The 115343-nt window shown below is 40.7% G+C and carries 115 protein-coding genes, 6 pseudogenes, 1 riboswitch and 1 other annotated feature (2 of these 123 cut by a window edge); of the genes and pseudogenes, 36 read left to right on the top strand and 85 right to left on the bottom strand.

What is annotated here, in order from left to right:
- The 4 genes from QFZ72_RS07845 to QFZ72_RS07830 all read right to left on the bottom strand — a co-directional run.
- On the bottom strand, window positions 1–590 hold the 5' portion of the coding sequence (locus QFZ72_RS07845; protein WP_307431551.1) for an SAM-dependent methyltransferase. Its footprint begins 22 nt before the window's first position; 590 of the gene's 612 nt are visible here — the first part of the coding sequence; the start codon lies at window positions 588–590; its stop codon lies beyond the left edge, outside the window.
- Window positions 591–678: 88 nt separating this feature from the next.
- Window positions 679–1005, bottom strand: coding sequence for a bacillithiol system redox-active protein YtxJ (ytxJ, locus tag QFZ72_RS07840; protein ID WP_307431548.1), 327 nt, complete (start codon window positions 1003–1005; stop codon window positions 679–681).
- Window positions 1006–1110: 105 nt separating this feature from the next.
- Entirely contained in the window at window positions 1111–1629 is a 519-nt protein-coding gene (locus tag QFZ72_RS07835; protein ID WP_307431546.1) for a YtxH domain-containing protein, read from the bottom strand.
- A 51-nt stretch (window positions 1630–1680) separates the two neighbouring features.
- Window positions 1681–2127 carry a DUF948 domain-containing protein gene (locus tag QFZ72_RS07830; protein ID WP_307431543.1) on the bottom strand — a complete coding sequence of 149 codons (447 nt, stop codon included), beginning with the start codon at window positions 2125–2127 and terminating at the stop codon, window positions 1681–1683.
- Between the two features lie 214 nt (window positions 2128–2341).
- Here QFZ72_RS07830 and QFZ72_RS07825 point away from each other — a divergent pair, with 214 nt between their 5' ends.
- Entirely contained in the window at window positions 2342–3457 is a 1116-nt protein-coding gene (locus QFZ72_RS07825) for an aminopeptidase (protein ID WP_307431540.1), read from the top strand.
- Window positions 3458–3495: 38 nt separating this feature from the next.
- Here QFZ72_RS07825 and murC read toward each other — a convergent pair whose 3' ends face one another.
- From murC to QFZ72_RS07795, 6 genes and pseudogenes are all read right to left on the bottom strand, one after another.
- Window positions 3496–4794: a UDP-N-acetylmuramate--L-alanine ligase gene (gene murC, locus QFZ72_RS07820; protein ID WP_307431537.1), complete on the bottom strand. Its 1299-nt coding sequence runs from the start codon at window positions 4792–4794 to the stop codon at window positions 3496–3498.
- A 503-nt stretch (window positions 4795–5297) separates the two neighbouring features.
- Window positions 5298–6794: pseudogene (locus tag QFZ72_RS29760) on the bottom strand (DNA translocase FtsK); the annotation flags it as partial.
- Between the two features lie 1369 nt (window positions 6795–8163).
- Complete coding sequence (ytpR, locus tag QFZ72_RS07810; protein WP_307439651.1) at window positions 8164–8775, bottom strand: YtpR family tRNA-binding protein; 612 nt, start codon at window positions 8773–8775, stop codon at window positions 8164–8166.
- Complete coding sequence (locus tag QFZ72_RS07805; protein ID WP_307431531.1) at window positions 8775–9596, bottom strand: DUF1444 domain-containing protein; 822 nt, start codon at window positions 9594–9596, stop codon at window positions 8775–8777. The genes ytpR and QFZ72_RS07805 overlap by 1 nt, the downstream gene beginning before the upstream one ends.
- 34 nt (window positions 9597–9630) lie before the next feature.
- Window positions 9631–9948, bottom strand: a complete 318-nt coding sequence (locus QFZ72_RS07800) for a thioredoxin family protein (RefSeq protein ID WP_307431529.1) — start codon at window positions 9946–9948, stop codon at window positions 9631–9633.
- Between the two features lie 139 nt (window positions 9949–10087).
- Entirely contained in the window at window positions 10088–10588 is a 501-nt protein-coding gene (locus QFZ72_RS07795) for a hypothetical protein (protein WP_307431526.1), read from the bottom strand.
- A 137-nt stretch (window positions 10589–10725) separates the two neighbouring features.
- On the opposite strand from QFZ72_RS07795, the gene QFZ72_RS07790 reads away from it, so the two are divergent.
- On the top strand, window positions 10726–11166 hold the full coding sequence (locus QFZ72_RS07790) for a YtoQ family protein (RefSeq protein ID WP_307431523.1): 441 nt from the start codon (window positions 10726–10728) through the stop codon (window positions 11164–11166).
- A 5-nt stretch (window positions 11167–11171) separates the two neighbouring features.
- Here QFZ72_RS07790 and QFZ72_RS07785 read toward each other — a convergent pair whose 3' ends face one another.
- Both QFZ72_RS07785 and QFZ72_RS07780 read right to left on the bottom strand, forming a co-directional pair.
- Window positions 11172–11699 (bottom strand): DUF84 family protein, encoded by a 528-nt coding sequence (locus QFZ72_RS07785; RefSeq protein WP_307431520.1) that lies wholly within the window; start codon window positions 11697–11699, stop codon window positions 11172–11174.
- 199 nt (window positions 11700–11898) lie between these two features.
- The gene (locus QFZ72_RS07780) at window positions 11899–12972 is read right to left on the bottom strand and encodes a M42 family metallopeptidase (RefSeq protein ID WP_307431518.1); all 1074 of its coding nucleotides are present in this window, start codon (window positions 12970–12972) and stop codon (window positions 11899–11901) included.
- A 373-nt stretch (window positions 12973–13345) separates the two neighbouring features.
- On the opposite strand from QFZ72_RS07780, the gene QFZ72_RS07775 reads away from it, so the two are divergent.
- On the top strand, window positions 13346–13657 hold the full coding sequence (locus tag QFZ72_RS07775) for a PepSY domain-containing protein (RefSeq protein ID WP_307431515.1): 312 nt from the start codon (window positions 13346–13348) through the stop codon (window positions 13655–13657).
- Between the two features lie 68 nt (window positions 13658–13725).
- On the opposite strand, the gene QFZ72_RS07770 is transcribed toward QFZ72_RS07775, so the two are convergent.
- Both QFZ72_RS07770 and trmB read right to left on the bottom strand, forming a co-directional pair.
- Complete coding sequence (locus QFZ72_RS07770) at window positions 13726–14574, bottom strand: YtnP family quorum-quenching lactonase (RefSeq protein ID WP_307431511.1); 849 nt, start codon at window positions 14572–14574, stop codon at window positions 13726–13728.
- Window positions 14575–14627: 53 nt separating this feature from the next.
- Complete coding sequence (gene trmB / locus QFZ72_RS07765) at window positions 14628–15272, bottom strand: tRNA (guanosine(46)-N7)-methyltransferase TrmB (RefSeq protein WP_307431508.1); 645 nt, start codon at window positions 15270–15272, stop codon at window positions 14628–14630.
- A gap of 373 nt (window positions 15273–15645) precedes the next feature.
- On the opposite strand from trmB, the gene QFZ72_RS07760 reads away from it, so the two are divergent.
- On the top strand, window positions 15646–15924 hold the full coding sequence (locus tag QFZ72_RS07760) for a YtzH-like family protein (RefSeq protein ID WP_223437352.1): 279 nt from the start codon (window positions 15646–15648) through the stop codon (window positions 15922–15924).
- Here the strand turns inward: QFZ72_RS07760 and QFZ72_RS07755 are convergent.
- From QFZ72_RS07755 to thpR, 7 genes are all read right to left on the bottom strand, one after another.
- Window positions 15921–16715 (bottom strand): phosphotransferase family protein, encoded by a 795-nt coding sequence (locus tag QFZ72_RS07755; protein ID WP_307431505.1) that lies wholly within the window; start codon window positions 16713–16715, stop codon window positions 15921–15923. The genes QFZ72_RS07760 and QFZ72_RS07755 overlap by 4 nt on opposite strands.
- 227 nt (window positions 16716–16942) lie before the next feature.
- Window positions 16943–19081, bottom strand: coding sequence for a type I pullulanase (pulA, locus tag QFZ72_RS07750; protein WP_307431502.1), 2139 nt, complete (start codon window positions 19079–19081; stop codon window positions 16943–16945).
- A gap of 71 nt (window positions 19082–19152) precedes the next feature.
- Window positions 19153–20073, bottom strand: a complete 921-nt coding sequence (locus QFZ72_RS07745; protein WP_307431500.1) for a diacylglycerol/lipid kinase family protein — start codon at window positions 20071–20073, stop codon at window positions 19153–19155.
- Window positions 20074–20301: 228 nt separating this feature from the next.
- Window positions 20302–21141, bottom strand: coding sequence for a nuclease-related domain-containing protein (locus QFZ72_RS07740; protein WP_307431497.1), 840 nt, complete (start codon window positions 21139–21141; stop codon window positions 20302–20304).
- A 14-nt stretch (window positions 21142–21155) separates the two neighbouring features.
- Window positions 21156–21845, bottom strand: a complete 690-nt coding sequence (locus QFZ72_RS07735) for an LrgB family protein (RefSeq protein WP_307431494.1) — start codon at window positions 21843–21845, stop codon at window positions 21156–21158.
- Window positions 21845–22225 (bottom strand): CidA/LrgA family protein, encoded by a 381-nt coding sequence (locus tag QFZ72_RS07730; protein WP_307431493.1) that lies wholly within the window; start codon window positions 22223–22225, stop codon window positions 21845–21847. The genes QFZ72_RS07735 and QFZ72_RS07730 overlap by 1 nt, the downstream gene beginning before the upstream one ends.
- 52 nt (window positions 22226–22277) lie before the next feature.
- Window positions 22278–22832 carry an RNA 2',3'-cyclic phosphodiesterase gene (thpR, locus tag QFZ72_RS07725; protein WP_307431489.1) on the bottom strand — a complete coding sequence of 185 codons (555 nt, stop codon included), beginning with the start codon at window positions 22830–22832 and terminating at the stop codon, window positions 22278–22280.
- A gap of 244 nt (window positions 22833–23076) precedes the next feature.
- Here thpR and cysK point away from each other — a divergent pair, with 244 nt between their 5' ends.
- On the top strand, window positions 23077–24009 hold the full coding sequence (gene cysK / locus QFZ72_RS07720) for a cysteine synthase A (protein ID WP_307431486.1): 933 nt from the start codon (window positions 23077–23079) through the stop codon (window positions 24007–24009).
- A gap of 155 nt (window positions 24010–24164) precedes the next feature.
- Here the strand turns inward: cysK and QFZ72_RS07715 are convergent, their stop codons facing one another.
- The gene (locus QFZ72_RS07715) at window positions 24165–25343 is read right to left on the bottom strand and encodes an MFS transporter (protein WP_307431483.1); all 1179 of its coding nucleotides are present in this window, start codon (window positions 25341–25343) and stop codon (window positions 24165–24167) included.
- 208 nt (window positions 25344–25551) lie between these two features.
- Window positions 25552–26946 (bottom strand): dipeptidase PepV, encoded by a 1395-nt coding sequence (gene pepV, locus QFZ72_RS07710; RefSeq protein ID WP_307431479.1) that lies wholly within the window; start codon window positions 26944–26946, stop codon window positions 25552–25554.
- Window positions 26947–27133: 187 nt separating this feature from the next.
- Here pepV and QFZ72_RS07705 point away from each other — a divergent pair, with 187 nt between their 5' ends.
- Together QFZ72_RS07705 and QFZ72_RS07700 are read left to right on the top strand one after the other, a co-directional pair.
- A complete protein-coding gene (locus QFZ72_RS07705) occupies window positions 27134–28435 on the top strand; it encodes an NCS2 family permease (protein WP_307431477.1) in 1302 nt (433 codons plus the stop codon).
- Between the two features lie 522 nt (window positions 28436–28957).
- Window positions 28958–29182 (top strand): DeoR family transcriptional regulator, encoded by a 225-nt coding sequence (locus QFZ72_RS07700; protein ID WP_029278908.1) that lies wholly within the window; start codon window positions 28958–28960, stop codon window positions 29180–29182.
- Between the two features lie 109 nt (window positions 29183–29291).
- Here the strand turns inward: QFZ72_RS07700 and QFZ72_RS07695 are convergent, their stop codons facing one another.
- Both QFZ72_RS07695 and QFZ72_RS07690 read right to left on the bottom strand, forming a co-directional pair.
- Window positions 29292–30017: a pseudouridine synthase gene (locus tag QFZ72_RS07695; protein ID WP_307431475.1), complete on the bottom strand. Its 726-nt coding sequence runs from the start codon at window positions 30015–30017 to the stop codon at window positions 29292–29294.
- Window positions 30018–30054: 37 nt separating this feature from the next.
- Complete coding sequence (locus QFZ72_RS07690) at window positions 30055–31677, bottom strand: putative polysaccharide biosynthesis protein (protein ID WP_307431474.1); 1623 nt, start codon at window positions 31675–31677, stop codon at window positions 30055–30057.
- 182 nt (window positions 31678–31859) lie between these two features.
- On the opposite strand from QFZ72_RS07690, the gene QFZ72_RS07685 reads away from it, so the two are divergent.
- Window positions 31860–33137, top strand: a complete 1278-nt coding sequence (locus QFZ72_RS07685) for a BaiN/RdsA family NAD(P)/FAD-dependent oxidoreductase (protein WP_307431473.1) — start codon at window positions 31860–31862, stop codon at window positions 33135–33137.
- Between the two features lie 13 nt (window positions 33138–33150).
- Here QFZ72_RS07685 and QFZ72_RS07680 read toward each other — a convergent pair whose 3' ends face one another.
- From QFZ72_RS07680 to QFZ72_RS07615, 14 genes are all read right to left on the bottom strand, one after another.
- Window positions 33151–33333 carry a sporulation protein Cse60 gene (locus tag QFZ72_RS07680; protein ID WP_307431472.1) on the bottom strand — a complete coding sequence of 61 codons (183 nt, stop codon included), beginning with the start codon at window positions 33331–33333 and terminating at the stop codon, window positions 33151–33153.
- Window positions 33334–33573, bottom strand: a complete 240-nt coding sequence (locus QFZ72_RS07675; protein WP_307431469.1) for a DUF2553 family protein — start codon at window positions 33571–33573, stop codon at window positions 33334–33336.
- Window positions 33574–34453: 880 nt separating this feature from the next.
- The gene (locus QFZ72_RS07670; protein ID WP_307431466.1) at window positions 34454–34768 is read right to left on the bottom strand and encodes a rhodanese-like domain-containing protein; all 315 of its coding nucleotides are present in this window, start codon (window positions 34766–34768) and stop codon (window positions 34454–34456) included.
- A 254-nt stretch (window positions 34769–35022) separates the two neighbouring features.
- The gene (gene leuS / locus QFZ72_RS07665; RefSeq protein WP_307431463.1) at window positions 35023–37437 is read right to left on the bottom strand and encodes a leucine--tRNA ligase; all 2415 of its coding nucleotides are present in this window, start codon (window positions 37435–37437) and stop codon (window positions 35023–35025) included.
- A gap of 103 nt (window positions 37438–37540) precedes the next feature.
- Window positions 37541–37772: a binding site (T-box leader), on the bottom strand.
- A gap of 168 nt (window positions 37773–37940) precedes the next feature.
- Window positions 37941–38264 (bottom strand): DUF4257 domain-containing protein, encoded by a 324-nt coding sequence (locus QFZ72_RS07660; protein ID WP_223437388.1) that lies wholly within the window; start codon window positions 38262–38264, stop codon window positions 37941–37943.
- 515 nt (window positions 38265–38779) lie between these two features.
- Window positions 38780–39970, bottom strand: a complete 1191-nt coding sequence (locus QFZ72_RS07655) for an MDR family MFS transporter (protein ID WP_307431461.1) — start codon at window positions 39968–39970, stop codon at window positions 38780–38782.
- A gap of 482 nt (window positions 39971–40452) precedes the next feature.
- Window positions 40453–40770, bottom strand: a complete 318-nt coding sequence (locus QFZ72_RS07650; RefSeq protein ID WP_307431458.1) for a hypothetical protein — start codon at window positions 40768–40770, stop codon at window positions 40453–40455.
- A 49-nt stretch (window positions 40771–40819) separates the two neighbouring features.
- Entirely contained in the window at window positions 40820–42154 is a 1335-nt protein-coding gene (locus QFZ72_RS07645) for an ABC transporter permease (protein ID WP_307431454.1), read from the bottom strand.
- The gene (locus QFZ72_RS07640; protein ID WP_307431452.1) at window positions 42144–42842 is read right to left on the bottom strand and encodes an ABC transporter ATP-binding protein; all 699 of its coding nucleotides are present in this window, start codon (window positions 42840–42842) and stop codon (window positions 42144–42146) included. Before QFZ72_RS07640 ends, QFZ72_RS07645 begins: the two co-directional genes overlap by 11 nt.
- Before the next feature lie 12 nt (window positions 42843–42854).
- Window positions 42855–43844 carry a hypothetical protein gene (locus QFZ72_RS07635; protein WP_307431450.1) on the bottom strand — a complete coding sequence of 330 codons (990 nt, stop codon included), beginning with the start codon at window positions 43842–43844 and terminating at the stop codon, window positions 42855–42857.
- Window positions 43838–44716: an ABC transporter ATP-binding protein gene (locus tag QFZ72_RS07630; RefSeq protein WP_307431447.1), complete on the bottom strand. Its 879-nt coding sequence runs from the start codon at window positions 44714–44716 to the stop codon at window positions 43838–43840. The genes QFZ72_RS07635 and QFZ72_RS07630 overlap by 7 nt, the downstream gene beginning before the upstream one ends.
- A complete protein-coding gene (locus QFZ72_RS07625) occupies window positions 44709–45098 on the bottom strand; it encodes a GntR family transcriptional regulator (RefSeq protein ID WP_307431444.1) in 390 nt (129 codons plus the stop codon). The genes QFZ72_RS07630 and QFZ72_RS07625 overlap by 8 nt, the downstream gene beginning before the upstream one ends.
- A gap of 158 nt (window positions 45099–45256) precedes the next feature.
- Window positions 45257–45418 (bottom strand): glycogen biosynthesis protein GlgD, encoded by a 162-nt coding sequence (locus QFZ72_RS07620; RefSeq protein ID WP_307431441.1) that lies wholly within the window; start codon window positions 45416–45418, stop codon window positions 45257–45259.
- 12 nt (window positions 45419–45430) lie between these two features.
- The gene (locus QFZ72_RS07615; protein WP_307431437.1) at window positions 45431–45694 is read right to left on the bottom strand and encodes a YtzC family protein; all 264 of its coding nucleotides are present in this window, start codon (window positions 45692–45694) and stop codon (window positions 45431–45433) included.
- A gap of 179 nt (window positions 45695–45873) precedes the next feature.
- Between QFZ72_RS07615 and mnmL the strand changes: the two genes are divergently transcribed.
- Together mnmL and mnmM are read left to right on the top strand one after the other, a co-directional pair.
- Entirely contained in the window at window positions 45874–46839 is a 966-nt protein-coding gene (gene mnmL, locus QFZ72_RS07610) for a tRNA modification radical SAM protein MnmL/YtqA (RefSeq protein WP_307431434.1), read from the top strand.
- Window positions 46836–47414 carry a tRNA 5-(aminomethyl)-2-thiouridylate-methyltransferase MnmM gene (mnmM, locus tag QFZ72_RS07605; protein WP_307431432.1) on the top strand — a complete coding sequence of 193 codons (579 nt, stop codon included), beginning with the start codon at window positions 46836–46838 and terminating at the stop codon, window positions 47412–47414. The genes mnmL and mnmM overlap by 4 nt, the downstream gene beginning before the upstream one ends.
- Window positions 47415–47444: 30 nt before the next feature.
- Here the strand turns inward: mnmM and QFZ72_RS07600 are convergent, their stop codons facing one another.
- Together QFZ72_RS07600 and QFZ72_RS07595 are read right to left on the bottom strand one after the other, a co-directional pair.
- On the bottom strand, window positions 47445–48494 hold the full coding sequence (locus QFZ72_RS07600) for a tetraprenyl-beta-curcumene synthase family protein (protein WP_307439648.1): 1050 nt from the start codon (window positions 48492–48494) through the stop codon (window positions 47445–47447).
- A gap of 52 nt (window positions 48495–48546) precedes the next feature.
- Window positions 48547–49335 (bottom strand): alpha/beta hydrolase, encoded by a 789-nt coding sequence (locus QFZ72_RS07595; RefSeq protein WP_307431430.1) that lies wholly within the window; start codon window positions 49333–49335, stop codon window positions 48547–48549.
- 94 nt (window positions 49336–49429) lie between these two features.
- On the opposite strand from QFZ72_RS07595, the gene QFZ72_RS07590 reads away from it, so the two are divergent.
- From QFZ72_RS07590 to QFZ72_RS07580, 3 genes are all read left to right on the top strand, one after another.
- Window positions 49430–49951: a gamma carbonic anhydrase gene (locus QFZ72_RS07590; protein WP_307431428.1), complete on the top strand. Its 522-nt coding sequence runs from the start codon at window positions 49430–49432 to the stop codon at window positions 49949–49951.
- 249 nt (window positions 49952–50200) lie between these two features.
- Window positions 50201–50755 (top strand): phosphatase PAP2 family protein, encoded by a 555-nt coding sequence (locus QFZ72_RS07585; protein ID WP_307431425.1) that lies wholly within the window; start codon window positions 50201–50203, stop codon window positions 50753–50755.
- 60 nt (window positions 50756–50815) lie between these two features.
- On the top strand, window positions 50816–51958 hold the full coding sequence (locus tag QFZ72_RS07580) for a glycosyltransferase family 4 protein (protein WP_307431423.1): 1143 nt from the start codon (window positions 50816–50818) through the stop codon (window positions 51956–51958).
- Between the two features lie 110 nt (window positions 51959–52068).
- On the opposite strand, the pseudogene asnB reads toward QFZ72_RS07580, so the two are convergent.
- Both asnB and metK read right to left on the bottom strand, forming a co-directional pair.
- Window positions 52069–53959, bottom strand: a pseudogene (asnB, locus tag QFZ72_RS07570) (asparagine synthase (glutamine-hydrolyzing)).
- A gap of 143 nt (window positions 53960–54102) precedes the next feature.
- Window positions 54103–55305: a methionine adenosyltransferase gene (metK, locus tag QFZ72_RS07565; protein ID WP_252201949.1), complete on the bottom strand. Its 1203-nt coding sequence runs from the start codon at window positions 55303–55305 to the stop codon at window positions 54103–54105.
- A gap of 186 nt (window positions 55306–55491) precedes the next feature.
- A riboswitch (SAM riboswitch) is annotated at window positions 55492–55625 on the bottom strand.
- Window positions 55626–55936: 311 nt separating this feature from the next.
- On the opposite strand from metK, the gene pckA reads away from it, so the two are divergent.
- From pckA to QFZ72_RS07545, 4 genes are all read left to right on the top strand, one after another.
- On the top strand, window positions 55937–57526 hold the full coding sequence (pckA, locus tag QFZ72_RS07560) for a phosphoenolpyruvate carboxykinase (ATP) (RefSeq protein WP_307431415.1): 1590 nt from the start codon (window positions 55937–55939) through the stop codon (window positions 57524–57526).
- A 363-nt stretch (window positions 57527–57889) separates the two neighbouring features.
- Window positions 57890–58153 carry a CD3324 family protein gene (locus QFZ72_RS07555; RefSeq protein WP_307431412.1) on the top strand — a complete coding sequence of 88 codons (264 nt, stop codon included), beginning with the start codon at window positions 57890–57892 and terminating at the stop codon, window positions 58151–58153.
- A gap of 232 nt (window positions 58154–58385) precedes the next feature.
- Window positions 58386–59027 (top strand): FusB/FusC family EF-G-binding protein, encoded by a 642-nt coding sequence (locus QFZ72_RS07550; protein ID WP_307431409.1) that lies wholly within the window; start codon window positions 58386–58388, stop codon window positions 59025–59027.
- Window positions 59028–59069: 42 nt separating this feature from the next.
- Window positions 59070–59843 (top strand): arylamine N-acetyltransferase family protein, encoded by a 774-nt coding sequence (locus QFZ72_RS07545; protein ID WP_307431407.1) that lies wholly within the window; start codon window positions 59070–59072, stop codon window positions 59841–59843.
- Window positions 59844–59886: 43 nt separating this feature from the next.
- On the opposite strand, the gene QFZ72_RS07540 is transcribed toward QFZ72_RS07545, so the two are convergent.
- On the bottom strand, window positions 59887–60129 hold the full coding sequence (locus QFZ72_RS07540) for a DUF2584 domain-containing protein (protein ID WP_223437431.1): 243 nt from the start codon (window positions 60127–60129) through the stop codon (window positions 59887–59889).
- Between the two features lie 62 nt (window positions 60130–60191).
- Complete coding sequence (locus tag QFZ72_RS07535) at window positions 60192–60974, bottom strand: alpha/beta hydrolase family protein (protein ID WP_307431404.1); 783 nt, start codon at window positions 60972–60974, stop codon at window positions 60192–60194.
- Between the two features lie 134 nt (window positions 60975–61108).
- Between QFZ72_RS07535 and QFZ72_RS07530 the strand changes: the two genes are divergently transcribed.
- The 4 genes from QFZ72_RS07530 (at window position 61109) to QFZ72_RS07515 (ending at window position 64858) form a co-directional block, all read left to right on the top strand.
- Window positions 61109–62095, top strand: a complete 987-nt coding sequence (locus QFZ72_RS07530; RefSeq protein ID WP_307431401.1) for an ABC transporter substrate-binding protein — start codon at window positions 61109–61111, stop codon at window positions 62093–62095.
- Between the two features lie 12 nt (window positions 62096–62107).
- A complete protein-coding gene (locus tag QFZ72_RS07525; protein WP_307431399.1) occupies window positions 62108–62881 on the top strand; it encodes an ABC transporter ATP-binding protein in 774 nt (257 codons plus the stop codon).
- Complete coding sequence (locus QFZ72_RS07520) at window positions 62868–63674, top strand: ABC transporter permease (protein WP_307439644.1); 807 nt, start codon at window positions 62868–62870, stop codon at window positions 63672–63674. Before QFZ72_RS07525 ends, QFZ72_RS07520 begins: the two co-directional genes overlap by 14 nt.
- A gap of 215 nt (window positions 63675–63889) precedes the next feature.
- Window positions 63890–64858 carry a S8 family peptidase gene (locus QFZ72_RS07515; RefSeq protein ID WP_307431395.1) on the top strand — a complete coding sequence of 323 codons (969 nt, stop codon included), beginning with the start codon at window positions 63890–63892 and terminating at the stop codon, window positions 64856–64858.
- 38 nt (window positions 64859–64896) lie between these two features.
- Here QFZ72_RS07515 and QFZ72_RS07510 read toward each other — a convergent pair whose 3' ends face one another.
- The 6 genes from QFZ72_RS07510 to QFZ72_RS07485 form a co-directional block, all read right to left on the bottom strand.
- On the bottom strand, window positions 64897–65448 hold the full coding sequence (locus tag QFZ72_RS07510) for a hypothetical protein (RefSeq protein ID WP_307431392.1): 552 nt from the start codon (window positions 65446–65448) through the stop codon (window positions 64897–64899).
- Between the two features lie 104 nt (window positions 65449–65552).
- Window positions 65553–66026 carry an RNA deprotection pyrophosphohydrolase gene (gene ytkD / locus QFZ72_RS07505; RefSeq protein ID WP_307431389.1) on the bottom strand — a complete coding sequence of 158 codons (474 nt, stop codon included), beginning with the start codon at window positions 66024–66026 and terminating at the stop codon, window positions 65553–65555.
- 65 nt (window positions 66027–66091) lie between these two features.
- Window positions 66092–66424 carry a hydrolase gene (locus QFZ72_RS07500; protein WP_223437444.1) on the bottom strand — a complete coding sequence of 111 codons (333 nt, stop codon included), beginning with the start codon at window positions 66422–66424 and terminating at the stop codon, window positions 66092–66094.
- Window positions 66425–66493: 69 nt separating this feature from the next.
- A complete protein-coding gene (locus QFZ72_RS07495) occupies window positions 66494–66898 on the bottom strand; it encodes a phage holin family protein (RefSeq protein WP_307431383.1) in 405 nt (134 codons plus the stop codon).
- 162 nt (window positions 66899–67060) lie between these two features.
- Window positions 67061–67228 carry a hypothetical protein gene (locus QFZ72_RS07490; protein ID WP_307431380.1) on the bottom strand — a complete coding sequence of 56 codons (168 nt, stop codon included), beginning with the start codon at window positions 67226–67228 and terminating at the stop codon, window positions 67061–67063.
- A 323-nt stretch (window positions 67229–67551) separates the two neighbouring features.
- On the bottom strand, window positions 67552–67992 hold the full coding sequence (locus tag QFZ72_RS07485; RefSeq protein WP_307431375.1) for a Dps family protein: 441 nt from the start codon (window positions 67990–67992) through the stop codon (window positions 67552–67554).
- 108 nt (window positions 67993–68100) lie between these two features.
- Between QFZ72_RS07485 and ytzI the strand changes: the two genes are divergently transcribed.
- On the top strand, window positions 68101–68268 hold the full coding sequence (gene ytzI / locus QFZ72_RS07480) for a YtzI protein (protein WP_252201962.1): 168 nt from the start codon (window positions 68101–68103) through the stop codon (window positions 68266–68268).
- A 273-nt stretch (window positions 68269–68541) separates the two neighbouring features.
- Window positions 68542–69894: a S8 family serine peptidase gene (locus QFZ72_RS07475; protein ID WP_307431370.1), complete on the top strand. Its 1353-nt coding sequence runs from the start codon at window positions 68542–68544 to the stop codon at window positions 69892–69894.
- Window positions 69895–69938: 44 nt separating this feature from the next.
- Here QFZ72_RS07475 and QFZ72_RS07470 read toward each other — a convergent pair whose 3' ends face one another.
- Window positions 69939–70910 carry a TIGR03943 family putative permease subunit gene (locus tag QFZ72_RS07470; protein ID WP_307431368.1) on the bottom strand — a complete coding sequence of 324 codons (972 nt, stop codon included), beginning with the start codon at window positions 70908–70910 and terminating at the stop codon, window positions 69939–69941.
- A gap of 19 nt (window positions 70911–70929) precedes the next feature.
- Window positions 70930–71937, bottom strand: a complete 1008-nt coding sequence (locus QFZ72_RS07465; protein ID WP_307431365.1) for a permease — start codon at window positions 71935–71937, stop codon at window positions 70930–70932.
- A gap of 175 nt (window positions 71938–72112) precedes the next feature.
- Between QFZ72_RS07465 and QFZ72_RS07460 the strand changes: the two genes are divergently transcribed.
- Both QFZ72_RS07460 and folE2 read left to right on the top strand, forming a co-directional pair.
- A complete protein-coding gene (locus tag QFZ72_RS07460) occupies window positions 72113–73270 on the top strand; it encodes an FAD/NAD(P)-binding protein (RefSeq protein ID WP_307431363.1) in 1158 nt (385 codons plus the stop codon).
- An 87-nt stretch (window positions 73271–73357) separates the two neighbouring features.
- Entirely contained in the window at window positions 73358–74260 is a 903-nt protein-coding gene (folE2, locus tag QFZ72_RS07455; protein ID WP_307431360.1) for a GTP cyclohydrolase FolE2, read from the top strand.
- Window positions 74261–74299: 39 nt separating this feature from the next.
- On the opposite strand, the gene rpsN is transcribed toward folE2, so the two are convergent.
- Window positions 74300–74569: a 30S ribosomal protein S14 gene (gene rpsN / locus QFZ72_RS07450; protein WP_307431357.1), complete on the bottom strand. Its 270-nt coding sequence runs from the start codon at window positions 74567–74569 to the stop codon at window positions 74300–74302.
- A 247-nt stretch (window positions 74570–74816) separates the two neighbouring features.
- Here rpsN and QFZ72_RS07445 point away from each other — a divergent pair, with 247 nt between their 5' ends.
- Window positions 74817–74987 carry a Fur-regulated basic protein FbpA gene (locus tag QFZ72_RS07445; protein ID WP_307431354.1) on the top strand — a complete coding sequence of 57 codons (171 nt, stop codon included), beginning with the start codon at window positions 74817–74819 and terminating at the stop codon, window positions 74985–74987.
- Complete coding sequence (locus tag QFZ72_RS07440) at window positions 74984–75109, top strand: FbpB family small basic protein (RefSeq protein WP_223437460.1); 126 nt, start codon at window positions 74984–74986, stop codon at window positions 75107–75109. The genes QFZ72_RS07445 and QFZ72_RS07440 overlap by 4 nt, the downstream gene beginning before the upstream one ends.
- A gap of 61 nt (window positions 75110–75170) precedes the next feature.
- On the opposite strand, the gene purU is transcribed toward QFZ72_RS07440, so the two are convergent.
- The 13 genes and pseudogenes from purU to QFZ72_RS07375 form a co-directional block, all read right to left on the bottom strand.
- A complete protein-coding gene (gene purU, locus QFZ72_RS07435; RefSeq protein WP_307431349.1) occupies window positions 75171–76022 on the bottom strand; it encodes a formyltetrahydrofolate deformylase in 852 nt (283 codons plus the stop codon).
- A gap of 302 nt (window positions 76023–76324) precedes the next feature.
- A pseudogene (locus QFZ72_RS07430) lies at window positions 76325–76719 on the bottom strand (MATE family efflux transporter).
- Window positions 76712–77404: pseudogene (locus QFZ72_RS07425) on the bottom strand (MATE family efflux transporter). Before QFZ72_RS07425 ends, QFZ72_RS07430 begins: the two co-directional pseudogenes overlap by 8 nt.
- A 171-nt stretch (window positions 77405–77575) precedes the next feature.
- Window positions 77576–78160 (bottom strand): ABC transporter ATP-binding protein, encoded by a 585-nt coding sequence (locus tag QFZ72_RS07420; protein ID WP_307431347.1) that lies wholly within the window; start codon window positions 78158–78160, stop codon window positions 77576–77578.
- Window positions 78126–78341, bottom strand: a complete 216-nt coding sequence (locus QFZ72_RS07415) for an ATP-binding cassette domain-containing protein (protein ID WP_307431344.1) — start codon at window positions 78339–78341, stop codon at window positions 78126–78128. Before QFZ72_RS07415 ends, QFZ72_RS07420 begins: the two co-directional genes overlap by 35 nt.
- A complete protein-coding gene (locus QFZ72_RS07410) occupies window positions 78328–79362 on the bottom strand; it encodes an ABC transporter ATP-binding protein (protein WP_307431342.1) in 1035 nt (344 codons plus the stop codon). The genes QFZ72_RS07415 and QFZ72_RS07410 overlap by 14 nt, the downstream gene beginning before the upstream one ends.
- Before the next feature lie 19 nt (window positions 79363–79381).
- Window positions 79382–80188 (bottom strand): nickel transporter permease, encoded by an 807-nt coding sequence (nikC, locus tag QFZ72_RS07405; protein WP_373464671.1) that lies wholly within the window; start codon window positions 80186–80188, stop codon window positions 79382–79384.
- Between the two features lie 44 nt (window positions 80189–80232).
- Complete coding sequence (nikB, locus tag QFZ72_RS07400) at window positions 80233–81177, bottom strand: nickel ABC transporter permease (RefSeq protein ID WP_307431339.1); 945 nt, start codon at window positions 81175–81177, stop codon at window positions 80233–80235.
- Window position 81178: 1 nt separating this feature from the next.
- Entirely contained in the window at window positions 81179–82750 is a 1572-nt protein-coding gene (nikA, locus tag QFZ72_RS07395; RefSeq protein WP_307431336.1) for a nickel ABC transporter substrate-binding protein, read from the bottom strand.
- 104 nt (window positions 82751–82854) lie between these two features.
- Complete coding sequence (locus tag QFZ72_RS07390; protein ID WP_307431334.1) at window positions 82855–83724, bottom strand: DMT family transporter; 870 nt, start codon at window positions 83722–83724, stop codon at window positions 82855–82857.
- Window positions 83724–85022 (bottom strand): opine metallophore biosynthesis dehydrogenase, encoded by a 1299-nt coding sequence (locus QFZ72_RS07385; protein ID WP_307431331.1) that lies wholly within the window; start codon window positions 85020–85022, stop codon window positions 83724–83726. Before QFZ72_RS07385 ends, QFZ72_RS07390 begins: the two co-directional genes overlap by 1 nt.
- Complete coding sequence (locus QFZ72_RS07380; protein WP_307431328.1) at window positions 85019–85840, bottom strand: nicotianamine synthase family protein; 822 nt, start codon at window positions 85838–85840, stop codon at window positions 85019–85021. The genes QFZ72_RS07385 and QFZ72_RS07380 overlap by 4 nt, the downstream gene beginning before the upstream one ends.
- A 133-nt stretch (window positions 85841–85973) precedes the next feature.
- Window positions 85974–86447, bottom strand: a complete 474-nt coding sequence (locus QFZ72_RS07375) for an S-ribosylhomocysteine lyase (RefSeq protein WP_070878755.1) — start codon at window positions 86445–86447, stop codon at window positions 85974–85976.
- 143 nt (window positions 86448–86590) lie between these two features.
- Here QFZ72_RS07375 and yidD point away from each other — a divergent pair, with 143 nt between their 5' ends.
- The gene (gene yidD / locus QFZ72_RS07370; RefSeq protein WP_307431323.1) at window positions 86591–86821 is read left to right on the top strand and encodes a membrane protein insertion efficiency factor YidD; all 231 of its coding nucleotides are present in this window, start codon (window positions 86591–86593) and stop codon (window positions 86819–86821) included.
- On the opposite strand, the gene QFZ72_RS07365 is transcribed toward yidD, so the two are convergent.
- Complete coding sequence (locus QFZ72_RS07365; RefSeq protein ID WP_307431321.1) at window positions 86809–87372, bottom strand: beta-class carbonic anhydrase; 564 nt, start codon at window positions 87370–87372, stop codon at window positions 86809–86811. The genes yidD and QFZ72_RS07365 overlap by 13 nt on opposite strands.
- A 131-nt stretch (window positions 87373–87503) precedes the next feature.
- On the opposite strand from QFZ72_RS07365, the gene QFZ72_RS07360 reads away from it, so the two are divergent.
- Both QFZ72_RS07360 and QFZ72_RS07355 read left to right on the top strand, forming a co-directional pair.
- Complete coding sequence (locus tag QFZ72_RS07360; RefSeq protein WP_307431318.1) at window positions 87504–88682, top strand: GTP-binding protein; 1179 nt, start codon at window positions 87504–87506, stop codon at window positions 88680–88682.
- 122 nt (window positions 88683–88804) lie between these two features.
- Window positions 88805–89842: a metal ABC transporter substrate-binding protein gene (locus QFZ72_RS07355; protein WP_307431316.1), complete on the top strand. Its 1038-nt coding sequence runs from the start codon at window positions 88805–88807 to the stop codon at window positions 89840–89842.
- A 46-nt stretch (window positions 89843–89888) separates the two neighbouring features.
- On the opposite strand, the gene QFZ72_RS07350 is transcribed toward QFZ72_RS07355, so the two are convergent.
- Window positions 89889–90815 carry a CobW family GTP-binding protein gene (locus tag QFZ72_RS07350; RefSeq protein ID WP_307431311.1) on the bottom strand — a complete coding sequence of 309 codons (927 nt, stop codon included), beginning with the start codon at window positions 90813–90815 and terminating at the stop codon, window positions 89889–89891.
- Between the two features lie 91 nt (window positions 90816–90906).
- On the bottom strand, window positions 90907–91149 hold the full coding sequence (locus QFZ72_RS07345; protein WP_101565756.1) for a type B 50S ribosomal protein L31: 243 nt from the start codon (window positions 91147–91149) through the stop codon (window positions 90907–90909).
- 205 nt (window positions 91150–91354) lie between these two features.
- Here QFZ72_RS07345 and QFZ72_RS07340 point away from each other — a divergent pair, with 205 nt between their 5' ends.
- The 3 genes from QFZ72_RS07340 to QFZ72_RS07330 all read left to right on the top strand — a co-directional run bounded on the left by QFZ72_RS07340 (window position 91355) and on the right by QFZ72_RS07330 (window position 94046).
- Window positions 91355–92710: a cytochrome ubiquinol oxidase subunit I gene (locus QFZ72_RS07340; protein WP_307431306.1), complete on the top strand. Its 1356-nt coding sequence runs from the start codon at window positions 91355–91357 to the stop codon at window positions 92708–92710.
- A 30-nt stretch (window positions 92711–92740) separates the two neighbouring features.
- Complete coding sequence (locus QFZ72_RS07335; RefSeq protein WP_307431303.1) at window positions 92741–93784, top strand: cytochrome d ubiquinol oxidase subunit II; 1044 nt, start codon at window positions 92741–92743, stop codon at window positions 93782–93784.
- A gap of 103 nt (window positions 93785–93887) precedes the next feature.
- Entirely contained in the window at window positions 93888–94046 is a 159-nt protein-coding gene (locus QFZ72_RS07330; RefSeq protein ID WP_307431300.1) for a DUF1540 domain-containing protein, read from the top strand.
- An 80-nt stretch (window positions 94047–94126) separates the two neighbouring features.
- On the opposite strand, the gene QFZ72_RS07325 is transcribed toward QFZ72_RS07330, so the two are convergent.
- From QFZ72_RS07325 to QFZ72_RS07280, 10 genes and pseudogenes are all read right to left on the bottom strand, one after another.
- Window positions 94127–95017: a metal ABC transporter permease gene (locus tag QFZ72_RS07325; protein ID WP_307431297.1), complete on the bottom strand. Its 891-nt coding sequence runs from the start codon at window positions 95015–95017 to the stop codon at window positions 94127–94129.
- The gene (locus QFZ72_RS07320; protein ID WP_307431295.1) at window positions 95014–96339 is read right to left on the bottom strand and encodes a metal ABC transporter permease; all 1326 of its coding nucleotides are present in this window, start codon (window positions 96337–96339) and stop codon (window positions 95014–95016) included. The genes QFZ72_RS07325 and QFZ72_RS07320 overlap by 4 nt, the downstream gene beginning before the upstream one ends.
- A 15-nt stretch (window positions 96340–96354) precedes the next feature.
- Window positions 96355–97104: a metal ABC transporter ATP-binding protein gene (locus QFZ72_RS07315; protein WP_252201980.1), complete on the bottom strand. Its 750-nt coding sequence runs from the start codon at window positions 97102–97104 to the stop codon at window positions 96355–96357.
- An 18-nt stretch (window positions 97105–97122) separates the two neighbouring features.
- Entirely contained in the window at window positions 97123–98049 is a 927-nt protein-coding gene (locus tag QFZ72_RS07310) for a metal ABC transporter solute-binding protein, Zn/Mn family (protein WP_307431291.1), read from the bottom strand.
- Window positions 98050–98446: 397 nt separating this feature from the next.
- Window positions 98447–99557 (bottom strand): annotated as a pseudogene (menC, locus tag QFZ72_RS07305) (o-succinylbenzoate synthase).
- The gene (locus tag QFZ72_RS07300; RefSeq protein WP_307431288.1) at window positions 99550–101001 is read right to left on the bottom strand and encodes an o-succinylbenzoate--CoA ligase; all 1452 of its coding nucleotides are present in this window, start codon (window positions 100999–101001) and stop codon (window positions 99550–99552) included. Before QFZ72_RS07300 ends, menC begins: the two are co-directional and overlap by 8 nt.
- 176 nt (window positions 101002–101177) lie before the next feature.
- On the bottom strand, window positions 101178–101996 hold the full coding sequence (menB, locus tag QFZ72_RS07295; RefSeq protein WP_223437506.1) for a 1,4-dihydroxy-2-naphthoyl-CoA synthase: 819 nt from the start codon (window positions 101994–101996) through the stop codon (window positions 101178–101180).
- A gap of 28 nt (window positions 101997–102024) precedes the next feature.
- Entirely contained in the window at window positions 102025–102840 is an 816-nt protein-coding gene (gene menH / locus QFZ72_RS07290) for a 2-succinyl-6-hydroxy-2,4-cyclohexadiene-1-carboxylate synthase (RefSeq protein ID WP_307439640.1), read from the bottom strand.
- A gap of 5 nt (window positions 102841–102845) precedes the next feature.
- Window positions 102846–104603 carry a 2-succinyl-5-enolpyruvyl-6-hydroxy-3-cyclohexene-1-carboxylic-acid synthase gene (gene menD / locus QFZ72_RS07285; protein ID WP_307431282.1) on the bottom strand — a complete coding sequence of 586 codons (1758 nt, stop codon included), beginning with the start codon at window positions 104601–104603 and terminating at the stop codon, window positions 102846–102848.
- A complete protein-coding gene (locus QFZ72_RS07280; protein WP_307431280.1) occupies window positions 104590–106014 on the bottom strand; it encodes an isochorismate synthase in 1425 nt (474 codons plus the stop codon). The genes menD and QFZ72_RS07280 overlap by 14 nt, the downstream gene beginning before the upstream one ends.
- A 296-nt stretch (window positions 106015–106310) precedes the next feature.
- Between QFZ72_RS07280 and QFZ72_RS07275 the strand changes: the two genes are divergently transcribed.
- The gene (locus tag QFZ72_RS07275) at window positions 106311–107246 is read left to right on the top strand and encodes a 1,4-dihydroxy-2-naphthoate polyprenyltransferase (RefSeq protein ID WP_307431278.1); all 936 of its coding nucleotides are present in this window, start codon (window positions 106311–106313) and stop codon (window positions 107244–107246) included.
- A gap of 229 nt (window positions 107247–107475) precedes the next feature.
- Window positions 107476–108222 (top strand): TraR/DksA C4-type zinc finger protein, encoded by a 747-nt coding sequence (locus tag QFZ72_RS07270; RefSeq protein WP_307431275.1) that lies wholly within the window; start codon window positions 107476–107478, stop codon window positions 108220–108222.
- A 140-nt stretch (window positions 108223–108362) separates the two neighbouring features.
- Here QFZ72_RS07270 and QFZ72_RS07265 read toward each other — a convergent pair.
- Window positions 108363–108797 (bottom strand): annotated as a pseudogene (locus QFZ72_RS07265) (SRPBCC family protein).
- 108 nt (window positions 108798–108905) lie between these two features.
- On the opposite strand from QFZ72_RS07265, the gene QFZ72_RS07260 reads away from it, so the two are divergent.
- A complete protein-coding gene (locus QFZ72_RS07260) occupies window positions 108906–109700 on the top strand; it encodes a TIGR00266 family protein (protein WP_307431272.1) in 795 nt (264 codons plus the stop codon).
- 157 nt (window positions 109701–109857) lie between these two features.
- Here QFZ72_RS07260 and QFZ72_RS07255 read toward each other — a convergent pair whose 3' ends face one another.
- The 4 genes from QFZ72_RS07255 to QFZ72_RS07240 form a co-directional block, all read right to left on the bottom strand.
- Window positions 109858–112263, bottom strand: coding sequence for a glycogen/starch/alpha-glucan phosphorylase (locus QFZ72_RS07255; RefSeq protein WP_307431269.1), 2406 nt, complete (start codon window positions 112261–112263; stop codon window positions 109858–109860).
- Entirely contained in the window at window positions 112253–113704 is a 1452-nt protein-coding gene (glgA, locus tag QFZ72_RS07250; protein ID WP_307431265.1) for a glycogen synthase GlgA, read from the bottom strand. Before glgA ends, QFZ72_RS07255 begins: the two co-directional genes overlap by 11 nt.
- Entirely contained in the window at window positions 113701–114729 is a 1029-nt protein-coding gene (locus tag QFZ72_RS07245) for a GlgC family sugar phosphate nucleotidyltransferase (RefSeq protein WP_307431262.1), read from the bottom strand. Before QFZ72_RS07245 ends, glgA begins: the two co-directional genes overlap by 4 nt.
- An 81-nt stretch (window positions 114730–114810) precedes the next feature.
- Window positions 114811–115343, bottom strand: the 3' end of a protein-coding gene (locus QFZ72_RS07240; RefSeq protein WP_307439638.1) for a glucose-1-phosphate adenylyltransferase. Its footprint extends 613 nt past the window's final position; the window shows 533 of its 1146 coding nt (coding positions 614–1146); its start codon lies off the right edge, out of view; its stop codon occupies window positions 114811–114813.

Below are 115343 nucleotides of genomic sequence, written 5' to 3'. Positions count from 1 at the left end.
ATCAAAAATCGTTCTGATGGATTACGGTCATTAAACCCAGGCAGAATGACTTCTTTTTTTAATTCAAAAGCTGTCTGGTTTTCTAAAAAAAAGAGATACTCATCTGAGCAATAGTACAGAATCAGCTCGATCTCCCGCCTTGCGTTTTCAACCGACTGCAGGATATTATTTATGACATTCATAAAAATTTCTTTAGAAAAGGGGTTAAAGAAATAAAATCGATTATCTGACGGATCGATTTTATACTCTTCCGCCAAGCAGCAATAAAACTGGATTTGCCCTTTCCTGCTCCTTGCTTTCTTCCAATAACGATCACGATTTTTAATCGCTTCCTGATAAAAAGCCTTGTCCATTTCGACCCCTTTGACAGTAGCATTGCTTAAATAATGTATATAGAAATTGGATCTGCCTTTTCCACATCCAAAATCAACTACATGATCACTGCTTTTCAGCTCATATTCACGAAATAACCACTCCAGTGCCGCATATGGTGTCGGTTCATAGCGGTGATAATGAAGTGACTTGCCGAACCCTTTCTGGCTGCCTTCCGTCTTAATATTTAATAATTGATCAAAAGTACGTTCATTCATTTACTTTCTCCTATTCATGTCCTGAACTCACATTAAAAATAACATAAAAATGGAACAGAGCAGTAAAGTCTCTGTCCCATCCTCCGCTTTATAAAACGTTTTTAGTTAACGTGTCCTTTGTAATTTTCCAATGTGACTCGTTCCATGTGACCTGTTTGTCTTTGAAAAAAAGAGCCTGTGGTGATTCGTGCTTCACACCGTAAGTTTCTGCTATATAATTTGAAAGCGGCCTTGCTTCCTGGACATTCAGGTAATAGGCATTAACCGAGTCATGATCTTTCGCAAAAGCTTCGAATTGCTCGTAGGCTGTCTGTGCGATCGGACATGTTAAGCTATTTTTGAAAAATAAAAAGGATTCTCCGCTATCAGCGATTTGCTGAAATTCTTCCACTGTATCAATCTTAGTTTTCGGCATCTTGTTTCATTCACTCCTAAATTCAGGTTGGTCCGTTCATTGTACATGATTTCATTTGAAAATAAAAACAATCGGCAAAGCGATTAACTTTGCCGATTCATTGTACTATTTTTTTTCTGATAAAGCTTCTTTTGCATCTTCAATTTCTTTGTTTACTTGCTTTTTTAATTCTTCAGCATGCTGTGTAGAACCAGAAGATGGCTGAACTGTTTCATTAACAGGGCTTTGAACTGAAGAGTTAAGCTTGGGATCATCACTTGTTGCTTCAGGCGCCAAGTTTAGCTTTACGTCTTCAGGATTGTTTTCAGATTGCTCTTGATTTTGATCTTTAGAGCTTTTCAAATCACGGACTTTGTTCATGATTTGAGAAGACTGATCTGAAACAACCTGCGTCAGATTAGCTGACTTTTCTTTCGCAAGTGCTGCAAATTCATTGCTTTTCTCTAAAGCATCATTTGTGATTTTTCCTGTTCTTTCTTTAACAATGACTGCCTGCTCTCCAATATTATCACGAAGTTCTTTACCTGATTTAGGTGCCAGGAATAGTGCAGTAGTTGCCCCTACAATTCCACCAACTAGTGTTCCGATAAGAAAATCTTTACTGTTGATTCCATCTTTACTCATGATAAATTCCTCCCCATTGCGATTCTTAATTTATATTTTTTTAAAACGAATTCATAAACTTGGCTGTTTCTGCTGACGCTCATCTTTCTGCTTTTTCAGCTTCCATTTTCCCCAAACGTCCATTGCAACATTGCTCCATTGAACAACCTGGTTGATTTTATCCTGGTTTTTCTCAAGATTTGTACTAACTGATGCTGATACTTTCTGAACAGAATCATTGAAATTCTGAAGAGATGAACCAACACCCTGAACTGCGTAGACAACAGTGTTCAGCTTTTCTGATTTTTCCTGAATGTCCTCTGCCAAAGCATTTGTCTTATGTAGCAGCTGAGTCGTTTCAAGCGTTATTCCCTGGATTTGATTCTCAAGCCCTGCCAGTGTTCCGGCTACATTGTTTAAGGTAGAGGATAGGGATTTTAACGTTTTAGAAAGGTAAACGACCAGTACTGTGAATGCAATTGCAATTAGTGCAACAGCTAAGTATAAAATAATTTCCAACTTCAGCACCTCCAATAAGCGATATTAACTGTTTCCCGCAAGTATTTAATTATAAACATAAAGACTTTTCATAAAGCTAGTATTCTACAAAAAAATTTGGATTCCTTTCCTATTATGGCCGTGTTTTTAAATTTTCAATAAATATTTCAAATTTTTTTCTGACATCGGTTACAATAGACATGTATTACTTATTCGTATACCGGGAGGAAAAAAAGTGAAAGACCCAAGAATTCAAAAGCTCGCAAAGAACCTGATAAATTATTCAGTCAAGCTTCAAAAAGGAGAAAAAGTACTGATTGAAAACTTTGGCCTGCAAAGAGAATTAGTTACAGCGCTCATCAATGAAGCATATGCTGCAGGCGGGTATCCATTTGTCTCTCTTAAAGATCAGCAGGTTGACCGCGCTCTCCTGCTCGGAGGACAGGAAGAACAGTTTGGCATGATGGCCGAGTTTGAAGCAAACGTCATGAGCAAAATGGATGCCTATATCGGCCTTCGTTCAGGAGACAATATAAATGAGCACGCTGATGTGCCTGACGTGCAAATGAAGCTGCACGGCAGAACAATTGGCAAAAAGGTGCATCGAGATATTCGCGTCCCTAAAACAAGATGGGTTGTTTTGCGTTATCCGAATTCTTCAATGGCTCAGCTTGCTAAGATGAGCACAGAAGCATTTGAAGATTTTTATTTCGATGTGTGCAACCTTGATTATGGAAAAATGGACAAAGCTATGGACGCGCTTGCTGAATTAATGAACAAAACGGATGAAGTAAGAATTACAGGTCCAGGAACGGATTTGGTTTTCTCGATCAAAGACATTCCTGCTGTTAAATGTGCAGGGGAAATGAATATCCCAGACGGTGAGGTTTATACAGCTCCGGTTCGTGACTCTGTCAATGGAACAATTACATACAATACTCCGTCCCCATATAACGGCTTTACATTTGAAAATGTGAAGCTTACGTTTAAAGATGGAAAAATTATTGAGGCTTCTGCAAATGATACAGAACGCATCAACAGCATCTTCGATACCGATGAAGGTGCAAGATATATTGGCGAATTTGCAATTGGCGTGAATCCTTACATTCAGCATCCAATGCAGGATATTCTTTTTGATGAAAAAATCGACGGCAGTTTCCATTTCACACCTGGACAATGCTATGACGATGCATTTAATGATAATCATTCTAACATTCATTGGGATATGGTAAACATTCAGCGCCCTGAATATGGAGGCGGAGAAATGTATTTTGACGGCGTCCTTGTCCGTAAAGACGGCCGTTTTGTAATTGAGGAATTAGAAGGATTAAATCCTGAAAACCTGAAATAAGCATATAAACAAAAAAACATGGGCTTTAGCCCATGTTTTTATGCAAGAGCCTTTTCGTAGGCCTGCTGGTATTTTTGAATGTCTCCTGCTCCCATGAAAACGAGAACTCCATTTTCATGCTGCTTTAAGACGGCTGTTTCTTCTTCATCAATTAATGATGCACGGTCGATTTTATTTTGAAGATCTTGAATGGACAGTTTTCCAATGTTTTCGCGGGCAGAGCCAAATATGTCGCAAAGATAGACAGTATCTGCTTTCTGCAGGCTGTCAGCGAATTCCTCTAAAAACGATTGGGTGCGTGTAAAGGTATGCGGCTGGAAGACCGCAACGATTTCACGGTCCGGATATTTCTGTCTTGCTGCGTCAATTGTTGCTGTGATTTCAGTAGGATGATGCGCATAGTCATCGATCAGAACTTGATTGCCGATTTTCTTCTCGTTAAAACGGCGCTTTACGCCTTCGAACGTTTGAAGCTGGGCCTGAATCACTTCTGCATCAATCTCTTCATAATGGCAAAGTGCAATAACAGAAAGTGCGTTTAGTACACTGTGATCGCCAAAAGTCGGAATTTTAAAAGATGCATAAAAAGTGTTTCTGACAAACACATCAAAACTTGTTCCATCAGTCGCTTTTACAACATTGCGGGCCTGAAAATCATTTTCTTCACTGAAGCCGTAATAAACGACAGGCACATTTGCCTGAATATGCTGAAGGTACTCATCGTCACCGCAGGCAATAATGCCTTTTTTGACTTGCATAGCCATCTCTTGAAATGCTTTGAACACATCATCGATGCTGCTGAAGTAATCCGGATGATCAAAATCGATATTCGTCATGATCGCATAATCCGGATAATAGGACAAGAAATGTCTGCGATATTCACATGCTTCAAAAACAAAGTATTCGCTTTGTTCCATGCCTCTTCCAGTTCCATCTCCAATTAAAAATGAAGTTGGCTTTGCTCCCTGAATGACGTGGGCAAGCAATCCTGTAGTCGAGGTTTTGCCGTGGGCACCTGTAATGCCTACACTTGTAAACTTCTCCATAAACTCGCCTAAGAACTTATGATAGCGAATCACCTTAAGCCCGAGGCTGTGTGCTTCCTCAATTTCAGGATGCGAGTCAGGAAACGCATTTCCCGCTATAATAGTTAATCCTTGTTTGATATTGTCTTTTGAAAATGGTAAAAGCGGAATACCGCGCTGTTCTAAAGCTTTTTGAGTGAAAATGGTTTTTTCAATATCAGATCCCTGAACCTCATAGTTCATATCATGCAGAATCTGTGCAAGGGCGCTCATTCCAGTCCCTTTTATTCCAACGAAATGGTAAACAGTCATAAATAGAACCTCCAACAAACGTCTATCTGTTTGACATTATATGATTCTTATCCCAATTTGCAACTCCAGGTTTAATTAGAATGCATAAGATAGCGGATATGTAGTATAGCTTACGATTTAACATTATAGCAGAATGCAATATAGATAACTATAAGAAAAGCAGCTGCTCATGAATGACACATAAATCAGACATGTTAAGTTTTTTGAATAAATACATGGCGGGTCAATTTATCCTGCCCAATGCATATTAAACGATATCCATGAACTTGGCAAGTGCGGAATAAAAAGTAAATGTTTTCCTGACCCTCTAAACATTACGGGCAGTTGCTTCTGAGTATGTCTTAAATCAAGAAGAAAAATTGGGGAAACTGCTTTAAAAGCAGTTTTCCCAATTCCTGAAGATAAAACCTTATTCAGACAAATATTTTTGTTTAGAAGACTATTTCCCCTAAACTGTGAGTTCTTCTGTTTAAATGATGATTGGAGATATCATCAGCTCTCCATTACATTCCACTTTCCTGAATGGTTTCAAGGTCTTGCTCAGAAATTAGGACTTCACGGGGTTTACTTCCTCTTGCTTCTGAAATAATTCCCTGCTTTTCCATCATATCCATAAGTCTTGCTGCACGGTTATAGCCGATTCTGAATCTTCTTTGCAGACTTGATGTAGATGCCCCTCCCTGATCAACCACATATTCACACGCTTCAAGCAGCAGTTCATCTTCTTCGTTTCCTATACTGGACTTTTTCATCAGTTCTTCCTGCTCAAATAAAAAGACCGGCTTCATCTGTTTTTTGGCATGGTTAACGACCCGTTCAATTTCTTCATCTGATACAAAATTCCCCTGAATACGGACAGCTTTAGATGTGCCATTTTCTAAAAAGAGCATATCCCCTTTACCGAGCAATTTTTCTGCTCCGGCTGAGTCAATAATTGTCCGTGAATCAACTTGAGATGATACAGAAAAAGCAATTCTGGTCGGGATATTTGACTTAATTAATCCAGTTATGACATCAACGGAAGGTCTTTGTGTAGCAACTATTAGATGAATTCCGCATGCTCTTGCTTTTTGAGCAATGCGGCAGATCGCTTCTTCCACGTCAGCAGGAGCTGCCATCATTAAATCAGCAAGCTCATCAATGACAATGACCAAGTATGGCATATGCTCACCGCTATTATGTTTTGCAGCAAGTTCATTATAGCGGGAAATGTCCCTTGCTCCCGCATGTGCAAATAGCTCATATCTTCTTTCCATTTCTTCTACAGCCCATTTCAATGCTCCAGTAGCAGCTTTTACATCCGTAATAACCGGACTGACTAGATGAGGAACATTGTGATACGGGGCTAGCTCGACCATTTTAGGGTCAATCAGAAGCAGCTTCACTTCATGAGGGGAAGCTTTGTACAGAAGGCTCACCAGGATTGTATTGATACACACGCTTTTGCCGGAACCGGTCGCTCCAGCAATTAGTCCATGCGGCATTTTTTTAAGATCTGTCACAACAGCCTGACCAGAAATATCAAGACCCAGGGCAGCCGTCAGCGGAGATGGATTATTTCTGAACTCCGCACTTCTTAAGATTTCTCGCAAATAGACCATTTTGCTGTGTCTGTTCGGAACTTCAATGCCGATTCTGTTCTTGCCTGGTATAGGTGCTTCTATGCGGATATCTTTAGCTGATAAGCTCAGTTTGATATCATCTGTTAAATTTGTAATCTTATTTACTTTCACTCCAGGTTCAGGCTGGACTTCAAGACGTGTCACAGCAGGCCCCTGTGTAACATGAACAACTCTTGCTTTTACATTGAAGTTTTCAAGCGTCACATTCAGCAATTCTGTTTGTTCTCTAAGCCAATCCACATCATCTACATATTCCTTAGGCGGAATGTTCAAAAGCTGCAATGAAGGGAAAAGATAGGATGATCCAGAATTCGAAGAGTCTTCTGACTTTTGGATTTTTTGTTTATCTCTTCCAAACATCATGACATTAAACGGAACGGCTGATCTTGTTGATCGATTTTCTTTCACTTCTTCTGCAGGATTTTCATTCGATCTTTCAGTTCTGTTAATGGCTGGTTCTTCGGTTACACTATTTTCCTCTTCATTTTCATAATAATGCTTATCTGCAGTGGCCGTGTGCAGCTTTTCAGTCAGAACGTCTGCCTCTGGAATTTCTGCATACTCTTCGTTTGGCGTCCATTCAGTGAGCGTTTGTTTCTCTTCGTTTTCATCAATAAGGCTGAAGTCTTCTTCTGCCTTTACTATAGGCGGATGTGCATATTCTGGCATAACGATTTCTGTTTCTTCGGCCGCTACCGCTATTTCTTTATTTTCATATGGCAGCGAGAGTGTATCTTCTGTTATTTCATTTACATGTTCGACAGTATCACTATTGATTTCTTCATGATCGTCATCAGATGCAAAGGAAAGAAATGGGGTTTCCTTTTCTTTATCCAGACTTTTATCTGGAATAATTGATTTTTGCAAGCTGTTTTCTGGAATAATTTCAGGTACAGAATCCGCGGTTTCCGTTTTTAAAATGGATGGTTCATCTTTTTCCAGCTTTTCATGCAGGGCTGCTGCCGGAATTCGCACTTCTTGGATTTCCCTCATTCTCGCAGCTTCTCTTTTCAGGAGCTCAGCACGTTTATGTTCATTTAACTTTGACAGAACGGATTCAGTAGATTGCGCGGCTTGCTGAAAGCTTTTAAATAAACTTGAACCCGGCTCGCTGCCAGTTTGATTTGCTTCATCTCTTGGACTAATTCGATACTCTAATGGTTCTTGATTGTCTCTAGGCCTGAAGCCGTAAATAGGCGAAGGAATCTCTGTTGGATGAAAAGGCCTCTTTGAATCTGTATTTGTCTTTTTTCTGGCTGCTTTTCCCGGCATACGCTCTGTGCTGTTAAGTTTCTGAGGTTTCGTTCTTTCGATCTTTGCACTTGCTGAACTTTTCCTTCTAGGTTCTTGACGAGTTTTTTGATTATCAGGAATCATCGGAAATTTGAAGTTTCCTTTAGGATATTGATAGGCTACTTTTGTTTCTACATTTTTCACATTCGAAGTTTGAGTTTTGGGCGGTACTGGTGCTCTATGTACAGGTTGCTGCGGTTCTGGAATTTGCCTTTTTTCAGCTGCTGCTTTTTCTAAATGCTTATCTGTCTCTGTTTCACCGGCGAAATAATTGATCATTTTTGAAAACCAACTCATAAAAACCACTCTTTCAAAGGTTTCTTCTTAATTACTATTCTATTGTAACAGTTAATCCTATCTTTTAAAGATGAAAAAAGCCACTAGAAAATTTCCTAGTGACTTTTTAACTTTTAAATAGATTGTTCGATTTAGACAATAGGTTTATGGGAGTCCATTATTTTTTAAAAAAATCTGTGCCGATTTCATACTGATCATCTAAAACTAAAATCCCTTTTTCCTGAGGAGCATCGGGAAGATTTAATTCCTTCGCAGAGCAGATCATGCCGCTTGATGCAACACCTCTGAGCTCAGCATCTTTTATCACAAGGCCGCTTGGCATAACTGCTCCGACTTTAGCAACGACAACCTTTTGTCCGCTGTCTACATTAGGTGCACCGCACACGATTTGAAGTTTTTCACTGCCTGTATTAACTTGACATACGCTTAATTTATCGGCATTTGGATGTTTTTCTTTTGTTTCTACGAACCCAACTACAAATTTGGGTGATAGATCAGCATGCAGCTGTTCCTCAAATCCATTTTGATTAAGGCTTTCATTCAATTTGCTGAGCAGATTCTCAGTCAATTCAACAACCCCGCCGCTGCTCTTAATTTCAAGATAAGAAGATGCGTTAAAAAGATTGAATCCGGCCGTTTCGCCTGAGGCACTGCTGTAAATTCGCACTGCATCCCCCTTTTTTACAAACGCTCTGTCTTCTGGCGCCAATTCAGCCACTGAAATCATCAGTGTATCGCCTACACCTTCTTTGTTATAAAATACGCGCATCATTGTTTACCTTCCTCTTCCTTTTTTGCCCGGTTCTTTGCAAGAATAAATATAGGTTCCAGCTCATTGTTTTCATACAGAAAAGATAGAGCTGTAATTGGAACCCTGCCGCTTGCAAAAAAGCTCATGGCCATCTGGCCTAAAATATCGTAACCTGTATCATTTCGGATGTCTGCGATAATCAGAACATCCTGATGCGGTACTGCAATGGCCATCGCACCCTGCATTTTTTCATGGAAAGAATCAAGGATGGTGTCATTAAGCAGACGGCTTGCATCATAGCCATCATTGGCATTTAAAAAGTAAAAAACATTTTCTGCAACATGATCTTCTTTTACACTTGTTTGCAGGGACCTGAGATTGAACCTTGCCATTTCTTTAATTTTGCTGAACGTCCAGTTCTCTCTTTCCATCATTTTCACATCGATCAAACGATAGGAATTCCCAAGATCAAGCGCATAATAGATTCTCGTTTCAGCAGTATGTTTTTCGTGTATCAGCAAAACGCCATCAGATGATTCGACTGGAAAAGATGTTGATCTGATAACCGGAAAAATCCCTTTTTCTTTGCCTGTCAGTTCCTGTTCCTCATTCATAACTGTCAAAGCTTCCTCGATGTAATAAACCAATTCATCAACAGCCGCATCTTTTTTCTCTTCCCATTTTGCAATAATGCCAGGCAGAGATATAGTGATGCCTTTTTTAGTAGCATCATCTTCAACACGCAATTGATCCTTTTCTCTATCAAAATGGCTCGTCCAGTCTTTATGTTTCAAGCGCTCCTTGATTGTCTCCGCCATTTTCCTTGAAGTCATTTTCATGATTCATTCCGCTCCCTACCGGTTTGTACCTGTTTTATGATGATAATCCGTCTATAAATTCCTGAATCTGCTCTTTCGTTTTACGGTCTTTGTTCACATAACGGCCACTTTCCTGTCCGTTGTGGAATCCGACAAAACTAGGAATTCCGAATACATTTAATTCAGCACATAGATCGATAAATTCGTCCCTGTCTACATAATAAAATGTGAAGTTTTTATTTTCAGCCTGCATTTCCGGCAGAAACGGGTCAATAAAACGGCAATCAGGACACCAGTCAGCTGAAAACATAAGAATCACGTTTTCTTTTTGAATTACCTCGTTATAATGAGCCATTGATTGTAATTTTTCCATTGTTAAAACCTCCAATAATATCATTTCCAATTTGTGCATTCATCAATTCGCATCATACCAAAAGTATCCTTGAGTTACCAATAGTTTAACCTTCGGTAAAGAAAAATCCCCTTTGCAGAGCAAAGGGGGATTTCTATTATTAATAGTTGACAGAAGACACAATTTCCATCATTTGTTCAGCTGTATCTGCAACACTGCGGCCGTCTGTTTGCGTTGTCATTTTAACTCCCCCGATTCCCGCCGAAACCTCATACTCATCCTCTTCAAGTTTATCCACAAGAACGTATCCGAACCGGTCTTTATCCTTAAAGGTTTCTTCTACTATTGGATCTTTATATTGCTCAAGCAGGGAATCATAAAAAACGGCACTGTCCTCTTTTTCTTTATCATTTACAAATAATATAAATTGCTCATCATCCCGTTTGAAAATCAAGTTATTATTTTTTGCAGATTCGACTTTATAGCCTTCGGGCAAATGATATTTAAAAGAACCGCTCTCTTCATTGGCAGCAGCCGGCTTGCTTGTAAAAGTCTTTTTTGTCTGATCTATCGTTGCAGTTTGCATTTCTTCTTCATTTATTGAACAGGCTAATAAGGAAAAAAGAGAAGCAAAGATCATGCCTGCTAGAATTTTCTTCAAGAAAAACCCTCCTTAATCAATAGGAAAATAGGACCCTTTTCTATAATAACCCTTTCATTTTAGACTTGACAAGAGAGCTTTGTTTTATGATAAGAAAAACAGGGTAATAAATTTATAAAAAAGAGGTGAACTTTTAAGTGAATATAAATGTTTACTTGGCAGGAGAAATACATAGTAATTGGAGAAACGAAGTAAAAGAGAAGGCCCGGAATCTCCCGGTAACTTTTACAGGACCAATGGAAAACCATGATCGGTCTGATTTTATTGGAGAAGAAATATTAGGTTCGCAGCCAAATGCCATTATAAAAGACGAAGCTGCATCCAGAATTAATAATTTCAGAACAAAAGTTTTGATGGATAAAGCGGATATTGTAATGGCTTTATTTGGAGAAAAATATAAACAGTGGAATACTGCAATGGATGCAAGCAGTGCATTATCCAGCAAAAAACCGTTAATTATCATAAGACCGGAGAACCTGCACCACCCGCTTAAAGAACTTTCTTCCAAAGCTGATGTCACGGTAGAATCTATTGATCAGGCCATAGCAGTGTTATCCTATCTTTTTGAACAAGAGTAGCGGCCCTATCTGCCGCTGCTCTTGTTATGCATGTAAAAATATTGACCAAATAACAGCTTAGAAATGTGAGTAAACATTTCTTTCCGATTCACCATGCCATTTGTAAATATCCCGATTGCCCCTTCATTCTGACTGACATTATATTGATTCGCATATTGATCCATGACGATTCCAAGCTCAACGCCCGACTTCACCTTCTTACCAACTTCATCCGGCAGAAGGATTCTGGCGCCGCCTGCAATAATTGGTCTGATATCGCCTCCTGAAATGGCTCCCCAATTGCATAAATAAAAACCTTGATTTGTCTCAATGATGCCTCCTTCAAGACCTATGCCAAGATCAGCCTGCTCCATTTTCCTGGCATTTTCTGCCCGGTTAATGGCGCCTTGTATGGTTTCCTCATCTGAAAACGGCTGGTCAGATACTCCAGATGGAACTTTCACACTTTTGAATGTAAATTGCTCAAAATCAGATAGAGATGCCTTTACCGCATTAACTTTGGCCGGATTTAAGGTTCCAATCGCTATTTTCATCTATTTCTTTCTCCTTTATATAAAGAAAAGCGCAGGCGCACGTTTAGCTTAGGCATGACAGATAAGAATCCGGCTGACTTTTTTGTGAGATTTTGTTCTGGCCGGAGAGGGCGATTCCGCTTGTAATCAATGCGCAAAATTTTATACTTTCTTATCTCTTAAAAACGGAAACCACATCAGTGATTTCCGCTTCTTCCCTTTATGATTTCTGCTTTATTGTATCCAATGTCGTTTGATCACAAGCTTTTACAAGGGAGACAATTAATTCTTTTGCAGCAGCATAGTCGTCAATATGGACAATAGAAGCTGCTGTATGAATATAACGCGAGCAGATGCCAATAACTGCAGAAGGAACACCATCATTTGAAGTATGAACACGACCTGCATCTGTTCCGCCTTGTGACACGAAATACTGATAAGGAATATTGTTTGATTCTGCCGTGTCTAAAACAAATTCCCTCATTCCTCTATGTGTCACCATAGTACGGTCTAAAATACGGAGAAGGGCGCCTTTGCCCAGCTGGCCGAATTCATGCTTCGCTCCGCTCATATCATTGGCAGGACTCGCATCAAGAGCAAAGAACAAATCAGGCTGAATCATATTAGCAGCGGTTTGTGCTCCTCTAAGCCCTACCTCTTCCTGTACGGTTGCACCAGAATAAAGAGTACTTGGAAGGGTTTCGTTTTTCAGCTCTTTTAACAATTCAATCGACAATCCGCATCCATAACGGTTATCCCATGCCTTAGCCATAATCTTTTTAGGATTGGCCATTGGAGTAAATGGACAAACAGGAAGAATTTGCTGTCCTGGCTTGATGCCCAGTTCTGCTGCATCTTCATCTGAATCCGCACCAATATCAACAAGCATATTTTTAATCTGCATCGGTTTGTTCCGCTGATCTTCACTTAATAAATGAGGTGGAATCGATCCGATTACCCCGGGAATCGCCCCTTGATCTGTTATGATCTCAACGCGCTGTGCAAGAAGCACCTGGCTCCACCAGCCTCCAAGCGTCTGGAACCTTATCATTCCGTTTTTCGTTACACCCGTTACCATGAACCCTACTTCATCCATGTGCCCTGCAACCATAATCTTGGGACCTTCTGATTGACCGTGCTTCACCCCAAAAATACTGCCTAACCGATCTTGAACAATCTCATCTGAGTACTTGCTGAGCTCGGATCGCATGAATTTACGCACGGCATGCTCGTTCCCCGGTGCACCCGGAAGCTCCGTTAATGTCTTAAAAAGCTCTAACGTCTCTTGGTTCATCCATCATATCCCCTTTACGTATGTATTCTTTTATTTTACAGAAAGTTATCCTTTCGTGCTACTAAATAAAAGCAAACCGGCTGTTCAGACCCGCCAGGCAGATAAGGACATATCAACCAACTTTCAGGATTTATCAGCCAAAATGAGAAATAAAACTCCTGCATTTGAATTTTATCAGCGTAAATAAAGATTTTATTCACCTGTTTTCCATTTTATTAACCAAACCATTCTGATAGCCCAGCAAGAAAAGTTCCGGTATACATGGCAGGCTTTCCAAACAAATTCTGCTTCTTAAAAAGACATAACCACACTTAACAAGAAAAGGAATCTTCTGTATACTTAAATCAATGTGTTAAGGATGGAGGAGATCGTTATGAATTGCAGAAAAGCATTCATTGGTATTGGAATTGGCCTGGCTGCTGCATACATATTTAAGGATCAATTAAAGCCGGCATATATTACTTCTGAAAAAGCTCTAACTGTTGTGAAAAATGCATTTAAGGAAAAAGGTCCGATCAATGGATCATGGATCTATACAGTCCGCGAGTCCTATACCGATTCTGGAGAGACATACAGTATTTACAAAGCGGGCATTACCAGAACGGCTGACTCAGAGCTCGAACAATATGAAGCTTTTGTGGATGCAAAAAGCGGGAATATCCTTCACGTAGAACAAATTGCATAATCCATAACATAAAAAACAAGGTTGAACATGCACAATGGCATGGAGACACTGCTCTCCATGCCATTTTTTTATTCTGGTCGATTTCTTTCCACTTTATCGATGATTTCTTTTTTTTCATTGAATTTGATTGCCCGGTAAAAGGAATCATGATAAAAAGACAGCCAAGTCTGTTTTTCGCTCGCAAACCCGAGCCATTTTTGCTTCTGCTGTATTGAATTCATTGGATAATCATCGTATGCAAGCACCCATAAAGGATTGCTGTGGGCATGCGTCGGCATGAGGTCTGCCATATGAAGAATCATTTCTCCATTGTCTTCTATTTTAACAATGCTGTGACCGTCACTATGGCCGCCAGTGTGAATCATTTCAATGCCTGGCACTGGTTCTGTTTTTCCTTCAAAAGGAACGACTTGTTTTTCGATTGCCAGCCAATTTTCTTTCCAGTATGTATTAGCTGAACGAATATTAGGTTCTCTCATTTCACTCCATTCAATAGAAGAAGTAATGATTTTTGCATGTGGAAATACAGATACAAGTTCATCATTTTCAAGCTTTGTCAGACCGGAAACATGATCGAAATGCAAATGCGTCATCAGGACATAATCAATATCTTCAGCTTTCAGACCCAATTCATTTAATGAAGCGATTACATTTGATTCGGCTGTCACACCAAAATTTCGCTTTTGCTTATCGGTAAGTCTTCCTGAGCCAATACCGCTGTCAATCAGCAAATGGATGCCCTCTTTTTGAACAAGGATTGGATCTGTGCGAAGCTCAATCTGATTGAGTTCATTAACAGGATATTTTTTTGACCAGAGCGGTTTGGGAACGACCCCAAACATTGCGCCTCCATCAAGATAAGTTACCCCGCCGTCAAGCCATGTTAACGTTGTTTGACCTATTTTTAAAGTTTCCATATTATCCCCTCCGTTTCCATCATAACAAAAAAACCCGCGTCCGTGGACATGGGTTACTTTTTTATATATTTCACTTCAGAGCGATAAATTCTTTGCCCTTTTTGTGAAAATTTTTCTTCATATTCCGTCATGATGTTGCCTTCATACTCACTATTGTGCAAATCTAAGCTTACATATGTTAAGAGCAGTCCATAGGCTGAGAAGCTTTGAAGTGAATACTCGAACAATCCCTGATTATCTGTTTTAAAATGAATTTCACCTTCATCAACCAAGATATCTTCATATCTCTTAAGAAATGTCTTAAAGGTTAATCTCCGTTTTTCGTGTCTCGTCTTCGGCCATGGATCAGAGAAATTCAAATAAACTCTCTCAATTTCGCCCTTGGCAAAAATGTCAGTCAGATCCTCTGCATTCTCATTGAGGAGCAGAATGTTTGTTCGTTCTGCCTGAGCTGCTCTTTGAAGAGCACCAACAATGACACTTTCAGACAATTCAATCCCAATATAATTAATGTTTGGGTTAGCGCTAGACATTCCAACAACAAATTGCCCTTTTCCTGTCCCTACCTCAATATGGATCGGGTTATCATTCCCAAAAAGTTCATTCCATTTTCCTTTATACTCTTTAGGATTCTGAATCACAATATTTGAATGCCCGGCAATGAAATCATTGGCCCATGGCTTATTCCGCAATCGCATGATGCACACCTCTATCGATTTAATGTCGCCATAAAAGATATCATGAAATGGGAGGGTGCGCAAGAGAAATTCCATGTTAAAATCTGTATTTTATAATAGGTATTATCAGCGCAAACCTTAGTTTTATCAGCATAAATCTAAGGTTTATCCATGTAAATCAAGGTTTTATCAGCGAAAACCCTTGTTCTATCAATAAACAAGAGTTCCCTAAGCAGATCTTATCAACATGAGGCAAAATCAAAAGCAAATAGCTGAGCGGATTTAACTGCAAAAAAAATGACCAGGCCCTGCTTGGATCTGGTCATTTTTATTCAGAATGAAATGGCTTCTTCCTGCACAAGTTAAGACAAGAATGTGTAAAGGAGTGTTTGCCATGCCGCTAGAATATCAGCATCAAGTTGAATTATTAAAGGATATATTGACAGAACATCAAAGTGACTGCTGCGGAACAGTTGCAGAATGTGAACAACTTGAGCGTGTCATCAAATCACTGATGGTGAATACAAACATTCATCAGGATTTAAAAAACGTACTGCAAAATATTTATTCTTACAGTCAGGATGGAAAAAATTCTTCAGAACTGAATTCCTATATAACATCTCAGCAAAATGTTCTTACACAATGGATTGATGATATTGATTCATTTTCCTAATTTAACTTAGAAATCATTTGACGCAGGTAGTTATGCCATTCATTTGTTTCCTTTTCATTGTGTTTTGCGCGATACCAAAGGGTATAGGTAATCGTTTGCGCAAGCACATACCAGTACATTCTTCCAAGAAGCTGATCGGTTAAGTTCAGGCCATATGTAGAAAGCCAGCTTTCCCAGTCTTTTTCGTCGATATACCAGTATAAAAGCATGCCAATATCAATTGCGGGATCTGCAATTAAGGCTCCGTCCCAGTCAATCAGATATAGCTGTTCATCATTGGATAACAGCCAATTATTATGATTCACATCACAATGACAGACAACTTTATCATCACAATCCACATATGGAAGATTGGATTCAAGATAATGAATAGCCTGCATGACTTCTGGGAGATAAAAGTTTTCGAACTCAACCGTTTGCTTTAAATCCTCTAAAATAATTGAAGGAGTAAGCGGTTGTTTTCCCAGACGTTTCAGCATATCCAGCAGTTCCTTGGAATGATGGATTTTATGCAGCAGTTCCGCTACATTTTCACCTTTCATATCACTTGGCTTCAGTTCACGTCCGCTTAGCCAGTGCTGTGCTGTAATCACATCGCCATTTTCCAGCCTTTTTGTCCATACCAGCTTAGGAACAATTCCTTCAGCAGACAGAACGGCCAAGAATGGAGAACTATTTCGTTTTAAGAACAATTTTTGCCCTTCTCGCTGTGCAAAATATGCATCGCCTGTTGCTCCGCCAGCAGGAGATAGCTCCCACTCGCTTCCTAGTAGTTGTTCCAACCAGTTCACCTTCAATTTCAACCCAACATTTCATTTATAAGTTTGGAATAGGGAAAGCATCAGGGCACACGCTAACATGATCGAATAAAGTGTACAGCCTGTTTCCTTCACCTTATATATCTTTCATTAAGTCAATTAAAAAAGACAGCTATTCAAAGATGAAGAATCTGTTACAGATAGCTATCCTTTTAAATTTTATCGTTTCCAAGCAATTTTAGTCAAGAAAAACCGAAAACCTACTTTTGGAATAAGACAAAAGTCCCTATTTCTTTCACCTTAAATGATTCGCTTACATGCTGGGCTGAGTTTGCTTCTCTCTGAAAAATGAATGGACTTGAGGCAAGTTCCCATTCACCTTTCCAGGGCAGGGATATAACCTTGCCATTTCGATGACTGCAATGAATGACCGCAATCTTTCTCCATGGACCATATGCACCTACATCGTTTAAGCAGTACGCGAAAATGCCATCCCCATTCATAAAAATCCGATAATGTCTGCTTATTTCTTGTGAGGAACTTAGCCTGAATGCTCCATGAGACTTCCTTAGAGAAATAAGATGCTGAATATATCTGACATCATTTGCATATTGCTCTCTTTCATTCCAGTTTAGCTGATTGATCTCATCAGGTGATTTATAGCTGTTCTCCACGCCTTGTTTTGTTCGGTAAAACTCCTGCCCGCTATGAAGAAAAGGAATTCCCTGTGCAAGAATGACCATACCCGCAGCAAGCTTCTGCCTGAGCCGTTTATATTCAACTGGCTCATTTGGAAGACACAAATTCATCTTATCCCATAGCGTATGATTATCATGCGATTCTACATAATTGATGGATTGTGCAGGATTTGTGAAATGTGCAATAGAGCCGCTCATGATTTTTGCAAGCATTTCCGGATTTCCAGAGTGGCCAAGAATAAATCCTTTGTCCAACACTTCAAACGTGCTTCCTTTAATATTGTCTCTGAACTGATCGTTAAAAAATGCGATGCCAGGCATTTTACCCGCATTTGCAATAATGGCTTTTTCTTCATATGGAAGCGGGGTAAGCAAATCCCAGCCTTCTCCTAAAATAAGAATATCAGGTTTTAACCGCTTACAAATATCGTTCACCTTATTCATTGTGTGAATATCCAATATCCCCATTAAATCAAAGCGAAAACCGTCAACATCATATTCCTTCAGCCAAAAAGTGATTGAATCTATAATAAACTTGCTGGCCATTTTCATTTCTGAAGCAAAATCATTGCCTACTCCAGTACCATTTGAAGGAAGGCCATTCTGGTCATGACGAAAGAAATATCCCGGAACAATCTTTTCAAATGAGGAATTTTCTCTGATGTAAACATGATTGTAAACCACATCCATAATGACTCTCATGCCGTTTGCATGTATAGCCTGGATCGCTGTTTTTAACTCCTTGATTCTTGTATATGGATTTTCCGGATCAGATGAGTAGCTGCCTTCTGGAGCATTAAAATGAAGCGGGTTGTATCCCCAATTGTAATGCTCGAGAACATTCTGCTCATTGACTCCTTCAAAATCGTTGAAAGGGAGCAATTCTAAATGGGTAATGCCAAGTTCTTTCAGATAGGATATGCCTGATGTCATTCCCATCCCGGTTTTTGTGTCAGTTTCTGTGAATGCTGCATATTTGCCTTTTTGGTTAATACCGCTGTTTGGATGGATGGTAAAATCACGTATATGCGCTTCATAGATAATGGCATCCGTTAATTGAGCAAGAGGAGCTGGTTTTCGTTTCTCTACCACTGTTTGACCAAAATCTGCGATGACTCCATAAACGCCATTCATGGATACGGCTTTTGCATATGGATCAACCGCTTCATTCCAAATTAAATTAACACACACGAGATAAGTGTAGAAAACACTGTCAAAATTACCCTTCAGTTCGATTGTCCAAATTCCGCTGTCATCTCGCTTTAGTGGAAGAGTTTCCTCCCGCTGATCGCTTGGAAACAGTAATTTCACCCGTACATCCGTCGCAGTCGGAGACCATAACTTCATTGTTACAGAGTCTTTGCTGAAACGGACCCCAAGGTCATCCCCTTCATAATAAAAGTGTTCATCAAATTCATCCGTCCGAATAACTGCACCGATTTGCAGATCTGTTTTATTACCCAGTTCATCACATACTTCATACAATTTTCCAAATGGTTTTATGGATGAATCCAGTCTGCATTGATATTTAACTCTGTTTTCAATATCCTGCTGACGCTCACATTGCAGCTTCAGCCGGGTTTCGCCATCCAGAAGAAAAAATGTTTTATTGTCAGAGGACTGCATGTCTTTTGGGATAAGGATTGTAATTAAGTCCATTTCATCAAGGTATGCATGATATGCACGTTGTACCGATAACATTTTAGTCACCTGCCTGCAAAAGTTGTTTCATCACATCAGTATACCCATTGAGAAACAACTTGATATTAGATTCACGTATAATACTTTATGCTTTTAGGTCTCAATGTGACTGTGACCGGTGTTTCGCCTATGTATTCTCCTTCCGCTTGAAGCATGAGCGGAGCAGCTGCAGCAATTTTTATTTCCTTTCCCGTGAACGTATGAACTTCTTTCAGCCGTGTATGCTTCCCCGCAAAAACCAGTCCAAAGAGCAGAAGCAGCTTTAATCTTGATAAATCATGCACAACGAGGAGGTCAAGTACACCATCATCCGGTTTTGCAGATGGAGAAATTTTCATGCCTCCCCCATAAAATGGGTGGTTGCATACTGCCGCAAGCCAGACATTTTCAAACACGTGAACCGTTTCATCAACAGTCAATGTGACGGTACTTGGCTGATAATTCATAAGCCCTTTCAGCAGGGCCGCTATATAAATTAAAGAACCTGCCCTTAATTTATTCAGCAGTTTCTTCACTGCCATTTCGTTTGAAAGCTTCGCAACATATGCATCAAACCCTGCGCCAATACTGTTTACAAAGAAACGGTTCATTTGGCCTGTATGATATTGACCTAAGTCAAAGGTTTTTACTTGCCTTTTTAACCTGAGGAAAATTGATGAACCTTCTTTAGAAGAATGGCCATACCCTCTCTTAAAGTCATTACCGGATCCAGCTGGAATAAACCCTATCTGCACATGATTAAATTCACTCAGCCCATTTGCGATCTCATGAATCGTGCCGTCTCCGCCGATTCCAATAACCGTCTTCAAGTGATAATCCTGAATCGTCGCTATTTGCCTGGCCAGAATTTCTGCATGACCTGAATAGTCAGTTAAAAAAGAACGATAGTCTATAGAATTAAGCTCGAGTTCAGCTTTTACCTTTTTCCAAACACGTAATGATCTGCCATTCCCGGCAAGGGGGTTAATGATAAAGTATATGCTGTTCTTCATCCTAATCTCCATTATCTTCAGCGATTTCATGAATATCTGCTTAGATATTCCCAGTCTAGTAAAATTATAGCTTTTTTTAGTGAAACTGTATGTACGAATCTACAAAAAAATACGCCTGCCGGCGTATTAATCGTTTCTGCGAAAAGAGTCAATCAAGCATTGGGACAAAAGAATCTCAGCAGCCTTCAGCTGTTCATGCTTAATTGGCGTTGTGGAATTTCTGTAAATTTAGAACCATCCACTGAAATTCCTTTTATCTACAAGTGTTAAATCGTATGGTACCTGGGGAAACTCGATGAATCCGCTTTTGTACATCAGTACCTTTTTCACTTCCAGATCGATCTTGCTTTCTCTTAGTAATTGCTTAACAATTGTTCCTGTTCGATTCAAACTGATTAAAGGAGAAAGCTGTTTTTTTTCATGATCTCCCGGATTCACTGTCCAGAAGCGTTCACTTGAACCTTCAATAACGTCGTGCTGTCCCCCTTCGAGATAATGGATACAAACGATTTCTCCAGGACTGATTAAAATCGGATCAAGCCCAATGGACGTATTTTTTATTTTGAAAACAGGATTATACATAATGAGATGCTGATCAGGCAATTTTTGAAGAAGTTCAAGCAATCTCTCATTTTCATAAAAAGAAACATCTGCATATGATTTTTCACGAATGGTAGACGTGGCCCATTTCATTTGGAACTGAAAGATGTGATTCATAAATTTCGCTTTTAATTCATCCAATGTTTGCGGAACGGAGAGAAAGATGAATTCCATTGTGTCTGCTTGTTGCTCAGCAGCTGGAATATTCAAATCGCAGGAAACAATTTCTTCTTTTTTCCTTAATATATTACTGACCTTTCTGAGAAAATTTTCTTTTTCCTTTTTCCCTTCTGCTCCATCCATTGTCTCTGTATGAGGTCTTACAAATTGCTGAAACTCATTATTTTCATAAGCAAGCTTGATCATTTGCCATTGCTGTTTCTTTAAACGCAGAAATTGGCTTTGGTAGCGGTATAAATCCATCTCGTACCTTGAAATGCAAGAATGGATCTTGATTAGTTGAGCCAATTTTTTTCAACTCCTTATAGGATGCTTAAAATAAATGGTGCGAGCAGCGGGCAAATTATCGCTGTAAAGATGGCGCATAAAGTCATCGAAATCGAACTGATGGCTCCTTCAAGCTCACCCAGCTCCAGTGCTCTTGCCGTACCTGTGCCATGCGATGCTGCACCTAGTCCAATTCCTTTTGCTACTGAATGATGAATGCCAAAAAGCTGCAGCAAAGACGGTCCAAACATTGCGCCTGAAACACCTGCAATGACAACATAGATTGCAGCAAGCGCCGGAATACCGCCCATCATGTCTGCAATATCCATTGCAATTGGATTTGTCACTGATTTAGGGGCAAGAGACAAAATCAGCTCCTCATCCACATGAAAAAGCCCTGCAAGAAGTGTTCCGCTGCCAATGCCAATGATGCTTCCTGCAAAAACACTTGCTAGAATAGTAAAGGCATATTTTTTCAGAATACGGCGGCTTTCATATAAAGGATAGGCCAAAGCCACAACCGCAGGTCCGAGCAGCCCATCAATCCAGATTCCGCCTTTCAAGTATTCTGAATAAGTCGTTCCAGTGCTCAATAAAAGAAGAATGATAAAAAAAGTGCATGTCGCTATAGGCACAAGAATAGGCAGGGGATATTTTTTATAGAGCTGCCTCATGGCAGCATATATGACAATCGTTAACACTATGTAAAGGACAGCTGAAAACATTAGACTTCTCCTCTTTTTTCGGAAGCTTCCGTTCTCATGGTGAGCCGCTGCCCTATTGCAGCGGACGAAATCATAACCACGGCCGTGCTGAAAAGAGCGACAAGCGCACTTACGATTCCTTTACCGCTGAACAGATCAAAATGATCGATTAAACCGACTGTGGCCGGAATAAAAAGCAGTGATAAATGACTTAACAGCATAGAACTTCCTTCTTTTAACATCGGAAGCCTGATCATTTTTAAAGAAAGGCAGAAAAACAGCAGAAACATTCCGATAATGCTTCCTGGCATAGATAGCTGCAAATGATGCTGTATAAAAACTCCGGCCAGGTAAAAAAGATATAAACAAGCAATTTGAATTAATATTTTCATCCATTTCATAGTTATCCCTGCTTTGCATTTGTTGTTACACAGGATGACAGGCAAATCTTTTTCAGCGCAGCATCACGTTGTGTATGGAATGGTATTTAGGATTTTTATCAAGCTTTGTCTCAAAGAGATCCACACTAGTCACGGTAAAGCTCATTTGTTCAGGTGAAGCTATCCGCTGATTTAAGAAATTTTCTTCTGAGATCCAATTCTTTGCGACGGTAACATGCGGAGTAAACGGGCGCTCATCCAGTTTGAAATCAGCATGTTTGCAAATCTGATAAACCTGGCTCCTGAGCGCTGCAAGCTTTTCTGAATCCTCTGTTCCCAGCCAGAAAATCCTTGGTGACTGCGGTCTCCCGAAAGTCTTGAATGTGGTTGTCTGCAATTGGAAGGCATGATTATTTACAAGGGTCTTCTCAAGATCATGTTTCACCTGCTCTAATTGATTTTCTGATTGCGGATGTCCTAAAAATGCCAGAGTAAGATGATAATCAAGCGGATGCACCCAAGATTTAAAATGTTTTTCTTCCCTTAAAGAAGACGCTTGATTATAAATGGATTTTGCCAATTCTTCAGGAAGTGATATACCTATAAAAAAGTGTTTCAAAGCTGTCATGTCAGTCTCCTTATTCGCATTGAAGGCTGTATGGTATGCAATTGATCATAATGCCATGCAGCCAACATTTGATTTTTTTCTGCCGAAATAAAACATCTTTCAGCTTTTTTATAGTTTATCCACAAACGAGAAAAATCCCTTTCGTTTTCATCTTATCAAAGGTACAGGCAAGAATATAATCAAGTGCATTGGATGGCTGCCGAAAAAAAATATGCTATCATATCAAATAAAGGAGCTGAGATAAATGCGTGTAGTTGAAAATATAGCAGATTTAATTGGCGATACTCCCTTGGTAAAATTAAATCGGCTGAATCCTGAAAACGGAGCGGACGTCTATTTGAAGCTTGAATTTTTCAATCCAAGCGGAAGTGTAAAGGACAGAGCTGCATTAAATATGATCCTAGAGGCTGAAAAACAGGGCCTTTTAAATAAGAATTCCACCATTATTGAGCCGACTTCAGGCAATACTGGCATTGGGCTTGCAATGAACGCTGCTGCAAGAGGCTATAAAGCCATACTTGTTATGCCTGACACGATGACACAGGAACGAATCAATCTATTGAAAGCATATGGCGCTAAAGTTGTGCTGACTCCTGGCGATGAGAAAATGACTGGTGCCATCAATAAAGCGAATGAACTTGCAAAAGAAATCCCGGACAGCTTTGTTCCTATGCAGTTTGATAATGAAGCAAACTCAGATGCACACCGCAAATCAACCGCCATTGAAATCATTTCTGCAATGGACGGGCTTGGCAAAAAACTGTCTGCATTTGTGGCAACTGCCGGTACAGGCGGAACGATTACAGGAACTGGCGAAAGGCTGAAAGAGCATTATCCTGATTTAACGGTTCACGTTGTTGAGCCTGCAGGATCTCCTGTCCTGTCTGGGGGTAAGCCAGGCAAGCATAAGCTTGTAGGTACAAGTCCCGGATTCATACCTGACATTCTGAATCAGAACGTTTATAATGAAATATTCAAAATCAAAGACGAACAAGCTTACGACATTACCCGCCGTCTTGCTGCCGAAGAAGGCATATTAGTCGGCCCATCATCTGGTGCTGCCTGCTTTGCTGCACTGGAAGTAGCAAAACGTCTGACTCCTGATGATGTTGTCGTGTGCATCGCCTGCGACACAGGTGAGCGCTATTTATCAAGTGATTTATTTCTCCAGGATTAAGAACAAAAGCTCAGGCGCCAAGGCCCGCTCCGACAGGCAGATTCGTTCTGACCGAGGATCTAGGAGCCGGAGCTGGACGTAAATTCCTTTATTTCAGTATCCACAACCGTTTGACTTTTATAATTTACTAAGCAACAGAAAGAGCTGCCCGGCACTTATTCCGGAGCAGCTTTTCTCATTCTTATATTCATAATCGCTAATACAGCTAAGGCGACCGTTGAAAGAATACCAAAAAACAAATAGACATAAAGGATAGAAAAACCTTCTAAGATTAAACCACCGAAAAATGTGCAGAACCAGTTTCCGAGACCATTCCCTACTGATGAATAGAGGGAAATGGCTGTTGCCCCTACAGAAATCGGCGCGAGCTCTCTAACATATTGAAGGGCTGCCGGAATAAACAGGCCTACAGACAATCCTTGAGCGATGGTCGTAACATAAACCACTTCAAGCGGAGGCTCAAAGAAGTACAGAAACCATCTCAGGCTGGAAATAAAAGTTGCCATCATAAGAATATTCATCATCCCAAGTCTGCTGATCCAGCTGCTTGCAAATTTCATAAAAGGCGCCTCACTGCCTGCTGCAAGAAGAAAGGCTATGCCTATCCCTGTCAGTCCCCCGCCAAGCTCTGCCACAAAAATTCCAAAATAAATATTGTTTGCTAAGATTGGTCCCAGCACCAGAAAAGCAACAAATAAAAACAAGAAATACCTTGGGACATTAGCAAGCTCTTTTATTCCTTCCCTGATGCTGATTTGCATTGTTTTCGTTTCATTCGGAAGCTGATAGGCGAAAAACACCGCAATAAATAAAATAAGGGCAAACGCATAGAAAATCATACTTAATGAAAAAAGCTCTGAAAGCTGTCCTACAGCCATAACGGCGACCGCAAATCCAACCGCACCCCACAGACGGATCGAACCGTACTCTGTTTTTGTTTTTTGAACGTAATTCATTGAGATGCTGTCTGATAATGGAATGAGCGCACTCTGTACAATCGCAAGGAGCGAAGCAATGGCAATCAGCCAAATATATGTATCTATCATTGAAAAAACAAGTCCAAAAATCCCTGCAAGCGTCAGCGCAATCGTTAATAAAACAGTCGGTTTTTGTGTCATGTCACTCAAAATCCCCCACAGAGGCTGAATCAAAATCATTACAACCGGACTGATGCTCATGATCATACCTATTTGACTTCCAGAAAGCCCGATACTGTCTTTAAGATACACAGGAAGCAGCGGAAATAGCGAACCGAAAGCAAAAAAAACTAAAAAATAAAAAGAATAAAAGTGAACTCTAGTTGTACGATGCTCTCTTTGCAATGAATATTCCAAAACAGCAGCCTTCTTTCTTTAAGGTTCTTTTCTAACTTTCAAATTTAAAACCAGAGAAGAACACATAACCCTTTTTAGATACGAAATTGAGATTCAGGGAACTGCCTTTCTAAAAAGCAAAACTCCCAGAAAAACCGCCCTCCGGTAACAGAGAGCGGCCAAAAAGCTTCTTCATTCATCCTACCACAACAGGCGGAATTCGTTAACATTATTTTGCCAATTCATAAATGGCTTGTGCATAAATAGCGGTAGCTTTAAGCAAATCGTCAATGATGACATATTCATCTTTTTGATGAGCAACATCAGGTCTTCCGGGGAACATCGGGCCAAACGCCACACCAGCCTTCAGAGAACGTGCATAGGTTCCGCCGCCTATAGCAATTAATTCAGCACGATCACCTGTTTGTTCTTCATACACTTTTTTTAGTGTTTGAATTAATTCATGCTCTGCATCAACATAATGAGGCTTTGAATCACTTAGAGAAGCTAACTGAAATTCGGTGATGGATTTCAATCCTTCGGAAATCCGCTCAACATCACCAGTTACAGGGTAGCGGATATTTACACCTAGCTCTCCTGATTTTTCACTATCATAAGAAATAATGCCAAGGTTCACTGTAAGCGGGCCGCTCACTTCATCTTCACATTGAATGCCAAGTTTCTCACCGCTCGTGTCATTGCTGAAGAAGGCAACAATCTGTCTGATAAATCGTTTCCCGTTATGATCCAATTCTTCATCTGCAAGGAAAAGGGAAAGGAGCAGACCGGCATTCTTGCCTGTGTGCGGCAAACTTCCATGTGCCGAAACACCCTCAGCTTTAAGTGTCAGCACTCCATTTTCTTCAGAAACACTGCCTGTTAGATCATATTGGTTTAAATATTTGTTATATTTTTCTGTAAGCCCCTGTGCATCATCAGACTGAATTAGAGCTTCAGAATGATCAGGAACCATGTTGAAGCGCCTTCCTGATTGAAAAGAAAGCAGTTTTGTCCCGCTTTTGCTGCTTAGTGCTTTATCAAAGAAATATGTAAGCTTTGCATCGATGATTCCTTTTTCAGCATTGATAATCGGAAAATCTGCATCAGGTGCAAAGCCGAGTGCAGGCATTTCTTCATGTTTAAAATAGTGATCCACACATCCCCAGTCACTTTCTTCATCTGTTCCAAGAATCATGCGGACTCTTTTGTTCAATGGCAATCCGAGGTCTTTTACGATTTTCATTGCATAATATGCCGCCATTGTAGGACCCTTATCATCAATGGCTCCGCGTGCAAAGATTTTTCCGTCTCTTATTTCCGCCCCAAAAGGATCACTGCTCCAGCCGTCACCCTCCGGCACAACATCAACGTGACACAGAATTCCAACGATATCTTCCCCTTGTCCCATTTCCAGATGACCGGCATAGCCCTCGAGATTTTTTGAAATAAATCCGTCTTTTTCTCCCTTTTCAAGCATGTGAGTCAGAGCTTCATTAATTCCTTTTCCAAATGGAGAGCCTGCTTTGACTGTTTTTTTATCAAGCAAGCTTTTAATGCGCAAAAATTCTTGAGTGTCTTTAATGAAATCTTCTTTCCTGCTTAAAACTTCCTGCATCCAATCCATCTTTAAACCCCTTTTCATATTTATTTCAATATGTCCTTACCTAGTAAGATACCAAAGGATGCGGACATAAGAAAGCTTGGACAGGAGAAACTAAAATGAATACAAAATGAATACCCCTTGCATTTTACCTGAAAAACGAATATTATTATAAATGTTTTGTAAAAATGTTCGTTAATTGGAGGCTCTCATGTTTAAACTAAAAGAAAATCAAACGACTATGCGAACAGAAACGCTGGCAGGACTTACAACGTTTTTAACTATGGTTTACATTGTTGTCGTAAATCCTATTATCCTTGCAGACGCAGGTGTTCCTTTTGATCAGGTGTTTACAGCAACAATTATCGCCGCTATTGTCGGTACATTGTGGATGGCACTTGCAGCGAACTATCCAATTGCAATTGCTCCTGGTATGGGATTGAATGCATATTTTGCTTATTCCGTTGTCGGCGGTCACCAAGTCAGTTATCAGATTGCATTTGCATCCGTATTTGTAGCGGGTATTCTTTTTCTGATCTTATCTTTAACTCCGTTCCGCAAAAAATTGATTGAAGCGATTCCGGCTAATTTAAAATATGGCATTACAGCAGGAATCGGTCTTTTTATAGCTTTTATCGGCCTGCGTTTAACTGGAATTGTTACGGATCATCCGGAAAACCTTGTAACGCTTGGAGATTTAACTTCTCCTCCTGTCATCCTCGCACTTGTTGGACTTGCTGTTACGCTTGTATTAATGAGCTTAAATGTACATGGTGCCCTCTTTTTCGGGATGATCATTACTGGTATTATTGCTTTCTTTACTGGGGAACTTTCTTTCAAAGAAGGATTCGTTTCCATGCCGAGCCTGCCGGAAGGATTTATCATCTTAAATCCTGTTGAAGCAATCGGGCAAGTGATTCAGCATGGTCTTTATGCCGTTGTATTCTCTTTCCTGCTTGTTACTATCTTTGATACAACTGGAACAATGATTGGGGTAGCTCAGCAAGCAGGTCTAATGAAAGGCAATGAACTGCCAAACGCCCGCAAAGCCCTTTTGGCTGATTCTGCTGCAACAACAGTTGGGGCGATGTTCGGAACAAGTCCTACAACGGCTTACATTGAATCTTCTGCGGGGGTTGCTGCAGGAGGACGTACTGGACTTACGACTTTAACTGTCGCTGTACTATTTGGTTTAACAGCTTTCTTCAGCCCTCTTGTCGGCGCTGTCTCTGGAATTGCTGCCATCACGGCTCCTGCATTAATTATTGTCGGAAGCTTAATGATGGGCAACATTGCAAAAATCAACTGGAATGAAATTGATGAAGCATTCCCTGCGTTTCTTGTCATTATCAGCATGCCTCTTACATCAAGCATTGCAACGGGCATTGCACTTGGATTCATTTCATACCCTCTTATGAAAATTGCAAAAGGGAAGTGGAAAGAAGTTCATCTGTTTGTTTACATTTTCGCTGTTTTATTCTTTATACAGCTGGTTTTCCTGGGCGGTCATTAATAGGTTTTTGCGCAGGAAGTGAAAAAGCTCCCCAAAAGTCGTGAACTTTTGGGGTTTTTTCAATTTGGGGTTTTGACTGAATAAAAAATTTGATTTTTCTTCCGAGCCCCAATCAGAAACAGCAATTTTATCAGTCAAAAAATGAATTGATACAGCCGAATTTTTAAAATTTTCGGCAGATAAAGGATTTTTTTAACGGTTGGAAAATTATTTCATAAAATACTTAAAAGCATCCATACTAAAGATGGATTCTTTTTCATATAAAAACACAAAAATGTCATACTATTCAGAATTAACTACATATAGTAAAATATGATATATAAGTTTTAACTTTATGTAATTAGATTAAAACTATGTAAAATTTTTGTTAATTCGAGCATTTTACTAGTATGAAGCTGTCGAAATCGTGTAAAATATTGTTGTAGCGTTCATTAGATAAATAAGAACAGTAACATCTGCAGTAGGGGACATCGTAGGTTGTAGTAGGCTATGCCGTACGATCAAATGATAAGGAGTGGTTTTTTGAAACCTTCAACAAACCGTATGCTAACTCGTATCAAATCTGTCTACATGTTTATCCATGAAAGAGGTACTGTGACAACTCAGCAGCTTGTCGACGAATTTGGTATTACACCACGAACCATTCAAAGAGATTTAAATGTGTTGGCGTATAATGACCTGGTTCGAAGCCCAAGCAGAGGCAAATGGACAATTACACAAAAGAAGGTTAGAAAAATGTCTTCTTAAAAAGAGACTGAACAATGAAAAACCGAAACGTTTTGTATACATAAGAAAACCAGCCAAAATAAGATGGCTGGTTTTTTTTCTGCTGATTTAAAGTTATCGGAATGTATTTTTATAATTCAACCGCTTTAGCATTCTGCAATCCTTCCACTTCTTCTTCTGTAAGCTCGCGGTACTCGCCTAACTCCAGGCTTTCATCAAGCAATAGCGGGCCCATGCTGATTCTTTTTAAATAGGTTACTTTTTTTCCGACAGCCTCAAACATTCGTTTCACCTGATGAAACTTGCCTTCTGTGATGGTAATGTGAATTTCCGACTGCTCGTCTGCAGAAAGAATCACAAGAGATGCCGGCTTTGTAACATATCCATCATCAAGCTCTACACCTTTTTTAAAAGCCGCAGCGTCCTCCTCAGTTACTTTTCCAAGGATTGTTGCATAATACGTTTTCGGTACATGCTTTTTAGGAGACAGCAGCTGATGTGACAGCTGTCCATCATTTGTAAGCAGCAGAAGTCCCTCTGAATCTTTATCAAGACGCCCAACAGGAAACGGCTTGTAAACGGCGTCTTCCATTTCCAGCAAGTCAATAACGGTTTCCTGCACAGAATCCTCTGTGGCCGAGAGATAGCCCCCTGGTTTATTCAGCATTAAATAAATATGCTCCTTATAATCAACCGTCTCCCCATGCACGGTTATCCTTGGTTCAGCAGGATCAACATGTGTCTTGGCATCTTTAATAGTGATTCCATCCGCTTTTACGGCACCTGTCTTTAAAAGCTGTTTTACTTCTTTTCGGCTGCCATAGCCAATGTTTGATAATAATTTATCTATTCTCATAAATAATCTGCTCCTGACCTATTAAAAAGGAAGGCTCTTATTCAGCAGCCTTCCTCTTTCGATTTAAAAATGAAAAACGATTTCCGAACAGCTTTTCAAGCAAATGAGACCGGTAGGCAATGTATAAATAAGCACCTGCTCCAAGACCTATCGATATGATTAAGATAATCGTTGACGGGATCTTCCCATCTGAATAATCAATAAAAATAGACAACACGGACTGCGACACAGAAACGATCATTGCCATAAAAGCTGTCAGTATTCCAATAAAAACGGTTCTTTTAAATAGAAGCCTGAAGGAATACTTGGCATGACGGTGAATCATGGCAAAGCTGTAAATGATTGAAGCTCCAAAGCCAAGCGCAGTGGCCATGATCGAGCCTAGTCCCTGAAACATCACAATCAAAGGCGCGTTAACAGCCATTTTAATGATTAATCCAAAGGCAAGTGAGATAACAGCAAGCTTTTGTTTGTTGATCCCTTGTAAAACAGCTGCAGTTACCGTGAAGAATGAAAATAGAATTGCTACTGGCGCAAACCATCTTAACAGCTCTGCACCTGCAGGGTTATCGTTGTAAAAGAGCATATATGCAGGTTCTGCAAGCACTGCCAGTCCTACAACAGCAGGCAATACTAAGAAAATGATAATCTGAAATGCCTGATCGATCTGCCGGTTCAACAACGGCATGTTTTTATCTACGAATGATCTAGTAATAGTAGGTACAAGTGTTAAACCAAACGCTGTTGCCAGTGATACTGGAATCATGACAAGCTTTGGCAGATATAACGTGACAATTGAGAAGATATTCGCCGAAATATCTGCAAAACCGGCAGATGTCATGGCTCTATTAAAAGTATTTGTGTCTACATAACTGTATAATGGAATGGCTAATCCAACGAATACGAATGGACCTGCATACGAGAAAAGCTCTTTGAACATTCCGCCTGTTGTAATGTCACTGACAGGCACCAGATTCTCTCTCATAGCTTCAAGCGTATGCTTTCGTCTTTGCCAGTAAATGAATAGGACAAGCAATCCTCCTATTGCCCCGACAAAGGCGGCAAACGTTGCATACCCTACTGCCGTTACAAGAGTTCCATTAAAAACCTTCAGTACGAGATAAGCGGCTATCAGCAAAAAAGCAATTCTGACTATTTGTTCAATCACCTGAGAAACAGCAGTAGGCCCCATTGACTGATGGCCCTGGAAAAAACCGCGTATTAAGCTCATGATTGGAACAACAATCAAAGCAAGACTGACCATCCGAATAACTAAAACCGCGTCATCAACCGTAGTATTTCCAAGTTCTTTTTGTCCCAATGCACTTTCAGCAAAAAAAGGAGCCAAGAAATAAAGAATGGCAAACGCTATAACACCAGTTCCAAACATGACGGATATACCGACTCTGAACATTTTCCTGCTCGTTGCATAATCACCGATGGAATTATATTTTGATACAAATTTTGAAACCGCCTGAGGAAACCCCATTGTGGCAATCCCCAGAAATACCGCATATTGGGCATATCCATACTGATAAAGTGCTCCCCCGTCTTCACCGATCAGGGCAAAGAATGGAATGACATAAATCATCCCTAATATTCTAGAAATATATGTGCCGAGCGTTAATACTAACGTCCCTCTTAACAATTTATTCGACATTTATGAAATCACCAATTTCTCTCTGAAGATTCAACTTTTCTATTTTAACACAATAAACACCCATAACAATAATGTTTGTACACAGCTTATCCGATAATAAAACGGCCGTATTTTGATTTTTTCCAGTTTCAGCTATAATAGGATAGGAAATCAGGTTTCCTGAAAGAAAAGGTTGTGAGCAAATGAAGTATGATGTGGTTATTATCGGAGGCGGCCCTTCTGGTTTGATGGCAGCAATTGCTGCCGGAGAACAAGGAGCAAATGTACTCCTGCTTGATAAAGGAAATAAACTCGGCAGAAAACTCGCGATTTCCGGCGGCGGCCGCTGCAATGTAACGAACCGTCTGCCGATCGATGAAATTGTAAAGCATATCCCGGGAAATGGACGATTTTTATATAGCGCTTTTTCAGAATTCAGCAATGAAGATATCATTCGCTTTTTTGAAAAACTTGGCATACAGCTGAAAGAAGAAGATCACGGAAGGATGTTCCCTGTATCAGATAAGGCTCAGTCTGTTGTAGATGCTTTACTGAATCAGCTGAAAAAACTCCATGTGACAATAAGGACAAATGAACCTGTTGAAACCGTAGATTATATAGAAGGCAAAGCCGCGGGAGTTCTTTTAAAGAACGGAGAATACATCAGCACAAATGCTGTGGTAATTGCAGTCGGCGGTAAAAGCGTTCCCCACACAGGAAGCACTGGTGACGGCTATGCTTGGGCTGAAAAAGCCGGCCATACCATTACAGAGCTCTTTCCTACAGAAGTTCCGATTACTTCAAATGAACCATTCATTCAGGAAAAAACATTGCAGGGTCTGTCGCTCAGGAATGTTGCATTAAGTGTCCTGAATCCAAAAGGAAAAGTCATAAAGACTCACCAAATGGACATGATTTTCACCCACTTCGGCATATCAGGCCCTGCTGTCCTGCGCTGCAGTCAGTATGTTGTAAAAGCAATGAAAAAGTTCAAAACAACTTCCATTCCAATGAGCATCGATTCTTTTCCTGATCAAAATGCAGAGGAATTATTCCAGCAAATGGTTAAGCTGCTTAAAGAAGAACCTAAAAAGGCCGTTAAAAATGTATTAAAAGGATTTCTGTCTGAACGATATCTTCACTTTTTATTAGAGCGGAACGGAATTGACCAGCAGGTGACATATGCGAACTTATCTATGGAGAAATTGCGCGGATTTGTCGGAGACTGCAAGCAGTTTCAGTTCAATGTGCATGGAACACTGTCCATTGACAAAGCATTTGTAACAGGCGGAGGTGTATCCGTAAAAGAAATACACCCTAAACAAATGGCTTCCAAATTGATGAACGGTCTCTACTTTTGCGGAGAGATTCTTGATATTCATGGATATACCGGAGGGTACAACATTACATCTGCGCTTGTAACAGGCAGACTCGCAGGCAAAAATGCCGCAGAATATGTAAAGGAAGCTGCTATCTTGTAGCTGCTTCCTTTTTTTAGGTTCTGTATAAGACTAGCGCTGTAAAACAATAAAGCTGCTCGCCATCTTCATTGCAGGCAGCTGCCACGTTGTACTTTATATCCACAAGCTGTTCGTCTGAAATGGATTTTAAAAAGTGGTTGATTTCACGTTCCAGATCTTTTTCATGCTCCTTATCAAAAACGGCTACCTTGTACATTTAACACCATCCCATATCATACCCTTCTGCATATTGCTGCTGAAGCTCACAATTCCGTTCATAAATCCGGTAAAACCTGTCCCCTTCCACAACAAATCCGTTTTCTAATTCATATTCCCGTCCCTCAGAAGTTATGACAAGCTTTCCGATATATTCCTTCCCAATGTACAATTCCATGAAATCCCCATGGAGCCTTGCAAGCACCCGTTCCGTTACTTCAAGCTTGTGATATTCAGACATATCACATCCCTCCTTATTTTATTGTATTTTGAGAGGCTTAAGATTATGACAGCGTTTTCATTAAAGGTTCATATTTCATTCTTTACAGACATTAAATATTTAGAGATCAAAACGATGACTATTCTGTTAGACCACTGCAGCTTGGACATTAACCAATATGATGGAAAAAATCTTTTGATCTGATCACCTTGTAATCAAGGTGCTTTTTATCAAGTAGAAAAGATCCCTTGGCGCTTTTTATTGATTCTTTATTTATTTTTCACTTTCTTTGTTTTGATAAATATAACTTATACCTAAAATATCAATAAGTGTATATTTTTGTAAGAAAACCTTACATGGTTTTTTTATTTATATTTAGAAATTGAGGTAACCGATTATAAAATTTCTATCTGAGAGTACTCCTGCAAAATCTTTTATTTAGTGTGAGGTGGATATAAGTCCGTAAGCCTTTGAAACGATGATGGAAGGATTCCAATCAAAAATGTACTCATAAAATTCAATATTGTGTTTTTGATCTTTTGTACTAAAAGGGCGAAAACCTAATTCGGATTCAAAAGGTAAAATTACAATAAAAAAGCAGCCCCGCGGCTGCTCTCCTTCAGCACCGGATCGAACCGCCCCTGTAAGCTTTTGAAAACATTCTGAATCATCAAGATGTAACTCCGTTAAAATGGTCAGGTTATCAAGAGCTAGCGTTTCAGCTTCATTTCGGCAAGTGGCACACTATCCACTGAAGCCCTTTAACTATCAGCAAATATGATTTTCAGAACCTGGTATCTAATTATCCAGCGCTTACTCTAAATAATAAATCCATTTCTTGCGCTCACAAAATGCCTTAACTTCAAAAAAAAATCCCTGCACTTAAGCAGGGACCTGCACCTTAAGCTAATTCACTTTTGCGTTTTGTATCACCTTTCCAGTCAAGCATGCCGCCAGCCATATTTGTTACATTATAGCCTTTATCCTCCATGTACGCGCAGACATTTCCGCTGCGTCCGCCTGAGCGGCAGATGATGATATATTCTTTATCTTTATCAAAAGCATCCAGTTTTTCAGGGATATCTCCCATTTTAATATGTTTCGCTTCAGGTATCATGCCTTCTTCTACTTCGTCATCCTCGCGAACATCTACAAGATTTAATGTTTCGCCGCTTTTAAGTTTCTTATGTAATTCTTCTGTCGTAATTTCATTCATTTAGATTACACCCTTTCACCAGCAGATGAGTTTATTATACCAAAGCAGACTGGGACCATACCAGTTTAAGCATTTATGCAGGAGAACAGAAAAAGAAGAGGAGCTTTATCAGCACCTTCTTCTGCTCTTCTTATTGTCAGCTCCACCTCCTAACTCCTAGGTCAGAACAAATTCGCCGAAAAAGTCAAACCCGGACTTTTCCGGCGAATTCTTATCTGCCTGTCGGAGCTGAACAGTCGGTTCCTCTTTTCTTATTAGTTCGCTACAATGTTTACCAGCTTTCCTGGCACCGCAATAATTTTGCGGACTGTTTTTCCGTCCATTTGTTCCTTAACAGCGTCATCTGACAGGGCAATTTCCTGCATTTCTTCGCGTGTTGCATCTTTTGGAACATTTAATTTTGCTTTTACTTTGCCGTTAACCTGAACGACAATTTCCACTTCGTCTTCAACTAATTTGCCTTCGTCATATGCCGGCCATGTTTCATAAGAAATCGTACCTTCATGTCCAAGCTTTTCCCATAATTCCTCAGCAAGATGCGGAGCAACCGGAGACAATAATTTCACAAACCCTTCCATGTAGGCTTTTGGAAGCACAGTTGCTTTGTATGCATCATTGATGAAAACCATTAATTGAGAAATGGCTGTGTTGAAGCGCAAGCCTTCGTAGTCTTCTGTTGCTTTTTTAACCGTTTGATGATAGACACGCTCTAAGCTGTCTGACATTTCATCTGTTATTTTTGGACTTAATGTCCCGTTGTCTTCAATAAATAAACGCCATACACGATCCAAGAAACGGCGTGCTCCGTCTAATCCTTTTTCAGACCAAGCTATAGAGGCTTCAAGCGGTCCCATGAACATTTCGTATAAACGTAAAGTATCCGCCCCGTGACTTGCTACAATGTCATCCGGATTTACAACGTTTCCTTTAGATTTACTCATTTTTTCATTGTTTTCGCCAAGAATCATTCCCTGGTTAAACAATTTTTGGAATGGCTCTTTTGTCGGCACAATTCCAAGATCATATAAAACCTTATGCCAGAATCTTGCGTACAGCAAGTGAAGAACAGCATGCTCGGCTCCGCCGATATACGTATCAACAGGAAGCCATTCTTTTATTTTTTCAGGATCAGCAAGATGGTCAGCATTCTTTGGATCAATGTAGCGCAAATAGTACCAGCAGCTGCCGGCCCATTGCGGCATTGTATTTGTTTCACGTCTTCCTTTTTTGCCTGTTTGAGGATCTGTCACATTCACCCATTCTTCAATGACGGCAAGCGGCGACTCGCCTGTACCGGAAGGGCGGATTTCTGTTGTTTTCGGCAATGTTAACGGAAGCTGATCTTCAGGCACGGCAGTCATTGTGCCGTCTTCCCAATGAATAATCGGAATCGGCTCTCCCCAGTAGCGCTGACGGGAGAATAACCAGTCGCGAAGACGGTACGTAATTTTCTTTTCGCCTTTTTGATTTGTTTCAAGCCAATTAATCATGTTTTCTATGCCGTCTTGTTTATTCAAGCCATTCAGGAAATCAGAGTTTACATGAAGTCCTTCGCCAGTGTAAGCTTCTTTCTCAACATCTCCGCCTTCTACTACTTCTTTAATAGGAAGGCCGAATGTTTTTGCAAACTCAAAATCTCTCTCATCATGAGCGGGTACTGCCATAATGGCTCCTGTTCCATAGCTGACTAAAACATAATCCGCAATCCAGATTGGCATTCTCTCGCCATTTACAGGATTTATCGCATAGGCTCCTGTGAATACACCCGTTTTTTCTTTAGCTAAATCTGTTCTTTCAAGATCACTTTTGCTTTTCATTTTATCGATATAAGCAGCAACCGCTTCTTTTTGATCTGCAGTTGTAATGTCTTTAACAAGTGCATGCTCAGGTGCAAGAACTGCATAAGTAGCTCCAAACAGCGTATCAGGACGAGTAGTGAAGACAGTAAACGTTTGATCATGACCGTCAATGCCAAAATGAACGTGGGCACCTTCTGAGCGGCCGATCCAATTGCGCTGCATTTCTTTAATGCTCTCAGGCCAATCCACTTCTTCTAAGTCTTCAATTAATCTGTCAGCATAAGCTGTAATTTTAAGCATCCATTGCTTCATTGGGCGGCGCTCAACTGGGTGTCCCCCGCGTTCACTTTTGCCATCAATAATTTCTTCGTTTGCCAAAACTGTTCCAAGTGCAGGACACCAGTTTACTGCCACTTCATCTACGTATGCCAAACCTTTTTTATATAATTGAAGGAAGATCCATTGTGTCCATTTGTAATACTCAGGGTCTGTTGTATTGATTTCACGGTCCCAGTCATATGAAAAGCCAAGGCTCTGAATTTGACGGCGGAACGTATCAATATTTTTTGCTGTAAATTCAGCAGGATCATTACCTGTGTCGAGTGCGTACTGCTCAGCTGGAAGACCGAATGCATCCCAGCCCATCGGATGAAGAACATTGAACCCCTGCATCCGTTTAACACGGGACAAAATATCAGTTGCCGTGAAGCCTTCAGGGTGGCCAACGTGCAAACCTGCACCTGATGGATATGGAAACATATCAAGGGCGTAAAATTTCGGTTTACCTTTGTCCTCTGTTGTTTTAAATGTTTTATTTTCAAGCCAGTAATTCTGCCATTTTTTCTCAACTTTCTCGTGCTTAAAACTCATATAAATCCTCCTCAAATTGGTGCGTTGCTCTTCGCTTTTAGTATTCAGTCTGAACGGCTGTCCCCCAGATTAAACCGCACAATAGAAAAAACCTCTCATCCCAATAAGGGACGAGAGGTTTCATTTCCCGCGGTACCACCCAATTTAGCGCCAACAATCAGGCACTCACTTAAGCATCCGTAACGTGGATCACGACAGGCATTACTGTGCAGGAGTTCTGCAGTTCACGTCTGTAACTCAAAGGTGAGTTCACAGGCAATGGATGATTGACTCGCACCTTCCGTCAATTCTCTGAGCATCTAAAGTCTGTTACTATTCCTTATCACCGTTCATATTGTATACCTTTATATATTGTATTTTATAGAAATTGTTTCTGTGATGCAAGTTGTTAAATGAAGAAAAAGCGGAAATCGGATGATGGGCGGCAGATATGTTCATTTTCTGCGAAATGAGAAGTGTTAGGTTTTGAGAGATTAAGAAGTGAGTTTGCTGTCATCAGGAGATTATTTTGCTTGACGCTCATTGTCTTTTTCTGGCTGCACTGTGTTGTCCTGCTGCTGTCTGACAAAGTCAAAACTCCTTAATACCGCTTCCCCGCTGTAACCAGCGATAATAGAAAGCACGACAAGCTGAAATGAGGATGAGGGTTCTGTCGATAAAACAAGCAGGATAGAAGCTGTTATCCCCATTGCGATATCTTCCCAGAATCCTAAGTAGATAAATCGTTTAGTCATTCTTGGTTTTTCGATCCTTCCTTTCTTTTTGACATGTCCAAGTAAACCCATTAACCCCCCAATCAATGACGCCACAACTACTGTCTGCAGCATAAGATCACCTTCCTAAAGCCGTAATAATTTCGGCACGTGACTTCAGGTACAAGATATTTAAGCTTCTCTTTGCTTGTACAGGTTTATGAAAATATAGAAGCTTGTTTTACTTCCATTATATGTGAAAAGAGGTTAAACAAGCTTGATTAAATAGAAGGAATTTTCAGGAAACTATTTATCGTACTTTTTCACTAGACCGAACGTTTTTTCGGTTTTTCACCTATGTGATAAGTACCATTCATTACGGCACCGTGCAGCTGCCTGAATTTTCAAACGGCAAATATGTAAATCTATAAGCTTCTGACCCTCCAAAACCAGAGCATAATCAGCATTTTCAGACACTCGCCGCATTTTTTCAGCAATGAAAATTTATCAGCTTCTTTTAGTAAACTCTGATTTTGTTTGGGCATAATTCTATTGAATGATGATAAAAAAAGAATGATGGCATAACCGGGTCAATTGGAACTCACACCGAAAAAAAGCGAGAATTCACTCCCGCTTCACCTTTGGTTATGTTAGGAGGTCAGAACAGCTTCTCCCAGTTTTTGATTCTTTAATTTTTTGTCATAGATTGATGTTGTAAACATTGCAAGAACCAGCAAGCCAATTAATACTATGAAAAGCATGTTCATTCCGTTCAGATCTACCAGCACACCGCCAAGCAGCGGACCAATCATTCTTCCGCCTGTGGCCGTACTGTTGACGAATCCCTGATAAAAACCTTCCCTTCCTTTAGGCGCAAGGTCATTCGCTATCGTTGGAACTGCTGGCCACACAAGCATTTCACCAACAGTCAAAATAATCATCGCAGCCATAAATCCGGTGAACTCTTCGGCAAATGAAACCACTGCAAAGGAAACGATAAAAATGACGAATCCTATCATCATCTGTTTTTTTATGGATTCAGCAAAATACTTAACAAAGGTATTCACTAAAGGCTGGGCAAACACGATTAATGCACCATTTACAGTCCATATTAAGCTGTATTGGGTAAGAGGGATGCCAAGTTCCTGAGTATGTGCAGCAATGGTGGATTGCCACTGAACGTATGCGACCCAGCACAGCAAATAGCCTGAGCAAAGAATGCAAAGTGCGGTAAATTTATCATTGTTTTTTACTTTGGATGACTGCTGCAAAATGGACGTTTGTACAGCTGGACGCGCTGCTATATTTCGATATCCGAAGAATGCAACAAAGAAAAAAACAGCATACAAGGCTGCATTGGCAATAAAGATATATTGAAATGAATACCCCGCAATTAATCCTCCAAGAGCTGCTCCGACAGCGACACCTGCATTTTGAGAGACATAGATGGCATTAAAAGCCTTCCTTCCGCCCTCTGGCCAAACCGTTCCCGCCAGTGCATACATAGACGGAAATACGATTCCTGATCCAAAACCTACCAGCGTCAAAAATAAGATATATGAAGGCCATCCATGAAAAAACACAAGACCTGAAATAGCAGCAAACGTAAGAATAATTCCGCTTAAGATTGAACGGTACCCGCCGTAGCGGTCAAATAAAACACCGCCAATCAAATTTCCTGCCACACTCGCAGCCGAGTTTAACATCAGAACCACTCCGGCAACGGTTAATGATTTGCCAAGATGATCATGTATGTAAATCGTATTTAATGGCCATAGAAACGATGATCCCGTTACATTGACCAGCATGCCAATAATTAATAGCCATAAAGAACGCGGCATGATAAAACCTCCTTCAAAAAACTCACAAAAAAGCACGAAAGCATCGCTATGCCTTCGCGTCTTTTTCTAATCCACCTGAAGATTGTAGTCCTTTTTTATAGAGATTGCAATAAAGAAATCCGGAACACCAACAGACAGCTGTTCTGAAGGTTCGCATTTAGCCGATATCGTTAATTCACTAGCTAAAAAGGACCTTTTTTACAGCGGAATTCCAGCTTTTTTCAGCCGTTTTAGGACTTTATTTAGTTTTTGCTTTTTTTGATATATCCGTTGCTTTGTTTACTTATCCGCTTTTTTCTACTATCCGCTAAAACTTCATGTTTTATTGTTCAGCATAATAGATGTGCTGCCACTTTATTCTCTTATTAGGTTCGGCTGCACCCCCCTTTAATCCTTCAAAAGCTATACAATTTTTCTTCCACCTTGAATGTAATAACACCTTGGCTGTCTGCTGATTTTGCGGTGATTTTTGCAGAACCCTTTTACCCTTTTTCAAAGTATCCGAATATCATTTCCTGTCTCAGCTTACCGTTTTGATCTGTGTAAACAAGCTGCATGGAGCTTTCATTGAAATCCTCATCAGGAAAAATCGTAATCTTATGCTCCTCATTCGGTTTCAATGCCGGTATGCGTATCTTTTTCTCATTATAATAATAAGTGATTTCCAAACCGCTGATTTCTTCTCCAGTCAAATTTTGAACGGAGATTTTCATTCCGCTGATGAACACATTTTTAATAGGCAAAATAAATAAGAGCATTAAGATAAACGCAATCAGCAAATTTTGTACCCACTTCTTCATCTAAATCCTCCTCTCCAAAAAAAAGCAGGCAAATTCTGCCTGCTTCTTCCTATAGTTCACGTCTCAACGCTGAAAGCACATTAATTTTAGTTGCTTTCACCGCAGGCCTCAAGCCTGAGATAACCGCGACTCCCACGCTGATGCCGCTTGCAATCAGCACAAGGCTAAGCGGAATAGAAGAGAAAGTGAAATCCACTCCCTCCATGCTTCCTTCCGAGACTGCCTCCAGGATGCGAGGGATTGCGTAGTTGGCAGCAAAACTGATTACGTACGCAATCGCGACACCAAGCAAGGCGCCAAGTATGCCGATAAATGCACTTTCAAGCAGAAAAATTCTTCTTATCATTCCCGGCTGCGCGCCAATGGCTTTCATGATTCCGATTTCCTGCGTTCGTTCTGTCACCGCCATTGTCATCGTATTAAAAATTCCGATTGAGGCGATAAGAACGGCTACTGTTCCGATAAATATCAGCCCGGCTTTAAACGCATTAAAGAATAAGTTGAGGTTATCGAGTTCTTCCGTGACGGAATACACAAGATAGCCTTTTTCTTTTAAACCGTCTGTCACTTCTTTTACTTGCTCAATACCTGTTGTGTAAACATATATCTCCGAATACTCTGGTTCTTCAAATTCCTCTGCTCCATCTGCTTTTTCAGCAAAAGCCCTCATCTCGCTTTTCCACTTTTCGCTGATGTAAATATTGGAGTCCTTCATAAAATCTCTTGCAGGCGCTTCAGCTACGCCTGCTATTTTAAACGTCCAGCTTTTTGTTTCCGATTTATCTTTTACTTGTTCTGTCATCGAAAACACAATCTCTTTTCCAATGAGGTCACCTTTAAATCCTTCTGGTGCTTCTTGTTTCAACTCGGGATTCTCATTTCTTTTTTCCAGTTGCTTTCTCTCAGCTTCCGTTAAAAGGGATTTTCCAAAATGATAGCCTACAATGATTTCTCTATCGCTTTTGGGAGCATTTCCAGACACAAGTTTCGTATTTCCCTTCAGCTCCTGATCTATATTCGTAAGAACGGGACCCGCAAAGGCAGACGTCCTATCCGAAAGTTTGACTTCTGTTTGGGCAGTCTGGGATACTCCTGATCTTCTTACGACTGCTGCCACATGTTCGGTATTTTCAAGCTCCTTAATCTGCTCTTTTGGTGCTTGTTCAACTTGACCGTCTGTTTCTTTTCCGCTGATTTGAATTTCATTTAGCTTCTGTGTGCTTAATAACTCCTCCTGCATGCTTTTTTGCATGCCGAATCCAACAGATGCGAGGACAATTAAAAAGGCGCAGCCTATCGTTGTAGCAAGAACGGTCATGAATACCCGCATCCGATTTTTTTTCATATTGCGTTTCACCAGGTTAAGCTGATCTTTAACTTTCAACAGGAACGCCTCTTTCCTTTAACACGCCATCTTGTAGGACAAACTTGCGGTCACTGTATTCTGCGACCTCTTCATCATGAGTAATAATGAAGAAGGTGATTCCCTTTTCAGTGTTCAATTCTTTTATCAAATCAAGAATCTCTTTCTCTGTTTCAGAATCCAGGCTTCCTGTAGGCTCATCAGCAAGGATAATTTCCGGATTAGTAATCAGGGCTCGTCCAATTCCGACACGCTGCTGCTGCCCTCCGGAAAGCTCATTCGGATAATGGGTGGAGTGATTTTGCAATCCGATTCGGTACAGCATTTCAGTAACGAGTGTTTTCCGTTCTGATGATGGAATCCCTTTCAGAGTTAAAGGAAGTTCAATATTTTCAAATGTAGTCAGGCTTGGTATCAGCTGAAAGCTTTGAAAGATAAACCCGAATGTATTCAAACGAAATTCCGCCCACTCTTTTTCATTAAATTCAGTAACCTCCGCCCCGCCGACAATAATCTTTCCTGATGTGGGAGGGATATAGCCTGAAATCAAGTTCAGCAAGGTCGATTTTCCGGAACCGCTTCTGCCGACAATCGATGCAATTTCCCCTTTTTTCACTTCCAGCGATATATCTTTCAATACAGGAATTTCTTTTTCACTGCCTTTTTTCCCAACCTTAAAGGAGTGATTTAAATGTTCTGCCTTAATCATTCGTTCCCTCTCCTATGACTGCTTTGATTTTCTATAGATTAAATAATAGCCGAGTAAAATACTTATGACTGCACCGATTAAAGCTCCAATTATATAGCCTGAGAAATTTCCGCTGGAGCCATAACCGATTGAACTGAAACCCAGGACACCCAGCAGAATGACAATCATTTGAACCGGTAAATTCAGCCGATTCCATAAAAAGAAATTGCCGTTTCGCTCATTTGGATGCTTGATGAATGAAAAATGGCCAATGAGATAGAAAAGAATGGCCATACCGAAAGGAATCAAGAAATAGTATCTGTATTCGTAAGGGTTATCCTGAAAAAAAATCGTTCCTACGAAAAATTGAAAAGCCGGAGTAAGTAAATACCCTGCATCATACCACTTTTCCATTTCCACATAAGTCTCATTGCTGAATGCTTGTACATTCTTTGTAATGACAAGTGTAAACAGCAGCGGCAGAACTGAAGCACTGATTGCTGTAAGCCCCTGCGCAAACGGAGTTCCGGTAAGTGCTCCGGCAGACAAGGTTAGCGTATAAAACATTGTAAGGGATGAAAAGTAGATAAAATAATAATTGAACAGCGGCTGAGATACAGCAATATTATGCCATTCAATGTAGCTGCCTGATAGAATTAACGAAATGAGGGTTGAAAATAAGATTATTCCAAAAGCTAAAATCCATTTTACGAAGAATATTTGTGATCTCGTATATGGCAGGGCTAGAGTAAAATCCATGATTCCCTTTGCCCGTTCCGTTCCCATTTGGTTAATAGCAATAAAAAAGACAAACAATGAGCTGATGAAAAGAAGCGGATCTGCACCAAATTGAAAAACAAACGGCTCTGGCGTGTAACCGGGGTTATTTTTTACAAATTCCATATGACTTGAATACTGGGACCAAACTGCAAATGGCCCTGCAAACGAGTTAAATATTAATAATAAGAGAAACAGCGATCTTACTTGCTTAAACTCTTTTTCAAAAAGACCTCCTCCTACCATCTTCGCTTCCCTCCAAACTTAGCGATAAATACTTCTTCTAAATTAACCGGGAGCTGATTCCACACTTTCGGCCTTAACGATTTCAGCCAATCCTGGTTCTCTTTGTCATCACATTTTAATAGAAGTGTATAGAATACACCTGCGTAATCCAAAATGGAGATATTTCGCTCTCTGATTATAAGATGAACATCTTCTTCGAATACGGCCTGAATTTTCATGTAATCTTCTTTTACAGAGTCCATATCCATCACATTTGTAAGCGATTCTCCCTCCAAAAAACCGATCCGGCTGCAGATTCGCTCAATATCTTCTAAGCGATGTGATGTGATGAGAATCGCTGTTTCTCTTTCTGCGACCTCGTCGATCATCAGCTGAAGGAGGTCATGACGGGTGACAGCATCAATGCCATCTGTAGGCTCATCAAGCAGAATCACTGCAGGGCGGGTGGCAAATGCAAGGATCAGGGACAGCTGTTTTTTCAAACCAGTTGATAATTCACGATATTTTTTTGTTTCCGGTATTCCGTATCTGTTGATTAATTCATTTGAGTAAGTCACATCAAAATCTGGATAAAGCGGCTTAAGAATACGTACTAGTTCTCTGTATGTGTATCTGTCATAAAAAGGATTCTGAACAGACACGTAAATCACCTTCCGTTTAACAAGAGGATTTTCTATAATGGAGACGCCCTCAAACAAAACCTCTCCTTCATCCGGCAAAATAATCTGCTGAATTAAACGTAAAATCGTGGTTTTTCCCGAACCGTTCCGGCCAAGTATTCCAAAGATTTCTCCTCTGTCAAGCTTCAGGGAGATGGAATCAAGAACTTTTTCTCCATCAAGCGTTTTCGAAAGATTCTTCAGCTCAATCATTTCTTCCACCTCTCATTTCCCCGCTGATTTCCTCAATCCATTTATGGATAATTTCAATGTCTACACCTGCATAAACAGCATCTACAATGAGCGGTTTCAACTGTTCTTTAATCATCTCCATCTTCCCCTGATCCAATGTTATTTGGGCATTCTCCGATACAAACGTTCCTCTGCCCCTCAATGTTTCAATAATGCCTTCCCGTTCTAATTCTTTATAGGCTTTGCTGACTGTATTTGGATTTGCAATAATCATCGTTGAGAGCTCTCTGACAGACGGCAGCTTTTCTCCGTGCTTTAATACTCCCTTTAAACAAAGCTCTTTCATTTGCTGTATGATTTGCTCATAAATCGCGGTTGAACTGCGCGGATCAATTTGAATCATCGGTCTCCCTTCTTTCTTTAACCGGGATATGTACTGTCTCTGTCGTATTATGTGTACTAGTTAATGTAGTACACATAATACAATATACTTTTTTACATACATTGTCAATTGGTTTTTATAAAATAAAACTGCCTCCATAACGGAAGCAGTTTTCAAGCTTATTCTGAACGCTGTTTCGATTTTACAGGCTGACCGTGCTGCTCATACTTTTTTTTAGATTGCTTAACAGGATCAAAGTCTTTCCCAAATTCTACATCCTGATTATTTGAGCCGTTTCTTGTCTTTTGTTCAGGATTATTCTGTTTTGAACGTTTTTTCATCTGACAGGCCTCCTAATGATCCAGTAAAATCATTTCATTTTGAAGCTGCTGAAGCTGAAGCCGCATTCTGTAAAGCTGTTCTTTTTGCTGATCGTTGGCGCTTAATGTCAAGGAATTGCACTCATTTACTGCATCTTCAAGCATTTGCTGAGCTTTTGTATACTCTGTGTCATTGTAATGCTCCTGCTTAGATCCTTCAGCGTATTGATTTCTGGCATAGTCATACGAATTTGAGCATCTTTCGAGACATTCAGTTACGGATTGTCTTGTTGCCATTTTGCAAACCCCCTATAAGTAAATGAAGCATTTCACTTCATTACGTATAGTTTGCACAACTTCAGAATTCAAATTACGGGAAAACAATTGGAAAAAGCTTTTCAGGTGTTTGTCATCAAGGCAAACACCATGATAAAATGCTCTGATGGCTATTTACGAATTAAGGAGGTTTTTCTAGTTTGAAGCAGATTAACCCTTTTCCATATGCATCAGATGAAAAAAGGTATCATACATGGAATTATCATTTAAGAAATCACTTTGGACATAAAGTGTTTAAGGTAGCATTAGACGGAGGATTTGACTGCCCCAATCGAGACGGTACAGCAGCATTTGGCGGCTGCACATTTTGCAGTGCAGCCGGTTCCGGAGATTTTGCGGGAAACCGCGCAGAGGATCTTGTTACTCAATTCAATCAGATAAAGGAAAAGATGCACGAAAAGTGGAAAAACGGCAAGTACATGGCCTATTTTCAAGCGTACACAAATACTCATGCACCTGTTGAGGTCCTCCGTGAGAAATTTGAGTCTGTTCTGGAATTGGATGGAGTTGTCGGGCTATCTATTGCCACAAGGCCTGACTGCCTGCCCGATGATGTTGTTGAGTATTTGGCCGAATTGAACGAGAGAACGTACCTGTGGGTGGAACTTGGGCTTCAGACTGTGCATGAGCGGACATCTTTGCTTATAAATCGCGCCCACGACTATGAGTGCTATAAAAAAGGCGTGGAGAAGCTGCGAAAGTATAACATTCGTGTTTGCTCCCATATTATTAACGGACTTCCGCTTGAATCAAATGAAATGATGATGGACACAGTCCGTGCTGTGTCAAAGCTCGATGTTCAGGGCATTAAAATCCATCTTCTCCATTTACTAAAAGGGACTCCCATGGTAAAGCAGTATGAGAAAGGCAAGCTGGAATTTTTAACAAAAGAAGACTATGTAAGCTTAGTATGCGACCAGCTTGAAATTCTGCCTCAGGATATGATCGTCCACCGGATTACAGGAGATGGGCCGATTGATTTAATGATTGGCCCAATGTGGAGTGTGAATAAATGGGATGTTCTCAACTCAATTGATGCAGAACTTAAGAACCGCGGCAGTTTTCAGGGAAAATATTTTCAGAAAGAACAGGTAATAGCAGAATGAAATTAGAACGGGTTCTTCCTTTTGCAAAATCCATCTTGGCAAGGACTGTTACTCAAGGGGACATTGCAATAGACGCAACAATAGGAAATGGACATGACACTGTCTTTCTGGCAGAGCTTGTCGGAGACAGCGGACATGTTTATGGCTTTGATATCCAGGAGGATGCACTCAATGCTACATCATCAAGATTGTCCGATCACTCTATTACAGACCGTGTGACACTATTTAAAGAAAGCCATGAACATGCAGCTGACTTCTTGCCGAAGAGTATCTCTGGACGGGTAGCTTCAGCTATCTTTAATCTGGGCTATTTGCCTGGCGGCGATAAAGAAATCGTCACAAAGCCAGAGTCGACCATTCAGGCAATTGAACAGCTCTTTTCCTTGATGAAGCAGGGAGGAGTCATCATTCTTGTTATTTATCACGGACATCCTGGCGGAAAAATTGAACGTGATGCTATTTTGGAATATGCCTGTCAGCTGGATCAAAAAAAGGCGCACGTTCTGCAGTATCAATTTCTTAATCAGAAGAACAGTGCTCCATTTATTATTGCAATTGAAAAAATGCAGGCATAGAAAAAGACCGGGAGTAAGATCCCGGTCTTTTTAAGAGCTTCTTGAGGCAGCAAGCTTCTGAATAGTACGGTATGCCCGCCCATTCCAGTAAAAGAACGAGGACGTTTTTCCGCCTAGTTTGATTAAATGTCTGGCAAGCTTTCCGAGATCTTTTCTTGAGGTTACTTTCTCGTCGGATAAATAAACGCCAAGCAGTCCTCTATGAATGAGTTTATGAAAGTTTTCATGAGGGATTCCGCTGAGGTTGGATTCAGCCTGCAGGACGAAATGCTCAAGCCTTCTCATCATTTCCTTCTCGGTCTTATAGTAATTGCAGAAATTCAAATCTCCGCCAATTCGATCTTCTTCTTGATCAATTAAATAGTCGAGCAGAATATGCAGGCCTTGAACGTATGGAAAATAGCTTTCACGGATCCGGAACGCTTCCCTTTCGTTGAAGTCCTCTCTGAATGCATAAGAGACCAGACAAAAAATGCCTAAAGTTGACCCCGCACACGCAGAGAATTCATACCACTGCATATCCGGCAATCCATGTTTGTTTTTTTCAAACCATGTTTCAAGCCTCGGAATGCGCTCATCTATTGTTACATGCTTATGTACTTGTAAATCACAGTAATAACACGACAATTCGAGTAAGTGTTCGGCAATTAGAGGGTAGTTGCCGAGTCTGCTTAATATATTTTGGCATGTAGATACGAGAGCGTGCAAGTATCCGCCGTCATTTTGATCTGTCCGGTATGAATAATAATTTTTCAGCGGTGCTCCTGCAGTCAGAGCATCATTCATTGATTGGTGCAGCATCGCGAAATCCAATGGATCAAGTGATGTACTTCGATCACATAAATTATCAAGATAATCACTTATGGTCTGATAAGCAACAATAAATTCAATGCATTCATGCTTGTTTGCTTCTGACAAAAACGCAAAAATCCCTCCGCCCTCACAGTGGAAGGATTTATCATTTATACTTGACAGCGCCTGATTTCTAAGCTCTGCGTTTGGAATCTGATTTGCTTTTTCTCTCCATTTATCCAGATGGACATGCACAACGGGAAAAATATCTTTATAAATTTTCGCCATTAATCGCAGCGGATGCTGTGGAATTGCCGTCAATAAGATCACCTCTTTATAATCAGCTCTCTAAATGCGCATCGACAAACGTTTGAGCGTAATTGAATACTTGATCCCGCTCAGGCTCATTAAAGATTTCATGATAGAAGCCTTTCCACTCTTTAAAAGCCTTTTCTGACAAAGCAGCGCGGTTGAACCAAGTTTTAACAGCAGAGCTGTCGACAACTTTATCATCTCCACCCTGCATGACAAGCAGCGGCAAATCAGGAAATTTCTTCACGTTTATATGCGCCTGCTCAATTGCTTTAATTAATTCACGATACCATCTTATCGACACTTTTGTCACATAAAGTGTATCATTCTCATCTGCATCTCTCACTTCTTTGTTTCTTGTAGCTATGCTGACAGATAAGCCGGAATCCACTCTCAAGGCAGGTGCAATGATATTTAACGGCTTAGAAATCAGCTCCATTGCTTTACTTGGCTTATACACGAGCCCAAGACATGGAGAAGATAAAATAACACCGTTAATATGCTGGTGCTTTTCCTGCATTGCCCGAATAACAATCAGGCCGCCCATGCTATGGCCTAAAAGGAAAAGCGGCAGACCAAGCTTACGGGCTTCGTCCACCCATACATTAAATTCGATAATATACTCATCAAATGATAAGATATGCCCGCGCCTTCTTGTCGATGTACCCTGCCCCGGCAGATCCCCCATAATGACATGGTACCCGGAGCACTTCCACATTTCAACGAGCCAGCGGTAACGTCCGTGATGCTCTGCTGCACCATGGACAATCACAATAACACCCTTAGGATTAGAATCTTCACATTCCCATTTCCACATGATCTTGTTCACACCTTTCTTTTAAGAAAATAAGTTTTAGTTTGCTATAATAACGATGCATACATCTTACCTATATAAAGGAGACCTGAAACTTATGATATACCCTTATAAAGAAAGCTTTCCGCAAATTTCAAATTCGGCATTCATCGCAAACTCCGCTGTGGTTACCGGTGACGTCATAATAGGTGATGAATCAAGCATTTGGTTTCATACGGTGATAAGAGGCGATGTTTCGCCGACAATTATAGGCAGCAGGGTCAATATACAGGATCAGTGCTGCCTCCATCAAAGCCCTGATGCGCCTCTAATTATTGAAGATGAGGTGACTGTCGGCCATCAGGTTATTTTACATAGTTCGATCATTAGAAAGCAATCATTGATCGGGATGGGTTCCATTATACTCGATGGGGCCGAAATAGGCGAAGGTGCTTTCATTGGAGCCGGCAGCTTAGTCCCTCAGGGAAAAAAGATCCCCCCAAATACACTTGCATTCGGCAGGCCTGCAAAAGTAGTCCGCGAATTAAATGAGGAAGATCGAAAAGACATGGAACGCATTCGCCGCGAGTATGTTGAAAAAGGCCAATATTATAAAAAGATCCAGGAAAACCAAGAATAAAATTTTCTCTCTCTTCATATAAGTTAACACCGGGAAAAGGGTGTTTTTATCTTGCTGACTTTCCGTGAAATTGCTCTCATCTGCGGTTTCACGGATTTTTTTTACCTTTCTTCGGCTGCAGATTCACCACATGATTTCCCGCTTCATTTTGTAAATTATTTACTTGTAAATTTTACATTCCCTTATTATTTGCTAAATATTTTTGTTTTACAATGTGGTTAAACAGTGTTGAAAAGGAGCATCCGATTGATGACCAAACTTATGGAAAACATGTACGATTTCGAATGCAGATTGTTCCGCAGTGTAAACCGTCATTTCGACCGGAAATTTATGAACTGCTTTTTCAGAAGCATTACACATGCAGGCGGAGCCACCTTCACGATTTCAATTTGCCTTCTGCTTATTCTAATGACAGGCGGCGAAACACGTATGGCGGCAATCGCAAGTGCCGCAGCCTTACTCATCAGCCATCTGCCGGTAGCATTTGTCAAAAAACGCTATCCGAGAAAACGCCCTTATCTTGCTTTATTGGAAACAAAGGTTACGGCTAATCCGTTAGAAGATCATTCTTTTCCATCAGGACACACAACAGCCATTTTTTCAGTCATTATTCCATTTATATTAATCCTTCCACAGACAGCCATCCTGCTTCTTCCGCTCGGAATCAGCATCGGGGTGTCTAGAATGTATCTCGGCCTGCACTATCCCTCTGATGTATTGGCGGGATGTTTACTCGGCACTACCGCAGGTATGACTTGTTTTCTTCTTATAAATAAATATTTCGGAGCTTCTCTAATTCTCTAATTTCCGTTTCTGAACTTGAAATAAACTCAGGCTGCTGTAACTGATTTATGGAGGGATAAGATGAAAATTGCGATATTCACAGACACATTTGCACCGGATGTAAATGGTGTTGCGAGAACGTTAAAACGTCTTACCGATTATTTAGAAAGCAAAGGCCATGAATATAAAGTTTTTGCCCCCGAAAGCACAAAAGAATCTCTTTTTTCAAGTCATATTCACAGGTTTGCGAGCTCTTCTTTTTATTTATATCCAGAGTGCAGACTTGCCTGGCCGAACATGCTGCAAGTAAAGTCAGAGCTCATCAGATTTAAGCCTGATATTATTCATGTGGCCACTCCTTTTAACATTGGTCTATGCGGACTGCATTATGCCAAAAAATTAAATATCCCTATAGTCGGTTCTTATCATACTGACTTTGATCAATATTTACAGTTTTATGATCTGCACTTATTCTCAAAGCTCTTGTGGAAATATATGCTTTGGTTCCACAGGCCTTTACAGAAAATCTTTGTCCCTTCCGAAGAAACAAAACAGCAGGTTCTAAATCAGGGATTTGAAAATGTTCATATCTGGTCAAGAGGCGTAGACTGCCAATTGTTCCATCCCAACTATTTGCGTAAAGAAATCATCCAGGAATATCAAATAAAAGAAAAATTCATTTTATCTTATGTCGGCAGACTCGCCCCGGAAAAAGATGTTCAGACATTAATGAAGATCTCTCATCAGTTACCTGAACACTTAAGAAGCAAAGTGCACTTTTTAATTGTGGGAGACGGACCTTCTAAAGAAGAAATGATGAAAGAATCACCGGATAATATGACCTTTGCAGGCTATGCAAGCGGTGAAAAGCTTGCGAAAATATATTCAGGTTCAGATCTCTTCTTATTTCCCTCACCGACTGAAACCTTTGGAAACGTTGTTCTTGAATCACTTGCTGCCGGAACTCCTGTTATAGGGGCAAATTCCGGCGGGGTTAAAAATATTATTCAGCAGGGAAAAACCGGCTATTTATGTGAAACGGGATCGGCTGCCGAGTTTATAAGTGCCATTGACACCCTTTTGCAAAATGATGCCTTGAGGTATCAAATGGGAATGAGTGCCCGTGCTTATGCCCTCAGCCAAACTTGGGACAGCATTTTTGAAGGTTTACTGAATGCCTACAGCGAGGTACTGGATCAGCGTGAATTCATACGTTATGCATAAAATAACCGCCCCATTCATGCAAGTAATACAACAAGACTTAAACAATTTTGCAAGTAAAAAAAGCTTGCAAAGATGCCTCTGCAAGCTGCCTCTTCGCGCAAGAGGCTTTTTTAAGTTGCGGCCAACTGCGCAGCATCATCAAAATGGTAGACATTTTCGATAAACACTTGGTGCCAAATCATAAACGTTAAGACGGTCCATATCTTTCTGCTGTGATCTGCCTCTCCCATACAATGCTGATCTAATAATAGTGCAGCATACGATTTATTAATGAGATCTCCCGTCCCGCTCTCCCATATGATCGCTTTTGCCCAATCATACATCTCATTTTTCAGCCAATTCCGTATCGGAACAGGGAAACCCAGTTTTTTTCGATTTAGAACGTGCGGCGGTACAAGATCCCTGACAGCCTGGCGAAGCAGATATTTTGTTTCGCCGTGTTTGATTTTTAACTCATGCGGAATGGTTGAAGCAATTTTAAAAACTTCTTTATCCAGAAATGGCACCCTTAGTTCCAATGAATGCGCCATCGTCATTTTATCTGCTTTCACAAGAATATCCCCTTTGAGCCAGGTCATCACGTCAATATATTGCATTTTTGAGATGCTGTCTAAATGACTGACATCTTCATAAAGGGCTCCCTGTTACATCTGTTGGATCAAAATGAACGTCTGCAGAAAGCAATTCATGTTTTTCGGCAGTTGAAAAGATGTTGGCATTTCCAATATACCGATCTTCTAAAAGGGTTGTCCCCCTCTCAATAAAGCTTTTCCCTTTCATTCCTTCAGGAAAAACAGCAGCCAGCTGTTTTAATCTTTGCTTAAAGCTTTGAGGAAGATGACCAAAGACAGATAGATCTTGAGGTTCTTTGTAAATGTTATAGCCTGCAAAAAGCTCATCTGCTCCTTCCCCCGATAAAACGACTTTCACCTGCTGGCTTGCCTCACGTGCAATAAAATAAAGAGGAATAGAAGCCGGATCTGCCACCGGATCATCCATATGCCAAATGATTTTTGGAAGCTCCTTCATAAATTCCTTATGGTCAACGATATAGGAAAAATTCTCAACACCAAGCGCAATCGCTGTTTCTTTTGCTACATCGATTTCGCTGTAGTCCTCTTGCATAAAGCCGACAGAAAAGGTTTTAAGTGAAGGATGAAATTGCTTAGCAATGGATGCAATAATACTTGAATCCACTCCCCCTGACAGAAAAGATCCAACAGGCACATCGCTTCGCATATGGACTTTGACCGAATCAATTAAAGCCTCCTGAATTTTTTCTTTGAGCCTGGTTTCGTCAGCTGGACGCACAGGCGCAAGTTTCGGTTTCCAGTACCTTGTAAGCTCTAGTGCCTCTCCCGTTTTTTTTGTAAAGAAATAGCCTGGAGGAACTTTCTTAATATGCTCCTGCATCGTGCCCGGATCAGGTACATATTGAAAAGAGAGATAGTGCTCAAAGGATTCTTCATTAATAAGGGGGTTTGGAAGATAATCCGTTAAGCTCTTAAGCTCCGAAGCAAAAAGATTTATTTCCCCGTTTTCTATGTAATATAAAGGCTTTATTCCAAAGTGATCTCTTGCACCGAATAAAAAGTGTTCCTGTCTGTCCCAAATCAGAAATGAAAACATTCCTCTTAAAAGTTGAATCGTTTCCTGGCCATAAATGCAAAAAAGCGCAACGATCACTTCTGTATCCGTATCCGTTTTCAACTTATACCCATGGGAAAAAATGATTTCTCTGAGCTCAATATAGTTATAAATTTCACCGTTAAACACAATGTAATAGCGGTCATCAGTTCCATAAGCCATAGGCTGGTGTCCGCTTTTAACATCTATAATGCTTAACCGCTGAAAGGCCAGAAGAACCTGCTCATCTTGATAAAATCCGCTGTCATCAGGACCTCTGTGTTCTATTTTTCTGCTGGCCTTCTCAATGAATGTATTGAATAAAAGATCTCCTGCTTGTTTACGATAATCAATAATTCCAACAAATCCGCACATCCTATTCGCCTCCAAAATTGTCTTTCCACTTATAAAACGAAGACTAGGAAGAGATTGTTGCATATTTTTACAAAATAAAACAAAAATTCGACAAAAAAAGGATGAGAACTGCGTACAGCAGTATTCTCATCCTTTTTTACTTATTATCGGTTTAATGCCTGCTCTTTAAGAGCTTCTGCTTTATCTGTTCTTTCCCATGGAAGGTCAAGATCATTACGGCCAAAGTGTCCGTACGCAGCTGTTTGTTTGTAAATTGGACGGCGAAGATTCAGCATATTGATGATTCCTGCCGGACGAAGGTCAAAGTTAGCACGAACAACATCAACTAACACATCTTCCTTCACTTTCCCTGTTTCAAATGTATCGATCGCGATTGATACCGGCTGAGCCACACCAATTGCGTATGCAAGCTGAACTTCACATTTATCAGCAAGGCCAGCTGCTACAATGTTCTTAGCTACATAGCGTGCTGCATAAGCTGCAGATCGGTCAACTTTTGTTGGATCTTTACCAGAGAATGCACCGCCTCCGTGACGAGCATACCCACCGTAAGTATCAACGATGATTTTACGGCCTGTTAAGCCTGCATCGCCCTGCGGTCCGCCGATTACGAAACGGCCAGTCGGGTTGATGAAGTATTTTGTATCTTCATCAATTAATTCTTTCGGTACTACCGGGTTAATAACATGCTCTTTTACGTTGCGCTGAATTTGCTCCAATGAAATTTCAGGGTGATGCTGAGTTGAAATAACAATTGTATCAATGCGAACAGGCTTGTCATTTTCATCATACTCAACTGTTACTTGAGTTTTTCCGTCAGGACGAAGGTACGGAAGAATTTCTTCTTTGCGGACTTCCGTTAAACGGCGTGCAAGTTTGTGGGCAAGTGAGATCGGCAGAGGCATTAATTCTTTCGTTTCGTTATTGGCAAAACCAAACATTAATCCTTGGTCACCTGCACCAATAGCTTCAATCTGCTCATCTGTCATTTTTCCTTCACGTGCTTCAAGCGCCTGATCAACACCCATCGCGATATCTGCTGACTGCTCATCAATTGAAGTAAGTACTGCACATGTTTCTGCATCAAAACCATATTTTGCACGAGTGTAGCCAATTTCTTTAACCGTTTCGCGAACGATTTTTGGAATGTCTACATAAGTAGAAGTTGTAATTTCACCAGCAACCAGAACAAGACCTGTTGTAACAGATGTTTCACAAGCTACACGGGCATTTGCATCTTTTTCTAGGATTGCATCTAAAATCGAGTCAGAAATCTGGTCACAAATTTTATCAGGATGACCTTCAGTTACAGACTCTGAAGTAAACAGACGACGTTGTTTAGTCATTAAAGTTTTCCTCCTCAAAAGGTTAGATGATACGGAACTCATTCCCTTTCATATTTTGACCATTCGGCAAAATATTTCAGTTGGCATGTTTTAGGAGAATCCACGAGTACTTTCAGGCAAAATATATTTGAAATAAAAAATCCTTTCCCGCGAGGAAAGGTTATTTACTAAAATCGTAGCCTTTCGCTCTTATCGATCAAGGGCTTTCGCCTTGCATCAGGTTAGCACCTTTGCTCGCAAAAATTCACGAATGAATTTTCAAGATAAAGCAGGTTGCTGGGTTTCATTGGGCCTGTCCCTCCACCAGCTCGGGATAAGAGAATCCGTTCAAGGACATATAATATCGTATATTTCCTTCAGGTGTCAACAAAAAATAACAAGGTTTTCGCATAAGATTTTTTTGGTCCCTTTATATATGTTTCCACAAAATGCCGAAATAAAAACACTTCCTATTATATATGTATCATTTTCATCAAAAACGTTTCTTAAACAGTTCCATTTCATCAATTTGTACGTAGAATAAGTTAAATAGTATAGACTATTTATTTTAATGTGTTATACTAATCGAGAAGAGTCACTTAACATATAGTTGAAAATAATAATAGAAATATAGGTAAAGGATGGGTATGGGATGAATTCAATCGAAATTACAAATGAGCTTGATGTTTTACTTAAAGGGGAAAATGCATTTCATAACTTATCAGTTCCCGTTCTTGTAGAGAAAGTATTAGAGCGCAATGAAGGTACATTAACTTCAACAGGAGCAGTCCGTGCAACAACTGGTACTTACACAGGACGTTCACCTAAAGATAAATTTATTGTAAAAGAAAATTCAACAAATGACAAAATTGAGTGGGGTGCTGTTAATCAGCCTTTCTCTGAAACGGCATTTGAAAAATTGTACTTAAAAGTTCTTTCATACTTAAAAGACCGCAATGAGCTCTTTGTTTTCAAAGGCTTTGCCGGAGCTGACGCAAAATACCGCCTTCCGATTCAGGTTGTAAATGAATTTGCCTGGCATAACCTTTTTGCACAGCAATTATTTATTCAGCCAGAGCGCGCGGATGAGCTGATTCAGCATGATAATCCATTCACGATCGTGTCCGCACCAAACTTTAAAGCAGATCCGTCAGTAGATGGAACAAATTCTGAAACTTTTATCATCATTTCTTTTGAGAAAAGAACGATCCTAATCGGAGGAACGGAATATGCAGGAGAAATGAAAAAATCCATTTTCTCTGTCATGAACTATTTGCTTCCTGAAAGCGGTATCCTGCCGATGCACTGCTCTGCAAATGTTGGTCAGGAAGGCGATGTTGCCCTTTTCTTCGGTCTGTCAGGAACAGGAAAAACAACCCTGTCTGCTGATCCTAACCGCAAATTAATCGGCGATGATGAGCACGGATGGTCAAATGCCGGTGTTTTTAATATCGAAGGAGGCTGTTATGCCAAGTGCATCAACCTCTCACGTGAAAAAGAACCTCAAATTTTTGATGCGATAAGATTCGGGTCAGTGCTTGAAAATGTAGTACTTGATGATGACACAAGAATTGCTGACTATGATGATACCTTCTTTACTGAAAATACAAGAGCGGCCTATCCCCTTGAAGCAATGGATAACATTGTGAAGCCTAGTATTGCAGGCCACCCGCATACGATTGTCTTTTTAACTGCTGATGCATTTGGAGTTCTTCCTCCTATCAGCAAATTAACAAAAGAACAGGCCATGTACCACTTCTTAAGCGGCTACACAAGCAAGCTTGCCGGAACAGAGCGAGGCATTACATCACCTCAGGCTACATTCTCTACGTGCTTTGGCTCGCCTTTCCTGCCGCTTCCTGCTACTGTTTATGCAGAGATGCTCGGGCGGAAAATTGATGAGCATCAGGCAAATGTATTCTTAGTCAACACAGGCTGGACTGGAGGAGAATACGGAACCGGCAAGCGCATGAAACTGAAATATACCCGTTCAATGGTTCTATCCGCTCTTGAAGGCGAATTAGACAACGTGGAAACTGTTACAGATGAAAACTTCGGACTGAAAATTCCAATTCACGTGCCTGGTGTACCGGATGAAGTTCTGCAGCCAGTTAAAACTTGGGACAGCATAAATGCGTATAATGAAAAAGCAAAAGAGCTTGCAGATAAGTTCAAACAAAATTTCAAAAAGTTCAATCATGTTTCAGAAGAGATTGAAACTCTTGGCGGACCAACAGTATAAGCAATCCAAAAGCTATGCCACACACTCTGGCATAGCTTTTTTGATGTATCGCAGCTGGCTTGATAAATGGAAAAGAACTCAGACTGAATTTGGTCGGGAACGTTTTTCCTTTTTTGAGCTAGATCCATATGATAAAATTGTATAAAAAAGTAAATCAATCATTTCTTTTAAGGGGGTGATCTTTTTTGGCGAATTCAGTCCGTTTGCCAGATTCTGCATCGTCTCATGCAAAGCCCGGCAGTAAAAAGGCGATACTTTGCATGGGGCGGACACTTATTTAAATCGCCCGCATCAGCGTTTGCCTTTTCAAGTCCTGTGGCTTTGCACCTTATTTTTATAATCACAAATAAGGGGCTGGCAGAAATGAAATATGTGAACGCAAACGCTATTTTACCTGAAGAACTAATTGCAGAAATTCAGCAGTACATTCAGGGAGAGACCATCTACATCCCGAAACCGGAAACAGCGCACTATAAGTGGGGCACCCGGTCCGGTGGAAGAAAGGTACTCGATGACAGGAACCGTTCGATTAAGCGCAGATTTAAAAGCGGCAAAAAAATTCAGGAACTAGCTGAAGAATATTATCTTTCAGCCGAAACAATCAAAAAGATTGTCTATACAAAATAAAAGCAAACAGCACTGATGATCCAAAAGATGATCAGTGTTTTTTAGAGATAAGCAAATATAAATCTTTGATTATTGATGTTTAACTCCATTGCCAAACTCCTCGGCCAGAACAAATCCGCTTTTCTTATGCAGAGTTTGATTCCTATTCATTCTAACCATATAAAAAATATAACTGTTCTTTTATTATAGAATTAAACCTTTTACTAATACGGCCTGAATGGAGGATCTTGAAATGGAACCATTTATAAGAAGCGACCAATATAACTATATAAAAGCGCAGACGCAACTGCTTGTGAATGGATATGGAACGGTTAATGACCCAAACGTGTTAAAGGCCTTAAAATCGCTTGCACAGGAAAGGACGTTCATGTTATTCGACGAAATTGGACCTGAAGAGAATGATCTGCTCTCACCCATAAATGATGTTAAAGACAAATCTGATGCGGATGTCTTTCTATCTCAATTAAAGCCTTTTGTTATTCCATTTAAAAAAGTAAACGAGCAAATAATAAAAAAGCTGTTTCCAAAAGCTAAGAAAATAAAGGCTCCTTCTTCATTAGAAGAACTGGATTTCACTGAAATTTCTTACTTGAGCTGGCATGATAAAGGATCAGGGAAACAATATATAATAGCCCCTCAAACCAATAAGCTCATAGGCTTGCAGGGGACGTTCGGCAGCATCAATCAAAAGGGCATCTGCACGATTTGCAACCGGTTTGAAGAAGTTGGTATGTTTACTGCAGAAATTAAAGGAAACGAACCTGGAACTTTCATTAAACGCGGCAATTATATTTGCCAGGACCCTCATACGTGCAATGAGAATATCACTTCATTGACGAAGTTAAATGATTTTCTGGCCTGGATGAAAAAATAGCTTTTGTAACCAAGGTGATCGTAATGGATGGGGGAAAGAAGAATGAATGAACTCAATGGATTATTCCGAAAACGAATCGGCTTTCCTGAATACGCAAAAATCACTTTTCAAGATTTGGACGAAGTTCTTGAAAAAACGGCGAAAGCCATTCCATTTGAAAACTTGTGCATCATAGATAACAAGACTTTAGAGATCAGCAAAGAGAACTTAATTTCTAAAATGCTGATCATGAAACAAGGCGGTCTTTGTTATGAGCTGAATCCCCTTTTCTATTTTTTCCTGATGGAAAACGATTTTCCTGCCAAATTGGTCCAAGGGATTGTTTATGATCATACTGCAAAAGACTGGAGCAGAACCGGCAATACCCACGCAGCCATCCTCCTTATGGAAAATGATCAAACCTATCTAATAGATACTGGGTTTGGAGGAAATCTGCCGCTTAAACCCGTTCCTTTGAATGGTAAACTCATTTCCTCTGAGAACGGGCAATTCAGAATTACGAAGACTCCTGATCTACAAAAGGATTACTGCCTGGAAATGAAGCTGAAATATAAAGATAAGGAATGGAAAAAAGGATATGCTTTTGATTCTGAAAGCATTTATATGACTGAACTGAATGAAATTCAAGAAATCATCCGTGATTCAGCGGAATCACCTTTTAATAAAAATCGCTTGCTAACCAGATTCACTGAAAATGGAAACATCACATTGACTGACACTTCCTTTACACAGTCTGTGAATGGTGAAGTGAAGAAAGAATCAATAGACAAAGTTAATTTTGAATCACTTGCTGAGAAATATTTTAACATGAAGTAAAACGCAAAAAAGCTGCCCGCCGGCAGCTTTTTTCGTATGAATGTTAATTTGTAGATTTCAGCGCAATCAGCTGGTAAGTCAAAATGGTTTTAGAATCAGAGAGCTCAAGTTTTTTAATCAGAGCCTGTCCGCTTACTTCCCCTTCTTTTGTTTTTCTGACTTCAACGGGAATCTCCAGCGGATAAATGCGATAGCCCTCTTTTTCGAGAGAAAAAAGATTCTCTTCTAATCGGTTTTCTCTCCCTTTTGTCACGATCATCGTGTTCAATTCTAAAGGCATACCCATCTTAATCACTCCTTTTTCATATAACGTTATTTTAACATATCCATTTAGCCCGATTCCTGATTTTATTGCTTTTTCATCCAAGAAGTCAGCTCTCTTACTACTTTTCGGTTAACTGCAGGAGGAAAATAATGCGTATATTCCTCAAAATACATCGTATCTGCTCTTTTTCCAAGTTCACCAAGTCTTTTTTCAAGCAGATAAGCATGTTCGACTGAAACGTTTTGATCATGAGCACCATGAATAATAAGAATTGGAGCCTTTAATGCCTCCAGGTCATACAGCGGAGTTCTCCACTTATATCTTTCAGGATATTTTGCAGGAGTCCCCCCTATCACCCGCTTCATCATTCTCCGCAAATCTTCCCGTTCCTCGTATGTAAGGACCATATCAGAAACACCGCCCCATGTAACTAATGAACGAACGTCCTGATCTAAAATTCCTGCAAAAAGCGCCATCACTCCTCCTCTTGAAAATCCGAAGACATGGATTCGTTCCTTATCAACTTTAGGGTGGTTTTTTAAAAGCGTCAGAGCATGCAGCGCATCGTACCTGTCATCTCCTGCGAAGTCTTCATTCCCTTCTCCGCCCTGATTCCCCCGGTAAAACGGAGCCATCACAACAAAGCCTTCTGAAGCAAATTGCACAATCCGTCCGGCTCTTACCTTGCCTACATTTTTAATCCCGCCTCTTAAATAAAGAAAACCATCATACTTTCCTTCTTCAGCCGGCTCAGCAAGGAGTCCCTTTACCTTAAGCCCTTCGGAAAAATAGGTAACGAGCTGCAGTCTGATTTTAGGATTAGGCGACGGCAGCAGCTGACTCTCGATTATTGAACCATTTTCCATTTCCTTGCACCTCACAAAATCGTTTATGGGCAATCACACATTTTTTTCGCAATCATACATTATTTTAGGCGTTACAAAACTGGATACTCATTTTAATATTTTTTGATGGTGTCTGTCACCAAGGAGGATTTCATATGAAAAAAAGTCTCATCGGCTTTGCGGTACTTGCTCTTCTTATCTTTACACTAAGTGCGTGCAATCAAAACAAGCCGGAAAAAATCAGGTTGGCTGAGGTTACTCATTCCATTTTTTATGCTCCTTTATATGCAGCAATGTCTGAAGGTTTTTTTGAAGAAGAAGGCCTAGATGTTGAGCTGACAACGACATGGGGCGGAGATAAAACAATGACAGCTCTTCTCTCAGACGGGACTGATATTGCACTTGTTGGCTCAGAAACATCGATTTACGTTTCTGCTCAAGGCTCTAAAGATCCGGTTATCAATTTTGCCCAGCTAACACAAACGGATGGAACGTTCCTTGTCTCAAGAGAAAAAATCGAGAATTTCAGCTGGGATCAGCTTAAAGGCAGTACTTTCCTTGGTCAGCGCAAAGGCGGAATGCCGCAGATGGTTGGAGAATTTGTATTAAAGCAGCAGGGAATTGATCCGCAGAATGATTTAAATCTGATTCAAAATATTGATTTTGCTAATATTCCAAGTGCATTTGCTTCAGGAACCGGTGATTTCGTTCAGCTGTTTGAGCCTACAGCAAGCATTTTTGAAAAAGAAGGCATAGGCCACATTGTGGCATCATTCGGAAGTGAATCCGGTAAAGTTCCTTACACAACATTTATGGCAAAAGAAAGCTTTTTAAAAGAGGATTCAGAAGCTGCAGAAAAATTTACAAAAGCTATTTATAAAGCACAGCAATGGGTTGAAGAAAACAGCGCTGAAACCATTGCAAAAGCCATTGCCCCGCAATTTAAAGATACAGACCTTGAGATTATCACAACTGTAATTGAACGCTATAAAGAGCAGGGATCTTTTGCGACTGATCCAATCCTTGATGAGGCGGAATGGACCAATCTTCAAAACATCATGGAAGAAGCGAACGAATTGCCGGAACGTATCGAACACGAGAATCTGGTTAATACGAAGTTCGCAGAAGACGCTGCAAAGTAAGGAGGTTTCAGCATGTCTTTCTTGACGATCCAGCATATCCACCATATGTATTTTACAAAAGAATCAGCAACCCTTGCATTAGAGGATATTGATTTACAAATAGAGGAAGGAGAATTCATCTCCTTTCTTGGCCCGAGCGGATGCGGCAAAACTACCCTGCTGTCCATAATCGCGGGTCTGATTTCACCAACAAAAGGAAGCATTTTAATGGAAGATAGATCAGTCAAAAAAGACTCCTCTGCCATTGGATATATGCTGCAGCAGGATTACCTTTTCCCATGGAAAACGATTGAAGAAAACATTCTGCTCGGCCTGAAAATTGGAGGTAACCTTTCAGCAAAAGCGAAAGAGAAAAGCCTTTCTCTTTTAAAAGATATGGGACTTGAGAATGTCGAGAAGAAATACCCCCGGCAGCTCTCGGGCGGCATGAGGCAGCGTGCAGCTCTGGTCAGAACGCTCTCTACAAACCCTAAGCTTCTTATGCTTGATGAACCTTTTTCAGCGCTTGATTATCAAACAAAGCTAAAGCTCGAAGACCTCGTCTGGAGCACATTGAAGGATTTCAGGAAAACAGCTCTGCTTGTCACACATGATATTGGCGAAGCCATCGCTATGAGTGACCGCATCTTTCTTCTTTCCTCTAAACCAGGCAGAATCGCTCAAATCTTTCACGTGCCAGAAGAATTAAAGAACCTGACACCATTTACCGCGAGACAGCATCCCTCCTTTACAGATCTTTTTCAGCACATTTGGAAGGAGCTGGATCAGCTTGATGGAAAAGATTGAATTAAACAGATTGCATCAATCTTATTTAAAAGGCTTGAAAAAAGAGAAAAACTGGGTAAGGTTTTATCAAATTCTTATCTTTATCGCTTTTTTCTCACTATGGGAATTAGCTGGCAAGAGAGGGTGGATTGACCCGCTGCTGTTCAGTTATCCTTCTAAAATATGGAGCTTGTTTTTGGAAAAGGCAGCCGATGGATCGCTCTTATCAAATTTGAGCGTCACCTTATTTGAAACCGTTCTTGGGTTTATAATCGGCACCCTGTCCGGCACTGTGCTTGCAGCTGTTCTCTGGTGGTCAAAGCGGCTGTCAAATATTCTTGATCCATACTTGGTCATTTTAAATGCCATGCCAAAGGTTGCGCTCGGACCTATATTAATCGTTGCACTTGGACCGGGTTATTTCTCTATTATTGCGATGGGCGCCATCATCTCTATCATTATAACAGCAATCGTAGTTTATACGGCATTCAGAGAAATTGATTCTAACTACCTAAAGGTGCTTCAGACATTCGGCGCTTCAAAATGGCAGATGTTTAAAGAAGCCGTACTGCCCGCATCATTTCCTACGATTATTTCAACCTTGAAAGTCAATGTAGGACTCTCATGGGTTGGTGTCATAGTCGGAGAATTCCTGGTATCTGCAAAAGGTTTGGGATACATGATTATTTATGGTTTTCAGGTCTTCAACTTCACTCTCGTTCTTCTCTCGCTTATCATTATCGCCTGCTTTGCAACCATTATGTACCAGGCCGTTGAACTGCTGGAGAGAAAACTGGTTAAGGATGATGAATAGCAAATACGGCCCTGAATGGGCCTTATTTTTGTTTTACTGCTGGATTATCAGTCTTAATAGATTCTGTGACATTTTCATTATTCGTACCCCTAGTCTATTTGGCATTTGCTAGAATTGAAGGAAAATGATAGAATTTAACAGAAAGTTCCGATTATTTTACCTCTGTCTCTGGCCTTAACATTTGTTTCTTAAAAAAATGATTAGGAGGGGTTGTAATGGAAAAGTCTATTAAATTAATCCCGTACAAAGTTGATAATCAGCTTGTAGAGGTACAGCAAATCCCGGAAGGCGTGGAATTAATTCAAGCCCCCGCATTATGGAGCAAAGGAAATAAAGGCAAAGATGTTTTGATCGCAGTAATTGACACAGGATGTGATGCTCAGCACCCGGATTTAGAGGGCAGAGTAATCGGCGGCCGCAACTTTACCGATGATGATAATGGAGATCCGGAAGTATTTACAGACTACAACGGCCATGGAACACATGTGTCCGGTACGATTGCTGCCGTAAATGCTGAATCAGGAGTTATTGGTGTAGCACCTGAAGCTAAGCTCCTTATTTTAAAAGCACTTGGCGGTGAAGAAGGTTCAGGTGCCTATGAGTGGATTATTAATGCCATTGAATATGCTATCGCAGAAAAGGCTGATATTATCTCGATGTCTCTCGGCGGACCAACAGACGTTCCTGAGCTTCATCAGGCCGTTCAGAAGGCTGTCCAAAATCAAATCCTTGTCGTATGTGCAGCTGGAAATGAAGGCGATGGGAACAGCAAAACATCTGAGTTTTCTTACCCTGGCTGCTACAATGAAGTCATTTCAGTCGGAGCAATCAGCCTTCAAAGAAAATCTTCTTACTTTACAAATTCCAATAATGAAATAGATGCCGTGGCACCAGGTGAGAAAATCATTTCTACCATCCCAGGCGGAAAATATGCCGTTTTCAGCGGAACATCGATGTCCGCACCGCACGTTTCAGGCGCTCTTGCATTAGTGAAACTGATGGCTGAGAGTGAATTCGAAAGAAAGCTTTCAGAGCCGGAAATCTATGCACAGCTGATGAAACGCACGATACCACTCGGCTTTCCAAAAAGTCTTGAAGGAAACGGCTTAATCTACTTGACGGCTCCAGACCTGCTGGCAGATTTTCTTAAAAAAGAAAATATTGCTTCATCGATTGGAGTATAAAGCTCATATAAAAAGGCTTTCGGTAATCGAAAGCCTTTTTATTTATCATTTATGCCTTTGTAAGGAACCCCATTCATTTTTGCAGCAGAATAAAAATTTGCATGATCACTGTTGAATCTTCTGTCTCGAAGAAAGACAAGCTCTTCTCCATCCTTAAATAACAGCTTCACCTGCCAGTTAACCGCCTCATCATCTGATTCTTCCGTGATAATTTCTTTAACGTCCTTCCATTCGTAGCTAGTTTCAGCAAAAGACCATGGTTTGCTGAATTTAATTTCATCATAAGTCACCACCTTATAGTGATCTGTACCAAGTCCAATCCCAATAACCCCAATAACAGTTAACGGCAATGCAGCTTTCCATAGTTTTTTCTGATTCAAATACATAAAAAAACTTGCAAGTGCGAAAATTCCAATTGATATTCCGTACATATACAGCACAAGCTTAGGCGTTTGGATTGTAGCTGTATTCATTGTGTGAAATAAAATGTTATGTATGGTATACGGAACAATCAGGATCACAAAAAAACTTGAGACTGCTAATACTAAAGAAATGGCCATCCAAATGTATCTTGGTTCACTGTGAGTCATTTTTTAATCCCCCTGCTTTCATCTCCTTCAATTAATATTACTATATTTTCCAATGGGACGTTTTATTTTTTAAACAAAAAAAATCCCGGCATCCAATACCGGAATCATACCAAATATTCAGCCAAGACTTTCTCAAGGCTCTTAACCAATACATCATCTTTCATAATAAAGCTGAACTTGCGATTCCTTCCGATATCCTCAGGCAGTGCTTCAAATAAGATTGGTCCTTTTGTCTCAAGATAGTCGGTTTGGGGGGTAATCTCGCCTATTTCTGCGTAATAGATGTTTTTAATGATGGTTTTTTCTTTTCCGAGCACCTTATACTGTCCTATATATCTTAGTTTTGATACGGTTGCTCCTGTTTCTTCTTTTACTTCTCTTAACGCAGCATCATCAGGACTTTCTGAGTTTTCGACCTTGCCGCCGGGAAATTCATATCCACGATCTCTATGAATCGTAAGCAGCCACTGATCCCCAAACCGGCAAATGACCCAAACATGCTTAGGTTCTTTTGAAAATGGATATTCTTCAAAAGACAGATGAACTTCATTGTGATAATAATCTTTAAATCGAAACATTTTCTATCCCTCAATTTCTATGTGTCCATAAAAATCTTATCACAATGAAAGAGTTTGTATAAGACCTATTGTTGTTCTTCAATCTTTTTTAAAATTCCCTGGGAACGAATATGATTCTTGGCTTCTTCGTCTCCAAGCTGATAAATCATTTCATAAATTTTATAATTCGTTTGATCAATTGCATCATTCTGCCTGTCATAATGATATTCTAAATACGGTACATGGGCTCTGAAGAAACCCTGCCAGTCAGATGAATACACCTGATCAAAATACTCTCTGAGCGATGTAATTTCTTCTTCTGTCGCTTCAATCTTATAATCCCACGGAGCTGACGTGCTCAGCTGTGATATTTCACCGTTCGCAACCGTTACATAATAAGTTTGCTTCGTATCTGACATTTCCTAAAAGCACCCCTTTACTTGTCCATTGTTTATTTTTTTCCTATTCATGAACAAATTATTCGGCACTCATTTTTTAAATAATTGCTCAATAAACTCTAAAATCCTAATTAAAAACTTCGGAACAGGCAGCTTCACATTATGAGCATTTCTTAAGATGCGGAGAGCTTCGAAAACAATATAGAAGCAGATCGTTCCATCACGCAGTATATAGTTCGTATTAAGCACCAAATCAATTAAATTTGCAACAGCCACGACTGAAATGATGATAACCTTTGCACCAAGCCTTGAAATCGAATTTCTAAGCAAATTTCCAGTATTGGTTAGAGCATCAGCCAGAATAAAGGTGACTAACTCAATGAACATTAACGAAAGCAGAATTAAAAAAATTTCATGAAGCTCGCCAACTATGAAGGTGAGCACGGAAAAATAAATGGATGTAAACATAAGCAAGCCCATTTCTGGACGAGGCATCTTCTTGCCTTCCTTTCAAAAATAATAGAATCCATATATCTTATGTTTTCTCTCCCTCTTTGCTCTAGCAAATACCCGCTAGTGAAAAAAATGTACTGAATGAGCCAGGGCAAAGCACATAAAAGACCGGTCCATTGTACACGGACCGGTCTTTTATGCCAGTTAAGCCTTTTTATCAATCTTATGTTCCAAGAGATGGATGATCTGGAAAGTCTGAACTTTTGTAAAATCCACCATCTTGACTGTCACATGTGCTGCCTGCGTGGCCATTTGGCTTTGCACCAAATTCATGCTTAATGTGTGCTGCAGCCGGCTGGCCTGACCAGCCATTATGAATTATTACCCTTCTCTCTATTTTATCATCGGCAGACGTAACGATAGAAATAACCTATATGGTTGATAGTGTCAATATGAAAAATAAAAGATCTATTCAAGTAATTATTAGTGAGAACTTTCTTAAAGAAGGGCATGGATAATCTACTATTTATGTTGGTATTCTATGACGCACCTTTTTTTAGGGTGAAGACGATTTTTCTGTTCCATTCTACAGCTTTGATGCACTTTTTCCTGGGCATAACGATTTTTTAAAGTATCTTCTAAGCGATTATTTTAATATTTATTCAACAATAAAAAAAGACTGCCCTGCGGCAGCCTCATTTTCCCAAGAATGATTTCAGCATCCAATTATGCTTTTCTAAACTTTGATGAATAGCAAGGAGCATGTCTCCTGTTGTTTCATCGCCGACCTCATCTGCAAGGTCCATACCTTCTTTCAGTTCATCGGCAACTTTTGAAAAATCATCATAGATCGTTTTCACCATTTGCTCTGCTGTTTCTTTGCCTTCTGCTTCGCTTACTGTGGATAGCTCAAGACATTCCTTTAGAGTCGCAACAGGCGCTCCATCAAGTGCTAATAGTCGTTCTGCAAGTTCATCAATATGAACATGCGCTTCATTGTACAGCTCTTCGAATTTTTCATGCAGTGTAAAGAAGTTTTGACCTTTTACAAACCAATGATAATTATGTAATTTCTCATATAAAACAGTCCAGTTAGCTACTTGTTTATTTACTGTTTGCACTAATTTTTCAGACATTTTCAATCTCCTCCTTATGTACTTATAAATTGCCCCTTTTAAGAAAAAATAAAACAGGTTACTGCCTGATTTCTGATACAATTATGGTATACAGGGGGAGATTATCACATGTTTTATATTTTTGCGATCTGCATTATTATTATTATTATTGTGCTGCTGCTCAGTGTTCTGACTACGTCAAAAGCTTATAAATACGAGCATAAGATTGATCCTCTTCACAAAGAAGAATACACACAGGAATCAGATTCTAAAAAACATAACAAGGAAAACGTCTGACATGATCAGGCGTTTTTTTTTTGAAATTTAAAAGAAATCATGAAAAAAGGACGATCATTTCGACAAAATGATTGAACATGCGTACTATTAAACAGCATCCTTTACAGTCTAAAAGTCACTATGGTTTACCAGATCCTTCAAAACGGATAGTAATCTTATATCAATATGTTTATTCAACAGCATCAATAGCAAGAAATATGACGAATAATATTCATTTCTCCCACATTCTTTATAATATAATGAAAATTAAGAAAACAAAGGGGGTTATAAATAATGACATTGAAGAAAGTTATTTTTTCAGGCATCTTGACCACGGCACTTTGTGCTTCTGCCGTATTTGCAGGGCCTGCACAAACAGGACAGGCTCAGGCACTTGAGAAGAAATACATAGTTATCTTCAAAAACGAGACTAATTTACCGTCCGGGTATAAAGACTTAGTAGAAGATGCTGGAGGAAAAATAAGCAGCACGCTTGAACATGTTGGTGCAGTAGAAGTTACTTCAGCAAATCCTGAATTCTTAAAAGAAGTTAAAAAATCCTCCCAGATCGCTGAAGCCGGCATTCAGAATAAGTTGTACCCTGAGACACCTGCAGTTGAAGCAGAATTAACGATCCAGGAAGCTGAAACTGCAAAAGCAGATCTGTATGAGACGCTTCAATGGGATATTAAGCAAGTTACAGAAAACGGCGCCTCATGGAAACTTCCAGGCGGTACTGGAAAAGCAGCTTCCGGCGAAGATATTGTAGTAGGCGTCATTGATACAGGGATTGATTATACTCACCCTGATTTAAAAGAAAACTACGCATATGGAAAATCTTTTGTTCCGGGTCTTACAGATCCTAAAGATGAAAACGGACATGGCACACACGTAGCCGGTTCGATTGCAGCAAAAGGAAGAACAATGGGTGTCGGGCCTGATTTAAAAGTAGCTGCATACCGTGTATTTGGACCAACAGGAGGAGCTGAAACGGCTCATATCGCTGAAGCCCTTATGGCGGCTGCCGATGATAATGTAGATGTAGTAAACATGTCCTTGGGCGGTTACGACTGGTACCAAAATCCTGAGTTCGCTACAAAAGATATCGTTGCTGATGTCCAGCTCTTTAATCGTGCAATAAAGTATGCCATTCAAAAAGGTGTAACAGTTGTAGGCTCTGCGGGCAACAACGCAGTAGATATCAGCAGTCCAGGCAAACTCTCTGGTGATGATAATGGAGCTACTCACAGAAGCCCGAGCAGCCAGAGCATGATTCGCGTTTCAGCTGGCGGAAAGCTTAAGAACTTGGCTTTCTACTCAAACTATGGCGTTGGGAAAATTGACGTGATTGCTCCAGGCGGCGATTTAGGGCCAAATTACAATCCAAGTACTGGGGCAGGCAGAGATAATACTTATCTATGTTTAGCCACTGTACCTGGAGGATACGGCTACAAAGCAGGTACATCAATGGCAGCTCCTAAAGCAGCTGCACTTGCAGGAGTTATCATCGCAAAGCATGGAAAAGATCAGCTCTCTCCGGCTCAAGTAAAGCAAATTGTTCAATCTTCTTCTATCGATTTATATAAAAATGGATATGATGGCGAAGCAGGACATGGATTAATCAATGCTGTAAATGCTCTTAAATAAGATAAAAACCAGCAGGGAAATGAAAATCCCGCTGGTTTTTTCTATTAATATTCCTCATAAACATAAGGTTCTTTTGGCTGTTCAATTTTTTCAATAGATTGGATCTCTACATTAGGAAGAACCCAGTCCTGGTATTTCACACTTTTAATGACACCGGAGACTTTCACCCACTCATCCTGCTGATATTTCTCTCCATCAGCAATCGAGGCAAGCGTTCCATATACAGATGCATCCGCAACACAGCACGATAGTCCGAACCGTGCTACCACGAATTGATCTTCTTTGAAGTCATCTTCCCTATAAACAAATCCGAGCATTTCTACTTCTTTACCGGAAAACTTTTCAGGGTTTTTATCCATAATGTTTGTCATGGCAATGTAATTCTCTTCTGTTAAAACAATTTTTTTCATCTTCAGCATTTTTGCTTCCAGCTCTTTATAGAATCCGTCTGGAGGAGCTTGGATTTGGAATCCGTCTGGATGTTCAAGAGGCACATCTGGACTGGAATCCGGCGATTGAGACTTTTCCTGAACTCTCTCTTCAAGCTGCTTCATATATTCATCAGGATCCTGTAAATAAAGATCGGCTAAGTCCTCATCCATTGGAGGCTCTTCACTTTTTGCTGTTTCTTGAGACTGGCTTAAGCCTGATTTAAAGCCGCGTTTTGCGGCAATCGAGCTGTCTAAAACCACATCAGGGAAGACAAATCCGGTCACAACCGGGAAGACAAACATGGAATAGATCATAATCGATTGAATCGGCGTGCTTTTCCCTGAATGATCAAAGCCGCAATTGCAGTATAATTCTTCTTCATTTTTACTGCCGCTTCTCCAAATCTGCACAACTCCCAAAAGCAAAAAGGTGATCACTGCAAAATAGATAAACGGCAGCATGCGGGGAGCAATAAAATTTTGAATATCTCCCGTTATGATCAGCTTAAAAAGGAGCATCGTAAACCCCATTAAGATAATTCCGCGCAGGTAGAGGTGAAAACGGTAATCTCTTTGTTTTTCCATTGCTTAAGAATTCCCTCCTTTATAAAATAAACTGCTGGTACACTAAGACGGACACATAAACGGCAGCCGTTACTATCCCAATAAATGCTGCAACGAACTTCACTCTGAAAAAGGCAAACAGCATGATCGTATTCTTTAAATCGACCATTGGACCGTACACGAGAAAAGCAAGCAGCGAGCCTGCAGTGAATGTTCCTCCGAATGAAGCGGCAACAAACGCATCAGCTTCTGAACAAAGTGAGAGAATATAGGCGAATGCCATCATAATTGCTGGTGATAAAAAGTCGCTCGAACCAAGTTCTGCAAGCATAGACCGATCCAAGAATGTCTGAAAAATACTCGCAATAAATGCTCCCAGAATCAGATATTTTCCCATTTCGAAAAACTCATCACTTGCATGGAAAAGCGTTTCCTTAAATTTGTTCACGCCTTTAACAGGCTCTGCTCCCGCACCTCTTCCAACCAATTCTTCTCTTGTCCACTTCAGCTGATCGCGGTTTTTGAAAAGTAGATACACAACGAATCCAACCAAGATGGAAACGACAAATGCGAGCCCCATCCGACCGTAAACAATTTCTTTTGAAGACTGGAAAGCATAATATGTAGATGCAAAGACGACCGGATTTAATATCGGAGCGGCAACTAAAAAGACAATTCCGACATGAAGCGGCATCCCTTTTTTAATTAAGCGTCTGACGATCGGGACAATCGCACACTCGCAAACAGGAAAAATAATGCCGAGCAGGGCCGCGGGAAAAAGAGCAATAATTGCGTTCTTCGGCAAAAACCGCTGAATCATTTCCTCTGATACAAACGATTGAATAAGAGCCGATACAAAAACGCCAAGCAAAATAAAAGGGATGGCCTCAAGCACGATGCTTAAGAAAATGGTATTTAAATTCAGAAATGCTTTTGGTGCATCAATCTGAAAATCTCCGAAATCTATGAAAATAAAAAGATAAATAAACAATCCTATTAATGCAAGAGCAAATGACTCTTTCACAATAGAAGAGGCTGGTTTTTTCATCATAAAACTCCAATCCTATTCTTTTCTCCTAGCATTATATCATACGGGGCTTGTCAATGAATTATGCAACTTGGTGACAAAATTTCTATCACTCTTGCAAGCAGTTCAATATTTCGGTACACTGTCTTTATTAAATCGTAATAATTACGTTTTGTAAACAGGAGTGATATTGGTTATGTACGACTGGATTATTATCGGAGGCGGAGTTCAAGGAGTGACAATAGCAACTTTTCTCCTTCAAAGCAAGAAAACCACAGCAAATAAAATTCGAATCATAGATCCCCATTCAAAACCGCTGGAAAACTGGGAGCGCTGTACAGGAGCCATATCTATGCCATATTTGCGCTCACCGTCTGTCCATCATATCGAAAGAAACCCCTTTGGACTTGAGAAGTTTGCTAAACAGAAGAATGATCAAGCATACTACGGCCGCTTTAAAAGACCTTCCATTGATCTGTTTAAAAAGCATTGTGATCATTTATTTCAGGATTTACATTTAGGGGAATGCTGGATTCAGGGGCGAGTCGGAAAAGTCTATAAAAGCGGAGAATCCTGGAAAGTTATAAATGAAGAAAGCAGGTGTTTTCATGCAAAGAATGTGGTCATTGCAATCGGTATTGGCGAACAGCCCCATTGGCCTGAGTGGGCTTTGGAATTAAAAGAAAAAATATCCGCCATCTATCATGTTTTTGATCAGGACCTCCATTTTGAAGCATTGAAAGGTCCGATTTCCGTTATAGGCGGCGGGATGACAGCCGCACACCTTGCCTGCAAGCTTGCATCTCTGTTCCCGGGTGAAGTCACAATGGTGAAAAGACACCCCTTCAGAGTGAACCTGTTTGACAGTGACCCTGGGTGGCTCGGCCCTAAAAGGCAGCGCGCTTTCAGGAATGATAGAAACTACATAAGCAGGCGCAGAAAAATTATTGAAGCGAGACACCGCGGCTCAATTACAAGGGATCTTCATATGAAGCTTCATCACCTGAAAAAACGAGGACAGCTGGAGTGGATAGATGAAGAAATTGAATCATTTAAAGCAGCTGACAATGGAGTTATACTTACTGCTGAATCAGGTCTTGAGGTATTCGCTGAATCTATCATTCTGGCTACAGGCTTTATACCTGCTCCTCCAGGAAAAGAATGGATTTCTCCCTTAATAAAAAGAGAAGAGCTAAAATGTGCGGAATGCGGATATCCTATTGTCTCAGAACATCTGGAATGGACAGAAGGCTTATACGTGACAGGAGCTTTAGCAGAACTTCAAATTGGACCAATTGCGAGAAATATATCAGGAGCAAGACAGGCTGCTGAACAAATTATATCCGGCATATGACGGGAAAATTTAAGCTTTAATAATTGCCGTTATCTATCTTTGTAAAGTATACTCTCTATTATTGAGGCACTTGAGAGGAGATCATCCATGATTAGAGAGATTACATTACCGCCGAAAAAAGAGAGACATAGACTCTTTGGCTCAGTAGAACCAGGTTTAAAAACGAAACCAACCGAAAAAGACAAAATGCCTGATCTGCAAAATTCAAAAAAAGATTTTCTTTTTCATATAAATGCAGTTGGAATCAGCAATGTGAAATATCCTGTTCGTATCCTATCTTCATTAAGCCCATTGGAGCAAACGACTGTTGCTACCTTTAAAATGACATCATCCATTTCTTACGAAGCTAAGGGCACAAACATGAGCCGTTTTACTGAGCAGCTTGAGAAGTACCGTTTAAATGGGGGATTCACTCTTTCCCTAACAGAGCTTTATGATTTTACTAAAGAGCTTGCCGGACGCCTTAAACAAAAGGATGCCGAAATTGAAGTTACCTTTCCATGGTTTTATGAGCGAAAGGGGCCAAGCTCTGAGCTTGCCGGCTTGAACCATGCAACTGCAGGCTTAAAAATTAAGTATGAAGAAGGAAAAGGGTTCACAGCCAGCGCAAAGCTTACTTGCGCAGTAACAACTCTTTGTCCATGCTCAAAAGAAATCAGTGAATACAGTGCCCATAATCAGCGCGGGTTTATCACGATGGATGTAGAATTCACGGAAGACTTTCGCGAGGAGCAGGACTGGAAAGAAGCGCTGCTTGCAGCTGCAGAAACAAATGCAAGTGCCATGATCCATCCCGTCCTAAAGCGCCCTGATGAAAAAATGGTAACAGAAACAGCCTATGAAAATCCGCGTTTCGTAGAAGATATGGTGCGATTAGTAGCAGCAGACCTTTATGAGCTTGATTTTGTGGCTGCCTTTCATGTCGAATGCCGAAATGAAGAATCCATTCATCTTCATGATGCAGTTGCAGAGCTTTCTTATCGAAAATAATAAAAGGCGGGTGATCATGCATCACCCGCCTTTTCATTCCTACCAGCTAGCTTTTTTCACTCCCGGGAGCTGTCCTTTGTGGGCATATTCTCTAAAAGCAATTCTTGAAAGCTTAAACTTGCGTATATATCCCCTCGGCCTTCCTGAGATTTCACAGCGATTCTTCAAGCGTGCGGGAGAGGAATCACGCGGCAGCTTCCTTAAAGCCTCCAAATCCCCCTCCTTTTTCAGCTGCGTTCTTAGTTCTCTATATTTTTCAACCATTTCCTGACGTTTCAGTTCTTTCACTACCTTTGCTTTCCTAGCCAATCTTCTCTTCCTTTCATTTACCAGGATGTTATGATAAGATAAATCGTAATGGTTACTATTTATATTTTAAACCATCTTTTCTTAAAAAACAAATTTTCTGGTTTTGTTTTTTTCATTTGGTGATATATATAATTAGAACCATTTTCGGCCTATAAGAATGAAAATACTTGCTTTGCATACTAAATGCAAGTATAATTTAGTTGAGAATGATTATCATAATCATTTATATTGAGGTGAACTTTTCTTTATGAAAACAACGATTCATGGAGCTGCTGAATCACGGAAAAATGAATTAATTGAACAGCTGCTTGATATGGGGATATATAGAACGGCAGAAGGCCAGCTTTATGAGCTCTGCGAAATTAAGCTTGAAAAGGAATTCAGCGACAGAATGCAGCGAAAGGGGAATAACGGATGAGAATTAAAAAGAAATCATTTAAGGAACTGGTTGAAGAAAATAAACAAACCATTTTAAATGATAAAATCCTGCTTGATAAAGTATACGAAAAAATCGATTTAAAGCAGAGTGTAAAGAAATAGACCCCTCTGCATCACACGCAAAAAATCCGCTCAGAGCGGATTTTTTGCATGATTCATTATCTTATGGAAACACCACAGTCTTGTTTTCATAAACAAGCACTTTATCATCTAAATGCCAGCCTACCGCTCTTGAAAGAACAAGCTTCTCGACATCTCTTCCAATTCTCTTTAAATCCTTAATCTGATAACGGTGACTGACACGCTCGACATCCTGTTCGATAATCGGACCCTGATCAAGTTCTTCTGTTACATAGTGCGCAGTAGCACCGATGATTTTCACACCGCGGTCATATGCCTGATTATACGGTTTCCCGCCGACGAATGCCGGGAGAAACGAATGATGAATATTGATGATTTGATTTTTATACTGCTCAATCATAACAGGCGGTATGATTTGCATGTAACGCGCAAGCACAACTGTATCCACATTGGCTTCTTCCAGTAATGAAAGATGGCGTTTAGCCGCTTCCTCCCTTGTATCCTTTGTTGCAGGTACATGATGATACGGAATGCCGTATGGCTTCACAATGTCTCTCATATCATCATGGTTGCTGACTACCATTGAGATTTCCGCAGACAGCTCTCCAAGCCGGAAACGCTGAAGAAGATCCTGCAGACAATGATCTTCTTTAGAAACAAAAATGGCAATTTTCTTTTTATCGCTGGCACAGGACATGCGCCATTTTATATGAAACGGTTCTGCTGTTTTTTCAAATCGGGTTCTGATCTCCTCAATCTTATCTTCAATCCCAAGCAGCTGAAATTCGATTCTCATAAAAAACAGACCGCCTACAGGATCTGTTGAATGCTGATCCGAATGAATAATATTGGCTCCCTCATCTGCTAAAAAACGTGAGACCGCAGCCACAATTCCAGGCCGGTCCTCACATGAAATCAATAATCTTCCTATCATGACAGCTTCCTCCTAATCCGCATTCTGTATCTCTTATGCGGACATATGTACAAACAATGAGAACAGTATACAGAAATAGCTGCTGCATCGCAACTGAATGATTTTCCAGTCAGGGTATTTTTTTAAGGTTTAAAGAGAATAGATTCTTTTATTCAGTCCAGGAATATACATGATCAGGAACAGAGATCTACCTATGCTGAACATAAAATAGAGAGCCACAAGCCGTGGTTTTCATAAATAGGCAAAAGAGACCATAAAGCAATCAGGTATACAAACAACGAATAGATCATGGAATTTCTCACTCACGCAGCAGAAGCAGCACCCGTAAACACTCCATAGAGAACAAGTCCTAAGGAAGCTGCTGCAGGATATACTAACAGCCAATTACCATATTCCGAAGCAAGTTCTGCAACCGGTTCTTTTCTGGTGAACAAACGAATAAGGGCTTCTTTAAACAAAAGATAAATGAAAGTGACAAAGAGAGCTGTGTAAATAGACCATTGAATAGAAAGGATAAGGTGTTTACAAACTCTTTCTTATCTTTGGCTCCGATTGCCCGCCCGCATAATATACTTGAAGCATTGGCAAACCCATCAAAGAAATAAGCCATTAAATAATGAATCTGAATTAAAATGGCATTTGCTGCAAGCATTTCTGTCCCGAAAGAAGCGACGAATTTTGTGAAGAGGTTAAACATAATCAGAAGACAGACAGTCCGAATAAATAAATCCCGATTTACATAAAGCATAGTCAGAACATCTCTCCATTTCGAATACCTCTGTTAATTCGCGAGATGGAAAGGAAAAGCTCTTTTTCCTGATGATCAGGAAAAAAACAACGATGACTAAAAAGATCTCCGCAATCAGAGTTGCCGCCGCACCCCCCTGTACTCCCCATAAAAATACTTGAACAAACAGGATATCCAGAATGATATTCAGTCCATTCATCCCTATCTGCAAATAGAAAGCCTCCTTAATTCTCGACAAACCCATCAGCCAGCCAAGGATAACATATTGAATTAATGCAAATGGCGCCCCCCATATTCGGATATCAATGTATTGCAGCGCATATTCCTTTACCTCATCAGCAGGTTCTATGATTGTCATGGCAAGGTCAGAAAGAGGATTTCTAAAAGAATAAATAGAATGCCGACAGCCATCGCCAATAGCAAAGGCCTAACCAGACTAAAGCCTCATTAACTTTTCATTCATGGCTCCGTGTGCCTGTGCCGTAAAGCCTGAAGTGCTGACTCTCAAGAATCCAAAAAGCCAGTACATCGTGTTAAACAGAACAGCCCCTACCGCCACTCCTCCAATATAAGCTGGATCAGAAAGCTGTCCGGCTACAGCCGTATCGACAGCTCCAATAAGAGCTGTAGTCATTGCAGAAAGAGTAAGGGGAATAGCAAGCATGATATATTTTTTATGATTCATAATGAACACCTCTACTTTCTTATCTGAAATAAAAAATCCCTTTTGATAAGGGATTTCAGCAAAACTATCTAAATAATCAACAATCATACATGAGCAGCAGATTCAGCCGCTGTTCTTCTCTCAGCTTTCCATTGCAGCTGCAATAAGTTTCCTTGTATAGGGGTGACGATTCTCTCCAAAAAGTTCATCTGCTGAAAAAAGATCAACAAGTGAACCTTCTTTAAGGACAGCAAATCGATCACACATATATCGAGCCGCTGCCATATCGTGAGAAATAAACAAATAAGACATATTAAATTCAGCTTTTAGAGATTTGAGGAGATTCAAAATCTGGGCTTGAATCGACACATCCAGGCTGGATGTCGGCTCATCACAGATCAGCAAGCTTGGCTGGAGGCTGATTCCTCTGGCGATTGCGACTCTTTGCCTTTGACCGCCGCTAAGCTGGTGAGGATATCTGTTCAGTAAGTCCTTCTGCAGGCCTACTTTACTCAAAAGGATTTCAGCCATCTTCTTTTTGTCCGCTCGAACCTCTATCAAAAAAGGAGGGACTGAATCCGGGAAATTTTCGAGTGGTTCGATGATTGTCTTCCAAATAGGAAGCTTCGGATTCAAAGAAGCAGAAGGATCCTGGAATACAACCTGCACATGACGTCTTGCCCTTCTCAGCTCACCTCTTTTTAAACACTGAAAAATCAGTACCATTTATAATAACTTCTCCTTCATCACACTGTGCAATTCCCAAAATCAGCTTTGCTAGCGTACTCTTCCCGCTTCCGCTTCCGCCAATGAGTCCAAGACACTCTCCTCGCGCCATATGAAAGGAAATATCCTTTAAAACAATCGTTGACTGATAGGATTTCGATACGTTTTTAACTTCTAACATTTGAATTCATTCCTTTTCCTGCTGCTGCATGACACGCTGCTGCATGTGAGTTCTCTGCTTCCTCAAATGCTGGAACGGCACTGCACTTTTCAAAGGCCATCGGGCACCTAAGTGAAAACGAACATCCGTTTGAGGCAACCAGTCCAGGATCACCCTGGATTGCAGCTAATCCCTTCGGCTCCTCTCTGCTTAATACAGGTCTTGCATTCAGCAGAAGCTTTGTATATGGGTGTTTAGGATTGTTTTTGATGCTTTTTGTGAATCCCTTTTCTGCAATTTGTCCCCCGTACATAACGGCCATAGAATCTGTTCTTTTTAACAAGTGCCCTAAATCATGAGAAATCAGCAATATCCCGCAGTTTAGCTCTTGTTGAAGCTGTACGAGCAAATCCAGAATAGATTCGCTTGTCAGAACATCCAGTGCTGTTGTCGGCTCATCAGCAATAATCAAGGCAGGTTCAAGCATGAGCGCAGATGCAAGGGAAGCCCTTTGAAGCTGGCCCCCGCTAAGCTGGTGAGGGTAGCTGCCAAAGATCCTTTCTGCAGGGAGCTGTACACGATTAAGCCACATAAGGGCTTTTTCTTTAGCTTCTTTTTTAGTTAACTCAAAATGGCTTCTAAGTGCTTCAGCAAGCTGCTTGCCTATTTTTATAAAAGGAGTAAAGCTGCCTTGATAATGCTGAAAGATATAAGCAATTTCCCTTCCGCGCAGTACTCTCAATTCCTTTTCGGAAAGGCCTTTAAGTTTTTTGCCGTATAGTGTGATTGAACCTTCCGAAACATAAAGCTCAGAAGGAAGCAATCCTAAAACAGCTAGAGCAGTTAAGCTTTTTCCGCTTCCGCTTTCCCCCGCAAGTCCAAGCATTTCTCCCCGCTTTAAAGTCAGATTCACCTTGTTCACAAGTTTTCTTTCACTAAAAAGCGATGAAATGGAGAGGTCCCTTATTTCAAGAAGAACAGCCTGATCAGCTGCCGATGAGTCTATATTTTGGATTTTTTCAAGTTCCATGACTGCATTCATGTTTCCCCGCCTCCCAGAGTTAGACACTTTTTACATCCAGCTTGTCTCTTAAACCTTCTCCTATTAAATTGCATGACAGCACAACAAAAAAAATGGCCAATCCGGGATAAATCATTAACTCGGGAAAGGTTTGAAAATACGGCCGGCCGTCATTTAACATCGCACCCCACTCCGGTGCAGGGGGCTGCGCGCCCAGTCCAAGATAGGAGAGAGAGGAAATAATCAAAATGACTTTTCCTACATCAAGTGCTGCAAGCACAAGAACTGGTGACAGAATTTGCGGAAGCAAATGCCTAATGATAATTTTCCATGTGGGACATCCTCCAACCTTAGCTGCCAGCACATATTCCTTTTCACGTTCTGATAAAATTATGCCCCTTACTACTCTTGTGTAGCTGATCCATTTCACAAGTACGACCGAAATCATCAAATTAACTAAGCTTGGACCCAGAAAGCCTGCAACGGCAATGGCTAAAATAAATTCAGGCAGTGCAATTAACCCGTCTGCCAGCCTCATTATAAATGAATCAACCCGACCTCCTATATATCCTGAAAGCAAACCAAATGGAATACCGATTAAAACAACGGTTGCAATAACAAGGGAGGTTATGCCGAGTGTAGCTTGAGATCCGATCACAAGTCTTGAAAAAATACACCTGCCCATGTGGTCCGTCCCAAGTGGATGAGTTAGACTTGGCGGGGAAAGACGCTCTGCCATATTCGCAGTTAAAGGATCATTCGGTAAAAGGAATGTTCCAAGAAGAGTAATAAGGACAATGATAGATAGAGAGATGATCCCTATCCATGTCAGCGTTGCTGAATTCATTCTATATGCACCCCGCATATTCTTTTTCCAAGTTAAAGAGACCTTCAACCAGTCTTCCCCCTTTCCTGATTTATTCTCGGATCAATAAGCTGGTAGGATAAATCAACGAGCAAATTCACGACAACAACAAAAACACCCGTTAAAAGTACATATCCCTGAATAAGGGGATAATCGCGGCTGAAAATTGCATCAACAGCCATGCTGCCAAGGCCTGGCCACGAAAATAAGATCTCTATGACCACCGCTCCTCCAAGCAGGCTGCCCGCGCTTAATCCAAAGACCGTTATGACCGGAAGAAGTGCTGCTCTAAAAGCATGAAACCAGAGGATTCTCCATTCCTTCACTCCTCTTGCCCGAGCTGCTTGAATGTAGTCTTCCGAAAATGTGTTAAGCAGTCCTGATCTGATGAGTCTTGAATATACTGCTGCCAAAGAGAGCCCGAGGGCCAGGGAGGGCAAGATCATTTGAGGCAATGTGCCAAACCCTGCAGAAGGAAGAAGCCCAAGTTTGAAAGCAAAAAAATAAATAAACATCAAGCCAAGCCAAAAGCTTGGAATAGATGCTCCAATAAGGGCAAACACTCTGCTGATATGATCAGGCCATTTGCCTTGATTACGGGCAGAAAGAATCCCAAGGGGAACTGAAATAGACACCATGACGAGCAGGGCGAAAGCAGTAAGCTGCAGGGTGACCGGCAAACGATCCATCATTTCATCCCACACAGGTTTCCCGCTCATATAAGATGTGCCAAGATCAAGCTTCACTATTCCAAGCATCCACTGTCCATACTGTTTATAAAGAGGCTGATCAAAGCCAAGTTCCGTACGGAGCCTGGCCTGATCCTCCTGTGTCACCATCATTTCATCTGCATTCAGAATGGACAGAACCGGGTCACCCGGCGCAAGCTTCATTAAGCTGAATGTAAAAATAGATAAAAGGAAGATTACCATCACTAATTGAAGAAGTCTTTTTTTTATAAGAAGAAGCACGTCATTCCACATCCATTGTATGGGTTAATATGTAATACTCCTCCGCTGTAGGCTTCCAGTTTATGATTCTGTCACTCATCCCGATAAGAATATTAGGATACACAGCGTAGCTGTGAAGAGCATTCTTATTAATAAGAGCTGCTGCCTCCTGAGTAATTTTCGTTCTCTCCTCTAAATCCTCAGTGCGATTCAGCTTATTAATAACATCAGTCAATTCTCCATTACTAATTTTCCCGACATTTAGTGCACCTGTTTCTGTGAATGCAGTGTTCAGGAAGTAGCTGCCGTCTCCTCGCGGTGAAGTATTATTACTGTAAGTAGCCAAATCCCAATCTGTATGTTCAGCTAAATGAGCATCTGCATTTTCTACTGTTTTTACGTCAATATCAATGCCTGCTTTTGCTGCATCTGATTGTAGCAGCTGTGCTATTAATGGCAGCTCAGGTCTTGTTTTATAAGTAATCAATTCAAGCTTAAGCAGTTTTCCGCCCTTTTCCATTTTGCCGTCAGAATTTTCTTTATAGCCAGCATCAGCAAGGAGCTCTTTTGCTTTTTCAACGTCTAATTCCTTTACTTCATCCTTAATTCCAAATGGCAGTGTACTGTTAAATGGTCCGTTCGCAGGTATGGCATGCCCTAGCATTATGTCTTCTGCTATGCTTTTGCGGTCGATGAGAACATTTAGAGCTTCTCTGACCTTAAGATCTGATACGTTTGGACTTTTTTGGTTGTAAAGAATAATATGCGATCTTAGGCCGGGTACTGATTCGACTTTTAAAGTTTCGTCCTTTTCAATTGCCTCTAGTCCCTCAGCCGGCAGATTATAAACTACATCGGCCTCTTTGGATTGCAGAGCAAGCGCCCGGACATTAGCATCTTCATTAAATTTTATGACAGCTTCTTTTATCTTTGGCTTGCCTGCCCAATAGCTGTTATTTCTCTCTACAATCACTTCCTGATTCGGCGTGAATTTCTTCACTTTAAACGGCCCCGTTCCAACTGGCGCATTTTTAAATGCTTCTTTTCCCATTTTTTTTTCAGAAGCTGCATGAACAATGGATGTATAAGGATTTACCAGTTCAGAAGGTAAAGCAGGATAGGGCTCTGCAGTCGTAATAGTCAGCGTCTGCTCTTGTGCCTCCATTGATTTGATTTTCAATGAGGCACTAAGGGATTCGTTTGCTTCCATACTTTTACCAAGAGATTCTTGAACAGCTTTTGCATCAAGCTTTGCCCCGTTCTGAAAGGTAATGCCCTCTCGAATCGTAAATACCCATTTCGTGTTATCCGAGGTTTCCCACTTTTCTGCGAGCCAGCCTTCAATGTTTGAATCTTTATCGAGCTTAAGCAGTGTTTCTGTTACACCTGCACGAATCGGTGTAAAAACGTTATGCGGATCCATGTCAGCTGATTTAAAGCTAAAAATCAGGTTTACCTTCTTATCTGTTTCTCCTGATTTTTCTCCGCCGGTCTGTGATGAGCTGCTATCAGATGAACAGCCGGCTGCAGTAAGAATCCCTAAGCCCAATAATAGTGAAAGGATTTTTTTTGTCCTATGAATCTTCTTTTTCATTTCATCAGCCATCCTTATGTAAAATTATTAATTCGTAACAATTACGATTTAAACTCTAAATATTGCGTTTCAAATCCATATAAGTCAATTTATTTTTTTAATACTTATCCCTTAGCAAGTCCGGAATTTACTGTATCCAATTTTCTCTTTTTTATAGAAAGTATGATACATGCAGCAATAATCAGTGTGCCTCCTATAATCGTATAAGCATCTGGCACCTCAGTCCAAAATAAAAAGCCCCACAGCGCATTAAAGACAATTCCTATATATCTTGTAACCTCCACAACTACAATGTTCTCATGCGTGAAGGCTTTGGTAAGAAAGATCTGGCCAAGCAGGGAAACAACCCCGATGCATGCCAAATAAAAGAATTCAAGAGGCGTCGGGATCACAAAGCTGTTCCACATTAGCGGAATCGAAAGAATGGTGCCCGCTGCAAGAAAATAAAACACAATTTCATAGGAATGATGCAGCTTACTTAAATAACGGATAGAAGCAGCTGCCCCTGCTGCAAACAAAGCACTCAAAACCCCTGCAAGTGCATAGATGGAATAGGAGGAATAATGAAACGGCTTCACAAGTAAAATAGCTCCGATAAAAACAAGCGGCAAAATATAAAACGTACTTTTTGATACCTTCTCTTTTAAAAATGCAGCAGATAAAATGATCGCAAATATCGTTGATAAATGGGCTAGTATACTTGCATCAGCGAGCGGTATTTTAGATATGGCATAAAAATAGGCATATAAATACAGGGCACCGAGAAGACCTCTTATAATAAGCATCCGCACTCCTTTTTTAGAAAAAGCAACCTTGCTTTGCCTCATCATGACAAAGATAATGGCTGTTCCGATGATGCTCCTGAAAAACATCACTTCTGCTGCAGGAATGTTTAGACTGACGGTTTTTACAAGGGCATTCATGATGCTGAAAACGAAAGAAGCGAGAATCGAGAGGATGACTCCGTTTTTCATCATAGCTTCCTCCTTCCATGACCTGAAAAGAGCCGGCTTTCGATTGTTCTGTCAAAATTAGAGTACTCCTCTTGTGTCTTCTCGGCAAAACCGTTCACTTCCGCTACAAACGTCTCTATGAGCGCTAAAGCATGAGGCATTTCTATTCCGGCAGCTTTGCCAAGCTCATAGATCCCTTTCAATTTCCTATAATCTTCAAGCGGTATTCTTGGGATAGCCCATCTTCCCCTGATGTCCTTTTCAGCTTGCTTAAAAGGAACAGCTGAAAAATCAAAATATCTCCCGTATTCATCCGGCCTGGAAAAAGGATCGATCAAAATGGCTGAATATCTGATGTATAAGAGATATTCCTGCTTCATCTCACTGAAGGTCTGAAACTGCTCAATGTCTTCCCGTGACAGAGTCTCATTATGAACAGGATAATTGTCATCGTTTAAAAACTGAAGAAGATTAATCGGCTTCGCGCCAAAATACTCAACCACTTCGGATATCTCTTTCCAAAGCTTCACCATCACACGGATGGAATGCTGCGTAATGGGTCCTTCGGGATATAGTTTGTACATGGACTTGAGTGACTGATTTTCCGTTAAAATCTGCTTCATTGCAAATGAATTCATGAAAAAAGGAGGGTGTACATAGGTTGTGACATTTCTGCTTTCCGCTTCAATCGGTGCTGAAACGATTCTGGCTTCTACTCTTAGACTTTCAATAAACTTGGATACAGAATGAATATGTCCGCTTTTTTTGTTGGATGAAGCGAGATAGATACGTTTTTTTAAAGCTTTAGTCCGGACATTTATACCGTCTTCTTCGTATTTTGTCGCTCCGTAATAGGCAGACATACTAATCAATTCAATCTCTTTTAATTCTTCTTGAAAATGACGGCCGATTAATATGTTCGATCCGATTCCGGGAGAAAGGAAAATAATCTTATTCAGCCTAGTTAATTTCCTGCTAAACAGCTGGTTCAGGACTTCAACATAGCTGTCACTTGGTGTACAGATGATCAGTGTTTCCCATATATCATCTATCACGCGGTAGTCACCGTAAAAAATATCAAGCTTTGCTTCGCCATCCAAAGCAGCATTCGCTTCTGTCAAATACCTGGACTTCACGATTTTTCCATTCTGATTAAAATAGTTGATTAAACGGGCTGTATGAGCTCCTGGACGGTTAACCAGCCCAAGCTTGTCAGTCCAGCCATTTGCGGCTTGAACGGCAATATTAATGGCAGCGGGTCCTGCTCCGGCGATTAATGTATTTCCGAAAGGCGCTGCGATAAAGTTATGTAATGTCATAAGTAGTCTAAATCCTTTCCATTCACGCCTGTCATGCCTCTTTTTAAAACGAGAGTATCGTAAAAGTGATTCTTTTGTTCAACTTTTTCCTGATTCCATTCGGCTGATAATGTGAAATCAAAAGGATAATTAAAGATGGATTTCAAGCCATTTCCATAGCGGATAATCACTTTGGCTCCTTCAGGAAGCAATGATTTTAGCTCTTCTAGAATCAATGCTTTTTCCTGTACGAGGGAGGCTATAATGACATGCGTGGCATTTCTGAGAACAGGTACTTGGGAAACCGGATGCTGTGTAAAGGTGACAGCAGACTCGAGTCCTGTTATCACTGCGATGTTCTTTCCCATTTCAACTGCTTCAGCGTCGATATCCAGGCATGTAATCTGAGCCCCTGTCTCCTTGGCGATTGTAAGTGCAGAAAGAGGAAAAGCTCCTGATCCTATAAAGACAACATTCGAGCACTCTGTAATCCCAAAGCTGTCTAATTCCTTTTTAACTGAGTCTGAAAGAGAAAGTAGATACTCTGATGCATCCATTTCTTGATTAGCCGTACAGGCAGACTGATATTTTTCCAGCGTACTGATGGCTTTTGCAGATGTTTCCCTAAGTATTTCAGAACATTTTCTGATATCCGGATCCTCTCCCCATAACCGCCACTCCGTGTCATTTTTTTCATCCACTACAAATTTTGAAAGATCATCAAGCTTATCTGTGAGGAGCCGGAAACAATAGTCGCTTTCTTTTATGTAGTCAGAAAGCTCTGCAATTTCATGCTGCAGCATCTTAATAGAAAATAAAAACGCATACTTATCGCTCAAATAATAACCCTCCTTATAAATCGTAATGATTACGTTTTGAAGTGTATCATTTTCCGCTCTCCTCCGTCAATCAGGTAAAAATACTCAAAAAAACAGGCCCTCTGAATGAAGGCCTGCTTTTACTTTATAGCGATTAACCAAATACTTTTGCCAATTCTTTTTTATCCTGATCAAGCCAGAAGCGCATTAAACGCTTCGCTCCTTCTAAATCGTGCAGCTTTGCCTGTCCGCATTGCTTTTCGTTTGCTGCAGGAATTTCAGTTATCTCAATAGCATCTTTAAGTGTGTCATCTAATAGATCAATGATTTCTTCCACCGTCGGCTCACCGCTTACGACAAGGTAATAGCCTGTCTGGCATCCCATTGGAGAAATGTCGATAATATCAAAGTGATCGTATTTTTCTGAATGAGTGCGGATATTGAATGCCAGTAAATGCTCCAATGTGTGGATTACATCTGGTTTCATTGCCTGCTTGTTCGGCTGGCAAAAACGAATATCAAATTTATTCACAAGTCCATCGCTTCCTACTTTGTGTACGCCGCAATGTCTGACATAAGGTGCCTTTACTGCATTATGATCCAAATCAAAACTTTCAACTGATGGCATAACTACCACTCCTTAATAAGACTTCTTTATTCATCATACAATTAATTCCGATAAAATTCATCTATTTTATCCGAATTAATTCTTCCAATTTTAACTTCTTCTCTTCTTGCAGTATACTTAAGGCATATGAAGAGGTGACATTTATGAAACAGCTATTGATTGCACTTATACGTTTTTACCAAAAATTTATTTCTCCGCTGAAGCCGCCGTCCTGCCGGTTTTATCCGACATGTTCTCATTACGGCCTGGAATCAGTTAAGAGATTCGGCGCACTTAAAGGCGGATATTTGACTGTTAAACGGATCTTGAAATGCCAGCCCTTTCATCCGGGAGGATTTGACCCTGTACCTGAAAAAAAGGATCAGTCCAGGTAGCCGTCTGCTACAAGGTCCAATTTTCCCGTTGACGGGTCGATAATCAATCCATGTACAGGTACATCATTTGGAAGCAGTGGATGGTTACGGATAACGCTCACACTATGTTTTACACTTTCTTCCACGTTATCAAACCCTTTAAGCCATTCTTCTAAATGAATGCCTGAATAATTCAGGGTGTCAATTTTATCCTGGGAGATTCCGCGTTTCAAGGCTTTCTCAAGAAAAGAATCCGGATTAAGGCTGCTCATTCCGCAATCATAGTGGCCGACTACACATACTTCATCTGCCCCAAGTTCCATGACCGCTACCAGAATACTTCTCATGATGCTGCCGAAAGGATGAGCTACAATCGCGCCGGCACTTTTCACAATTTTAACATCGCCATTTTTTATATTCATGGCCTGGGGAAGCAATTCTACAAGCCGAGTATCCATACAGGATAAAATAACCAGCTTTTTGTCAGGAAATTTGGTGGTCTGGAACTTTTCGTAGTCTCGTTTTTCTACAAACTGGGTGTTATGCTCAATAATCTCATCTAACAATCTCATCTGCTATTCTCCTTATAAATCATTTTTTTATTTAATATATCACAACACTTGTTTTTTTTGTTAGTTTTGCTATATGATGTTTTTTGTAAATCGCAATCATTATTATTTATATTATACAGGAGGAATTTTTCATGATAGACCAAATACCCGTCACCGTGCTGAGCGGATACTTAGGAGCAGGCAAGACAACCCTTTTAAAACACATTCTTGAGAATAAAGAAGGCCGACGAATGGCTGTCATTGTAAACGATATGAGCGAAATTAATATTGATGCAAGCTTAATTAAACAAAATCCCATCAGCAGGACCGAAGAAAAATTGGTTGAGATGCAAAATGGCTGCATTTGCTGTACCCTTCGCGAAGATTTAATGGTGGAAGTAGAGCGCCTTGTTAAGAATGGCGATATTGATTACATTGTGATCGAATCATCAGGCATCAGTGAGCCTGTGCCAGTAGCCCAAACATTTACGTATATTGATGAAGAAGTCGGCATTGATCTTTCGCAAACCTGCCGTTTGGATACAATGGTGACGGTTGTTGACGGCAATCGCTTCTGGGAAGACTACTCCTCAGGCGAAAATCTTCTTGACCGCAAGCATGGAACAGATGAAAACGACACTAGAGAAGTGATTGATTTGTTAATTGATCAAATTGAATTTGCCAATGTGCTTTTATTGAATAAGACCGACCTTTTAAACGAAGAAGACATTGATGAATTATATGGGGTTCTTAGGAAACTGAATCCGGATGCCAAGATCCTGAAAACAGCATTCAGCAAAGTACCCCTATCGGAAATACTAAACACAAAGAGCTTTGATTTTGAAGAAGCAAGTCAGTCTGCGGGTTGGATAAAGGAATTAAATGAAGAGCATACCCCTGAAACAGAAGAGTATGGAATTTCTTCCTTTGTCTACAGAAGACAAAAGCCCTTTCACCCTGAGCGCTTTATGAACTGGCTAGAAAATTGGCCTGCTGATGTTGTTCGGGCAAAAGGATTTTTCTGGATCGCTACTAGAAATGACACGACAGGGCTTCTTTCACAGGCTGGTACGTCCATCATGATTCAAGGTGCAGGAGAATGGGTTGCCTCTTACTCAGAAGAAGAACAAAGACAAACGTTGACAGAAGAACCTGAACTGCTTGAACGCTGGGATGAAACATTTGGAGACCGCATGACTGAACTCGTTTTTATCGGAATTGATCTTTCAAAAGATGAAGTAGAGACCTCTCTTGACGGCTGTCTTCTGACGGATGAAGAAATGGCATCAGATTGGTCTGTGTTAAAAGATCCCCTGCCTGCCTTTTCATAATTATTTGAATCCTTTTTCTTTTTCGGACTGAATTTTCCTGGTTCTCAAATCGTAAGTATTACGATATAATGTGAAAGGACATATTGAAATTAATTAAATACCACATATATAAGGAGTAAATGATGAAAAAAACAGGACTGACAATGGCACTTGCGCTAATGCTTGGAACGGCACTTGCAGGGTGTGCAGAAAATGATCAAAATACAAAGATTAACGGTGAAGACAAGCTGAAGGTTTATACAACCATCTTCCCTGTTCAGGACTTTACAAAGAAAATTGGCGGCGATGCTGTTGAAGTGGAAAGCATTTATCCTGCAAATGCAGATGCTCATACATTTGAACCATCTACAAAAGATATGGTAGCTATGTCAGAGGGAGACGCATTTATTTATTCAGGCGTTGGTCTAGAAGGCTTCGCTGAAAAAGCAACCGAAACCCTAAAGTCTGAAAAAGTAAAAATCATTAAAGCAGGTGATGGCATTGAGCTTGCTGAAGCTTCACATGATGAAGAAAATCATGAGGAGCATGCAGATGAGGAAAGCCATGATGAGCACGCTGATGAAGAAGATCATGCTGAGCATGCGGATGAGGAAAGCCATGATGAGCACGCTGATGGTGATGCTCATGATCACGGAGATAAGGATCCGCATATTTGGCTGGATCCTGCCCTCTCCATTCAAATGGCTGAAAACATTAAAAATGGATTAATTGAGCTTCAGCCAGAATCTAAAGATAAGTTTGAAAAGAATTTTAAAACACTAAAATCAGATTTAGAAAAATTGGATGCCGATTATAAAGAAACAATTGATGCTGCAGACAAAAAAGAAATTTTGGTTTCACATGCCGCATACGGCTACTGGGAGGAGCGCTACGGCATTCAACAAATCAGCGTTCTCGGGTTATCGCCAACTCAGGAGCCATCACAAAAGCAGCTTCAATCCATTATCGAAACAGCAATAGAACATAATTTAAACTATATTATTTTTGAAAACAACGTAAACAGCAAAATCGCAGATATCGTAAAGACAGAAATTGGAGCGGAGAGCCTGACCCTGTCTAATCTTGAGTCAATCTCTGAAGAAGATGCCAAAAACAATGAGGACTACTTCAGTTTAATGGAACGAAATTTGGAAACACTTAGGACAGCATTATCGAAGTAAAAGGAACTACCGGCCTAGTTTGGCCGGTAGTTTTTATATGGATATTTTACTGAAAAGACTGATTAAATGACGTTCTGATCTCTTCAGCATTCAAATTCTGTCCGATCAAAATCAAGACCGTGTTCTCTGTATCTATTTTAGTATCGGAAAGAACGGCTTTTTTTGCAGCAAACTGCATTTCCCGCGGATCACTTTCTCCCTCAATGAGCAGATAGCCTTTTGCACGGATCAGTCCATTTATTCCTTTCAGCCATGTTTCAAGCTTTTTCAGCCGAACAGCTGGAAGGGCTGTTATTTTTACGGTTCCTATAGAATGATGATGGTGATGATGCCCTGCTTCATCTGTCAGGTTTACAAGACTTTGCCTTTGCTCAGCAAGCTTTTCAAATGGAACATCACCGTATGAGGCTGCTAGTACTTCAACACCGGGAGAGATCACTTTTTCAATTTTATGTCTCACTTTTTTTTGTTCTTTTTCATTAACAATGTCTATTTTATTAAGAATGATAAAATCTGATGAAATAATTTGTTCTTTTAAAAGAGATCGGATTTCCTTAGAGCTTGCAAACATGCTTTGATAATCAAGATAGTGGCTTGTATCAACAATTCCGATCATTGACATAAGTTTAAATTCCTCAATCAGTTCTCTAGACAGCAGGATATCTTTTATCTCTAATGGATTGGCTACTCCCGTCCCCTCAATTAAAAGCACATCCACTTCTTCGCCTTCTAAAAAACCTTTGAGTGTAGTTACGAGGTCATCCTGAATGGTACAGCAAATGCATCCATTTAATAGTTCATGAACATTTAGATCCTCAAATAAATGCTTTTCAACATTTTCATCGCCAAGTTCATTTAAAATAATGCCGACTTGTTTTCCTCTCTTTTTAAACTCATCGGCCATCTTGCCTAAAACTGTCGTTTTTCCGCTGCCTAAAAAACCGCTGATGGTGTATACAGGTATTCTTTTCATGTTCAAGCCTCCTCTATATGTAAGAGTATCAAGTTTTGCAGTCATAAAAAAGATGCCCGGGAACAATTTGTTCCCAGGCCCCTTTGATGGATTACATATTGTATTTTTTCTTAAAGCGCTCTGCTCGTCCATCGCGGTCTGCGAATTTTTGACGGCCTGTGTAGAATGGATGCGTATCTGAGCTTACTTCTATTTTAATAAGAGGATAGGTATTGCCATCTTCCCATTCTGTTGTTTCGTTTGATTTCATTGTTGATCCGCTCAAGAATTTAAACCCGCTGTTTGTGTCCATATAAACAACTTTATGATAATCCGGATGGATTCCTTGTTTCATTGTAAAGCACTCCCTTAATCGTAATTATTACGTTTTATATATTACATGGTTTGTCCTTGTTTGTCAATGTAAGTGAATGGCTTAGAATTCGATTCTATAAGTAAACTTAGAAATAAATGCGTCCCATTTTTACCGCATATTTCCTGAAATAATGAAGACAATAAGGGAAGATTATTACAACCTTGGGAAAGAAGGCGGAAAAAAGATGGATGATCTCGTATTAGCCAGATCCTTGTTTGGGACGACAATGGGCTTTCATATAATCTTTGCATCACTTGGTGTAGGTCTTCCTCTCATGATTCTGATTGCAGAGCTTCTTTTTCAAAAAACAAAGGATCATGATTATGCGGTCATGGCGAAAAGATGGACAAAAGGTCAGGCGGTGCTCCTTGGTGTTGCCATTCCTACCGGGACGATCGCCGGTGTTCAGCTTGCTTTGTTATGGCCGGGCTTTATGGAGGTTATCGGACGTGTAATGGCGCTGCCTTTTCAAATAGAAATCTATGCTTTCTTTGTGGAAGCCTTATTTATGTCCATATATGTTTATGCAGCTGACAGAATTTCGCCGCGAATGAGAATTGTCAGTGTTTCTCTTGTCTTGTTTGGAGCCGCAGCCTCAGCGATCTTAATTACAAATGTTCATGCATTTGAAGGCACTCCAGCTGGTTTCAGGATTGAAAATGGGGAAATTGTTGATGTTGATCCATGGGCAGCCTTTTTCAATCCCAGCTTTATTGTCACAGCAGGACATGTTGTTGTTTCAGCGTTTATGACCGGTGCATTTGTTATTGCTTCTATTTCTGCTTATAAAATGCTGAGAAATTTAAAAAACGACCGCCTTTACCGCTTTTATCGCAAAGCGTTAATGATGGGCCTTGTTGTGGGGGGAATATTCTCATTTTTAACAGCATTGAACGGGCATGAATCAGCGCAATTGCTCCATGAATATCAGCCTGAAAAGCTCGCCGCTGCCGAAGGTTTATTTGAAACTCAAAGATATGCTCCCCTTGCAATTGGGGGTTTTACGGACCGGGAAACAGAGGAGGTCAAATGGGGCATTGAAATTCCGTGGGCTCTGAGCTTTTTAGCTGACAACAGCTTTAAAACCGAGGTTATTGGCTTGAATGATTTTCCTGAGGAATATTGGCCGCCGCTGTTTGTACATACGCTCTTTAATGCAATGGTTGGAATTGGCAGTCTGCTGATTTTTCTGTCACTTATCGGATTCTTATGGTTCAAGATATTAAAGCGACCTCATTTTCCTAAATGGATGCTTGTCTTATTTGTACCTTCAGGGATCCTTTCCATGCTAGCTATTGAGTTCGGCTGGATTTTCGCCTGCACGGGAAGACAGCCGTGGGTTATTTATCGTTTGCTGAAAACAGAGGATGTCGTGACTGCCTCTGGCCAAATTGGAACACTTTTTATTCTTTTCACATTGGTTTATGCGATATTAGGGCTTGCTGTTATTCTTGTTCTTGTCTATTACTTCAAACGAAATCCAGTTGAAAAAGAACTTGATAAGCCGGCGAGTGATGGTGATGGCGTCAGTGTTTATTAAAACGGCATGTACGGATATGGAGGCGTTACAATGATTACAACAGATGCACTGCTTGCCATTACACTTGTATGGGGCTTTGTCTTTATCTATGCTGTCATGGCGACAATGGATTTCGGAGCAGGCTTTTGGTCGATGATCTACATTAATAAAGAAAAGACGAATGCAACAAATATCGCCAATCGTTATTTATCCCCTACTTGGGAAGTAACAAATGTATTTATTGTAGCCATTGTCGTGGCACTGTTCAGCTTTTTTCCGGGAGCTACATTTATTCTCGGAACTGTCTTGCTGATTCCAGGAAGCATCATTCTTCTGCTTTTGGCGATTCGAAGCGGATTCCTTGTGTTCTCCCATTACTCAAAAGGGTATGTAAAAGCACTTACTTATGTTTCCGGGATTTCCGGTTTCATTATTCCCGCTATTTTATTGCTGGTGCTGCCCATCACTCATGGCGGGTTTATTGAGGTAGTAAACGGTTCACATCAGCTTCAGCTCGATCAATTATTTACAAGTCCAAACGCCTATGCCTTCAGCGGATTCGCGATTACAAGCACACTTTTCCTGTCATCGCTGCTGCTTTCTGATTACTCAAATGTGGCCAATGAACCGGAAGCTTATAAAGTTTACCGCCGTGATGCTCTTATCTTAGGACCGTTATCCATCGTAATGGGTTTTCTGATTATGCTGACCCTTCGCACGGAAGCAAACTGGCTATATACGAACATGATGGAATATTTGCCTTTCCTGATTGCATCTGTTGCGATGTTTATGATTGCGGGCGGAGCTCTTTTCTTACCATCACAAAAAGACAAAAGAACGCTTGGGAGACCAAGAATCGCGGTTGTTGCCGTAACCATTCAATATTTACTAGCAAGCTACGCATACGGGCGGGCACACTTGCCTTATATGCTGTACCCTGATGTTTCCATCCAGGATGGCTTTACTCATCCCAACACCTTCCATGCTGTGTTTATTACTTATATAGTTGGATTTTCCATTCTCTTTCCTGGATTCTTTTACTTCTGGCGCTTGTTTATGAAGGACAAACGGTATTTGAAGCAAAATGAATCATGAAAAAACAAGGTGCAGCTGCACCTTGTTTTTTTAATCCTGCGAATGAAAAACACTTTACTAAGCAAAACTAACTGTTGAACCCTAAATAAGGAGGTGTTGATGAATGCCAAGAGAAGTAATGTGTGAAGTCAATAACTGTGAGTATTGGGGCAATGGCAATCTGTGTACAGCTGATGCCATCTATGTAGTCAGCCATAAAGGAGATACTGCTTCCCGCAGCGAGGAAACAGACTGCAAAACCTTTAAACCTCATGATCTTTAAGAAAAAGGGACAGCTTCACGCTGTCCTTTTTCTTTATTGTTGATAATGAGAATCATTTTTATTCATACTTTACACAATCTTTATTCGTTCAATTCGGCCGAAGCAAATTTCCTTCTTGAAAGGAGCTTCGATATTAGCCCATGTTTAGGTGAAAAGATAAATGTAAGGAAAAAGATCAGCCCTGTAGCAGTTGCCATCGCCCCTGCAATCGAGACATTCAGCCAAGTTGCTGCATAGTATCCGGCAACAGCAGATAAAATCCCGATCATTGAACTGATGACCAGCATATGAAGCAATTTATCCGTCAGCAGATAAGCAGCTGATGCAGGTACAATAAGCATCGCTACGACTAAAATAGCCCCTACACTGTCAAATGATGCAACCGTAGTTATGGAGAGCATCCCCATTTGCAGATAATGTATGAGCAGCACAGGTATCCCAATTGCGACTGCCATCTGCGGGTCAAACGAAGAAATCTTAAATTCCTTATAAAAAAGAATGATGATCAATAGATTGATGAAAAAGACGGAACCAAGCATCCATACTGCTTTTGGACCCAAATCTACACCGGATATCGTGATCGTATCCCAAGGCACAAATGTTATTTCACCCATCAGCGCGTGATCCACATCCAAATGAATGTTTCCTCCAAATAAAGAAAGCAGGATAACGCCAATGGCAAAGAGAGATGTAAAAACAACTCCGATTGCCGCATCTGATTGAACCCCTTTGGCATTTAAAATTTGTACAAGAAAGGCTGTAAGCAATCCGACAATAGCTGCTCCAATAAACATCGAGATCCCATCTAAGCTTCTGCTTACAAAATAAGCACACACGATGCCAAGCAAAACAGAATGACTGATCGCATCTGCTAGCATAGCCATTTTTCTTAAGATTAGAAAACAGCCAATCATGGCACAGGTAACACCAACCAGTGAACCTGTAAGTAAGATCCATGCATCATAACTCATTGATAAAGCCACTCCTTCCTGCTCAGGCTATTCTTCGATTTAGGAAGCAGCATTGGCTCTCTATGATGATCTTTTAACAGGTTCATTAATCGATCCTTCATATCGCCTGACATCATTTCAACATCAACATCATCACGGCTGGTAATTTGAAGCTGGGCAAGCTCCATTTCATGCATAAGATACATTTCATAAAGGCGCTGATTTAAAGCAAGCTGATAGGAAAGCTGCAGGCCATTTTCTGTAAGCCTCCATTTATCCCCTTCTGCTTTCATGACAAGTCGTTTTTTCAAAAGCTCATTTAATGATTTGCTGACCAGACTGTTTGCGACTTTTCTTTTTTTCACTATGTCGTGAAGCGAGAAGGATGCAGCTGAATATTTGCCCCCTGCACTTTCTGTCAAATCGTAAAAAGACAGCAGCAGCTGCTCAATCGATGTTCTTTTTCTCAGCTTCATTTGCTTAATCGCTTTTGAAACAAGGCCGCGTTTCGGAGCAAAAATCAACGAGATTAGAAAGAGCAATGTAGCAGCAACGATAATCAGCGGACCTGTTGCCATTCCTTTTGTCGTTGTGCTCAGGAACGTTCCGGCTACGCCGGAGATTCCGCCGATAATACCGGCAATAATCACCATATGACCCAGTTTATCTGTCCAATATCTCGCTGCGATGGCAGGAGTGATCAGCATAGCTGCCATTAAAATGACCCCTACTGTCTGAAGACCAATAACGACTGCACAAACAATTAAAACCATAAGCAGGCCATTTAAAAAGGAAGTTGGAAGCCCAATTCCTTTTGCAAATTGAGGATCAAACGTCAGAATCTTAAATTCTTTAAAAAAGACAGCTGTCAGCAGGAGCAAAATGGCTGCAATCCACGTAATGATCTGAACATCCTGCCCGACCATTGAAGCTGCTTTTCCGAAAATAAAATCACTCAGGCCGCTTTGATTTCCCCCGCGGTTGTGCTGAATGAAAGTCAGCAGAACAATTCCAAATCCAAAGAATACGGACAAAACGAGACCAAGAGCTGAGTCTTCTTTAATTCGGGAATTATGAATGATAAATTGGATAAGCCATGCAGCAATCATCCCTGAAATGGCTGCTCCGACAAGAAACCAAATTAATGATTTGGAACCGTAAAGAAGGAATGCCATACACACACCCGGCAATGCAGCATGTGCCATCGCATCTCCAATCAGACTTTGTTTCCTGAGGAGAGCAAAGCTTCCGAGAACTCCGCTTGCAAGTCCAAGCAGCATCGTGCCAAGCAAAACCCACTGCGTATTCTGATTTTGCAATTGATAGAATAGTTCATCCATCATCTTCACTCACTCCTGTTATGTTTCATCCACAAGCACACTTTGATCCTGTAAAAATGTGAGCCTGCCTCCGTATGTTTTTTGAAGATTATCCATGGTAAAGACTTCACTTGTTGGACCAAATGCAATCTTCCTTAAATTCAGGAGCAGAACCCAGTCGAAATATTCTTCAACTGTCTGCAGATCATGATGAACAACTAAAACTGTCTTTTGCCTTGCTTTTAATTCATTTAGAAGGGATATAATCGCTTTTTCAGTTGCCGCATCAACACCCACAAACGGTTCATCCATGAAATACACATCTGCATCCTGTGCAAGAGCTCTTGCTAAAAACACACGCTGCTGCTGTCCGCCTGAAAGCTGGCTGATTTGCCTGTCAGCGAAATCAAGCATGCCTACTTTTTCAAGACATCCCCGGGCAAATTCTGTATCCTTTTTCCCCGGACGCTTGAGCCAGCCAATATGTCCATATCGTCCCATCAGAACAACATCAAGTGCATTCGTGGGAAAATCCCAATCCACTGATCCGCGCTGAGGGACATAACCGACGCGTTTACGCTGTTTTTTATAATGATCACCATAGATTTCAACTTCTCCGGATGCGACTGGAATCAATCCTAAAACAGCTTTAATTAAGGTGGATTTCCCAGCTCCATTTGGTCCGATAATCCCAATTAATTTTCCTTCAGGAACTTCAAACCCCACCTCTTGCAGAACTGGTTTGCGGTGATAGGCTACTGTCAAATTTTCAACAGTTACTGGATTCATAGAAAAACACCTGCCTTATTATTTCAATGATGAAACAATTGTATCGATATTGTGTTTAAACATCCCTAAATAGGTTCCTTCTTCTGTTCCTTCTTCACCCATGGCATCAGAATACAGCTGTCCGCCAATAACGACTTCATGGCCTCTCTTTTTTGAGCCTTCCACAACGGCGTTAATCGATTTTTCAGATATACTGCTTTCCACAAATACTGCTTTAATCTTACGGTCTGCCAGGACATCGACTAAATTTTGCACATCACGGAGACCGTATTCAGAATCTGTACTCAATCCTTGAAGACCCATCACTTCAAATCCATAGGCGTTTCCAAAGTAAGTAAATGCATCATGTGCTGTTACAAGCACTCTGCTTTCTTCAGGAATGGTCCCAACCTGTTCTTTCGCATATTGGTCCATTTCTTGAAGCTTTTTCTTGTAAGCAGCTGCATTTTCTGCAAATTCATCCTTATTTTCAGGTGAAAGCTTGCTGAGCTCTTCTTCTACTATATCAACGGTATGAATCCATAAAGAGATATCAAACCATACATGAGGATCATGTATCTTGGCGTTCGTTTTATCATTAATTAATTTATTTTCGGGAATGGCACTTGCTACTGGCACAGTAGGCTTTTCATTCGACATTTTTTCAAAAATTTCACCCATCTTGCCTTCTAAGTGCAGACCGTTATAAAAAATAATATCTGCCTGATTCAGCTTTTGAATATCTCCTTGTGAAGCCTGATATAAGTGGGGATCAATACCGGGCCCCATTAACGACTTTACTTCTACTGCGCCGCCCGCAACATTACGTGTGACATCCGCTATTTGCGCAGTTGTAGTAGTTACCTTAATCTTTCCATTGCCTTCCCCGCTCGCGCCCTGGCTGCATGCTGTCGTAATAGCGGACAGTGCCAGGATTGAAATCAGCATTAGTAATCTCTTTTTCATTCTTGATCCTCCTCTTTCCTTCGTCAACAAATGTTTCCCTAATGCAAGTTTTTAAGTAAAAAAAAGACTTTCCTACGCAAAAACCATTTTATGAAAGTAAGTTAGGTTCTGTGCTAATAAGTTAGCTTGTTTCACGATTTGTTGATTAGTATAATTATTTTGCCTATACGCAACAATTTAAAGCATTTTTATCTTTCTGTCAATCATTCTTTCTCGACAAAAAAAGGCCAGCTACATAAATAGCTGGTCAAAGATTGAAGCAGAGAGGGCTGATTGTCGAAATGATGTCTCTAGCATCATTCCTTTTATTTTTATCATGGAATGTGAAATTTTACAAAACCGCAAAATCAGATTTTGTAAGGGTAAAATCAGATTTTCACCTAAAGAAAAATCAATTTCACTTCGAAAAACGTTCGGTATGTGTACAGTATTTTGCTAATTTGCTGCGATTCACTTCAAATCCGAGCCCTGGCCCTCGAGGAACATCAATTTTCCCATTATGCACGGTAACGGGGGGAGAAATGATATCTTCTTCCCAATATCGTGCAGAAGCAGAAATATCACCGGGTATCGTGAAATTCGGAAGTGATGCAAGAGCGATGTTATGTGCGCGTGATACCCCTGTCTCAAGCATTCCTCCTACCCAAACTGGAATACTGTGCTGCAAGCAATAATCATGAATTTTCTTAGATTCCAAAAGACCGCCGACTCTTCCCGGCTTAATATTGATGACGCGGCAGCTGCCAAGCTGAATCGCTTTTTTCGCATCGTTCAGAGTAATGATGCTCTCATCCAAGGCAAACCGGCGTTTCTAATTGGGACTGAAGAACGGCATGATCGATAATATCATCGTGTGCAAGCGGCTGTTCAATCATTAAGAGATTGTATTCATCAAGCTGCTTTAAAAGACTGATGTCATCAAGCGTATACGCAGAGTTGGCATCAGCCATTAAAGGTACATCCGGAAAGCGGCTCCTGATTTCATGAAGCAGGACAGCATCTAATCCCGGCTTTATTTTCACCTTTATTCTTTTATATCCATCGCTGACATGCTTCCCTATTGTGTCAAGCATGTGATCGATTGAAGCCATGCCCACTACTACACCGGAATCAATTTGATTGTTAGTTCCGCCTAGAATGGCTGCAAGCGGCTTGTCCTGCACCTTTGCATAAAGATCCCACACAGCACCTTCAATTGCTGCTTTAGCCATTTGATTTCTTCTAATATAAGAAAAAGAGTCAATGAATGCCTCCGGATTTTGATATGGTTTCTTAAGCAGTTCAGGGATCAGGAACGATTTCAGCATGTGAAGACACGTTCCAATTGTTTCTTCGGTATACCACGGTGAAGAGAAAGCAACGACTTCTCCCCATCCAATCTGTCCGCTTCGATCCTGTATTTCAATCAGTATGCTCTCTCTCTTATAAACTGTTTCAATACTGGATTGAAATGGTGAAATGAGTTTCATTTCAAGGTGATGAAGTTTCACTTCCCGCACATCAATCATGAGGACCACCAAGAGCCTCTGTGAGCTTTCTGCGCACTAATTTATTTGAGGCATTTCTCGGAAGCTTACTTAAAAAGTGAATACGCTTTGGTATTTTATATTTTGCAAGTATAGCGGAACAATAGGAAATCAGTTCTTCCTCACTTACTGCATCATTTGCAGCAATGAAAGCATGCGGAACCTGACCCCATTTTGCATCAGACATTCCGGTTACCCCGGCTTCAATGACCGAAGGATGAGAAAGAAGGGCAGCTTCTATTTCTGCAGGATAAATATTTTCTCCGCCTGAGACGATAAGATCTGATCGCCTGTCAAGGACATATAAAAAGCCTTCCTCATCCAAAAATCCCATATCTCCTGTTTGAAGCCATCCATTATGAATTTCTGCTTTACGCTTCCAATATCCTTTCGTTACATTCGGTCCCTGTACATGAATTTCTCCCTCTGTAAAAGGCGGGCAAGCAAGATCGTTCTCCATAATTTTTATCTCGCAGGGAAAAAGCGGTTTTCCTGCAGAACCAAGCTTTGTCAGGCTGTACTCTGGTGATAATGTGACAATTTGCGAGGAGGTCTCTGTCATTCCGTATGTTTGATAAACCGGAATTTTTTTCATTTCACATTCTTTCAATAGCGACATAGGTGCCGGACCGCCGCCTAACAGCATACATCTGAAGGTCTCAGGATATTCGCTGTCTTCAAGGTTTTCTATCATTTGAGATAGCATAGTCTGAACAACTGAGACGATAGTTGCTCCGTTCTCGATGATGGCGCGGTTTGCTCTTGATGGGTGAAAGGAATCATGGAGAATAACGGTCATTCCATAGATTACGCCTCTCATTAAAATGGATAGCCCGCTTATATGGAATAGCGGAACGGCACACAGCCACCTGTCATCATGATGAAGGCCAAGATTTAAAGATGAGCCGGCAGCGCTCCAATAATGATTGCCATATGATTGAAGAACACCCTTTGGTTTACCGGTTGTTCCTGATGTATACATAATGGTTGCAGTCTGATCTAAATGAAAATAATGTTCATATTGAACATGAGCTGTTCCTGCTGTTACAAGTTCTTCGGTTCCAATCGTTGTCCAGCTTGGGGTTTCCCATTCTTGATTAAGAGCTTCATCACAAATGAGGAATGATGCTTCTGAATCCCTTAATTGCCATTCAAGCTCTGAGGCAGTCAATCTTGTATTTAACAGAACGGCCGTTGCTCCAATGTATGTGAGCGCATGAATAGCAGCAGCCATTTCTATACTGTTTTTCATAAGGATTGCAGCGTGCTGTCCTTTTCTGACCCCATGCTGATGATAAGTAAATACCATTCGTTCTGTCAGCTTATGCAGCTCGCGAAACGTTACTGTTCTCTCCTCTGTCATCATGGCAATTCGGTCAGGAGTTAAATAGGCACGCTGTTTTAACCAATTAGGCATTTTATTCATTTCTGTTCACCGCCTTTTATATTAGAAAAGCGCAATAGTCTTGGGTCTCAGATCCGACAGGCAGATAAGGATCCGTTCTGACCGAGGATCTAGGCGCTTGAGCTAGACATAGACGCAAAAGTAAATTCTGATATAAGAAAGCAGCTTGATGAAATCATCAAGCTGCTGCATGTTATTTAAGGGAATCTTGGGAACTGCTTGAAGTCAGGGCTGCGTTTTTCTTTAAATGCATCTCTTCCTTCTTTTGCTTCATCCGTTGTATAGTACAGAAGAGTTGCGTCTCCTGCAAATTGCTGAATGCCTGCTAGGCCGTCTGTGTCGGCATTAAATGCAGCTTTAAGGAAACGAATGGCAGTCGGGCTTTTTTCCAAGATCTCCTCGCACCATTGAACCGTTTCTTCTTCAAGCTTTTCTAAAGGCACAACCGTATTGACAAGACCCATGTCAAGCGCTTCCTGTGCATTGTATTGACGGCATAGGAACCAGATTTCGCGTGCTTTTTTATGTCCTACAATACGTGCAAGATATCCAGAACCATAGCCTGCATCAAAGCTGCCTACTTTTGGACCTGTTTGTCCGAAAACAGCATTGTCCGCCGCAATTGTTAAATCACAGACAATATGAAGCACGTGGCCGCCGCCGATTGCGTATCCTGCAACCATGGCAATAACCGGTTTTGGAATTACGCGGATTAAACGCTGCAGATCAAGAACATTCAAACGCGGAATTTGGTCTTCCCCAACATATCCGCCATGTCCGCGCACCTTTTGGTCGCCGCCTGAACAGAATGCTTTTCCGCCTGTTCCAGTTAAAATAATAACCCCAACATTTGCGTCATCTCTAGCATAAGCAAAAGCATCAATTAATTCCATTACCGTTTTCGGACGGAATGCATTATGTACCTCGGGACGATTAATCGAGATCTTGGCAATCCCATTATACGTTTCATATAAAATATCTTCGTACTTGCGTTCAGCAATCCATTCTACTGTCATTTCGCGTACTGCCTCCTTATGAATACGTTTACGTATTAATAAACTCATTTACTATTCTACCAAAGATTTGCGGTTGTTCCACATGAACAGCATGACCTGCACCAATTATTTTAATAAATGTCGAATATGGGAGCAATTCTTTCATCTCTTCTGCAATCCCGCAGAACTTTTCATCCATATCTCCGCTAACGAGCAGAATGGGAATTTTTAGAGAATCGAGGCTGTCCCATAAGGACTTCTGTGATCCGGTCCCCATCCCTAAAAGACTGTTTGCAAGCCCTGCCTCTTCATTTTTCAGCCTATGGCCGCGCAGTTTTTTTTGAACGTCCCCAGGCAAAGTTTTCTGAGAGGCAAACAGCGATATATTCTCCCAGAAATCTATAAAGGATTCCATTCCATGCTCTTTTATAAACTGAGAGAGCTTTCGATCATTTTCTTTTCTGCTCATTCTCTCAGCCTCTGATTTTAATCCGGGAGATGCACTTTCCAGAACCAGCTTGTCAATCCGCTCAGGATGCTGGCTTGCATAGGATAATGCCAGTCTGCCTCCCATAGAATACCCTGCAAGAATGACTTTATTAAGATGGAGCTCTTCAAAAATAGCCTGTAAATCCTTAACCGATTCATCCATACTGTAACGTTCAAACTCTGAAGGTGAATCTGTCTGCCCATGTCCGATAAGGTCAATTAAGATGACTTTATAATGGCTTAAGCTGAACATCTCCAGCAAAGGATACCAGTTTTCAGTTGAGCCTGTAAATCCGTGGAGAAGAACTAAAGGTATTCCTTCTCCTATTCCATACGTTTCAATATGATAGGATACTCCTCTAATCGTCTTCTTCATTCGTTTCATTTAAAGATCTTCTCTCTTATTTCCTGGGAAACACGATTCATCAATTCACGATGAATGCTGACACGAGTTTGACGATTTGTGCGGACTTCTATGATGTTCAAACCTTTATTAATGACAGCATCTGACACTGCTGATCGGAACTCCCCCCATGTTGCCGGCAGTGTATATGAGGCGTCATAAAGATCGGCAGCATGTTTAAAATCAAGACCTGTTGGAGTGCCGAATAATGTTTCAAAATGCTTCTCTTCTTTTGACTGCGGAAGAAACGAAAAGATTCCCCCCCCATCGTTATTAATAAGAATGATGGTCAAATTAAGTTTGTGCATTTTAGCAGCAAGAAGACCATTCATATCATGATAAAAGGACAGGTCGCCGATGACTAAAAAAGTTGGATGATCTTTGCGGGCACCTGTACTCATTCCAAGCGCTGTTGAAACGATCCCATCGATTCCATTTGCCCCTCTGTTAGCATAAACGGCAATGTCCTTTTCCGTGTTTAGGAAATAGTTATCAAGGTCCCGGATGGGCATGCTGTTTCCTGCTATCACTTGACACTTCTGGGGAAGCGCATGCTGCAATTCACGAAATACATTTCCTTCAAATAGGTCGCCGCCTTTATCTTCAGCAGTACCTAATATTTCACGCGAAACAAGATTTACTTTCTGCCATAACTGCAGCCAATCCGTATCTTCTCGATTTTTGATTTGCTTAATAAACTCTTTGCAAAGCCAGCTCTCCTTGCATTCAATCATTTCTGCCGCCATTAAGGTCGGTTCCCTCCAGCCGCCTTGTCCATCGACAACAATTTGACGGATATTCTCTGTTCTCTTCAAGAATAAAAACAGCGGCTTTGAAACCGGCATAGCTCCGAACCGAATAATGACTTCAGGTTTTAGCTGCTTTGTTATGTATTCATCCTTCATAAATGCATCATAGCACTCAATCACTGATGATTGATCATGGGTTCCTGTTCTAAAATTAGAAAGAGGATCGGCAAGAATCGGGTACTTCAGGACTGAAGATAACTTCACTGCTGCTTCATTAAATTCAGGATCGTGCAATTCTCCGCATATAATCAATCCCTTTTTTTCTAGTGAAAGGAGTTCAGCTAAGCGCTGTACATCACAAGCATCAATAATTGACGAACCTGCCGTTACTTGCACCTGTTTAGGACGAGCATTCAGGCTTGTCCATAAATCTTCAGATTCTAAATCAGGTACAAGAGGTTCTCTGAACGGAAAATTCAGATGAACGGGTCCGGATGGAGAAGAAATGGCTTTGCCTGCTGCACGTGCCGCCATTGTTCTTCCATAATGAAGAAGCTCAGCAGTATGCTCCGGAATAGCCATATCAGCAAACCATTTTGCATAGCGTCCGAACAGATGCAGCTGATCGATTGCCTGTGGAGCACCCACATCTCTAAGCTCATGCGGACGGTCCGCCGTTAAAACAAGCAAAGGCACTCTTGAATAGAATGCCTCAACAACTGCAGGAAAATAATTAGCTGCTGCCGTTCCTGATGTACAAAGCAAAGCAACAGGTCTTTCCTGCATCTTAGCCAGGCCAAGGGCAAAAAAACCTGCTGATCGTTCATCAATCAAAATATGAATTTTTATATCAGGATGCTCAGCCATCAGCATGGCCATAGGCGTTGATCTTGATCCGGGGCTAATAACCGCATCCCGAACACCCGCTTTAGTTAATTCATCAACAAAACTTGCTGCGTAAAGGGTTAAAGATTTATTTGCACTCATGTTTGACTCCTCCAAGCGCAGAGAGCATCGGCTTAAGTTTAATCAGTGTTTCCTGATATTCCATTTGAGGATCGGATTCTGCTACAATGCCGCATCCTGCAAACAGGGTTGCCTGATTGCCTTTAATTAAGCCGGATCTTATGGCTACTGCAAACTCACCGTTGTTTTCAGCATCAAGCCATCCGACTGGACCGGCATACCAGCCGCGGTCCATAGGTTCTATCTCTCTGATCATTTCAACTGCAGCCATTTTCGGGTATCCGCCTAAGGCAGGTGTAGGATGAAGTTTTTCTACTAAGTTCAATAAGGAATACCCTGCCTTCATAGACCCTTCAATCGGTGTATACAAATGCTGGATGTTTTTCGTTTTTAATAATTGCGGGTGATCTGAAACCTCCACTTGGCTGCAGCATTCCTCAAACGAATCTTTAATCATTTTCACAACAATCGCATGTTCAATCAGATTTTTTTCATCATTCAAAAGATCAGTCCCAAGCTCTGTATCTTCTTGCTTGTTCTTCCCTCTTTTTATAGAACCGGCCAGACATGTTGAAAGCAGCCTGCTGTCTTCTTTTTTGATCAGACGTTCTGGTGTTGCACCAATAAAAGATTGACGGCCATTTTCAAAAGAAAAGATAAAGCTTGTAGGCTGCTCTTTCTGCAGTTTGCTTAAAGCTGAATAGATATTAATGTTGTGATCATACTTTAATTGTACTTCTCGTGCCAGCACCACTTTATCAAGCTCACCGCTTTTAATGGAACCTGTTGCTTTTTCCACTGCAGAAAGCCATATTTCCGTATCTGTCTCTTTAATCGTGTAATTGTTTACAGACTCTTCTCCAGCGCCTGGCTTTCCTGTCAGGACTTCATTAGCAATCGTTGTAAAATGATTCGCACAAGATTCAAGATCATCAGCAGGCTTTATCACACGATTGATTGTCAGAAAAGAAACTCCGTCTTTTACGGTAAGCATGACGGACGGCAAAAAGAATTTTGCCTCAGGGTATTTGTTCCAGCGCTCGTTTCTGCGATTATGCGGATCAAAAGAAAAACCGCCAAATAACAAAGCGCCTGTCCCTATATGTGCGTGCGCAGCATCTTCATAATGCGCCATTTTTTTAAAGCGTTTCCAATCAGACTCAATCCGCCCAAAACGATCACTTTCGGAAGAATCATTTTCTACCGTGTATTCGTTTCCCAAGCCTGTAATTGTAAAGCGTGAACCAGGAGTTGCCCAATAAAACCGCTCGCCTAAAAAAAGCCGCTCGCCTGCCGCATAAAAATGGAGGGGATTCATCGAATCATTTAACGTCTTGACCTGACTTAATATGACCGGTTTATCAAACTGTCTGGCTTCCTCCAAAGCACGCTTTATAATCTCCGTAAATGTATGTTTTAATGCCGTAATCATTGGAAATCCCTCCAAAACCGAAAAATCGCTTATATTAAGATACACCTCAGAGGAAAGAGGTGTCAATAGTACTTGGGCAAAGAAATGGTATAATAGAAATAACGACTATTATCCTTATTATATTACTACCCTGGATACATTAAAATCAAAAGCTCTCGCTGAAGAAATTTCCAGTGAGGGAATTAAATGATTGTTCAAACATTTGTAAAAGGATTGACACAATATTGTAAATTTCCTACACTTAATTCTGGGAAGCAAACGTGCTCCATTTGGTTATAAAAGGGGAGAAATCTTTGATGCATACACAATCACACATTACACAAAATGTGCCTTCCATCAAACCGGATAAAAGCTGGAAAGTATGGTGGATGCTGCTCCGTCCGCATACATTATCTGCAGCCTTTATTCCAGTTACGATTGGTACGGTTCTTGCTTTAAATGAAGGTCAGGTTCATATCTTATTATTTCTAGCTATGCTGATTGCATCCATCTTAATCCAGGCTGCAACTAACATGTTCAACGAATATTTCGATTTTAAACGCGGACTTGATAATGAAAACTCAGTCGGAATTGGGGGAGCTATTGTCAGAAACGGTGTGAAACCTCAGACAGTTCTAAACCTTGCTTTCGCATTTTTCGGCGTCGCCGTCCTATTAGGCGTGTATATTTGCATGAATTCCACTTGGTGGATCGCTGTAATAGGATTAATCTGTATGGCTACAGGCTATTTTTATACAGGCGGCCCTATGCCAATTGCCTACACTCCATTTGGAGAGCTGGTTGCCGGTTTCTTTATGGGAATGGTGATTATCCTGCTTGCATATTATATTCAAACTGGAACGATTTCACCGATCAGCATTATTATTTCCATTCCCATCGCTTTCCTGGTTGGAAACATCATGCTATCAAATAATATCCGCGACCTTGATGGTGATAAAGAAAATGGACGCAAGACCCTTGCGATCCTGATTGGACGCAAAAAAGCGATTATTTTCCTCGCTACAATGTTTGCTGCTTCATATGCAGTCATCTTAATCATGATTGCACTCGGCTATTTATCCTTTTGGGCGCTTTTAGTCTTAATAAGCACCCCTAAAGCATACAGCGCCGTAAAAAAATTCGCAGGCAAATCATTGCCGCTGGAAATGATGCCTGCGATGAAAGCAACAGCTCAGACAAATATCCAATTTGGCTTTTTGCTCGCACTAGGTTTATTCATAAGCACGATCTAAATCTGCACGGCCCTTTGACGGGCCGTGTTTTTTTTGTGCATTATTTACAATCATGATTTAGGTGATTATGTTCATACTAAGAAAAGCGGAATCACCCGTTTTACTCATTCGTGACAGATTTGTTCTGTCCGAGGAGTTGGGGGATGGAGCTAGAGACCATTGGCGAAAATTTATATACATTTTATTTTTTTTAAAAATACTTATTTTTTAAGAAAGGAGCGTGAATGGAATGCTTAACAGCGGTCAAATGGCTTCCTTTCGCTCACAGCTTGATGCAAGAAAAGCAGAAATCGAGCATCATCTCCAGGAAAACCAACATTTTGGACTTGAGCAAAGCTTCGGGCACGATTCTACTGGAGAGCTTTCAAGCTACGACAACCATCCGGGCGATGAGGGTACAGAGCTTTATGAGCGTGAAAAAGATATCGCTTTAAATGAGCATGTTGAGGAAGAATTAAGTGATATAAATCGAGCACTTTCAGCCATCGAAAAGGGAACTTACGGGGTATGCGAAGTATGCGGAACAGATATACCTGAGGAAAGACTTGAAGTGCTTCCGACTGCAACAACATGCAAGGAACATTCCCCTGAGCAGGCCATTTCTCACTCAAGACCGATTGAGGAAAGCATACTTGAGCCGCCATTCGGACAATTCGAATACGATGAAAGCGATTCGGAAGCCTATGATGCGGAGGACACTTATCAGGACGTAGAGCGCTTCGGCAGCTCTGATACTCCTTCTGACATGGAATATCCTGTTGATTCATACAACGACGTATACATGGAGAACGATGACCCAACAGGGTATGTAGAGGATTATGAAAATTTCGCGGCTACAGATATTGAAGGAAAGAACGTAACCGTGTATCCAAACATCCAGCATAGACAGTATGAACATACACTCGATGAAGAAGGACTGATGACTCCTTTCGGGGATCTTCCTGCATCAGAAAAAGAACCATATAGTGAGGAATAAAAGCGAATGCGCCTTGTTAAGCTCCGAAAACAAGAATCTGGCAGAAAAGGTATTTTCAGCGAATCGGTTCTGAACATCAATGCTCAAAATTTTATGCTTTCCAATAATCTTAAACAGAGTTTCCGCCACGGAACTCTGTTTTAATTTGTTTCCGCGATTTTTTTCAGCTCCTCTGCCCGGTCTGAGAGAAATTTTTGCATATACCTCTCTAGAAATAAAAAATCTGCGGCTTTGCCCAAAAACCCTAATGGAGATAGATAGTCAAAGTGATCAATCATCACTTGTTTCATTTCCTGAAGCAACGAAAGTATGTGTATGAATAAAAGACTTAAATGCTCCTTTAACCATCATATCTTTAAATTCATAAGGCCTGTTCATCTCTGTTATTTTATACCGAAGTGCACGGCTTCCCATACAACTGTATCACCTTCTTGAAGAAGCCCGGAGGTTACACCGCCAACCGCCTTCTCTTTTGTTTTTTTAGTCGTTTTCGGATGGACCTCTACATTCCGTGCGAGGTCAAAGCAGACTTCGATTGGCGCTTTCATACTAATCGTATTTCTAATGACAGGCATATACTTATCCCCTTTATATGACGAACTTCTTTCATTATAAATGGAAAACAGGAGGGTTTTCTTTCTTTATGACGAATTTTTACAAAAAAAAGCAAAGAGGTGACCTTTTTGAACGCACATGAAATTGATTACAAGATTTATGGAGATGACATGCAGTTTGTTGAAATTGAGCTCGATCCAAGTGAAAGTGTAGTAGCCGAGGCCGGGGGTATGATGATGATGGATGACGGCATTGATATGGAAACCATCTTTGGTGACGGATCAGAGCAAAAGGGCTTGATGAGCCGTTTAGTAGGTGCCGGTAAGCGTGTTATTACTGGAGAAAGTTTATTTATGACGGTCTTTACAAATAAAGCTAAGGGCAAAAAGCAAGTTTCATTTGCAGCGCCCTATCCAGGCAAAATCATTCCTGTCGACTTAAAAGAAATGCAGGGAAAGGTCGTTTGTCAAAAAGACGCCTTCCTCTGTGCTGCTAAAGGCGTGTCTGTCGGAATTGATTTTCAGAAAAAGTTAGGAACCGGTTTTTTTGGCGGTGAGGGATTCATTATGCAAAAGCTAGAAGGAGACGGACTAGCTTTTCTGCATGCTGGAGGTACGATACATAAGCGGCAGCTTGCACCTGGGGAGTGCATGAAAATTGATACAGGCTGTCTTGTCGCGATGACGCGGGACGTTCACTACAACATTGAATATGTCGGAAAAGTCAAAACGGCCTTCTTCGGCGGTGAAGGATTATTTTTTGCAACTGTACAAGGGCCTGGGACAGTATGGGTACAATCACTCCCCTTCAGCCGTCTTGCTGACCGCATATTTGCAAATGCTCCAAGCAACGGCGGAAACGCTTCAGGAGAAGGCAGTATTCTGGGCGGACTTGGACGATTGCTTGATGGAGATAATCGATAATTCGGTAGACGCATGAAAGTTTCATGCGTTTTTTTCCTGTCTTACTATCAATGCGATTATCTAAAGCTTGTACATCTTGATTTTTTTTCGAAATCTCGAAAATCCCTAAAAAACTTAGACAGCAGAAAACCCGCTCAACAGGCGGGTTTTCAAAGACTTAATGAATAACAGGAATCGGCTGGATATCCCAAATGCCATCAGCATACTCATGAATCGTCCGGTCACTTGAGAAATAGCCAGAGTGAGCAATATTAAGAAGTGCTTTTTCAAGCCACTTATCTTGGTTTTTGTAAGCTTTTTCAAGCTGTTCCTGGGCATCGACATACGATGCAAAGTCACGTAAAACAAAATATTGATCATTTTCATAAAGCAGAGAGTCTTTAATTGCTTCAAACTCATCTTCTGTATCAGGGAAGAATCCGTTTGTGAGCTGATCGACCACTTGTCTGATCCGCAGATCATGATGATAATACTCAGATGAGCGATACCCGCCATTTTCGTAATAATTCAGAACCTCATCGGCCTTTAAGCCAAAAGTGAAGATGTTCTCTTTTCCGACTTCTTCTAAAATTTCAATATTCGCTCCGTCCAAAGTTCCCATTGTGAGCGCACCGTTCATCATAAATTTCATGTTTCCTGTTCCAGATGCCTCTTTACTGGCAGTTGAGATTTGTTCACTGACATCTGTCGCCGGGAAGATATGCTCAGCAAGCGAAACCCGGTAGTTTTCCATGAAAATGACTTTCATCATCTGCGAAACCTTAGGATCGCTGTTCACTTTATCTGCAAGCGAGTTAATTAGTTTAATGATCTTTTTCGCATAATAGTAGCCTGGGGATGCCTTGGCTCCAAATATAAACGTTCTTGGATAGATCGTAAAGTTTGAATCCTCTTTCAGCCTGTTATAAAGATACATGATATGCAGCACATTTAACAGCTGTCGTTTATATGCATGAAGACGCTTAACTTGAACATCAAAAATCGAATGTTTATCGACGGCAATTCCCGTTTTCTTTTCGATAATGTCTGCAAGAATCGCTTTTCTTTTTCGTTTAACGGCTGCAAATTCTTCCTTTAAAAGCGGATTATAGATATGGCGTTTTAGTTCAATCATAAGGTGCGGGTTTTTAATCCAGTCGGTCCCGATTGTTTCGGTAATGAGATTTGTCAATTCTGGATTGGCTTTAAGCAGCCATCTTCGGTGAGTGATTCCATTGGTTTTGTTATTGAACTTTTGAGGATAAATTTGATGGAACAATTTCATTTCCCGGGTTTTCAGAATGTCAGAATGGATTTTTGCGACTCCATTGACGCTGTGGCTTCCGACAATCGCTAAATGAGCCATTTTCACGACGCCGTGAGCGATAATCGCCATATTTTCAATACGCTTCCAATCACCAGGGAAACGATTCCACAGCTCTTTGCAGAATCTTTCGTTTAATTCCTCTACAATCATATAGATTCTTGGGAGCAGCGGCTTAAAGATATGCAGCGGCCATTTTTCAAGTGCTTCAGATAATGTCGTATGATTCGTATAAGATATCGTATTAAACGTAATATTCCAAGCTTCTTCCCATTCCATATGCTCTTCATCAAGCAAAATTCTCATCAGCTCCGGGATGGCAAGAACGGGATGAGTATCGTTTACATGGATGGCAACATGCTTGTGGAATTCATGCAGGGTATCATTCTTTTTAAGGTATGACCGGACAATGGACTGCAAGCTTGCAGAGACAAGGAAATATTGCTGCTTAAGTCTGAGAATCTTTCCTTCGTCATGCGTGTCATCCGGATATAAAAACTCCGACACTGCTTCTGTTTCACGTTTATAAGCAAGAACATCACGGTGAGGCGGATTTGGAGCAGGCTCAGCGTTCCAAAGCCTCAGCGTATTAACTGTGCTCGTTTCATACCCAATCACAGGCATATCATAAGGTACAGCCATAATATTTTCAGAATGAACATGGCGGAAGTCCAGCTTTCCATCTTCGTATACATGTTCAACTTTTCCCCAAAACGGAATCTCAATCGCCTGGTCCGGTTTACGGACTTCCCATACATTTCCGTGCCTTAACCATTGCTCAGGCAACTCCACTTGATAGCCATCCACAATCTTCTGATCAAAAAGACCATGTTTATACCTAATGCCAAGACCATGTCCCGGCAAATTTAATGAAGCAAGCGAATCTAGAAAACAAGCAGCAAGGCGGCCTAAACCGCCATTGCCAAGACCTGCATCTGCTTCACTTTCTTCAATCTCTTCAAGGTTGATGCCAAGATCAGCAAATCCTTCAAGTACAACGTCACGAATGCCCAAATTTAAAAGATTTTGTCCGAGCAGTCTCCCAAGCAAAAACTCAATCGATAAATAATAAACTTGTTTGTTGTTGCTTGCACGGTTCCATTCGTTCGTTGTGATCCAATTGCTGCTGATATGTTCTCTTACCATATTTCCAAGCGTTTGGTATTGATCACGTTTTGTTGATTCAGCAAATTTTTTTCCATAACTCATTTCCAAGCGCTTAAGAAAACTGTCTTTAAATTCATTTTTGTTAGAGAACATGACTCCCACTCCTAGTCATTAAATCAGCATAAAGCTGGTTGTATTTAAACGCTGACTGCGCCCAACTGTAGTCTTCCTTCATCGCTGTTTTGACAAGGCTGTTCCAAATGGTTTTATTTTTATAAATAGAGCATGCGCGATTAACAGTGTTCTTCATATCGTGAGCATTGAAGTTGGTGAACGTAAAGCCATTTCCCTCACCTGTATCATCGCGGTAGGATGTTACAGTATCATTCAGGCCGCCTGTTTCTCTTACAATCGGAATCGATCCGTAGCGAAGAGCAATCAGCTGGCCAAGACCGCATGGTTCAAACTGCGAAGGCATTAAAAAGAAATCCGAGCCCGCATAGATGCGGTGTGCAAGCGGCTCATCAAATCCGATGTATGCCTTGCACTTATCAGGATACAGCCACTCCATGTGCCTGAAGAAATCCTCGAACTTTTTCTCACCGGTTCCAAGGATAATAATCTGCATATCTGATTGAAGCATTTCATGCAGGACGCGCTCGACCAAATCAAGGCCCTTTTGCTGCGTTAAACGAGTGACCATCGTAAGAAGAGGCGTATCCTCTTTTTCCGGAAGACCAAACATCTTCTGAAGCTCTTTTTTATTCTTTGCTTTGTTTTTGACAGAGTTTTCATCATACGGAAACGCTATGTATGGATCGTCCCCCGGATTATAAATCGCATCATCAATTCCATTTAATATTCCTACAAGGGATGCTTCCTTCACCCGCAGCAGCCCATCAAGACGTTCACCGAAGTAAGGGGTCTGAATCTCATTCTTGTATGTAGGGCTTACTGTTGTAATCATATCTGAAGCCACAAGAGCAGCTTTCATAAAGTTCACAAAGCCGTGGAATTCCAGCTGATCTGCATTAAAATACCGATCATCAAGACCAAGTAAATCATGCAGAATATCTCTTGGGAAAATACCCTGAAATTGCAGGTTATGAATCGTAAAAACTGCTTTCATATTTTCATAAAACGATTGAGAAGCGTACTCTTCTTTTAATAGAAATGGCACCATGCCTGTATGCCAATCATGACAATGAATCACATCAGGCTGGAAATCGACTGCTTTAATCGAATCCAGAACAGCTCTAGAGAAAAAAGAGAAACGCTCCCCATCATCATAGTGGCCATATAAAGAGTCACGCTTAAAATAATATTCATGATCGATGAAATAATACGTGATTCCTTCAAATTCCAGCTGTTCAATTCCGCAATATTGTCTTCTCCATCCGACAGGAACAACAATATCTTTGATTTTTTTCATTTTTGACCGGAACCGCTCCGGAATTTGACCGTATTTAGGTAAAATCACTCGAATATCTGTTCCAAGACGCTTTAATTCCTTGGGCAGCGCCCCTGCAACATCCGCCAGACCCCCTGATTTTACAAAAGGGACACATTCCGATACAACAAATAATACCTTCACGATTTCATCAGCGCTCCTTGTACTGTTCCTTTTCTAAGTACGATCGGCAGATCAGCAGATCCTTTTAATTCGATGCCGCTGCCTACTTTTACATCTTTATCAAGAACTACATTCTCAAGCACGCAATTTTCTCCAACCTGAGATTTTTGCATAATAATACCATTTTTTATGACTGTTCCTTTTCCGATATGAACAGCTCTGAAAATAATACTGTTTTCTACATACCCTTCAATTATGCTGCCGTTTGCGATCATTGAGTTTTTCACAACAGCATTCTGTCCGTGTCTTGCAGGCGGCTCATCCTTCACCTTGGTTAAGATCGGACGGTTTTTAATAAATAACTGCTGCCAAACTTCCGGCTTAAGCATATCTAAGCTGTGGCGGTAATAGCTTTCAATTGAATCAATAATGGCAACGTATCCATCAAACTCATAATCACAAATCATCATTTTATGAGTATTCTCCATGATTACTTGTGCAATGGTTTTATAACCCGTTTGATTATTATCATGGATAAGATTCAGTAATAATTTTGTCGACATCACATACATATGCAGAGATTCGCCGTCTTTGCGAACTTCCGTAATATCGCAGCCCATTTTCACATGTTTCGCCAGAACATCTTTGAAGTCAATGTTGCAGACTGTATAGCTGTTTGTGATCACCGCATATTCCTGCTTGCTTCTCAAGAAATAGTCAATGTGATCTGACAGCTGGCGAATGGATCCGAATTCATTATACTGATCATTTAAATGCGGAGACGGGAAAAAGAACAGCCCATCGCGCTTTCTATTAAGATCCCATTGCTTGCCTGACCCTAAATGATCCATTAGGGAACGATATTGGTATTTTGGGAAAATAGCTACACTTTCAATATCTGAATTCACCATATTTGATAAAACAAAATCAATTAATCTGTAACGCCCCGCAAACGGAATAGCAGCCATCGACCGATTCACCGTTAAGTCCTCGATGGCATTTGTATACGTTGTTGCATCAATAATTCCCAGCATCCTTTGATTCATAGCTGTTCCACCTCTCGCATTAGTTTATTTTCATCGGAAATAAATAGGGTTTCTCTGCTGTTTGCACATCGTACTTACCGGTTATGCTCCTGCCGTTTGCTCTACTAGCTCTTCCGTTACTAAAATGACTTCTTCAATATCTTTATCCGAACGAATCACCATGCCATCCGGTACTACTAAACCTGATGGAACAATCGCATTTTCAATATATACATTATTGCCAATGACCGCATCCGGCATGACAACCGTGTTTTTCAGGAACGAATGCTGTCCTACTGTTACACCTTGGAATAAAACCGAATGGTAAATGGTTCCATAAACCACGCATCCTTCATTCACCAGAGATTCCGTTACTTCTGCACCCTCTGATAAATATTGAGGCGGCTGATTCGGGTTAACAGAATATATCCGCCAGTTGTTATCAAACAAATCAAGTTCTGGCACTTCATTTAAGAGATCCATATTGGCTTCCCAAAGACTTTTAACCGTTCCGACATCTTTCCAATAGCCTTTAAATGGAAAAGCCATAAGTTTTTTCTTTTCATCAAGCAGCAAAGGCAATACGTCTTTGCCAAAGTCGTGACTTGAGTACGGATTCCTTTCATCCATCTCCA

The sequence above is a fragment of the Bacillus sp. V2I10 genome, assembly GCF_030817055.1.
In the GTDB taxonomy this organism is placed as follows: Bacteria; Bacillota; Bacilli; order Bacillales; family Bacillaceae; genus Bacillus_P.
This window is presented reverse-complemented; position numbering and strand designations above follow the sequence as displayed.

Coding starts and splice junctions, on each gene's coding strand:
- ytxJ (WP_307431548.1), bottom strand. CDS start 1,005: ATGCCGAAAACTAAGATTGATACAGTGGAAGAATTTCAGCAAATCGCT.
- QFZ72_RS07835 (WP_307431546.1), bottom strand. CDS start 1,629: ATGAGTAAAGATGGAATCAACAGTAAAGATTTTCTTATCGGAACACTA.
- murC (WP_307431537.1), bottom strand. CDS start 4,794: ATGACTGTTTACCATTTCGTTGGAATAAAAGGGACTGGAATGAGCGCC.
- ytpR (WP_307439651.1), bottom strand. CDS start 8,775: ATGCGCGTATTTTATAACAAAGAAGGTGTAGGCGATACACTGATGATT.
- QFZ72_RS07805 (WP_307431531.1), bottom strand. CDS start 9,596: ATGAAAATGACTTCAAGGAAAATGGCGGAGACAATCAAGGAGCGCTTG.
- QFZ72_RS07800 (WP_307431529.1), bottom strand. CDS start 9,948: ATGGAAAAATTACAATCAATGGCTCATTATAACGAGGTAATTCAAAAA.
- QFZ72_RS07785 (WP_307431520.1), bottom strand. CDS start 11,699: ATGAAAATAGCGATTGGAACCTTAAATCCGGCCAAAGTTAATGCGGTA.
- QFZ72_RS07780 (WP_307431518.1), bottom strand. CDS start 12,972: ATGAACCAAGAGACGTTAGAGCTTTTTAAGACATTAACGGAGCTTCCG.
- QFZ72_RS07775 (WP_307431515.1), top strand. CDS start 13,346: ATGAATTGCAGAAAAGCATTCATTGGTATTGGAATTGGCCTGGCTGCT.
- QFZ72_RS07770 (WP_307431511.1), bottom strand. CDS start 14,574: ATGGAAACTTTAAAAATAGGTCAAACAACGTTAACATGGCTTGACGGC.
- trmB (WP_307431508.1), bottom strand. CDS start 15,272: ATGCGATTGCGGAATAAGCCATGGGCCAATGATTTCATTGCCGGGCAT.
- QFZ72_RS07760 (WP_223437352.1), top strand. CDS start 15,646: ATGCCGCTAGAATATCAGCATCAAGTTGAATTATTAAAGGATATATTG.
- pulA (WP_307431502.1), bottom strand. CDS start 19,081: ATGTTATCGGTACAACGTGCATATCATGCATACCTTGATGAAATGGAC.
- QFZ72_RS07745 (WP_307431500.1), bottom strand. CDS start 20,073: ATGAAGAACAGCATATACTTTATCATTAACCCCCTTGCCGGGAATGGC.
- QFZ72_RS07735 (WP_307431494.1), bottom strand. CDS start 21,845: ATGTTTTCAGCTGTCCTTTACATAGTGTTAACGATTGTCATATATGCT.
- QFZ72_RS07730 (WP_307431493.1), bottom strand. CDS start 22,225: ATGAAATGGATGAAAATATTAATTCAAATTGCTTGTTTATATCTTTTT.
- thpR (WP_307431489.1), bottom strand. CDS start 22,832: ATGACAGCTTTGAAACACTTTTTTATAGGTATATCACTTCCTGAAGAA.
- cysK (WP_307431486.1), top strand. CDS start 23,077: ATGCGTGTAGTTGAAAATATAGCAGATTTAATTGGCGATACTCCCTTG.
- pepV (WP_307431479.1), bottom strand. CDS start 26,946: ATGGATTGGATGCAGGAAGTTTTAAGCAGGAAAGAAGATTTCATTAAA.
- QFZ72_RS07705 (WP_307431477.1), top strand. CDS start 27,134: ATGTTTAAACTAAAAGAAAATCAAACGACTATGCGAACAGAAACGCTG.
- QFZ72_RS07695 (WP_307431475.1), bottom strand. CDS start 30,017: ATGAGAATAGATAAATTATTATCAAACATTGGCTATGGCAGCCGAAAA.
- QFZ72_RS07690 (WP_307431474.1), bottom strand. CDS start 31,677: ATGTCGAATAAATTGTTAAGAGGGACGTTAGTATTAACGCTCGGCACA.
- QFZ72_RS07685 (WP_307431473.1), top strand. CDS start 31,860: ATGAAGTATGATGTGGTTATTATCGGAGGCGGCCCTTCTGGTTTGATG.
- QFZ72_RS07680 (WP_307431472.1), bottom strand. CDS start 33,333: ATGTACAAGGTAGCCGTTTTTGATAAGGAGCATGAAAAAGATCTGGAA.
- QFZ72_RS07675 (WP_307431469.1), bottom strand. CDS start 33,573: ATGTCTGAATATCACAAGCTTGAAGTAACGGAACGGGTGCTTGCAAGG.
- QFZ72_RS07670 (WP_307431466.1), bottom strand. CDS start 34,768: ATGAATGAAATTACGACAGAAGAATTACATAAGAAACTTAAAAGCGGC.
- leuS (WP_307431463.1), bottom strand. CDS start 37,437: ATGAGTTTTAAGCACGAGAAAGTTGAGAAAAAATGGCAGAATTACTGG.
- QFZ72_RS07660 (WP_223437388.1), bottom strand. CDS start 38,264: ATGCTGCAGACAGTAGTTGTGGCGTCATTGATTGGGGGGTTAATGGGT.
- QFZ72_RS07655 (WP_307431461.1), bottom strand. CDS start 39,970: ATGCCGCGTTCTTTATGGCTATTAATTATTGGCATGCTGGTCAATGTA.
- QFZ72_RS07650 (WP_307431458.1), bottom strand. CDS start 40,770: ATGAAGAAGTGGGTACAAAATTTGCTGATTGCGTTTATCTTAATGCTC.
- QFZ72_RS07640 (WP_307431452.1), bottom strand. CDS start 42,842: ATGATTAAGGCAGAACATTTAAATCACTCCTTTAAGGTTGGGAAAAAA.
- QFZ72_RS07635 (WP_307431450.1), bottom strand. CDS start 43,844: ATGGTAGGAGGAGGTCTTTTTGAAAAAGAGTTTAAGCAAGTAAGATCG.
- QFZ72_RS07630 (WP_307431447.1), bottom strand. CDS start 44,716: ATGATTGAGCTGAAGAATCTTTCGAAAACGCTTGATGGAGAAAAAGTT.
- QFZ72_RS07625 (WP_307431444.1), bottom strand. CDS start 45,098: ATGATTCAAATTGATCCGCGCAGTTCAACCGCGATTTATGAGCAAATC.
- QFZ72_RS07620 (WP_307431441.1), bottom strand. CDS start 45,418: ATGAAAAAACGTTCAAAACAGAATAATCCTGAACAAAAGACAAGAAAC.
- QFZ72_RS07615 (WP_307431437.1), bottom strand. CDS start 45,694: ATGGCAACAAGACAATCCGTAACTGAATGTCTCGAAAGATGCTCAAAT.
- mnmM (WP_307431432.1), top strand. CDS start 46,836: ATGAAATTAGAACGGGTTCTTCCTTTTGCAAAATCCATCTTGGCAAGG.
- QFZ72_RS07600 (WP_307439648.1), bottom strand. CDS start 48,494: ATGGCGAAAATTTATAAAGATATTTTTCCCGTTGTGCATGTCCATCTG.
- QFZ72_RS07595 (WP_307431430.1), bottom strand. CDS start 49,335: ATGTGGAAATGGGAATGTGAAGATTCTAATCCTAAGGGTGTTATTGTG.
- QFZ72_RS07590 (WP_307431428.1), top strand. CDS start 49,430: ATGATATACCCTTATAAAGAAAGCTTTCCGCAAATTTCAAATTCGGCA.
- QFZ72_RS07585 (WP_307431425.1), top strand. CDS start 50,201: ATGACCAAACTTATGGAAAACATGTACGATTTCGAATGCAGATTGTTC.
- QFZ72_RS07580 (WP_307431423.1), top strand. CDS start 50,816: ATGAAAATTGCGATATTCACAGACACATTTGCACCGGATGTAAATGGT.
- metK (WP_252201949.1), bottom strand. CDS start 55,305: ATGACTAAACAACGTCGTCTGTTTACTTCAGAGTCTGTAACTGAAGGT.
- pckA (WP_307431415.1), top strand. CDS start 55,937: ATGAATTCAATCGAAATTACAAATGAGCTTGATGTTTTACTTAAAGGG.
- QFZ72_RS07555 (WP_307431412.1), top strand. CDS start 57,890: ATGAAATATGTGAACGCAAACGCTATTTTACCTGAAGAACTAATTGCA.
- QFZ72_RS07550 (WP_307431409.1), top strand. CDS start 58,386: ATGGAACCATTTATAAGAAGCGACCAATATAACTATATAAAAGCGCAG.
- QFZ72_RS07545 (WP_307431407.1), top strand. CDS start 59,070: ATGAATGAACTCAATGGATTATTCCGAAAACGAATCGGCTTTCCTGAA.
- QFZ72_RS07540 (WP_223437431.1), bottom strand. CDS start 60,129: ATGGGTATGCCTTTAGAATTGAACACGATGATCGTGACAAAAGGGAGA.
- QFZ72_RS07535 (WP_307431404.1), bottom strand. CDS start 60,974: ATGGAAAATGGTTCAATAATCGAGAGTCAGCTGCTGCCGTCGCCTAAT.
- QFZ72_RS07530 (WP_307431401.1), top strand. CDS start 61,109: ATGAAAAAAAGTCTCATCGGCTTTGCGGTACTTGCTCTTCTTATCTTT.
- QFZ72_RS07525 (WP_307431399.1), top strand. CDS start 62,108: ATGTCTTTCTTGACGATCCAGCATATCCACCATATGTATTTTACAAAA.
- QFZ72_RS07520 (WP_307439644.1), top strand. CDS start 62,868: ATGGAAAAGATTGAATTAAACAGATTGCATCAATCTTATTTAAAAGGC.
- QFZ72_RS07515 (WP_307431395.1), top strand. CDS start 63,890: ATGGAAAAGTCTATTAAATTAATCCCGTACAAAGTTGATAATCAGCTT.
- QFZ72_RS07510 (WP_307431392.1), bottom strand. CDS start 65,448: ATGACTCACAGTGAACCAAGATACATTTGGATGGCCATTTCTTTAGTA.
- ytkD (WP_307431389.1), bottom strand. CDS start 66,026: ATGTTTCGATTTAAAGATTATTATCACAATGAAGTTCATCTGTCTTTT.
- QFZ72_RS07500 (WP_223437444.1), bottom strand. CDS start 66,424: ATGTCAGATACGAAGCAAACTTATTATGTAACGGTTGCGAACGGTGAA.
- QFZ72_RS07495 (WP_307431383.1), bottom strand. CDS start 66,898: ATGCCTCGTCCAGAAATGGGCTTGCTTATGTTTACATCCATTTATTTT.
- QFZ72_RS07490 (WP_307431380.1), bottom strand. CDS start 67,228: ATGGCTGGTCAGGCCAGCCGGCTGCAGCACACATTAAGCATGAATTTG.
- QFZ72_RS07485 (WP_307431375.1), bottom strand. CDS start 67,992: ATGTCTGAAAAATTAGTGCAAACAGTAAATAAACAAGTAGCTAACTGG.
- ytzI (WP_252201962.1), top strand. CDS start 68,101: ATGTTTTATATTTTTGCGATCTGCATTATTATTATTATTATTGTGCTG.
- QFZ72_RS07475 (WP_307431370.1), top strand. CDS start 68,542: ATGACATTGAAGAAAGTTATTTTTTCAGGCATCTTGACCACGGCACTT.
- QFZ72_RS07470 (WP_307431368.1), bottom strand. CDS start 70,910: ATGGAAAAACAAAGAGATTACCGTTTTCACCTCTACCTGCGCGGAATT.
- QFZ72_RS07465 (WP_307431365.1), bottom strand. CDS start 71,937: ATGAAAAAACCAGCCTCTTCTATTGTGAAAGAGTCATTTGCTCTTGCA.
- QFZ72_RS07460 (WP_307431363.1), top strand. CDS start 72,113: ATGTACGACTGGATTATTATCGGAGGCGGAGTTCAAGGAGTGACAATA.
- folE2 (WP_307431360.1), top strand. CDS start 73,358: ATGATTAGAGAGATTACATTACCGCCGAAAAAAGAGAGACATAGACTC.
- QFZ72_RS07445 (WP_307431354.1), top strand. CDS start 74,817: ATGAAAACAACGATTCATGGAGCTGCTGAATCACGGAAAAATGAATTA.
- QFZ72_RS07440 (WP_223437460.1), top strand. CDS start 74,984: ATGAGAATTAAAAAGAAATCATTTAAGGAACTGGTTGAAGAAAATAAA.
- purU (WP_307431349.1), bottom strand. CDS start 76,022: ATGATAGGAAGATTATTGATTTCATGTGAGGACCGGCCTGGAATTGTG.
- QFZ72_RS07420 (WP_307431347.1), bottom strand. CDS start 78,160: ATGGTACTGATTTTTCAGTGTTTAAAAAGAGGTGAGCTGAGAAGGGCA.
- QFZ72_RS07415 (WP_307431344.1), bottom strand. CDS start 78,341: ATGTTAGAAGTTAAAAACGTATCGAAATCCTATCAGTCAACGATTGTT.
- QFZ72_RS07410 (WP_307431342.1), bottom strand. CDS start 79,362: ATGAATGCAGTCATGGAACTTGAAAAAATCCAAAATATAGACTCATCG.
- nikC (WP_373464671.1), bottom strand. CDS start 80,188: ATGAATTCAGCAACGCTGACATGGATAGGGATCATCTCTCTATCTATC.
- nikA (WP_307431336.1), bottom strand. CDS start 82,750: ATGAAAAAGAAGATTCATAGGACAAAAAAAATCCTTTCACTATTATTG.
- QFZ72_RS07390 (WP_307431334.1), bottom strand. CDS start 83,724: ATGAAAAACGGAGTCATCCTCTCGATTCTCGCTTCTTTCGTTTTCAGC.
- QFZ72_RS07385 (WP_307431331.1), bottom strand. CDS start 85,022: ATGACATTACATAACTTTATCGCAGCGCCTTTCGGAAATACATTAATC.
- QFZ72_RS07375 (WP_070878755.1), bottom strand. CDS start 86,447: ATGCCATCAGTTGAAAGTTTTGATTTGGATCATAATGCAGTAAAGGCA.
- yidD (WP_307431323.1), top strand. CDS start 86,591: ATGAAACAGCTATTGATTGCACTTATACGTTTTTACCAAAAATTTATT.
- QFZ72_RS07365 (WP_307431321.1), bottom strand. CDS start 87,372: ATGAGATTGTTAGATGAGATTATTGAGCATAACACCCAGTTTGTAGAA.
- QFZ72_RS07360 (WP_307431318.1), top strand. CDS start 87,504: ATGATAGACCAAATACCCGTCACCGTGCTGAGCGGATACTTAGGAGCA.
- QFZ72_RS07355 (WP_307431316.1), top strand. CDS start 88,805: ATGAAAAAAACAGGACTGACAATGGCACTTGCGCTAATGCTTGGAACG.
- QFZ72_RS07350 (WP_307431311.1), bottom strand. CDS start 90,815: ATGAAAAGAATACCTGTATACACCATCAGCGGTTTTTTAGGCAGCGGA.
- QFZ72_RS07345 (WP_101565756.1), bottom strand. CDS start 91,149: ATGAAACAAGGAATCCATCCGGATTATCATAAAGTTGTTTATATGGAC.
- QFZ72_RS07340 (WP_307431306.1), top strand. CDS start 91,355: ATGGATGATCTCGTATTAGCCAGATCCTTGTTTGGGACGACAATGGGC.
- QFZ72_RS07335 (WP_307431303.1), top strand. CDS start 92,741: ATGATTACAACAGATGCACTGCTTGCCATTACACTTGTATGGGGCTTT.
- QFZ72_RS07330 (WP_307431300.1), top strand. CDS start 93,888: ATGCCAAGAGAAGTAATGTGTGAAGTCAATAACTGTGAGTATTGGGGC.
- QFZ72_RS07325 (WP_307431297.1), bottom strand. CDS start 95,017: ATGAGTTATGATGCATGGATCTTACTTACAGGTTCACTGGTTGGTGTT.
- QFZ72_RS07320 (WP_307431295.1), bottom strand. CDS start 96,339: ATGATGGATGAACTATTCTATCAATTGCAAAATCAGAATACGCAGTGG.
- QFZ72_RS07315 (WP_252201980.1), bottom strand. CDS start 97,104: ATGAATCCAGTAACTGTTGAAAATTTGACAGTAGCCTATCACCGCAAA.
- QFZ72_RS07310 (WP_307431291.1), bottom strand. CDS start 98,049: ATGAAAAAGAGATTACTAATGCTGATTTCAATCCTGGCACTGTCCGCT.
- QFZ72_RS07300 (WP_307431288.1), bottom strand. CDS start 101,001: ATGAATAAAATGCCTAATTGGTTAAAACAGCGTGCCTATTTAACTCCT.
- menB (WP_223437506.1), bottom strand. CDS start 101,996: ATGACAGTAGAATGGATTGCTGAACGCAAGTACGAAGATATTTTATAT.
- menH (WP_307439640.1), bottom strand. CDS start 102,840: ATGAAGAAGACGATTAGAGGAGTATCCTATCATATTGAAACGTATGGA.
- menD (WP_307431282.1), bottom strand. CDS start 104,603: ATGAGTGCAAATAAATCTTTAACCCTTTACGCAGCAAGTTTTGTTGAT.
- QFZ72_RS07280 (WP_307431280.1), bottom strand. CDS start 106,014: ATGATTACGGCATTAAAACATACATTTACGGAGATTATAAAGCGTGCT.
- QFZ72_RS07275 (WP_307431278.1), top strand. CDS start 106,311: ATGCATACACAATCACACATTACACAAAATGTGCCTTCCATCAAACCG.
- QFZ72_RS07270 (WP_307431275.1), top strand. CDS start 107,476: ATGCTTAACAGCGGTCAAATGGCTTCCTTTCGCTCACAGCTTGATGCA.
- QFZ72_RS07255 (WP_307431269.1), bottom strand. CDS start 112,263: ATGTTCTCTAACAAAAATGAATTTAAAGACAGTTTTCTTAAGCGCTTG.
- QFZ72_RS07245 (WP_307431262.1), bottom strand. CDS start 114,729: ATGAATCAAAGGATGCTGGGAATTATTGATGCAACAACGTATACAAAT.